This is a genomic window from Xanthobacter flavus, from assembly GCF_017875275.1.
GTDB lineage: Bacteria > Pseudomonadota > Alphaproteobacteria > Rhizobiales > Xanthobacteraceae > Xanthobacter > Xanthobacter flavus_A.
In genome coordinates this window covers 4641936-4757278 of the sequence record NZ_JAGGML010000001.1, presented here as the reverse complement: position 1 = coordinate 4757278, position 115343 = coordinate 4641936, and the positions used below count along the sequence as shown (strand labels likewise).

General features: G+C 66.4%; 84 protein-coding genes, 1 tRNA gene and 3 pseudogenes (2 of these 88 cut by a window edge). 57 read left to right on the top strand and 31 right to left on the bottom strand.

What is annotated here, in order from left to right:
- The 15 genes from J2126_RS22340 to J2126_RS22270 form a co-directional block, all read left to right on the top strand.
- On the top strand, positions 1-585 hold the 3' portion of the coding sequence (locus J2126_RS22340; protein WP_209488990.1) for a PDR/VanB family oxidoreductase. The gene continues 375 nt to the left of window position 1, outside the view; the window shows 585 of its 960 coding nt (coding positions 376-960); its start codon lies off the left edge, out of view; its stop codon occupies positions 583-585.
- Positions 586-633: 48 nt separating this feature from the next.
- The gene (locus J2126_RS22335) at positions 634-840 is read left to right on the top strand and encodes a hypothetical protein (RefSeq protein ID WP_209488989.1); all 207 of its coding nucleotides are present in this window, start codon (positions 634-636) and stop codon (positions 838-840) included.
- Positions 841-1010: 170 nt separating this feature from the next.
- Positions 1011-1087 (top strand) — tRNA-His (locus J2126_RS22330).
- Between the two features lie 249 nt (positions 1088-1336).
- Positions 1337-2158: a GntR family transcriptional regulator gene (locus J2126_RS22325; RefSeq protein WP_209488988.1), complete on the top strand. Its 822-nt coding sequence runs from the start codon at positions 1337-1339 to the stop codon at positions 2156-2158.
- Positions 2159-2249: 91 nt separating this feature from the next.
- A complete protein-coding gene (locus J2126_RS22320) occupies positions 2250-3440 on the top strand; it encodes an ABC transporter substrate-binding protein (RefSeq protein ID WP_209488987.1) in 1191 nt (396 codons plus the stop codon).
- Positions 3441-3467: 27 nt separating this feature from the next.
- Positions 3468-4421, top strand: a complete 954-nt coding sequence (locus J2126_RS22315; RefSeq protein WP_209488986.1) for a ferritin-like domain-containing protein — start codon at positions 3468-3470, stop codon at positions 4419-4421.
- Between the two features lies 1 nt (position 4422).
- On the top strand, positions 4423-5358 hold the full coding sequence (locus tag J2126_RS22310) for a hypothetical protein (protein WP_209488985.1): 936 nt from the start codon (positions 4423-4425) through the stop codon (positions 5356-5358).
- Positions 5359-5535: 177 nt separating this feature from the next.
- Positions 5536-6417: a branched-chain amino acid ABC transporter permease gene (locus J2126_RS22305; protein ID WP_209488984.1), complete on the top strand. Its 882-nt coding sequence runs from the start codon at positions 5536-5538 to the stop codon at positions 6415-6417.
- Between the two features lie 4 nt (positions 6418-6421).
- Positions 6422-7423 carry a branched-chain amino acid ABC transporter permease gene (locus J2126_RS22300; protein WP_209488983.1) on the top strand — a complete coding sequence of 334 codons (1002 nt, stop codon included), beginning with the start codon at positions 6422-6424 and terminating at the stop codon, positions 7421-7423.
- Positions 7420-8205 carry an ABC transporter ATP-binding protein gene (locus J2126_RS22295; RefSeq protein WP_209488982.1) on the top strand — a complete coding sequence of 262 codons (786 nt, stop codon included), beginning with the start codon at positions 7420-7422 and terminating at the stop codon, positions 8203-8205. Before J2126_RS22300 ends, J2126_RS22295 begins: the two co-directional genes overlap by 4 nt.
- A complete protein-coding gene (locus J2126_RS22290; RefSeq protein WP_209488981.1) occupies positions 8198-8911 on the top strand; it encodes an ABC transporter ATP-binding protein in 714 nt (237 codons plus the stop codon). The genes J2126_RS22295 and J2126_RS22290 overlap by 8 nt, the downstream gene beginning before the upstream one ends.
- Before the next feature lie 15 nt (positions 8912-8926).
- Entirely contained in the window at positions 8927-9772 is an 846-nt protein-coding gene (locus J2126_RS22285) for an alpha/beta hydrolase (RefSeq protein WP_209488980.1), read from the top strand.
- Entirely contained in the window at positions 9773-10165 is a 393-nt protein-coding gene (locus J2126_RS22280; protein ID WP_209488979.1) for a RidA family protein, read from the top strand.
- A gap of 188 nt (positions 10166-10353) precedes the next feature.
- Positions 10354-10731 (top strand): ArsR/SmtB family transcription factor, encoded by a 378-nt coding sequence (locus tag J2126_RS22275; RefSeq protein ID WP_209488978.1) that lies wholly within the window; start codon positions 10354-10356, stop codon positions 10729-10731.
- Positions 10724-11257, top strand: a complete 534-nt coding sequence (locus J2126_RS22270) for an arsenate reductase ArsC (protein WP_209488977.1) — start codon at positions 10724-10726, stop codon at positions 11255-11257. The genes J2126_RS22275 and J2126_RS22270 overlap by 8 nt, the downstream gene beginning before the upstream one ends.
- Positions 11258-11291: 34 nt before the next feature.
- On the opposite strand, the gene J2126_RS22265 is transcribed toward J2126_RS22270, so the two are convergent.
- Together J2126_RS22265 and J2126_RS22260 are read right to left on the bottom strand one after the other, a co-directional pair.
- A complete protein-coding gene (locus J2126_RS22265; RefSeq protein WP_209488976.1) occupies positions 11292-11618 on the bottom strand; it encodes a hypothetical protein in 327 nt (108 codons plus the stop codon).
- Between the two features lie 106 nt (positions 11619-11724).
- A complete protein-coding gene (locus tag J2126_RS22260; RefSeq protein WP_209488975.1) occupies positions 11725-12396 on the bottom strand; it encodes a VIT1/CCC1 transporter family protein in 672 nt (223 codons plus the stop codon).
- A 374-nt stretch (positions 12397-12770) separates the two neighbouring features.
- Between J2126_RS22260 and J2126_RS22255 the strand changes: the two genes are divergently transcribed.
- Positions 12771-17876, top strand: a complete 5106-nt coding sequence (locus tag J2126_RS22255) for an autotransporter outer membrane beta-barrel domain-containing protein (protein WP_209488974.1) — start codon at positions 12771-12773, stop codon at positions 17874-17876.
- A gap of 11 nt (positions 17877-17887) precedes the next feature.
- Complete coding sequence (locus tag J2126_RS22250) at positions 17888-19978, top strand: tetratricopeptide repeat-containing sulfotransferase family protein (RefSeq protein ID WP_209488973.1); 2091 nt, start codon at positions 17888-17890, stop codon at positions 19976-19978.
- 3 nt (positions 19979-19981) lie between these two features.
- Here J2126_RS22250 and J2126_RS22245 read toward each other — a convergent pair whose 3' ends face one another.
- A complete protein-coding gene (locus J2126_RS22245) occupies positions 19982-20809 on the bottom strand; it encodes an SDR family NAD(P)-dependent oxidoreductase (RefSeq protein WP_209488972.1) in 828 nt (275 codons plus the stop codon).
- Positions 20810-21145: 336 nt separating this feature from the next.
- Here J2126_RS22245 and J2126_RS22240 point away from each other — a divergent pair, with 336 nt between their 5' ends.
- Together J2126_RS22240 and J2126_RS22235 are read left to right on the top strand one after the other, a co-directional pair.
- Positions 21146-22195: a polysaccharide biosynthesis/export family protein gene (locus J2126_RS22240; protein WP_245327515.1), complete on the top strand. Its 1050-nt coding sequence runs from the start codon at positions 21146-21148 to the stop codon at positions 22193-22195.
- A gap of 106 nt (positions 22196-22301) precedes the next feature.
- Positions 22302-23561, top strand: a complete 1260-nt coding sequence (locus J2126_RS22235) for a hypothetical protein (protein ID WP_209488970.1) — start codon at positions 22302-22304, stop codon at positions 23559-23561.
- 129 nt (positions 23562-23690) lie between these two features.
- Here J2126_RS22235 and J2126_RS22230 read toward each other — a convergent pair whose 3' ends face one another.
- The 6 genes from J2126_RS22230 to J2126_RS22205 all read right to left on the bottom strand — a co-directional run bounded on the left by J2126_RS22230 (position 23691) and on the right by J2126_RS22205 (position 31021).
- Positions 23691-24776 carry a hypothetical protein gene (locus J2126_RS22230; RefSeq protein WP_209488969.1) on the bottom strand — a complete coding sequence of 362 codons (1086 nt, stop codon included), beginning with the start codon at positions 24774-24776 and terminating at the stop codon, positions 23691-23693.
- Positions 24777-24826: 50 nt separating this feature from the next.
- On the bottom strand, positions 24827-26110 hold the full coding sequence (locus tag J2126_RS22225; RefSeq protein WP_209488968.1) for a hypothetical protein: 1284 nt from the start codon (positions 26108-26110) through the stop codon (positions 24827-24829).
- Positions 26111-26112: 2 nt separating this feature from the next.
- On the bottom strand, positions 26113-27018 hold the full coding sequence (locus J2126_RS22220) for a class I SAM-dependent methyltransferase (RefSeq protein WP_209488967.1): 906 nt from the start codon (positions 27016-27018) through the stop codon (positions 26113-26115).
- Between the two features lie 39 nt (positions 27019-27057).
- Positions 27058-28377, bottom strand: a complete 1320-nt coding sequence (locus J2126_RS22215; RefSeq protein ID WP_209488966.1) for a glycosyltransferase family 4 protein — start codon at positions 28375-28377, stop codon at positions 27058-27060.
- Positions 28302-29297 carry an NAD-dependent epimerase/dehydratase family protein gene (locus J2126_RS22210; RefSeq protein ID WP_209488965.1) on the bottom strand — a complete coding sequence of 332 codons (996 nt, stop codon included), beginning with the start codon at positions 29295-29297 and terminating at the stop codon, positions 28302-28304. Before J2126_RS22210 ends, J2126_RS22215 begins: the two co-directional genes overlap by 76 nt.
- 182 nt (positions 29298-29479) lie before the next feature.
- Entirely contained in the window at positions 29480-31021 is a 1542-nt protein-coding gene (locus tag J2126_RS22205) for a glycosyltransferase family 4 protein (protein ID WP_209488964.1), read from the bottom strand.
- A gap of 178 nt (positions 31022-31199) precedes the next feature.
- Between J2126_RS22205 and J2126_RS22200 the strand changes: the two genes are divergently transcribed.
- From J2126_RS22200 to J2126_RS22160, 9 genes are all read left to right on the top strand, one after another.
- The gene (locus J2126_RS22200; protein ID WP_209488963.1) at positions 31200-32480 is read left to right on the top strand and encodes a hypothetical protein; all 1281 of its coding nucleotides are present in this window, start codon (positions 31200-31202) and stop codon (positions 32478-32480) included.
- A 7-nt stretch (positions 32481-32487) separates the two neighbouring features.
- Positions 32488-33144 (top strand): ABC transporter ATP-binding protein, encoded by a 657-nt coding sequence (locus J2126_RS22195; protein ID WP_209488962.1) that lies wholly within the window; start codon positions 32488-32490, stop codon positions 33142-33144.
- 2 nt (positions 33145-33146) lie between these two features.
- A complete protein-coding gene (locus J2126_RS22190) occupies positions 33147-33971 on the top strand; it encodes an ABC transporter permease (protein ID WP_209488961.1) in 825 nt (274 codons plus the stop codon).
- Between the two features lie 25 nt (positions 33972-33996).
- Positions 33997-34851: a beta-1,6-N-acetylglucosaminyltransferase gene (locus tag J2126_RS22185; RefSeq protein ID WP_209488960.1), complete on the top strand. Its 855-nt coding sequence runs from the start codon at positions 33997-33999 to the stop codon at positions 34849-34851.
- Between the two features lie 116 nt (positions 34852-34967).
- Positions 34968-36293: a hypothetical protein gene (locus J2126_RS22180; protein WP_209488959.1), complete on the top strand. Its 1326-nt coding sequence runs from the start codon at positions 34968-34970 to the stop codon at positions 36291-36293.
- A 209-nt stretch (positions 36294-36502) separates the two neighbouring features.
- Positions 36503-38422, top strand: coding sequence for a glycosyltransferase family 2 protein (locus J2126_RS22175; protein ID WP_209488958.1), 1920 nt, complete (start codon positions 36503-36505; stop codon positions 38420-38422).
- On the top strand, positions 38419-39702 hold the full coding sequence (locus tag J2126_RS22170) for a glycosyltransferase family 4 protein (RefSeq protein ID WP_209488957.1): 1284 nt from the start codon (positions 38419-38421) through the stop codon (positions 39700-39702). Before J2126_RS22175 ends, J2126_RS22170 begins: the two co-directional genes overlap by 4 nt.
- A gap of 67 nt (positions 39703-39769) precedes the next feature.
- The gene (locus J2126_RS22165) at positions 39770-47074 is read left to right on the top strand and encodes a type I polyketide synthase (protein WP_209488956.1); all 7305 of its coding nucleotides are present in this window, start codon (positions 39770-39772) and stop codon (positions 47072-47074) included.
- Between the two features lie 10 nt (positions 47075-47084).
- Positions 47085-48422, top strand: coding sequence for an aminotransferase class I/II-fold pyridoxal phosphate-dependent enzyme (locus J2126_RS22160; protein ID WP_209488955.1), 1338 nt, complete (start codon positions 47085-47087; stop codon positions 48420-48422).
- Here the strand turns inward: J2126_RS22160 and J2126_RS22155 are convergent.
- Together J2126_RS22155 and J2126_RS22150 are read right to left on the bottom strand one after the other, a co-directional pair.
- Positions 48400-49590 (bottom strand): glycosyltransferase, encoded by a 1191-nt coding sequence (locus J2126_RS22155; RefSeq protein WP_209488954.1) that lies wholly within the window; start codon positions 49588-49590, stop codon positions 48400-48402. The two genes, J2126_RS22160 and J2126_RS22155, sit on opposite strands and share 23 nt — an antisense overlap.
- Before the next feature lie 10 nt (positions 49591-49600).
- Positions 49601-50950: a glycosyltransferase gene (locus J2126_RS22150; protein ID WP_209488953.1), complete on the bottom strand. Its 1350-nt coding sequence runs from the start codon at positions 50948-50950 to the stop codon at positions 49601-49603.
- 247 nt (positions 50951-51197) lie between these two features.
- Here J2126_RS22150 and galE point away from each other — a divergent pair, with 247 nt between their 5' ends.
- The 6 genes from galE (at position 51198) to J2126_RS22120 (ending at position 58158) form a co-directional block, all read left to right on the top strand.
- The gene (gene galE, locus J2126_RS22145) at positions 51198-52193 is read left to right on the top strand and encodes a UDP-glucose 4-epimerase GalE (protein ID WP_209488952.1); all 996 of its coding nucleotides are present in this window, start codon (positions 51198-51200) and stop codon (positions 52191-52193) included.
- 90 nt (positions 52194-52283) lie between these two features.
- Positions 52284-53225 carry an NAD(P)/FAD-dependent oxidoreductase gene (locus J2126_RS22140; RefSeq protein ID WP_209488951.1) on the top strand — a complete coding sequence of 314 codons (942 nt, stop codon included), beginning with the start codon at positions 52284-52286 and terminating at the stop codon, positions 53223-53225.
- A 206-nt stretch (positions 53226-53431) separates the two neighbouring features.
- Positions 53432-54316: an amino acid ABC transporter substrate-binding protein gene (locus J2126_RS22135; RefSeq protein ID WP_209488950.1), complete on the top strand. Its 885-nt coding sequence runs from the start codon at positions 53432-53434 to the stop codon at positions 54314-54316.
- Between the two features lie 90 nt (positions 54317-54406).
- Positions 54407-55795, top strand: a complete 1389-nt coding sequence (locus tag J2126_RS22130; RefSeq protein WP_209488949.1) for an ethanolamine ammonia-lyase subunit EutB — start codon at positions 54407-54409, stop codon at positions 55793-55795.
- Complete coding sequence (gene eutC, locus J2126_RS22125) at positions 55792-56574, top strand: ethanolamine ammonia-lyase subunit EutC (protein WP_209488948.1); 783 nt, start codon at positions 55792-55794, stop codon at positions 56572-56574. The genes J2126_RS22130 and eutC overlap by 4 nt, the downstream gene beginning before the upstream one ends.
- 81 nt (positions 56575-56655) lie before the next feature.
- Positions 56656-58158, top strand: a complete 1503-nt coding sequence (locus J2126_RS22120) for an amino acid permease (protein ID WP_209488947.1) — start codon at positions 56656-56658, stop codon at positions 58156-58158.
- Positions 58159-58200: 42 nt separating this feature from the next.
- Here J2126_RS22120 and J2126_RS22115 read toward each other — a convergent pair whose 3' ends face one another.
- Positions 58201-58575 (bottom strand): hypothetical protein, encoded by a 375-nt coding sequence (locus J2126_RS22115; protein ID WP_209488946.1) that lies wholly within the window; start codon positions 58573-58575, stop codon positions 58201-58203.
- Positions 58576-58874: 299 nt separating this feature from the next.
- Here J2126_RS22115 and J2126_RS22110 point away from each other — a divergent pair, with 299 nt between their 5' ends.
- The 4 genes from J2126_RS22110 to J2126_RS22095 all read left to right on the top strand — a co-directional run bounded on the left by J2126_RS22110 (position 58875) and on the right by J2126_RS22095 (position 62163).
- Positions 58875-59234, top strand: a complete 360-nt coding sequence (locus tag J2126_RS22110) for a hypothetical protein (protein WP_169121041.1) — start codon at positions 58875-58877, stop codon at positions 59232-59234.
- 172 nt (positions 59235-59406) lie between these two features.
- The gene (gene pabB / locus J2126_RS22105) at positions 59407-60810 is read left to right on the top strand and encodes an aminodeoxychorismate synthase component I (RefSeq protein WP_348634362.1); all 1404 of its coding nucleotides are present in this window, start codon (positions 59407-59409) and stop codon (positions 60808-60810) included.
- Complete coding sequence (locus J2126_RS22100) at positions 60807-61598, top strand: aminotransferase class IV (RefSeq protein WP_209488944.1); 792 nt, start codon at positions 60807-60809, stop codon at positions 61596-61598. Before pabB ends, J2126_RS22100 begins: the two co-directional genes overlap by 4 nt.
- Positions 61599-61608: 10 nt before the next feature.
- Positions 61609-62163 carry a GNAT family N-acetyltransferase gene (locus tag J2126_RS22095; protein WP_209488943.1) on the top strand — a complete coding sequence of 185 codons (555 nt, stop codon included), beginning with the start codon at positions 61609-61611 and terminating at the stop codon, positions 62161-62163.
- Here J2126_RS22095 and J2126_RS22090 read toward each other — a convergent pair.
- The 4 genes from J2126_RS22090 to crtY are packed head-to-tail and all read right to left on the bottom strand — an operon-like array spanning position 62138 to position 67012.
- Positions 62138-63403 (bottom strand): glycosyltransferase, encoded by a 1266-nt coding sequence (locus tag J2126_RS22090; protein ID WP_209488942.1) that lies wholly within the window; start codon positions 63401-63403, stop codon positions 62138-62140. The two genes, J2126_RS22095 and J2126_RS22090, sit on opposite strands and share 26 nt — an antisense overlap.
- Positions 63400-64341, bottom strand: a complete 942-nt coding sequence (locus tag J2126_RS22085) for a phytoene/squalene synthase family protein (RefSeq protein WP_209488941.1) — start codon at positions 64339-64341, stop codon at positions 63400-63402. Before J2126_RS22085 ends, J2126_RS22090 begins: the two co-directional genes overlap by 4 nt.
- Positions 64338-65858: a phytoene desaturase gene (locus J2126_RS22080; RefSeq protein ID WP_209488940.1), complete on the bottom strand. Its 1521-nt coding sequence runs from the start codon at positions 65856-65858 to the stop codon at positions 64338-64340. The genes J2126_RS22085 and J2126_RS22080 overlap by 4 nt, the downstream gene beginning before the upstream one ends.
- On the bottom strand, positions 65858-67012 hold the full coding sequence (gene crtY, locus J2126_RS22075; RefSeq protein WP_209488939.1) for a lycopene beta-cyclase CrtY: 1155 nt from the start codon (positions 67010-67012) through the stop codon (positions 65858-65860). The genes J2126_RS22080 and crtY overlap by 1 nt, the downstream gene beginning before the upstream one ends.
- Positions 67013-67256: 244 nt before the next feature.
- Between crtY and J2126_RS22070 the strand changes: the two genes are divergently transcribed.
- Positions 67257-67664 carry a DUF983 domain-containing protein gene (locus J2126_RS22070; RefSeq protein ID WP_209488938.1) on the top strand — a complete coding sequence of 136 codons (408 nt, stop codon included), beginning with the start codon at positions 67257-67259 and terminating at the stop codon, positions 67662-67664.
- A 19-nt stretch (positions 67665-67683) separates the two neighbouring features.
- Here J2126_RS22070 and J2126_RS22065 read toward each other — a convergent pair whose 3' ends face one another.
- From J2126_RS22065 to J2126_RS22050, 4 genes are all read right to left on the bottom strand, one after another.
- The gene (locus J2126_RS22065) at positions 67684-69090 is read right to left on the bottom strand and encodes a TRAP transporter large permease (RefSeq protein WP_209488937.1); all 1407 of its coding nucleotides are present in this window, start codon (positions 69088-69090) and stop codon (positions 67684-67686) included.
- A gap of 3 nt (positions 69091-69093) precedes the next feature.
- Entirely contained in the window at positions 69094-69675 is a 582-nt protein-coding gene (locus J2126_RS22060; RefSeq protein WP_209488936.1) for a TRAP transporter small permease, read from the bottom strand.
- Between the two features lie 225 nt (positions 69676-69900).
- Complete coding sequence (locus tag J2126_RS22055; protein WP_209488935.1) at positions 69901-70902, bottom strand: sialic acid TRAP transporter substrate-binding protein SiaP; 1002 nt, start codon at positions 70900-70902, stop codon at positions 69901-69903.
- Positions 70903-71104: 202 nt separating this feature from the next.
- Positions 71105-72292 (bottom strand): N-acetylmuramoyl-L-alanine amidase, encoded by a 1188-nt coding sequence (locus tag J2126_RS22050; protein ID WP_245327513.1) that lies wholly within the window; start codon positions 72290-72292, stop codon positions 71105-71107.
- Between the two features lie 801 nt (positions 72293-73093).
- On the opposite strand from J2126_RS22050, the gene J2126_RS22045 reads away from it, so the two are divergent.
- The 7 genes from J2126_RS22045 to J2126_RS22015 all read left to right on the top strand — a co-directional run bounded on the left by J2126_RS22045 (position 73094) and on the right by J2126_RS22015 (position 85412).
- Entirely contained in the window at positions 73094-76381 is a 3288-nt protein-coding gene (locus J2126_RS22045; protein ID WP_209488933.1) for an Rne/Rng family ribonuclease, read from the top strand.
- Between the two features lie 435 nt (positions 76382-76816).
- Positions 76817-79240 carry a penicillin-binding protein 1A gene (locus tag J2126_RS22040; RefSeq protein WP_209488932.1) on the top strand — a complete coding sequence of 808 codons (2424 nt, stop codon included), beginning with the start codon at positions 76817-76819 and terminating at the stop codon, positions 79238-79240.
- 349 nt (positions 79241-79589) lie between these two features.
- Positions 79590-82103 (top strand): EAL domain-containing protein, encoded by a 2514-nt coding sequence (locus J2126_RS22035; RefSeq protein WP_209488931.1) that lies wholly within the window; start codon positions 79590-79592, stop codon positions 82101-82103.
- A 98-nt stretch (positions 82104-82201) separates the two neighbouring features.
- Complete coding sequence (prfB, locus tag J2126_RS22030; RefSeq protein WP_209488930.1) at positions 82202-83332, top strand: peptide chain release factor 2; 1131 nt, start codon at positions 82202-82204, stop codon at positions 83330-83332.
- A gap of 133 nt (positions 83333-83465) precedes the next feature.
- On the top strand, positions 83466-83894 hold the full coding sequence (locus J2126_RS22025) for a Rieske (2Fe-2S) protein (RefSeq protein ID WP_209488929.1): 429 nt from the start codon (positions 83466-83468) through the stop codon (positions 83892-83894).
- Between the two features lie 158 nt (positions 83895-84052).
- A complete protein-coding gene (locus J2126_RS22020; protein ID WP_209488928.1) occupies positions 84053-84592 on the top strand; it encodes a hypothetical protein in 540 nt (179 codons plus the stop codon).
- Positions 84593-84944: 352 nt separating this feature from the next.
- Complete coding sequence (locus J2126_RS22015; protein WP_209488927.1) at positions 84945-85412, top strand: hypothetical protein; 468 nt, start codon at positions 84945-84947, stop codon at positions 85410-85412.
- Between the two features lie 214 nt (positions 85413-85626).
- Here J2126_RS22015 and J2126_RS22010 read toward each other — a convergent pair whose 3' ends face one another.
- Positions 85627-89364: a vitamin B12-dependent ribonucleotide reductase gene (locus tag J2126_RS22010; RefSeq protein WP_209488926.1), complete on the bottom strand. Its 3738-nt coding sequence runs from the start codon at positions 89362-89364 to the stop codon at positions 85627-85629.
- A 690-nt stretch (positions 89365-90054) separates the two neighbouring features.
- On the opposite strand from J2126_RS22010, the gene J2126_RS22005 reads away from it, so the two are divergent.
- The 7 genes and pseudogenes from J2126_RS22005 to J2126_RS21975 form a co-directional block, all read left to right on the top strand.
- Positions 90055-91401, top strand: coding sequence for an MFS transporter (locus J2126_RS22005; protein ID WP_209488925.1), 1347 nt, complete (start codon positions 90055-90057; stop codon positions 91399-91401).
- A gap of 85 nt (positions 91402-91486) precedes the next feature.
- Positions 91487-92962, top strand: coding sequence for a cryptochrome/photolyase family protein (locus J2126_RS22000; protein WP_209488924.1), 1476 nt, complete (start codon positions 91487-91489; stop codon positions 92960-92962).
- 122 nt (positions 92963-93084) lie between these two features.
- Positions 93085-94113: a cysteine synthase A gene (locus J2126_RS21995; RefSeq protein ID WP_209488923.1), complete on the top strand. Its 1029-nt coding sequence runs from the start codon at positions 93085-93087 to the stop codon at positions 94111-94113.
- Between the two features lie 66 nt (positions 94114-94179).
- Positions 94180-95058, top strand: coding sequence for a 3-mercaptopyruvate sulfurtransferase (gene sseA, locus J2126_RS21990; RefSeq protein ID WP_209488922.1), 879 nt, complete (start codon positions 94180-94182; stop codon positions 95056-95058).
- Positions 95059-95402: 344 nt separating this feature from the next.
- Positions 95403-96425: an IS110 family transposase gene (locus tag J2126_RS21985; protein ID WP_209483277.1), complete on the top strand. Its 1023-nt coding sequence runs from the start codon at positions 95403-95405 to the stop codon at positions 96423-96425.
- Between the two features lie 193 nt (positions 96426-96618).
- Positions 96619-97808 (top strand): IS3 family transposase gene (locus tag J2126_RS21980; protein WP_209490471.1). Its coding sequence is split into 2 segments (ribosomal slippage): positions 96619-96868 and positions 96868-97808, totalling 1191 coding nucleotides; the frame shifts between segments, so codons are not numbered across the junction.
- An 11-nt stretch (positions 97809-97819) separates the two neighbouring features.
- Positions 97820-98602: pseudogene (locus J2126_RS21975) on the top strand (IS3 family transposase); the annotation flags it as partial.
- Positions 98603-98797: 195 nt separating this feature from the next.
- Here J2126_RS21975 and J2126_RS21970 read toward each other — a convergent pair.
- Positions 98798-99445, bottom strand: a complete 648-nt coding sequence (locus J2126_RS21970) for a TylF/MycF/NovP-related O-methyltransferase (RefSeq protein WP_209488921.1) — start codon at positions 99443-99445, stop codon at positions 98798-98800.
- Between the two features lie 727 nt (positions 99446-100172).
- On the opposite strand from J2126_RS21970, the gene J2126_RS21965 reads away from it, so the two are divergent.
- Entirely contained in the window at positions 100173-101156 is a 984-nt protein-coding gene (locus tag J2126_RS21965; protein ID WP_209488920.1) for a nitroreductase family protein, read from the top strand.
- Here J2126_RS21965 and J2126_RS21960 read toward each other — a convergent pair.
- The 8 genes and pseudogenes from J2126_RS21960 to J2126_RS21925 form a co-directional block, all read right to left on the bottom strand.
- Positions 101130-102227 (bottom strand): polysaccharide pyruvyl transferase family protein, encoded by a 1098-nt coding sequence (locus J2126_RS21960; protein WP_209488919.1) that lies wholly within the window; start codon positions 102225-102227, stop codon positions 101130-101132. The genes J2126_RS21965 and J2126_RS21960 overlap by 27 nt on opposite strands.
- An 814-nt stretch (positions 102228-103041) precedes the next feature.
- The gene (locus J2126_RS21955) at positions 103042-104346 is read right to left on the bottom strand and encodes a UDP-glucose dehydrogenase family protein (protein WP_209488918.1); all 1305 of its coding nucleotides are present in this window, start codon (positions 104344-104346) and stop codon (positions 103042-103044) included.
- A 424-nt stretch (positions 104347-104770) separates the two neighbouring features.
- Positions 104771-105862 (bottom strand): glycosyltransferase family 4 protein, encoded by a 1092-nt coding sequence (locus tag J2126_RS21950; protein ID WP_209488917.1) that lies wholly within the window; start codon positions 105860-105862, stop codon positions 104771-104773.
- Entirely contained in the window at positions 105820-107007 is a 1188-nt protein-coding gene (locus tag J2126_RS21945) for a glycosyltransferase (protein ID WP_209488916.1), read from the bottom strand. Before J2126_RS21945 ends, J2126_RS21950 begins: the two co-directional genes overlap by 43 nt.
- Before the next feature lie 26 nt (positions 107008-107033).
- On the bottom strand, positions 107034-108161 hold the full coding sequence (locus tag J2126_RS21940) for a hypothetical protein (protein WP_209488915.1): 1128 nt from the start codon (positions 108159-108161) through the stop codon (positions 107034-107036).
- 28 nt (positions 108162-108189) lie between these two features.
- A complete protein-coding gene (locus tag J2126_RS21935) occupies positions 108190-109176 on the bottom strand; it encodes an NAD-dependent epimerase/dehydratase family protein (RefSeq protein ID WP_209488914.1) in 987 nt (328 codons plus the stop codon).
- Between the two features lie 76 nt (positions 109177-109252).
- Complete coding sequence (locus J2126_RS21930; RefSeq protein WP_209488913.1) at positions 109253-110263, bottom strand: NAD-dependent epimerase/dehydratase family protein; 1011 nt, start codon at positions 110261-110263, stop codon at positions 109253-109255.
- Positions 110264-110717: 454 nt separating this feature from the next.
- Positions 110718-111572: pseudogene (locus tag J2126_RS21925) on the bottom strand (IS3 family transposase); the annotation flags it as partial.
- Between the two features lie 130 nt (positions 111573-111702).
- Between J2126_RS21925 and istA the strand changes: the two are divergent.
- Both istA and istB read left to right on the top strand, forming a co-directional pair.
- Entirely contained in the window at positions 111703-112971 is a 1269-nt protein-coding gene (gene istA / locus J2126_RS21920; protein ID WP_209488912.1) for an IS21 family transposase, read from the top strand.
- Positions 112968-113828, top strand: coding sequence for an IS21-like element helper ATPase IstB (gene istB / locus J2126_RS21915; protein WP_209488911.1), 861 nt, complete (start codon positions 112968-112970; stop codon positions 113826-113828). The genes istA and istB overlap by 4 nt, the downstream gene beginning before the upstream one ends.
- Before the next feature lie 85 nt (positions 113829-113913).
- Here the strand turns inward: istB and J2126_RS21910 are convergent.
- Positions 113914-114174 (bottom strand): annotated as a pseudogene (locus tag J2126_RS21910) (transposase); the annotation flags it as partial.
- Positions 114175-114343: 169 nt separating this feature from the next.
- Here J2126_RS21910 and J2126_RS21905 point away from each other — a divergent pair.
- A protein-coding gene (locus J2126_RS21905) for a mannose-1-phosphate guanylyltransferase/mannose-6-phosphate isomerase (protein ID WP_209490469.1) crosses the window boundary here: on the top strand, positions 114344-115343 show its 5' portion. Its footprint extends 455 nt past the window's final position; 1000 of the gene's 1455 nt are visible here — the first part of the coding sequence; its start codon is at positions 114344-114346; the stop codon falls past the right edge of the window.

The window sequence follows — 115343 nt, the reverse complement described above, 5'->3', positions numbered from 1 at the left end:
TCCATCGCCGATCATCTCAAGGCGAAGAACATCCCGTTCGAGTTCCACTATCTCTTCGCGGGCGGCTCGCCGGGCGCGTTCAAGTCCACCATCGAGGGATCCGCCTTCGCGGCCAACACCACCTTCTATTTCGAGGCCGCCGAGCCCCGCCTCAACGCCGCGAACCTTCTCGCGGACCGGCCGGACGACACGCACGTCTTCCTCTGCGGGGTGGACTGGTGGCTCGACCCCATCATCGCCAGCGCCCAGCAGAAGGGCTTCGGCGTCAACCGCATCCATGTGGAGCGCTTCACCGGCAAGGCGCCGCCGCCGCTGCTGGACAAGGTGTTCGACGTGAAGATCGCCTCCACCGGCAAGGTCATCAAGATCCCCGGCGACCGCTCCGTTTCGACCGCCATGGAAGAAGCAGGCGTGAAGATTCCCACCTCCTGCGAGCAGGGCGCCTGCGGCACCTGCAAGGTGAAGGTGCTGGAGGGCGAGGTCGATCACCGCGACAAGCGCCTCAAGCCCGAGGACAAGGCGCAGGGCTGGTTCCTGGCCTGCGTCTCGCGTGCCAAAGGCGACCTGCTGGTGTTGGATTTGTGACAATTCCGCCTGGCGCTTGCTGCCCCCTCGCGACGGAAGGATGAGAGCATGGTCACTGAGGAAGATGTCTGGCGCACCGCCTTCATCATCGCCGAGCAATACGGCCCCGAGGGCGTCGCCTTCGCCCATCGCATGGCGGAGAGCTTCGAGCTGGGTGGCAAGGTCGAGGCGCACCGCACCTGGGTCTCCATCATGAGCAAGGTGGAAGAGCTGGTCCAAGACGAGGACGACGACGCCCCCGCGCGCGCAAACTGAAGCCCGGCGACACGCGCCGCGCCCGGCCCACCGGGCGCGCGCCCGCGCCAGCGCTGGATTTTACCCGGCGCGCAACACCGCTGTGATCAGCGGCTTTCGCCCCCTTGAAATTGCAGAGCGCCCCGCGTAGGTTCCGCGCTCTCTTCCGGCGCCCGACGCGCCGGAGCCGTGCAGGTGTAGCTCAGTTGGTTAGAGCGCCGGTCTGTGGAACCGGAGGTCGGTGGTTCGAGCCCACCCACCTGTACCATACAGGCACTGCCCTTTCTCATATTCCCTAGTTCGCTGCCGCGCCGGTTGCGTGTTTGCGCCGTCGCTGCCGTCTTCGTCACGCGTCGCAAGAAAGCTGTTGCGTGAAATGTATGCTTGACCCTACATTCATATAAAGCCGGTGCAGACGGCCTTCGCGGTGGTCCAGCGCCAGCGGACCAGAGGGTTCTGCGCCAAAGGTGACGCGCCAAAGGTGACGCGCCAAAGGTGACGCGCCGGGGTGACGTGCATGTCCGAGACGCTGACCAACGTTGCACCGCTCGACGCCGAGGGGCCTTTCCCGCCCCTCGACCGCGCCTCGCCGCTGCCCCTCTATGCCCAGATCAAGCAGCGGCTGATCGGCCTCATCCTCAAGTGGGAACAGGGCGACCGGCGCTTCTATTCGGACGAGCAGCTCTGCGCCATGTTCTCGGTGAGCCGGGACACGGCGCGGCAGGCGGTGGCGGAGCTGGTGCAGGAGGGCCTGCTCACCCGCAGCCGCGGCCTCGGCACGTTCGTCGCCGTGCGCAAGCTGGAAGAGCGCTTCAACCCGGGCATGGATTTCCTGAACCAGTGGGCCGCCACCGGCATGCCCATGCAGGCGACCGTGCTGGCCTTCGAGCGCATCGTCGCCGACGAGACCATCGCCGCCAGCCTTGAGACCGAAGCCGGCGCGCCGGTGCTGTTCATCAAGCGCCTGCGCGCCGCGGCCCGCGTGCCGCTCGCCATCGACTATCGCTATCTGCCGGCCGATCTCACCATCGGCTGGACGGAAGAGGCGGTCCACGGCTCGCCCCTCCATCGCCTGTGGCAGGCGGTGGACCTGAAGACCGGCGACTTCACCATCGAGGCCGGCGTCGCCGGGCCGGAGGAGGTGGAGTATCTCCACCTCACCAAGGGCGCCCCGGTGCTGATCCGCACCCTGAGCTATCGCGACGCCGCCGGCCGCCTCGCGCTCTCCGGCCACACCGTGCATCGCGCCGATCTCGTGCGCTATTCGCTCAGCGTTCCCCTTTCCCGCGACGGCGGCCCCGCCGCCGAGATCGACCGCAGCGGCGTCCACGACGACTGACCGCCATGCCCGCAGCCGTTTCCGCTCCGGGCATTCCGTCCGGCGCACGATGAACGAGGCGCACGAAGCGCCCTTCCAGAGGAGGCCAGAAGTGCAGTTCGGACGACGCAGCTTCCTGAAGATGGTGCCCGCCGCCGCCCTCGCGGCCACCGGCACCGGGACCGTGGCCGGCCTGTGGAGCAGCGCCGCCCGCGCCGCCGAGCCGCTGCGCGTCGGCTCCATCCTTTCCGTGACCGGCCCCGCGGCCTTCCTCGGCGAGGACATGAAGGCCGGCCTCGAACTCGCGGTGGAGGAGTTCAACGCCGCGGGCGGCCTCGGCGGCCGCAAGATCGAGTGGACCTATTACGACGCCGAGAGCCAGACCCAGAAGGGCATCACCGCCACCCGCCGGCTCATCAGCCAGGACAAGGTGGAGCTGATCCTCAGCGGCGGCAACATGAGCGGCATTGCGCTGGCCATGGCGCCCATCACCAACGCCGCCAAGGTGCCCTTCATCTCGTCCGAGGGCGCGCTCGCCATCGTGACGCCGGTGGCCGAACGCCAGTATGTGTTCAAGAGCACGGTGGACGACGGCGACGTGCTGGAGCGCATCGCCGATTATCTCGACAAGAAGAAGATCAAGAAGGTGGCGCTCATCGCCGACACGTCCGGCTTCGGCCAGGGCGCGGTGGGGCAGATGAAGATCGTCGGGCCGAAGCGCGGCCTCGACGTGATGTATGAATCCTTCGCCCCCTCCGACACCGACATGATGCCCCAGCTGACCCGCATCCGCGATGCCGGCGCCGAGGCTATCATCTGCTGGACGGTGACGCCGGCCGGCGTCGTCTTCCTCAAGCAGGCGCAGCAGCTGGGCCTCGACAAGAAAACGCTGATCCACAGCTACGGGTTCGTCTCGGCGGACTACATGAAGCTCGCCGGCGACGCCGCCAACACCCTGCTCCTCGCCAGCCTGAAGCTGCCCGTGGGCGACCAGTTGCCGGACAGCGACCCGCTCAAGGCCGGCATTCTCAAGATGATGAAGGCCTACGAGGCGCGCTTCAAACGCCCCGCCAGCATCTATGCGGCGGAATCCTACGACGGCGCGCTGCTCGCCCGCGAGGCGCTGAAGAAGGTGGGGGGCGACATCTCCAAGCTCAGCCAGGGCATGGAGCAGATCAAGGATTTCCCCGGCATCTCCGGCGTCTTCACCTTCTCGCCCGAGCGCCATTCCGGCCTCTCGAAACAGGACATCGTGCTGGTGAACTGGCGCGATGGCCGCTTCAACCTTGCCGACTACGCCTGACGGGAAACACCAACGGGAGGAAACACCATGGCCCTTTCGCGTGACATGTCCGCCGAGCAGGCGTTCGAGGTGGTCCAGACGCTGCTGGATGCGCCCGAGGACCGCTTTCCGCTGACCTTCAATTCCGATCTGCCGCGCATCCGCGAGCTGTTCCACGCGGCGACGCGGAACCAGTGGGACCCCAAAACCGACGTGGACTGGGACCAGCTCGACCCCTCCAAATACACCGACGAGCAGCGCTACGCCGCCCGGCTCTACTGGAGCCGCCGGGCGTGGAGCGAATATGGCGCCATCTCCGAGAGCCCGGCGCTGCAGGTGCGCTTCGGCGTGGAGAACCGCCCCTCCGACATGCAGCTCTTCTTCACCATCCGTTCGCAGGAGGAGGCGCGCCACGCCGAGGTCTGCCACGCCATGGCGGAGAAGCTCGGCGGCTATATCGAGAAGCCGGTGCAGCAGCTCTTCGAGGGCTCCGTCTCCACCCACGGCGTGCGCCGCGCCGCCCTCAATGCGGACGTGCCGCTGGAGGGCATCATCGCCGCCCTCGTCTGCACGGCGGAGGAGATCGCCTTCGACGTGTTCAAGCACCTGAACGACGTCACGCACGATCCCGTCGCCAAGCAGATCGTGCGCTACATCATGCGCGATGAAAGCCGGCACTGCGCCTTCGGCTGGTACTTCCTCGAAGCCATCTGCGAGCAGCTCACCCCCGATCAGAAGAAGATGATCGAGGATGCCGTCATCACCATGATGGAGAAGGTGGAGCTGAACGGCTACCACAGCGCATGGCTGGCGCCGGAGAACCCGGCCTCCAACGCCGAGGTGGAGGCCGACCGCATCACCTACGAGGCGGGCCTCGGCGCCACCGTGGAGGACGAGGAAAAGCCGGTCTTCATCGCGACCGTGCAGCGTATCCGCGAGCAGATGCGCGCGCTCGGCATCGAACTGCCCCCCTTCACGCATCCCAAGCTCGGGACCATCTGACATGCCGCTCCACGCCACGCGGGCCGAGCCCTCGCTGCCGCCGGTGCGGCTTCTCGTCGAGCGGCGGTTTCCGCTCGAGATGAACGTCACGCTGCCGGAGATCCGCGCGCTCTACGACACGGGCAAGGCCGGCCGCTGGAACCCGCATCGGGACGTGGACTGGAGCGCGCTCAAGCCGGAGACCTATCCGGAGGAAGTGCGCGCCGCCGCCCGCCGCACCTGGAGCCGGCGGGTGTGGACCGAGGCCACGGGCCTCACCGAGACCCCGGCCCTCATCGTGCGCTTCTGCATGGAGGTGGGCCGGGAGATCGACCCGAAATTCTACCTCACCACCCGCAACACCGAAGAGGCGTGGCACGTCGAGTGCTACGACAAGATCGCCGAGACCTTCGGCGGTCGCCTCGCCCGGCCGGCGGCCAAGGCCTATGAGGCCGTCTTCAACCGCCACCTGCACCGCCGGGTGATGGATGCCGGCCAATTGCTCGACGCCTACGTGGCCGCCCACGCCGCCTTCGAGGACGGGCTGGAGCTGGAACTGGCCAAGGCCTGGCGCGCCGCCGCCACCAACCCGGCCGTGCAGTCCATGCTCGACTTCGTGATTGCCGACAAGGAGCGCCACGCCGCCTTTGGCTGGCTCTATCTCGCCGCCAAGGCGGAGGGCTGGACGAAGGCGGAGCGCGAGACCATCGCGGCCGAGCTGTCCGACTATGTGCGGGACGTGGTGCTGAAGGGCTATCACTGCCCCTGGCTCGCGCCCGAGCACGCCGCGGCCGAAGCGGAAGCCGATGCGATCACGGCGGAGGCCGGTCTCGGCGGCGCGGCGCGCGCGGCGGAGGAGGATGCGCTCGCGACCTTCGCCGGCAACGCCCGCGCCCGCCTCGCGGAACTGGGGGTGATGGTGCCCTTGTTCGAGACCAACCGCATGCGCAGTTTCTGACCCCTCGGACGTCTCGTTCCGAGGAAACGGGCGGGCCTCGCGCCCAACCCGAACCTGTCCCGGCCGTCCGCGTCCCCCGGGGCAAAGCCCCGATTGCTCCGGAGCGCGGCGGCCGGGACCTTCATCCCCCTGATGGGGCACGTCATTTCCAACGCGCCGAAGGCTGGCCGTCACCCCATGCAGACCGCAACCGCCCTCCTCCAGGTCCTGTCCGCCGGCATCGGCACGGGCGCCGTTTATGCGCTGGTGGCGCTTGGCTTCAATGTGGTCTTCAAGAGCACCGGCGCGATGAATTTCGCGCAGGGGGAATGGGTGGTGATGGGCGGCATGGTCACCGCTCTCCTCATCGGCGCCTTCTCCAGCATCGGCCTCGCGGTGGTGACGGCGGTGGTGCTGGTGGGCGTCGTCGGCCTTCTTTCCGAGCGGCTGACGGTGCAACCGCTGAAGAAGCCGGATGCCCTCGTCATCACCCTCGTCACCATCGGCCTCTCCATCGTCAGCCGCAGCCTCGTGATGCTGGTGCTGGGCAAGAAGCCGGTGGGCTATGCCGGCTTCTCCGGCAACACCGCGCTCTCGGTCGGCGGGGTGAGCATCCAGAGCCAGACGCTCTGGATCATCGCCATCACCCTCGCCTTCCTGGTGGTGATGCACGCCTTCTTCGAGCGCACCATCCTTGGCAAGGCGCTGCGCGCGGCGGCGGCGGACCGGGAGGCGGCGGCGATCGTCGGGGTGAATGTGGGCAGCACCGTGCTGCTCTCCTTCGGCATCGCGGCGCTCGCTGGGGCGCTCGCCGGCGCCATCGTCACGCCGCTCACCCTCGCCTCCTACGACCAGGGCGCCATGTTCGGCTTCAAGGGGTTCAGCGCCGCCATGCTGGGCGGGCTTGGCAGCCTGCCGGGCGCCGTGGTGGGCGGGCTGGCGCTGGGGCTGCTGGAGGCGTTCGGCAGCTTCTACATCTCCTCCGCCTTCAAGGATGCCATCGCCTTCGCCGTGCTGCTGCTCATCCTGTTCGTCCGCCCCTCCGGCCTGCTCGGCCGCGCCGACATCGTGAAGGTGTGAGGCCATGGCCAGCATCGAGGCGGAGACCGGACCGATGACCCACAGCGGCCTGCCCCGGCGCGGCCTCTCCCGCCATGCCCGTCTGGCGCTGGTGTGGCTCGCACTGGCGGCGGTGCCCTTTCTGGTGCCCAACGCCTATTGGATCTCCCTCGCCAATCTCGCCCTCATCAATCTGGTGCTGATCGCCTCGCTCAATCTGCTGATGGGCTATGGCGGTCAGATCTCGCTGGCCCATGCCGGCTTCTTCGGCCTTGGCGCCTATGCGAGCGGCATCCTCAACGTGCGCTATGGCGTGCCGCCCTGGGCCGGGCTGCCGGCGGCCGCGACCGTCGCCGGCCTCGGAGCGCTCCTCATCGGCATTCCGGCGCTGCGGCTGCGCGGACATTACCTCGCCATGGCGACGCTGGGGTGGAATGCCATTCTCGTCGTCTTCTTCACCCAATTGGTGGGGCTCACCGGCGGCCCCAACGGCCTCCTCGGCGTCGAGCCCTTCTCCTTCTTCGGCCATGCGCTGGACACCGAGGCCAAGGCCTTCCCGCTGGCGTGGGGCGTGGCCTTCCTGGTGATGCTCGCCATCTCCAACCTTCTCGCCTCGCGCATCGGCCGCAGCATCCGGGCGGTGGCGACCAACGAACTGGGCGCGCAGTCGCTGGGCATCGACAGCTTCCGCACCAAGCTCGCGGTGTTCGTGCTCAGCGCCTGCATGGCGGGCATCGCCGGCAGCCTCTATGTCCACATCAACCAGTATGCCTCGCCGGAGACCTTCGGCATCGCCCCCTCCATCATGCTCCTTGTGATGGTCGCCATCGGCGGCGCGGGCACCTTCTACGGGCCGATGCTGGGCGCGCTGATCTACACGGCTGTGCCGCAGATCCTGCTCGATTACGAGGATGCCGAACTCATGCTATTCGGCCTCGGCCTGCTGGTGGTGCTGATCCTGTTCCCGCGCGGGCTTGCGGGCGTTCCGGCCGCGCTGGCCGGCCTCGTGCGAAGGAGGCGGGCATGACGGCGCGCGTGAGCGATCTTCTGCAGGTCGAAAACCTCACCTGCCGCTTCGCCGGCGTCACCGCCGTGGACGATCTCTCCTTCCGGGTGAAGACCGGGGAGATCAAGGCGGTGATTGGCCCCAACGGCGCCGGCAAGTCCACGCTGTTCAACATGATCGCCGGCGTCACCCGACCGACCGACGGCGCCATGAAGTTCGATGGCGCCCGCATCGATCGCCTGCCGACCCACGAACGCGCACGCCGCGGCATCGCCCGCACCTTCCAGAATTTGCAGATCTTCCGCGAGCTGACCGTGCTGGAGAACGTCATGGTGGGCCGCCACCTGCGCGGCCGCGCCACCACGCTGTCCGCCCTTCTCCACATCCCGGCCGTGGGCGCCGAGGAACGGGCGATGGAGGCCACCGCCATGGGGCTGCTGGAGCGCTTCGGCCTTGCCGCCAAGGCCCATGCGCCGGCAGGGTCGCTGGCCTTCGGGCAGATGAAGGTGCTCGAACTTGCCCGCGCCCTCGCCTCCGAGCCGCGCCTCCTGCTGCTGGACGAGCCCGCCGCCGGCCTGCCCCACGCCGAAGCGGACAGGATGGCCGAGACCATTCGCGACCTGAACCGCGACGGCATGACCGTGCTGCTGGTGGAGCACAACATGCGCATGGTCATGTCGCTCTCCCACGACATTCTGGTGCTCAACAACGGCCGGCGCATCGCCGAGGGCACGGCGGAGAAGGTTCGCCGCCATCCGGAGGTGCTCTCCGCCTATCTCGGCGAGGAGGCGGTCGATGCTTGAGGTGCAAGGCCTCGTCGCCGGCTATGGCGGCACCGATGTGCTGCACGCGGTTTCCCTGAAGGTGGCGCGCGGGCAATCCGTCTGCCTCATCGGCGCCAATGGCGCGGGCAAGACGACCCTGCTGCGCACCCTCGCCGGCCTCATCCGTCCCACGGGGGGGCGCATCGTGTTCGATGGGGCGGACATCACCAACCTCTCGACCTCCTCCCGCCTGTCGCGCGGGCTGGCGCTGGTGCCGGAAGGGCGCCGCGTGTTCGCGCCCATGACGGTGGAGGAAAATCTGGAGATGGGCGCCTTCCGCCGGCTGTGGCCGCGCCGGGCGCAGGGTGTCGCTGCCGACCTCGACATGGTGTTCGCGCTCTTTCCCCGCCTCGCCGAGCGGCGGCGGCAGGCGGCCGGGCTGCTCTCCGGCGGCGAGCAGCAGATGCTCGCCATCGGCCGCGCCCTCATGGGCAGGCCCCGCCTTCTGCTGCTCGACGAGCCCTCCATGGGCCTCGCGCCCAAGGTGGTGCAGGAGATCTTCGCCACCATCCGCCGCCTCAATGCCGAGGGCATGTCCCTCCTCATCGCCGAGCAGAATGCAAGCATGGCCCTGCGCAGCGCCGCCCACGGCTATGTCCTCGCCGAGGGCGCCGTCGTGCGCGACGGTGCGGGCGCCGACCTCCTCCATGACGACGGCGTGCGCGCCGCCTATCTCGGCCTGTGAGTTTTCGGAAATCCCATGCCGCATACCCTCATCGATCCCGCGCTCGAAGCCGAATACGCCCTGCGCCGACGGCATCCCGAGCGCGAGAGCGTCTATGACGGCCACCGTCGCCTCGGGGCAGCGCTGCGCGCCAGCGGTGGCTGGCGGCTGGACCAGCGCTATGGACCCGGCCCGCGCTGCCTGCTGGACGTGTTTCCGGCCGGCGACGGCGCGCCGGTGCTGTTCTTCATCCATGGCGGCTACTGGCGCGCGCTGGACAAGTCCGATGTCTCCTTCATCGCCGGCCCCTCGATCGCCGCCGGGGTGACGCTGGTGGCACCGACCTATGATCTGGTGTCCGGTGTGCGCGTTGCCGACATCCTGGACGAGATGCGTCTCGCGTTGCGCTGGGTGGTGGACCATCTGGCTCCGTCCCGCATCGTGGTGGCCGGCCATTCGGCGGGCGGGCAGCTCGCGGCCATGCTGGCGCTCGATCAGGCGGAGCGGGGCGACGGCCCCATCTGCGCCCTCGCCGGCCTCTCCGGCGTCTACGACCTGCGGCCGCTGCGGCACACCTCCATCAACGCCGACCTCCGCCTCTCAGGGCCGGAGGCAGCGGCGGCGAGCCCGCTGCTGCGCCTCGGCGACCTGCCGCCAAGCGCCCGGCTCATGCCGCTCCTGTGCGCCGTGGGCGCGGAGGAGACGGACGGTTTCAAACGCTGGAGCCGCGATTTCGCCGCGCTGTGGGCGGCGCGCGGCGGCGCGGTGCAGTCCATGGAGCCGGCCCGGCGCAACCATTTCACTTTGCTCGATCCCCTGGCCGACGGCACCGACCCGCTCACCCGCGCGATCCTCGCCCTCGCCAGCCCTTCGGAGGCCTGAATGTCCGTTCTCTCGCCCGTGCTCGCCAACCCGGCTGATGCTGCCCTGCCCTACAGCCCCGCCGTGCTCGCGACTGGCCCGGTGCGAACGCTCTACATCTCGGGACAGGTGGGCATCGACGCCACGGGGCAGGTGCCGGCTGATTTCGAAGGGCAGGTGCGCGCCGCCTTCGCCAATCTGGAACAGGTCCTCGCGGCTGCCGGCATGGGGCTCGGCGACCTCGCCAAGGTCACGGCCTTTCTTACCGATCCGGCCGACTATGCCGGCTACGGATCGCTGCGCACGGAGCTGCTCAAGGGCCAAAAGCCCGCCTCGACGCTGGTGATCGCCGCCGCCCTCGCCCGCCCGGAATGGCGGTTCGAGATCGAGGCCGTGGCGGTCGCCGCAGGCTGAGCCAGAAGGGCCACGGCACAGGCCGCACGCTCCATCTCCCTGGCTTCCGCTTGCCATGGCCACGCCGACAGGAACTCGGCGAACCGCCGCTCCTGACCTTTCATCGCCCGCCACCGCTCAAGCCTTGCGCCCTGCCATGGGAAGCATTAGGATCGCTCATATCTCAACATATCTTGAGATATGGAAGTATGAACGAAGCCTCGGCCCTGTCTGCATTCGCCGCCCTCTCGCAGGAGACGCGGCTGCGCATCGTCCGGATTCTGGTGCAGGCGGGGCCGGAAGGGCTGGCGGCCGGCGCCATCGGAGAGGCGATGGGCGGCGCCTCGTCCTCGCGGATGTCCTTCCACCTCGGCCATCTGGAACAGGCTGGTCTGGTCCGTTCGCGCCGGGAGGGCAGGTCCATCATCTACAGCCCTGTCCATGCCGCCCTGTCCGGGCTCATCGCCTTCCTGATGAAGGACTGCTGCAACGGCCATCCCGAAGTCTGCGCACCGGCCGTGGCTGCTCTTTCCTGTACCTGTCCACCCAACGCGGAAACCAAAAGACGCGAGAAGAGCCATGTCTGAGACAAGAGACACCTTCAACGTGTTGTTCCTGTGCACCGGCAATTCGGCGCGCTCCATTCTCGCAGAGAGCATTCTGGCGAAGGATGGGGGCGGTCACTTCCGCGCCTTCTCCGCTGGAAGCGCGCCCAAGGGAGAGGTGAACCCGTTCGCGGTCCGGACCCTGACCGCTTTCGGTTATCCCACCTACGGCCTGCGCTCCAAGAGCTGGCTGGAGTTTGCCGAGCCCGGCGCGCCAGTGATGGATTTCGTCTTCACCGTCTGCGACAACGCGGCCGGCGAGGCCTGCCCCATCTGGCCCGGCCAACCCATGACCGCACACTGGGGCATCGAGGATCCCGCCGCTGTCGAGGGCAGCGACATTGCCAAGGAAGCCGCCTTCAGCGCCGCCTTCCGCTATCTCAAGAACCGCATATCGGCCTTTACCGCGCTTCCGATTGCCAAGCTGGACCGGCTCGCCCTCGGCACCCGGCTGCGGGAGATCGGGCGAATCGACGGCGCCACGACGCGCCGGCCCGACGTCGCCTGAGTTGGCCGACAGAAGCCGCGGGCCTGTGGTGGGATCAGCGCCCGCGCTGATCCCAGCGTCCGCCCATGGTGTTCACGAGGTGGACGTAGTCGAACAGGTCGCTCAGCATGAAGTGCCGGTTCTCGATGGTGGTCATGTGCGCCACCGTGTGGGGATCGCCCTCCAGATAGCGGAAGGCCGTGGAGCGGAACTGCTCCGGCAGGGCCAGATTGAAGGGCGTAGGCTGGGTCAGCATGCGGCAGATCTGGTCGAACAGCAGGCGGAAGCGCTCGTCCTCCGGGTCCATGTAGACGTCCCCGAAATCCGCCTTGTAGCGCCCGAAGAGCGCGAGATAGTCGTCGGCATCCGGCTTTGGCTGCATGGGCCTGTCCCTGGTTCCTCTGCCGAGGTCGAAACAAGTTCGGTGCCAGAAGAACTCCTCGACAGCGTGAGGGACATTAGGCCGCAACGCCCCTCGCGATCGACCCTCAGGACAACAGCCGGCCCACCAGCACGCCGGCCGCGGCGGCGGAGGCGGCGATGGCCAGCGTTTCCGCCGTGGCTCGCAGGATGGAGCGTTTCGCCACGATGCCGCGCCCGATTCCGAGCGCCACCAGCAGCACCGTCGTCAGCACCAGCGAGACGATCCGCGCCTCGTCCATCGGCAGGAAGGCGAAGGGCAGCACCGGGGTGAAGCCGGCGAACAGGTCCGAGACGAACATCCAGAAGGCGTGCGAGGTGGGGCTGGCGCCGTCGTCCGCCTCGTCCAGCTCGGAGCGCAGGCCGAGGGTGGCACGCGGCGCGCGCTTCAGCGCCTCCGCCACTTGCGTCACGTCCGCCGCCGCCATGCCGCCGCGCGTGAGGGCCGCAGCGACCGTCTCGACCTGCGCCGCGGCTTCCGCCGCATCCACCGGCCCGTTGCGCCGGGCGCGGCGGGCGTCGCGAACGGATTCCGCATCGAGATAGCTGCCCGCCATCATGGACACGGCCGCAGCGGCCGCGCCGGTGGCGCCGGCGATCAGCACCGCGCGGGGATCGTTGGTGCTCATGGCGACGCCGAAGACGAGGCCGAAGATGGAGACGGTGCCGTCCTCCATGCCGAACACCACATCGCCGATGGAGGCCTTGAGCGAGGCGACGACACGCGACGGCAGCGACATGACACGGCTCTCCAGCCCGATCCCGACACCACCGCTCATGGCACGGCCGGCGGACCGACGGAAGCGCATTCCATTTCCTGCGCCATGGTTGTCCTCGACCGGTAGGGGACATGGAACGGGTGCCGGCCGCCCCGGCGGCGGCGCTCCGGTCTCGCCATGCGGCGGGGGGCGGTCAAGGGCGGGGGGCGATCAAGGGGGGGGCTCGGCCGCGACGGTGAGGTGCAACGCCTTAACCACGCCCGAGAACCGTTGGAAATGAAGCGGGAGATGCGCTCCCGGCGGATTGCGCGCGAGCCGAATCGAGAGGTAACTTCGCAGAGGTTCCCACTCGTCCCTTGCATCCAAAGCTGTCCCGCCCCCCGGGAGAGGTGCGCATGTCCCGCCTGCTTGCGACCAGCCTGCTCGCCTCGACCTCTCTGCTGGCGCTCGCGCTGGCCGGCCCGGTGGCGCGGGCGGGAGATTATCTCGTTCCCTCGGGCACGGTGCTCACGGCGCCGGTGTCACTCGATAGCGCCTCGCCGGGGGCACCCTTCAGCGGGGTCAGCGTGCTCGGCGGCATCGTCTATACCGAAACCACCAAGAACAGCGCGGCGGCGCTGGAGATCTACCGGTCCGCTTTGACCGACGGCGCCGGCATCGTGAACACCGGTACGGTGAGCGTCACCCAAACCATCACGAAGCTGAAGATCCATTCCGGTGGCACAGCGGTCGGTGCCTCCGGCACCACCAAGGGCATCGTGCTCTATGGCTCCGCCCCCTCCACCGGGAGCGTGCTGAACAGCGGGACCGTGCTGTCTCACCGCATCGTCACCGACCAGCCCGTCATCAAGACCAGCGGCAACGTGGGCATCTCCGAATATGCCTATGGCGTGCAGCTGGACAGCTATTTCGCCGGCGGCGTCACCAATGCCAGCAGCGGCGTCATCGACGTCGCCAATACCGCGAACGTCGCCATCAGCGCGTCCGACAAGATCACCGGGCTCGACATCGTCACCGGCATCTTCGCCCATGGCTATGCCACTTATGGCACAGGCGCCGCGAACAGCTTCGACAATGCCGGCACCATCAAGGTGCGCGCGGCCGCAGCCATCAGCGAGAGCTTCGCCCAGACCTCGACGGGCACGCTCCAGGCCTCGGCCACCGCCACCGCGATCGGCGTGAGGATGAGCCAGTCGGGCCTGGCGACGCCTGCCGGCGCGACGGGCACCCTCACCAATTCCGGCATCATCGATGTCGCCGCGTCCATCACCGCCGCCACCCAGTTCTCGGTGTCGACCTCCGCTGCGAAGGCGACCGGGCTGATGCTCCAGTCCACCGCCAATGCCGAGGCGTCCGGCGTCATGTCGAACGGGCTGACCATCGGCAAATTTGAGAATACGGGCACCATCTCGGTCGCCGCCTCGGCGACGGCGACCTCCTCCGGCAAGGCGACGGCGGACAAGATCGCCCGATTGGTGAACTACAATTCCCCTGCCGGTCCGACGACCTCCCTGGAGTCGGGCTCGGTGGGTGCGGCGGTGATCGCCTACGGAGTCGATCTCGCCAATGGCAGCCTCGGCGGATTGACCAATAGCGGGACCATCGAGGTCACGGGCATCGCGACGACGGTCGCCACCGCCAGCGCCATGGCCAGGGAAGAGGCGCTGGTGGCGCAGCAGGACTTCGCCGCCGTCCAGCTCACCGGCATCAACGTGTCCGTGGACAACCTCACCGGGCCCATCGTCAACAGCGGCACCGTGGCGCTGACAGCCACCGCCTCCGCGAAAGGCACGCTCGTCGCCTCCGCCGAGAGTGGTCCCACGACCAAGCAGGCGACCGCGAATGCCTCAGGATATCTGCAGACGCGGCTCATCGGCATCGATGTGGAGGCCAGCAGCTTCCAGGCCGGCACCTACAGCGCCACCGTGCGCAACAGCGGGCGCATCCTCATCTCTTCCGGCGCGGTCGGTTCCTTCGCCGGCTCGGCCCTGTCGGACGGCGGGGCGGTGGCGGATGTCACCTACTCCTCGGGATCGAGCGCCCTCGTCGCTGGCCTGCTCTACGCCACCAACCAGGCGATCGGCATCCTCGTCGACACGCCGAACATCGCCGAGGTGACGAACTCCGGCATCATCGACCTCACCTCGTCCTTCGCCTCCACCCAGACGGCGACGGCCAGCGGCGGGACGAGTGCGAGCGCCGCGGCCAGTTCCGCCTCGCCGAACCTCAACAGCTTCGGCCTCAACATCACGGCGGTGACGACCGCACCCGCGAGCGGCGTGGTGCCGACCACGGCGATCACCAATTCCGGCATCATCGATCTGTTCTCGACGGTGACGCTGACCAACAGCGCCACCGCGAACGCAACCACGGGCTCGGCCGTGGCCTCGGCGCTCAGCCAGTCCACGCAGCTCAGCACCCTGCCCGGCCTCGACGGCGCCATCGCCGCGAGCTACGGCATCTATGCGAGCCTCAACGGGCTCGACGGCAGCTTCACCAATTCCGGCGTCATCGCGGTGGAGCAGGCGCTCGCCATTTCGGGAACGGCCACCGCCATCGGCACGAGCGCGCAGGCGACCACCGTCTCGGACGGCCTGTCGCTGGCCATGGGGGTCCTCGCGCTGCCGGGCCAGGTGACGGGCTCCATCGTCAATTCCGGCGCCATCTGGACCCGCGCTTCCGGTCTTTTCAACGCCACGGCCAACGCCTCGGGCGGAAGCGGCACGGCGGAAGCCGAAGCCACCGGGCTCGCACTTGCAAGCGGCCTCATCGCCTCCACCGACGGCATCGGCGGCTTTGCCAACAGCGCGGACATCCTCTCCGGCGCCACCGTCACCACGCTTGTCTCGGCCACCGGCAGCGGCAATGGGACCGCGACCGCGACCGGCTTCGGGTCGGCGCTCTCCATGGGCGTGATGCTGACCGGCACGGCGGGAGTTGCGGGCAATTTCACCAACACCGCCACCATCGGCGCGACCGCATCGGCCAGCGTGATCGCATCGGCCAGCGGCGGCACGGTCTCCACCAAGGCAGAGGCCATCGCGTCGGCTTTCGGGCTTCTCACGGCGGGCGGCGCCGGCATCGGCGGCGATCTCGTGAATACCGGCACCATCGGCGGCATCGCCACCGCGAATGCGTCCGCCAGCGGCGGCACGGCGGATGCGTCCGCTTTCGCCTACGGCATCGCGCTTGATGCAACGGGCGGCGTCGGCGGCAGCATCGTGAATTCAGGCATCGTCATCGCGGTCGCCGAGGCGGGTGTGGCGGGCGCGAGCGGCACGGCGCAGGCGAAAGCCGTTGGCCTGCAGATCGCCTCCGGCTCGGTGGGCGGGGCTCTCTCCAACACGAGCGTCATTGCCGCGCAGGCGAACGGCACGGACGCCACCGCCATCGGCATCGCCATCGGCGCGCCCATCGACGGCAAGGCGCTGGGCGCGGCGCAGCTGACCACCCTCGACACTCTGGGCGTGGACCCGGCGCTCGCGACCGCCGGGGCGGTGACGATCAGCGGCGGCCTCGTGAATACCGGCGGCATCACCGCCACCACCGGCGCCACGGGCAGCGCCACCGCCATCAAGGTGGCGGGCGGCAGCAGCATCGGCACGCTCACCAATCGCGGCGGCATCTTCGCCTTCGAGGGGGATGGGGCCGGCATCGCCGTCGACCTCACCGGTGAGGGTTCGGCCACCCGCATCCTGCTTGAGGACGGCACCGTCTTCGGCGACCTCGCGCTCTCCTCGACCTATGCCGACGCCATCACCTGGAGCGGCGGCCTCCTCAACGGCGACGTGCTCGGCGGGGGGCTCGGCAGCCTCACCGTTCTGGCCGGGGCGGGCACGAGCTTTGTCTATTCGGGCACGCTGGAGAGCCTCGCGAACGTCAGCGTCGGCGGCGACGGCACACCGGTGAGCCTCGCCTTCACCGGCACGGCGGTGGGCATCGGCACCTTCGCCGTGAAGGATCAGGGCACGCTGATCCTCACCGCCGACAGCGCCATCGAAACGAACGCCTACACCCAGGCCGCCGGCGGCACGCTGGGCCTCTACCTCTCCCCGCAATGGACCGCCGCGCCCATCGTCGCGACGAGCGCCGATCTCGATGGCACGGTGGCCGTGCTGGGCGCCACCGGCATCCGGTCGAAGACCACGCGCTACGATCTCCTGTCCTCTTCCGACATCTCCGGCGCCTTCTCCGACGTGACCACGCCCAACAGCCTGCTGTCCGCCGCCGTCACCTATGATGCAGACGGGGCGACGCTTGTGCTCACCCGCAACGCCACCACCTCCCTCGCCGGCCTCACGCTGGCGGGGCGTTCGCTCGCGGCGGGCATCGATCTCAATTACCAGCGGCTCTCCCTGTCGTCGCCACTGAGCCCGGTGCTGGACAGCTTTTATGTCGGCACCGACGGGCAGGTGGCGAACCTCCTCAACCAGATGTCCGGCGCGCCTTTGGCCGATGCAAAGACGGCCGGCATGGCGACCTTCGGCACCATCAACGGGCAGATCAGCCAGCAGCTCGCCGCCACGCGCGGCACGGGCGCCCTGCCCAGCGGCGGCAGCGCGCTTCTCTCCTATGGCGCGGGCGAGGTGAGCCCCTCCGCCAACGCCTATGCCGCGACGGCCCCCTCCTCCGGCGCCTCCGGCCCGTGGGCAGTCCTCTCCCCGGCACCGGCCGCGCCTGAGAACAGCGTGTGGCTGCGCCCGTTCGGCAATTGGGGCAGCACGGACACCGGCAACGGCACCACCACCAGCTCCGGCGGCGGCGTGCTCGGCGGCATCGAGCGGGCGTTCGGCGCGGATGCGCGGGGCGGCGCCGTGTTCAGCTATCAGACGGCTGATCTGGGCTTCACCGGCCCGGCCTCCGGCTCGGTGGATCAATGGACCGCATCGCTCTATGCGGAAAAGCAGTGGGGTGCCTTCTACGCCAACCTGTTCGGCACCTACGGCTACCAGACCTACGACATGAGCCGTTCCATCGCGTTCGGCGGCACGCTCTTCACCGCGCGCTCGACCTATGCGGGCAATGCCGGCGCGGTGGTGGGCGAGGCGGGTTATGACTATGCCTACGCCCCCGGCGCGAAGCTGGAGCCCTATCTGCGCCTCGCCTACGCGGCGCTGGGCACCGAGACCTTCGCCGAGCGCGGCGCCGGCGTGTTCAACCTGAACGTCGCCGCCGATACCACCCAGTCGCTGCAATCCACCCTGGGCCTGCGTGTCGTGCAGCCGTTGTCTCTCTCCACCCTGCCGGTGACGCTGCGCCTGGAGGCCGGCTGGCAGCACGAATATCTCGACACCGGCGCGAGCCTCGGCGCCACCTTCCTCGCCGACAGCACCATCGGTTTCAACATCCTCTCCGGCGGACCGAGCGATCTGGCGCTGGCGGCAGCGGGCCTCTCCTTCGCCTTCTCGGCCAATTTCGACGGCTACATCGAGTATCGCGGCAGCTTCGGCGACGGTTATTCCAACAGCACCGCCTCCGCGCAGCTGAGGCTGCGGTTCTGAAGGCGCGAGAGATGGGCGCGGATCGCGGCGGGCCGCCCACGCTGGAGCGGGCCTGGGAACTCTACCACGCTGGCGACAGGGCGGGTGCCGAAGCGGTGGCGCGGGCCATCGTCCGGCGCGCGGTGCTCGGCCAGCAGGCGGCGACCGCCGAGGCGGCGCACCTCGTCGGGGTCATCCTCGCGCAGACAGGCCGCACGCAAGACGCCGTGAGCTTCATGGCGCTTGCGGCCGAGACCGATCCCGGACGCGCCTCCTACCACAGCAATCTGTGCGAGATGCGCCGCCAGACCGGCGACCGGGCGGGCGCCATTGCCGCCGGGCGCGCCGCGGTGGCGGCGGATGCGGCCTATGCCGCCGGTCACAATAACCTGGGCATCGCCCTGTTCGAGACCGGCGCGCTGGAGGAGTCCATCGCCTGCTATGAGCGGGCCATCGCGCTGCGCCCCGCCTTTGCCGAGGCCCACAACAATCTCGGCAATGCCCTGCGCGCCCAAAGCCGTCCGGGCGAGGCCATCGCCGCCTTCCGCGCCGCCCTCGCCCACCGCGGGCATTATCCGGAGGCCTGGAACAACATCGGCAACGTGCTGCGCGAGCAGGGCGACTTCCGCGAGGCCGACGCAGCCCTCCATACGGCCATCGCCCAGCGGCGGGACTATGTGGAGCCCTACAATTCGCTCGCCCTCTCCCTGTTCGCGCAGGAGCGGAGCGAGGAGGCCTTCGCGGTGCTGGCCCTCGCCATTTCCGCGGCGCCGGAGCGGCCGGAACCGGCCTTCTATCTGGCTCAGGGCCTGCTGAACGAGCGCAAGGCGGAAGGCGCGCGCTCGGCGTGCCAGCGTGCGCTCCGGGCCAATCCGCACCATGTGCCGACCCTCGTCCTCCTCGCCCGCATCCTGCGCGATCTGGAACGCGGGCCGGAGGCCATGGACGCCGCCCGCCGCGCGCTTGCGCTTGCCCCGGACGATCTCGACGCCCTGAACGTGCTCGGCCTGCTGCTGATGGAGACCGGCGACCTGCGCGGCGCCTGCGCCCTGTTCGAGCGGGCGCTGGCGAAGGATCCCGCCTCCCTCAACAGCCGCGTGAACCTCGTCGCCGCGCGCAAGGTGCGGCCGGAGGAAGACATGGTGGCGGCGCTGGAGACGGCGCTGTCGCGCGAGACCGGCGTAGTGGAGCGCATCCCGCTCCACTACGCGCTCGGCAAGGCCTATGACGACCTCGGCCGCCACGCCGAGGCCATGGACCAGTTCATCGCCGGCGCGAAGCTCAAGCGCGCGCAGGTGACCTATGACGAGCCCGCCGCGCTCGCCACCTTCGAGCGCATCCGCGCCATCTTCACCCGTTCCTTCATCGCCGAGCGGGCGGGGATGGGGACTGCCGAGGCCCGGCCCATCTTCATCGTCGGCATGCCGCGCTCGGGCAGCACGCTGGTGGAGCAGATTCTCGCCAGCCATCCCGCCATCCAGGGCGGCGGCGAGATGGACCTGTTCCACCGCGCTGTGAATCGCATCGACCAGGCCTTCGGCGGCATGGTCCACTATCCCGAGCTGATGCACCTCATGGAGCGGCCGGAGATGGGGGAGATCTCCTCCGCCTATCTCGATGCCTTGCCCGCCCGCGCCCCCGGCAAGCGGCTGGTGGCGGACAAGATGCTCAACAACTACTTCTATCTCGGCCTCATCCACATCCTGTTTCCGCGTGCGGTCATCATCCATTGCCGGCGCGATCCGGTGGACACCGCCATCTCCTGCTTCTCCAAGCTGTTCCGCGACGACCTGCCGTACAGCTACGATTTCGCCGAGCTTGCCCGTCACCATCACGCCTATGCCGGCCTGATGGCACACTGGGGCGCGGTGCTGCCGGAAGGCACGATCCTTCCCATGGACTACGAGGCGGTGGTGGCCGACATCGAGGCCGCCGCCCGCAGTCTCATCTCCGCGTGCGGGGAAGACTGGGACCCGGCCTGCCTGAAGTTTCACGAGACCGAGCGGCCGGTGCGCACCGCCAGCATCACCCAGGTGCGCGAGCCGCTCTATGCCTCCTCGGTCGGACGCTGGCGCCGCTACGGCCCCGCCATCCAGCCGCTGCTGGAGGCGCTGGGGCGCTGATGCTCACCTTTTGTGCCGGCTGAGCAGGCGCATCTGCATCCGCGCGAGGAGGCCGGAGGCGACCCCCTGCAGCCGCGCGATGGCTGCGAGCTGCGCCGTCGGCGCGGACAGGAACCCGCCGCGCTCGGCGGTGCGGATGAGATGGGCGGCGACCACCTCGGGCGGCAGCGGCCGGCCGGAACCGGCGAAAGGCGCGATGGCCGCCGGGCGCAGCGGGCGCTCATAGGCGAGCTGCGGCGTGTCTGTATCCGGCGGCACCGCCACCGTCACGCTTACACCCGAGGCGGAAAGCTCGATGCGGAGCGCCTCGGCGAATCCCCGAACCGCGAACTTCGACGCGCAATAGCCCGCGTAGCCCGCCACCCCGAAGAGGCCGGCGGCCGAAGCGACCATCGCCACATGCCCCCGCCCCGCCGCCAGCATGGACGGCACGGCGGCGCGCACGAGATTCGCCGTGCCGAGGAAGTTGGTCTCCATCTGGTCGCGGGTGGCGGTTTCGCCCTGCTCCAGGAAGAATCCGGGCTCCACGATGCCGGCGCTCGCCACAACCCAGAGAGGCGGGCCATGCCTGAAAGTCAGCGTTTCGACGACGGCCCGGCATGCCTCCGCGTCACGCACGTCGAGGATGCAGGTGACGACTTCGATACCGTCAGCCTCCAGCGCCGCCCGGGCTTGCGCGAGGCGCTGCTGATCGCGGGCAAGGAGGGCAATGCGGTATCCCTTTGCGCCGAGAATTCTTGCAGCGCACAAACCGATGCCGCTCGATCCGCCGCTGATGATGGCGAGGGGGGCGCCGGGGCGATCGATCGATGCTGCGACACCGTGTTTCAACCCCTCCTCCTGCCTTTCGAGATTATTAAAATACCGTCCCCACGTTCCGCGGATGGTATGATCGAGCCGGCGATACCACGTAAAGGCGCGCGACGACTGCGGTATTTTGGCGGACAACGCTGACGTGTTGCAACACGGCAACGCTCCCTTAAACGTTGTGTGGCTAGGTCGCTGTGAACGGTGCCAGGATGTATAACAGCCCTGCTCCTCCAGCGGCGGGACCGTAGCGCGTCAATGTTGTCTGCAAAGAAGATCCTCGTGTCCCTGCTGCTCGCAGCCGCAACCAGCGGGTGCACGGCGCTTCCGTCTTCTGGCCCGTCGCGGGTCGAGATCGAGATGACGCAGCCCACGGACGACCAGCGCTACCTGCTGGTCGACGTGGACGATCGCACCCTCTCCCTTCTGGCGCAGGAGCGCCCCGCCTCCTTTGGCGGCCGCTTCGGCGACTACCGCCCCCCCACCCGCTACGTGGTGGGCGTGGGCGACGTCATCTCCGTCACCATCTGGGAGGCGGCGGCCGGCGGCCTGTTCTCCGGTCCGGTCATCGACCGGCTGGGCACCGGCTCGCGCAGCGCCGCCATCCCCGAGCAGCAGGTGTCGCAGGACGGCTCCATCACCGTTCCCTATGCCGGGCGCATCCAGGTGGCCGGGCGCACCACCGCGCAGATCGAGTCGGCCGTGGTCGAGAAGCTGAGCGGCAAGGCCATCGAGCCGCAGGTGGTGGTGGTGGTGACGCGCAGCGTCAGCAATGCCGCCACCGTGCTCGGCGAGGCGACCTCCGGCGCGATCGTCCCGCTCTCCCCGCGCGGCGACCGCGTGCTGGACGTGATTGCGGCAGCCGGCGGCATCAAGATTGCCGCCCATGAGGTGTTCGTGCGCCTCAGCCGCAGCGGCACCACCGTGACCGTGCCCATGCAGACCCTGCTCAACGATCCCAAGGAGGACGTCTACGTCCGCCCGCTGGACAAGATCGTGCTGATCCGCGACCCGCAGACCTACACGGTGTTCGGCGCCGCCGGGAACCCGACCATCGTGCCGTTCGACGCGGTCGGCATCACGCTGGAAGAAGGGGTCGCGCGCGTCGGCGGCCTCATCGATTCCCGCGCCGATCCCTCCGGCGTCTATCTCATGCGCATCGAGCCCGTGCGCTTCGCCAACCGCCTGCGGCCGGACGCCCAGCCGCTGGAGAGCAACGGCTACGTGCGCGTGATCTACCGCTGGAACATGCGCGACCCGAATTTCGTCTTCCTCGCCCGCGGCTTCAATATCCGCAACAAGGACGCGATCTACGTGGCCAATGCGCCGCTGGCCGACCTGCAGAAGGTCACCTCGCTGTTCAACTCCGTCGCGCAGCCCGTGGTCAGCACGGCCGCGGTCGCGCAATAGGGCCGGCATGACCGCCCCGGCGCAGGCGACCCGGGACAACGGATCGACCCGCGCGCGGGGCGGCAGGACCACCGCCGCCCCCGACAGGGTCACTCAGGAGCCAGCCGTGGCCCAGGAACCCGCCGTCGCCGCATCCCCGGCCGTCGCGCGGATCCAGCGCTTCCTGCCGCTTCCGCTGCTGCGCGGCGTCGGCGCGGCCATCTCCCGTCGCCGGGCCGCGTTGCGGAACGAGGCGCAGGCCACCCTCGCCGAAGGACGCCGCGCCCGTCTCACCCGCACGGAACTCGCCCTTGGCAGCTTCGGGCTGCTGGTGCTGCTGCCGGCGGTCGCGAGCCTGCTCTATCTCACCTTCGTCGCCGCCCCCCAGTTCCGCTCCGAGGCGCGCCTCGTGGTGCGCGGCAATCTGGAAACCGTCTCCAATGCCTCGGCCACCCCCGCGGCCAATGGCATACCGCAGGTGGCCAACACCCAGGAGGCGCGGGTCGTCGTGGACTACCTGCGCAGCCGCGCCATGGTGGACGCGCTCCAGGAGCAGCTCGACCTGAAGCGCATCTTCGGCATCTCCGATCGCGACCCGGTGTTCGCCCTGTCGCCGGAGGCCAGCACGGAAGACCTCGTCACCTACTGGAACCGGCAGGTGAGCGTCAGCCTCGAGCAGATGTCGGGCGTCATCAAGGTGCAGGTCTATGCCTTCAGCCCGCAGAGCTCGGCCCTGCTCGCTGCCGCCGTGGTGCGCCAGGCCGAGCAGGTGACCAACGATCTCACCGCCCGCAACCGCAGCGACCGCGTGGTGGAGGCCGAGGCGGAGGAGCGCGCGGCATTCACGGAGCTGGCGGTGGTGCGCACCGGGCTCGAAGCCTTCCGCAACAGTCAGGGCACGCTGGACCCGACCAAGAGCGCCAGCGACGCCTTCGCCGTCATCTCCAAGCTGCGCGACCAGCGCTCGGCCCTGAACACGGACCTCAACGCCGCCCGCGCCCGGCTCGACGAGGATTCGCCCGTGATACGGGCGCTGAAGGAGCGGCTGCGCTCGCTGGACGAGAAGATCGCCGCGCTCGACGGCTCCCTCCTCGGCGATGCGGCCTCCTCGGGCTCCAGCGTCAACCTCGTCGCCGGCGCCGAACTGGAAGCGAGCCGCCGCCTCGCCGAGCAGCGGCTCAAGCAGGCCGAGGCCGAACTCATCGAAGCCCGCATGGACCGGGGCCGGCAGCAGGTCTACATCCTCGCCTTCATGGCCCCCACCCTGCCGCACGAGAAGGCCTTCCCCATCCCCGCGCTTCAGGCCGGCGCCCTCTTCGCCATCCTGTTCGCCGCTTGGGCGGTGGTGGCACTTTATGTGGCGAGCGTCTACGCGCGGACGCGGTAGGACGGGCTTTCCGGATCATGAGGCCGGGACCCGCGGCCTATCCGGGGCCGGCCTCTCCCCGGGCCTGGTCCGGCGGACCGGAAGCGACCTGACGGCTGCTCTGACCGACTGACCGCTCGCCGGTGCGCCCTATGGGACGCCTTCCTGGACCCCTTCCTGCGCCGCCTCGTCCGTGGCTTCATCCACCCGGCCGACGGCAGCGGTGACGTCGGAGAAGATGCGTTCGTCCACGGCGAGGAGATCCTGCGCCGCGGGCCACTCGGCCACCTGCTCACGCAGTTCGCCGACCTGCCGCGACCAGGCGAGTTCCGGCAGAGGCGGCAGGTTCAGCTCCATCACCGCGCGCATGGTCTCCCACCAGACGTCCTCATCGCCGGAGAGGCCGACCACGTCCATCTCGGAGAGCGTGTCGAGGGCGTTCTCGACCGCCGAGGTCTCCAGCACGTCGTCGGAGCCGCGACAGGTGAGCAGTCGCGCCATGGGATTGGCGACGAGGCTGCGCTCGAACGGAGAGAGGGTACCGAGCCAGGTCTCGAGATCTGCCATCTCGGCGAGGTCCGCCTTGGCGAGGCTGTCCAGCAGGGGCTTGTAGACATCGCTCAGCACCGACGCAGCGAGGTTCGGGGTCTTCACCGCCCAGCGCAGCACCAGAAGCTCTTCGGCGAGTTCCTCATAGGGATCGCGCAGCAGCACGGTGCACTTGAAGCCGCGGTCGCGCAGCAGTGGCTCATAGGTGCGGAAGAACACCCGCCCCGTGCAGAAGATGGACGGCGTGAAAGCGATGCCGAGGATGGATTTCACCGCCTCCTCGGGGGTGCGCTCCAGCCGCGTGAACGGCATGTGGAAGAGATCCTGCAGCGGCAGGTTCAGTTGCGCCTGCGCCACCACCCGCGTCTCCAGCCGGAACAGCTTCTGGTCCGCCTTCGCCGTCGGTGGACGGCGGCGGTAGATGCGGATGTTGGTGGTCTCGTCGTAAAGCTCGATGTCGATGATGCTGGCGAGATCGGCAATCACATGGTCATCCACCACGAAACCGCAGATGCCGGTCTCGTGCAGGCCCTGTTCGCGCAGCAGCGGCCGCAGCACGGTGGCGGGGATCACCTTGCGCAGTTCACCGCCCACCATCACAGTGACACGCGGCGTGGTGGCAGGATTGTCCGGCATGATCCAGCCGACGATACGGCTGCCGGCGTCTTCGTCGATGCTAAAGAGCACGCCGGCCCTCCTGGTGGTGGTCGCGATGGGGCGCGATCATGGGCGGCGCCTCACCGGCGGTGATCGCGGATGACCGCGATCAGAACCATGACGTTGAGCCAGAAGATGCCCGCCAGCACCAGCACGAACAGGCCGGTGCGCCACCAGCTCGGCTCGGTGGAGGTGGTGGGCAGGCTCGGCGGCACGAACACGTTGACGAAGGCGCTCTGCGCCCGCATCCGTCGCTCCGCCTCCTGCAGACCGGCGACGGCGATGGACTGCATCGTCTCGGCGAAACGCACCTCCATCTCGGCCTCCTCGAAGGCGGCGAGGGCGTTCACCGTGCTCCCCTTGGAGCCACCGGGACCGCCAAGGCTGGCCCGGAAAGCCGCGATCTCTGTGTCGATGGCGCGCACGCGGTCGCGCAGCACGCCCAAAGCGGGGCCATCGGGCGCGGAGAGCTTCTCCAGCGCGCGCATCTCCTTGTCGGCGGAGATGCGCTCCTGCTCCAGCCGCAGGAGGCTCGTGCCGAGCGCCTCGGCCGCCTGCACCGGATCGATCGCGCGCTGGCGGCTACGCCATTCCTGCTGGTGGGCGAGCGCCGCCACATAGCGCGCCTTGGCGCGGTTGAGCTGGTCCGCGGCGCGGGTCACGCTGTCGGCCCGGGAGCGGGAGATGATGTCGTTGAGCAGCACCTCGCCGGCGTGCACGACGCGCTGGGCGATGGTGCGGGCATCCTCGGGCGAGAAGGCGCGCACCCGCAGGAGCACGATTTCGGAGCGGCGGTCCACCGCGGCGGTGACGTGGCGATTCCAGTAGCGCCACACGTCCTCCAGCGTCGCATCGGCGGAGAGCCGCGAAAGCGGATCCAGCCCCGGGCGGGAGAAGAAGGCGCGCAGCCAGCCGTCGGCATCGAGGGCGGCGACGAAGGAACGGCTGGTGACGTAGCTGGCAAGGACGAAGGGAGCCTGCGCCTGGCTGCCCCCGGCCCCGCCGCCGAACAGGCTGGAGAGGCCCTTCATCACCCCGGCCATCGCGCCTTTCGAGCCATCCTCGCCGTCATCGGCCGTGGCCCGGTCGGGCTGGGATTCGCGCACGGCGAGCCGCGCTTCCGAGACATAGATGGGGCTCGCGATCACCCCCGCATAGAAGGCGCAGACCGCAGCCGGCAGCAGCACGCAGGCGACGAAAGAGAAGCGCAGCAGGCGAAACCAGCGCTGCGAGGCCGTCGCGCCGGTTCCGAAGGTGCGCGGCAGCCGCCGCCAGCGCAGCGCCGGCTGCACGAACGGCAGCACCACGAAGGCACGGCTGCGCTCGATCAGAACCCGGATGGGCGGCGCCGACGGCAGGCCCATCGTCACCTCGCTCTCAGGACCACGACATCCTGGAAATCATGCAGCGCGCCGGAGCCGATGGCCACCACGTCGAACAAGTGGCTCCATTCGGCCTGAACATAGGCCGCGCTGATGAAGGTGATGCCGTATTCATAGGCCGTGCTGGTGAGGTGCCCCTCCTGGCGGATGAAGACGTAGCCGCGCCCGCCCTCCATCACCGGCTGCGCAGCGGCAAGCTCGGGCTCCGGGATGGACAGCATCTCGAAGATGCGTTCCTCCGAACGGGCGCGCGCGAAGGCGCGGTCGCCATGGATGGACAGGAACAGGAGCGCGCCAGGGGCGCACACGCGGCGCAGCTCGTGAAGATAGAACAGCTGGTCCTGCTCGTTCAGGTGGCTGAAGACCGAGATGGAGACCACCGCATCGAAGCTGCCGTCCGCCACCGGCAGTGGCGCGCGCGGCACGCTCAGCACCGGCTCCACATGGGCGAGATTCTGCCCGACCCAGTCAAGATGGCGGGCGTCCACATCCATGCCCACGTAGCGACCGGAGAAGCCGTGGAACATGCGCGCCAGCCGCCCGACGCCGACGCCGAAATCCAGCACCGAGCGGAAGCCGGCGAGCGGCACCGGGCTCAGCCCCTGCAGCGCGCGCAGGAAGTCGACGCCGTGGCTGGCGAAATCGCGCGGTGCGGTGAGCCCCGTCGTGTTGTGCATCAGCTCCTCGGGCGGGAACGGCGCGATGGCGCCTTCGGGCGCATCCTCGGCGCGGTTGAGCGCGAGCCAGGCGTCAAAATCCCCGGCGATGCCCGGCGCGACGCTGCCCGGCGCCGCGGCCTGGGCGCGCGCCCCCGCCCCGTCGTCCGCCCGCTCACCCGCTGTCGTGCCGTCGCTCTGCGAACCCGCCATCGTCTCCGCCTCGATGCTCATCACGCCTCTTCCGTCTCCCCGCTCAGTACCCCGACGCCCTCAGGCCGACGCCCTGCCTTGGCGGGCGCGATCATAGAAGGCGACCACATCCTCCACCATATGGCGCGAGGTGCGATCGTATCGCGTGCCGGCGGACAGGGTGCGGGCAAGGCCCGGATCCCGCGCGAAGGCTTCCAGCCTGCCATACAGCGCCTTCACCGAGCCTTTTGTGAACGTGAAGCCGTTGACGCCATTTTCCACGAACTCGCTCATCCCCTCCACGTCGGAGACCAGCACCGGCGTGTGGGTGGCGAGGGCCTGGAGCAGGATCAGCGGGCTGTTCTCCACCCACACGGAGGGGATGACGAGCACGTCGATCTCCGCCAGCACCGCGGCCATCCGCTCCACCGGGAAGGTGCCGCGGAACGCCACCTGAAGCCCGGCCGAGGCCGCGCGGACCTCTGCGGCATAGGCCGGGTCCATCCGCTCGTCGCCATAGATGTCGAGGCTGAAGGCGGCCGGCGCCGACGTCATGGCGTCGAGGAGGAGATGGAGTCCCTTGTGCGGTGCGAGCTGGCCGATGAAGCCGAGGCGCAGCGGCCCGGCGGATCGTTCGGGCTTGGGGGCGCGGTCGATGTCGATGCCGAAGCGGCACAGGTCCAGCGGCACGCGGATGTCCGAGCGGCGATAGCTCTCCAGCATGAAGCGGGTGGGCGTCAGAGCGCCGGCGTAGCCGGCATAGGCGGCGGCGAGGTGCCCCGGCCGCTCCTTGAGGGCGGCGATGGTGCCGCGCCAGTCGGCCGGCGCAAGGCGCGGCGCGCGCGCCACCACCGGCGGCACCACGGCGCGCAGCAGCCCCTGCACGGCCCCCTTGTCCTTGCCGCTGGGGAAGAAGGCGCAGGCGACGCAATTGGCGCGGTCGGCATCCGGCCCGGAGCACAGGCTGCCGTCGGCGGCATCCAGCTTGTTGTTGAAGCAGAAGCCGAAGAAGTCTGTGAAGGTGGCGACCGTGGGCAGGCCGAGCCGCCCCGTCACCTCCAGCAGCGCCGTGGTGTGGTTGATGAGATGGCACACATGCACGATGTCCGGCCGGATGTCCCGCAGGATGCGCTCGTGGATGAAGCGCAGGGCCGGCAGGTGGAAGGTGTCGCGAACGGCGGCATTGGGATGGACGTTGCGGTCGATGCGGATGACCGGGATGTCGTCGAAGCTGTCGCGCTCCACCAGTGCGCCCTGGGCCGGCTCGCCCGGAAAGGTGGCCGTGACCACCACCGGCTCGTGCCCGAGCGCCTTCAGCTCCCGCGCTACGGTGCGAGTATAGCTTTCGGTGCCGTAGAAATGGTCGGGGAAGTAGCAATGGACGTAAAGGGCGACCCGCATTGAACGTCTGCTTCGGTCCTCAGCTCGTTGACGAGCATCTCGATGCCGAGATCGAGATCGATGACGGGGGCCCAGCCAAGCCGCTCGCCGGCGCGGCGGATGTCGAGGACAGAGGCGGGGACGTCGAAGGGACGGGCCGCGATGGGCTCGATGATGATGCGCCGCCCGACCGCTGCCTCGACCTTGGCGATCAGCTCAGACAGGGAATGGCCGGTGCCGGAGGCGATGTTCACAGGGCCGGGCACATTGTGCATCCGTCCGGCGGCGAGCAGCGCGCTCACCACGTCGTCCACATGCACATAGTCGCGCACGGTGGAGCCGTTGCCGAACAGCTTCACCGGGTCGCCGCGCAGGGCAGCGCGGGTGAAGAGGGTGACGGCGCCGAGACCGCCCAGCTCGGTCTGCCCCGCGCCGTAGCAATTGCCGATGCGCAGCGCGATGCCGTCCACCCCGTGCAGGCGGCGGAACTTCTCGAGATAATGCTCCACCATGAGCTTCGAGATGCCGTAGGCGCTGAGCGGCTTGGCCGTGTGATGCTCCGCGACGGGCAGCTGTTCCGGTGCGCCATAGACCGCGCCGCCGGAGGACGCGAAGACGATGCGGATGCCGGGATAGCGGCGCGCGGCTTCCAGCAGGCGCACGCTGCCCACCACATTTTCCAGAATGTCGCGGGCGGGATCGAGACCGGCGCTGGAGGGGATGGTGGACCAGGCGAGGTGATAGACGGTGCTGACGCCGTCGAGCAGGTCATCCCAGCCGGTGAAGGTCGCAAGATCGAGGGCGCGCCAGCGTACGCCACGATGGAAGGGGGCATGATCGAGCCGGCGGGTGGTGGCGATGGTGCCGACCGAACTTTCCGCAAGCCTTTGACACAGACGACGCCCGATGACTCCTGCGCCCCCCACAACCAGTGATGTCATGCCCCGCCGGCGCGAGGCCCTGCCTCCCCGCACCCTCCACCGTGTGAAGTTTACAGAAACGGCCAAGATCAAGTCCCCCCGGCACCTTCCGTTAGGACCTGCCTACCGCCTAAGCTGCTACCCTAGCGCGAACGATCCGGACCCGCCAGTCCGTATCGCACCGCAATATGCAGCAATGTTGGTTAAACTTCAGCGAACAGGCTGGCCCGAGGGAAGCCAGGCATGAGGTCTGTGGGTCGGCCGAGTGCCTGTGCATAAACCTCGGCATAGGCCGCGATCATGGCGCCGAGGCCGAACATCCGCGCCCGTTCGCGATTGTGGGCGCCAACGGCATCGAGCTTCGCGGGGTCGTCCAGGAGGTCGCAGATGATGCCCGCGAGCCCTTCGGACTCCTCGGCCAGCGTCTCCGACGTCCCGAGGATTTCCGGCAAGGCACCGACCTTGAAGCCGGCCACCGCCTGCCCCATGGCCATCGCGAAGGGCGTCACCTGCCCGAAGCTCTCCCGCACCACCGGCGCCACGAATAGCCGGAAGCGGCGATAGAGCGTGGGCAGGTCCGCATAGGGCACGGTGCCGGTGAACTCGAAGTTGTGGAGGACGCCGGCCGCAACAGCCTTGGCGTGGAACACGGGCAGAAGCTCGCCGTCGCCCACCACGATGATCCGTGTCTTGGGCCGGCGCCGCGCAACCGCGATCAGCGGGTCGATGGAAGTCTCGCCGAGCTTGTCCGGATGGAGCCGGTAGACCATGCCGATGCTGTCCGCCGCGTCGCCGATCCAGGGGCCGGGCGTGAAGGCGTCGAGGTCGATGCCGGGATGGACCACGCGGCCGTTGACGATGTCCGGCGCGAAGGCGGCGCGGATATAGTCCGAGACGAAGACATAGGAGGAGATCCGCGCATCGCGCAGCGGCTCCACCGGCGTGTTGACGTTCTCCACCAGCACGGCCGGGGTCGGCCGCGCCGCTTCGAGCGCCGCCTCATACCAGGGCCGGTCGCTGTCGCCCCAATAGTGGATATGCACGATGTCCGGCGCCACCTGCGCCAGAACATGGGCAAAGGCGCTGACAGGGCTGCCAAGGGGCAGGTGGTGGATCACCATGCCCTCGTGCCGGCCCTGAGGCGGCAAGGCGGCGGTCAGCACCTGCATCTCGTAGCGGTGGCCGAGGCGCTCCATGAGGTCCACCACCAACTGCGTGGAGCCCCCCACGAACACGTTGGGGATGATGTGGAGCATGCGCGGGCGCGCCGGCACCGGCGGATGGTGCGGCCGCACGCGGTAGACCACGCCCTTGCGCCCGAACACGAGGCCAGCGAAATCGCGACCGAAGGTGCGGGCGCGACGCACCGGCTGCGCGCGCGCCTTCAGCAGGCCGGCGCCATCGCGTTCCGGCACCATGGCGGTGCGGCCGGCGGCGCGCCACATCTCGGCGAGCGCGCCGACGGACGGGCCGGGCGCCACGATGAGCTCGCGCAGCCGCTCCAGCGGCAGCGGCAGATTGAGGTGGAAGGTGCGCGACGGTTGCCCGGCGGCGATCTGCTCCACCTTGTAGCCGACGAGATTGGCATGGTCCTGAAGCGCCTCCAGCCGGCGGACGATCTCCTCCTGCCCCGCCGCGAGGTTGGCAAGGCTGCTCTCGATCCGGTCGAGGCGGGCGGCAAGGGCGTCATCCCCGTCCGGCACGGGATCGGCTGGGGGCGGACCGGCGACGAACGGACGAGACATCTGCAACGCGAACCTTTTGTTGGGTCATTTCGGGCCATGGTCTGGCCGACGGGCGGCGAGGATAGACACACAAGCCCGCCGGCTGCTAGTAGCGGCGTGTCCCGGCACGCGCGCCGGTTGCGGTCGCGCACAGGCTGGAGAACTGGGGCAATATGGGGCGCTCCGGGAGGGTCGAGGAGTGAACCAGGAGGTCGCATCGCGCGTCCGGCTGCCTGCACAGGGCCGATCGCCAGACCTTCTCGTGCGCCGCAATTCGCGGCTGCGCGAGGAGCTCAGGCGACAGGCCCGCGAGGCGCGCCTGCAGCGCTCCGTGGTGCGGCCCTCGGCCGCGGCGTTCTGGGGCGCGGAAGTGCGCGCCATCGCAGAGTTCCGCCTGCCGCTGATGGCGAGCTTCATCGTGGTGGCGGCGATTCCGACCCTCCTCGCCACGCTCTATTTCGTCTTCTTCGCATCGAGCCAGTACCTCTCCGAGGCACGGTTCGCCGTGCGCGCATCCGAGCATGCCGGCCTCGAGTCGCTCTCCGGCGCCGCCAGCCTGGGCGGCCTTGCCGAGGTGCAGGACAGCCTCATCATCGCCAATTACGTGAAGAGCCTCGCCGTGGTGGAGGCGCTGGAGGAGCGGGTCAACCTGCGCCAGCTCTATTCCCGCCCCGGCATCGACTGGTTCTCCCGCTTCAACCCCGATCGCCCCATCGAGCGGCTGGAGCGGGCCTGGCGCAGCCAGATCGACACCGCCATCGAGTCGCCATCCGGCATCATCACGGTGAAGGTGTGGGCCTTCTCGCCGCAGGATTCGCTCAAGATCGCGCAGGCCATGGTCTCGCTCTCCGAGGACATGGTGAACAAGCTCGGCGAGCGCACCCGCACCGATGCCATCTCCCAGGCGGAGAAGGAGCTGGAGCGCGCGGAGGCGCGGCTGCGCAAGGCCCGCTCCGCCGTGCGCGACCTGCGCAACGAGGTGGGCGTGATCGATCCCGCCCGCACCAACGAGGGCATCGGCAAGCTGATCGCGGACCTCGAGAGCGACCAGGTGCTCATCGACCAGGAGATCGCCACCGCCCGGCGCACGCTCAGCCCGGGGGCGCCGCAATTCATGCTGCTGGAGGCGCGGCGGCAGGCGGTGCGCGAGAACATCGCGCTGCTCAAGGCCCGCCTCACCACCGGCCCAGGCTCGGACAAGGACACCCTCTCCGCGGTGATGACGCGCTACGACACCCTCGACCTCGAACGCCAGATCGCCGAGCGCCAGTACACCGCCGCCGCGGCGGCGCTGGAGCAGGCGCGGGTCGCGGCGGAGCGGCAGGGCATGTATCTTGCCACCTTCGTGAAGCCGGTGCTGGCGCAGGAGCACGACTGGCCGAACCGCTTCTGGATGCCGATGGCGGCGGCGCTGCTGTTCGGGCTTTTGTGGCTGCTGCTGGTGTCGGCCTTCGAGCTGATGCGGCATATCAAGTCGTGAGGCGGGCATGATCGTCACCGACCACCTCACCAAGACCTACTGGACGCACCTGAAGCGCAAGGTGGTGCTCTCCGACGTGTCGGTGAACCTCGACACCCGCGCCAGCTACGGGCTGCTCGGCCAGAACGGGGCGGGCAAGTCCACCTTCCTCAAGCTCATCGCCGGCACCGAGGCGCCGAGCTCGGGCCGCATCTATCGCTCCGTGCGCATCTCCTGGCCGCTGGGGTTCGCGGGCGGCTTCCACCCGATGATGACCGGGCGGGAGAACATCCGCTTCCTCGCCCGCGTCTACGACGCCGACATCGCGGAGGTGACGGAGTTCGTGGAGGATTTCTCCGAGCTCGGGCGCGATCTCGACATGCCGGTGAAGACCTATTCCTCGGGCATGACCTCGCGCCTCGCCTTCGCCGTCTCCATGGCCATCGAGTTCGATTTCTACCTGGTGGACGAGATCACCGCCGTGGGCGACTCGCGCTTCCAGCTCAAATGCGCGCGCGCCTTCGCCGAGCGGCGGGCGCGGGCCGGGCTCATCATGGCGTCGCACTCCACCGGCACCATCAAGGAATACTGCTCGGCCGGGATGGTGCTGCAGAAGGGACGGCTGATGGTGTTCGAGGACATCAACGACGCCATCGAGGTCCACCGCCAGCAGATGGAGGCCTGACGATGCAGCGCCCCCGCCACGCGCCGACCCATCACGCCCCGACGCGCCACGCGACCGAAACCTGGGCCGCCGCCTCCGGCATGCACGCCCGCGTGGTCGGTGCCGTCATCATGCGCGACCTGCAGACGCGCTTCGGCACCGGCTATTTCGGCTTCCTGCTGGGGCTGATCATGCCGCTGGGGCATTTGACGATCGCGATCGCAATTACGATGCTCGTCGGGCGGCCGACGCCCATCGGATCGGATACCGCCGTATTCCTGATGACGGGAGTGTTGCCCTTCATCATCTGGCTGTACGGCCACCGCCAGATCATGATGACGATCGTTCAAAACCGCCCCCTGCTCTATTTTCCGGGCGTGGACATATTCGACCTGTTCGCCGCTCGCATTGTGGTGGAAATCGTCACCAGCACCCTGGTGGTGGCCATCGTCGTCGGAACGCTCGCGCTTCTTGGGCATGACTTGGTCATCGCAGATTATCAGGGCTTCCTGCTTGCGCTGGTGCAGTCCTGGCTTTTAGGTGTCGCAACCGGGCTGGTCTTCGGCACATTCGGCGTCTTTGCCCCGATCGGATTTCTTCTTGGCAACATAATCGGCCCTCTGCTGTGGGCGGTGTCGGGAATCTTCTTTCTTCCTGACTCACTGCCAGACAAGCTCCGCAACGTATTAATTTGGAATCCTTTGTGCCAGATCGTTGACGCCCTCAGAGTAGCTTACTACGCAGAATATTCGAGCTCATTCCTCGACCACAACATCTTGAATGCGAGCATTCTTGCAATTCTATTGCTTGGAATGTTTATGGTCTCGGTGACTAGAAAATTCACGTAGAAAATATAGATGCGAGATAAGAACAATGGAAATCGCAATTATTTGCCTTGGATATTTAAAAAGCGCGACCGGAGCCGCACTCCTCGCCGATTATTTTGCTGATTGGGCAGATTTCTACATTCACATTGATGCAAAATCAGATATTTCGCCTTACAGCCATGCTGCGGCCACCCACGCGAACATCCGCCTCGCTGAGCGCCGTTTCCCCATCTTCTGGGGAGGATTCAATACGATCCGCGCCTGCGTGACCACGATCGAGCAGGCCCTGCGGGCAAAGAACTACGACCGCATTGCCTTCATCACCGAAGATACCATCCCACTGGTCGGACGCTCCGAGTTCTTGAGGTGCATGTCGGAACCGACAGAATGGATACAGACCTATCGTTCCACAAATGAGGAATGGATCGCGAGATATCGGGGCTTTTATTTCTTCGATTCGCTAGCCACCAACCCTCGGCACGTCCCCCCGCTGGATCGGAGATGGACGACGCATGAGCTCGCCAGCCTAAAGCGTCTCGAAGCGTTGCAACAGAGAGGAAAGGCGAACATCGAGCTGATGTTCGGCGGTGGCACATGGTGGTGTCTGTCGCGGGCGCAGATCGACAAGTTCCTGTTGCACTACCATGCGAACGACCATGTTCGCGAAAGTTTTGAATTTTCAGCAATTCCCGAAGAACAATACATCCACACAGTGCTCGGAAGTCTCGCCGAAAGCCGGACATTTGTACACACCGACTGGTCTCGCGATCCCCGTCCTTATGTTTTCCAATCCATTGATGAGATAAGTTCGCTGGATGCGCGCGGCGCCCCGATGCTGCGTAAAGTTGCGCTCGATGTTCCCGAGATCGAGACCTTCGTCCGATCGTTGGCGCGGTGCTGATCACGTCTGCTGCCGTACAGAAAGTTGGGGGGCGGCACAAGCGCCACCTTCCGTAAGGTTGCATAGCCGGCAACGCTCATTCATAAAGCGTGGCGAGAAACATCAAGGGGGGCAGGATGAGCGGTGATGCGCGGCTTTGCGTGCTTTTTGACGCGCACCCACAGGTTGACCCCGAGTTCCTGGTAGCCAATTTGGAGCGGGTCGCCGAAGTTTTTTCGGGCTTTGCCGATGTCGTTCCGATCCTCGACGCAACGCAGTCGACGGCTCCCGATCTGCCCGGTGCGTTGATCCTGTCGCGCTCAGATATTTTCGATGGCATCGCGCACAGCAAGGGCGATTTCGTCGTTCCAGGAAATTGCGACCTAAAGCTCCTCGCCGCCGTGTCCCGTCTGGAGCAGTATAGCCATTTCATCCGCCTCGAATTCGATGTTTGGCCAACCGACATTGCGCAGCACCGAGTGCGCGAATTCTGTAAATTGGCCACATCAGGGGCCTTTGGCGCCAGCTATCTGCGTTCCCAGCCTCAGGACGCCGCATGGGTCTACTGGCCGACGCTGACAACCGGCTCCTTTACCGTGCCGGACGACGAAAAGCAGGCGGCGTTCCTTCCCCTCATCTTCTTTCCGCGCCAATTTGCAGACTTCTATGCGGCTCGATTGCGCGAGGGCTGGTCGGGCCACTACGAGGCGTTGATGCCGACCCTCGCGCGGCAGGCGGGACTGAAGCTCATCGACCTCGGCAATTCGGGGCGGAAGTTCACTTTGATCGAAGAGTTCAATGTGGTTCCGCAGTCCTTCAGTGCGCCTCCACGCGCAGCGTTTGTGCATCCCGTCAAGCGTTTGACGCAGATCGACGCGATTCACTTCCGGCCTCAGGAGCATATCGAGGGCTCGCCGGCCGAGATCGAGGCGCTTAAGGCGCGTCTATCCCTCTCCAACGACTATCTTGAATTCGGAGCCGGGGGTTCGACCGTTCTTGCCTGCCGGATGGGCGTACAGACCGTCACGTCGATCGAGACCGATCTCACTTTCTGCAGCGATCTCATCGATCGCTTCTCGCTGCGGTCTTATATCGACACTGGCCGGCTGCATCTGAGGCATGTTCATGTGGGACCGACGGGTCCGTGGGGTTTCCCGATTGAAATGCCGGCAGATCGCCTGATTGAAAATTACGTGGGTTGGCCGTCGAAACAGAAGAGCGCCGACCTGATCTTGATTGACGGCCGCTTTCGCGTTGCCGTCGCGGCGGATTGTGCGCTTTCGCACGGTAGCGACACAACTATTATGATACATGACTATTTTGATCGCCCGCAGTACCGGCCGATCGAGGAGTTTCTGACCCTGCGTGAGCGCGTTGACAGCCTCGCAATCTTCTCCGTCCGCGAGGATCGCAGAAACGCAGCCGAGCAAATACGTCAACAGTACTTACATGATATGCAATAGCCTTACCCTTCGATAGGGGAAAACGTTCCAACCGGCCTATTTATAGGCGCTTGATCGCTCCGCCGGACACCGAGAACGATGTAGCAACCTACCGCCGTGCTGCACCGCCGCAGGAATTTGACACCGCCCTAGCCGAACGTTAATTGAACTTTTCGGCACCCAAACCTGAGCGTGCGGCGGTTGCGGTGAAGCAGGGCGGAGCAAGGGTGATGGGCTGGCTCGCAAGTCTGCTGCAGCGCGGCAAGGTTGCTTCGGCTGGGGCGATTCCTGCGGCGCGAATCGAGGCGGACGCGCCGCCGGTCGACCAGGGTCCGCCCCCGGACCACCCCATGCCTGCTGCCCCCCCTTCCGCCGCCGTTGAGACAGGTCCCATCTGGTCGCCCCTCTTCGATGGCAAGGCCCAGCATCCGACGGACGGGGCGGGTCTCGACCGCCTGTTCCGCGACCGTGACCTGCTGGTCATCACCGGCTGGGTCAGCGGCGACGCTTCGCTCCGTGTGGAGAGCGACGCGGGGGTGATCGAACCCAAGCTGCGCGTGCAGGTTGCCCGCCCCGACGTCTCCGCCGCCTACGGATTTCCGGCGCGGGTGGACGGCCTGCTCCTCGCCTATCGCCTGCCGGCCGGCCACTCCGCCCGCGTCGTCGCCAGCGCCGGCAAGCACAACCGCTGCGGTGAGATCACCGCCTTCCCGGCCGATGGCTGCGAGCGCGACCTCGGCCGCATCGTTGCCGAATACGCCGTGGCCCGGGCGCCGCTGGTGGACGTCGTCTACGACCTGCCGAAGCACCTTGCCGCCGTCGTCCGATCCGCCATCCCCTCCACCGAGCCCGGCGCCCCTCAGGGTCACATGGAGATCCTGAAGTCGGTGCCCGGCGCCGGCGGTCTCTGCGTCGGCTGGACGCTGGGAGAGGGCCCCTTCTTCCTGATCGACGAGAACGGCCTGTGCCAGCCGCTGGAGGCGCCCGAGCGCTGGAACCGCCCGGACATCTTCAACGCCTTCGCCGCGGACTACGGCGCCGCCTGCGCCGACGCCGGCTTCCTCCAGGCCCTGCCCGCCGGCTTCGGCTGCCGCGCCCGCCTCATCGCCCGCCACGGCGACACCCTCGTCCTCGCCCACGAGCGGGACGTCGAGCCCGCCCCGCGTGACGCGGTCGGGTATGCCCGCTGGGCGTTCTCCTTTCCGGTCCCGCCCGAACGGATGGCGGCACGTTTCAGCCGGCATGACGGAGCGGTGCTGAAAACCCTCATAAACCGCATCGAACACCCCAAGAATACCTGGGTGGAACGTGCTGGAATCGTGCCTGCTCAGCCCGAGGTGTCGATCGTGGTGCCACTCTACGGGCGCTACGATTTCGTCGACCACCAGTTGCTGGAATTCGCCGAAGATCCCTTTATTCGCAAGCGTTGCGAGGTGATCTACGTGGTCGATGACCCGACCATCCGCGCGCCCGTCTTCGCTAATCTGGACACCTGGTGGCAGCTCTACGGCGTTCCCCTTACCCTGGTATGGGGTGGACGCAATCGCGGCTTCTCCGGCGCGAGCAATCTGGGCCTCTCGCAGGCGCAGGGACGGCAGGTGCTTTTCCTGAATTCGGACGTCATTCCAACGCGTTCCGGCTGGCTCGAGGACCTGAGCCGGCGCCTTGACGACCACTCGGACTACGGCCTCCTCGGCACCCGCCTGCTGTTTCCCTCGGGCGGCGTCCAGCATGACGGTATGGTCTTCGAATATAACGGGAAATACGGGGTCTGGCTGAATCAGCATCCGGGCAAGGGCCTGCCTCCGTTGAGCGCCACGGCGGGACAAATCGTGCCCTGGCCCGCCGCCACCGGCGCCTGCCTCCTCGGCGACCGCGCGGAAGTGGCCGCGCTCGGTGGCTTCAGCGAAGACTATCTCATTGGAGACTTTGAAGATTCCGACCTGTGTCTGAAGATGCAGGCGGCCGGCCGCTCTGTCGGTGTGTGCCCGGACATCGCGCTGACGCATCTCGAGCGCCAGTCCTTCGGCCTCCAGGGTTCGGGTGATTTCCGCATGCGGGTGATGCTATTCAACGCCTGGCTCCATCAGGAACGCTGGCGCCCTGCCATCGAGCGCCACTCGGTCACCGATGCGGGAGCCGCGGCATGATCGGCACAGCCCTCATTATCGCTCACGGCCATCTTGATTTCAGCGCCGGCGGCGCGGAAGTCGCGGCGCATCAATTGTTTACGGCCCTGCGCGAGAGCGGCGCCGTGCGGCGGGTCGCACTTCTCGCCCGCCACGGCGGCACTGCCACCGGCCTCGTGACCATGCTGCGCGAGGACGAATACCTCTGGCGCACAGGCATGGGGGACTGGTTCACTTTCCGCTCGTCCCAGCCTCAGGCCGTGACCGGTCCGTTCCGGAACTTTATCGAGCGGCTCAAGCCTGACGTGGTGTTCGTCCACCACTATGCCCATATGGGCCTGGAAATGCTGCGGGAACTCCGCCGCATCTGTCCGGACACGCGGATCATCCTGACGCTTCATGAATTCCAGGCCATCTGCAACAATAATGGACAGATGGTGAAGCCCGGAACCACCGAGCTTTGCTTCAATGCCTCCGCCGAATCCTGCTCGGTCTGCTTTCCCGAGCGCAGTGAAGAAGACTTCTGGCTGCGCAAGCATTTCATCAGCCGGCACTTCGACATGGTGGACCGGTTCATTGCTCCCTCGGAATTCCTGCGCCAGCGCTATATCGACTGGGGCATTGCGCCAGAGCGCATCGCGGTGATCGAGAACGGCCAGCCATCCGGCAAGCGCCTGCCGCCGCGTCCGCTGACCGACAACGAAAGGCGCAACCGCTTCGCTTTTTTCGGCCAGGTGACGCCATTCAAGGGCGTGGACGTGCTCCTCTCTGCCCTCGCCAACCTCAGCCGCGCCCAGCGGCGCGAGCTGCATGTGGAAATTCACGGAGCCAACCTCGAGAAGCAGTCGGACGCCTTTCGCGACCGCATCGAGGCGCTGCGCCAGCCGCTGATGAAGGAGGGCGTGCTGCACTGGCCCGGCGCCTATCATCGCGATGATCTTGAACGGCGATTGTCGCGCATCGACTGGGTTGTGATGCCGTCGGTGTGGTGGGAGAATTCGCCGGTTGTGATTCAGGAGGCGCGGCGTTTCGGCCGACCCATCCTGTGCTCGAACATCGGTGGCATGGCGGAGCATGTGCGCGACGGTGTGGACGGACTTCATGTCGGCGTGGGGAACGTGACGGACTGGGGCGAAAGCCTTCTTGCCGCCACCGACCCGGACCGCTGGGATCGTCTTGTTCAAAGCCTGCGGCCACCGGTTCCCGTCGCAACTGCGGCGCGGCAGTATCTCGAATGGGCTCTCGACGACACGCCGCGTCGGGCGTCCGAACCACCCCGGGTGATTTCGGGCCGCGTCTGACCGCGCGAAAGTGCAATGGCGGCATTGTCGGGCGCGGACCCGAAAAGCACAGCGGGAGACGACAGGGTTGCGTTCTGAGATTATTTCCAGTCAGGGTGGCTTTGATCTTGCGGTCATTGGACAGGCTCTGCGCCTGCCTGGCGCTGCGAATACGGATGCGCTGTGGCGTCTCCTGAAGTCCGGGCAGTCATCCGTCCGCGACTTTCCGATCGGGCGCTGGCCCATCGAGCGCGCGCTGCACCCGCGCCGCTCCGAGCCGGGGTTCAGCTACACCTTCGCGGGCGGCTATCTTGAGGACCCCTTCGGCTTCGATCCAGCGGTGTTCGGCATTTCGCCGCGCGAGGCGCAGCAAATCGACCCGCAGCAACGGCTGCTGCTGGAGGTGGTGTTCGAAGCGCTGGAGGATGCCGGCCTGCCACCCTCGCGCACGGCGGGGCAAGATATCGGCGTTTATGTCGGCGCTTCGAACGTGGACTACCAGTCCGGCGCTGCGGGCGACCCTGCCGCCATCGAGAGCCATTTCATGACGGGGAATTCCCTGTCGATCATCTCGAACCGGATCTCCTACATCTTCGACTGGCGCGGCCCGAGCTTCACGGTGGACTCCGCTTGCTCGTCGTCCTTCGTAGCGCTGGTCCAGGCCGCTGCCGCGCTCGATGCGGGATTGATCGACACCGCAGTCGTCGCGGGCGTCAACCTGCTTCTGTCGCCGACCCCCTTCATCGGCTTCTCGCGCGCCTCGATGCTGTCGCCGACAGGTCGCTGCCGCCCCTTCTCCGCGGGCGCAGACGGCTACGTGCGATCGGAAGGGGCCATCGCCATCGTCCTGCGCCGCGCGACGGATGCCCGCGCGGCCGGCCAGCGGATTCGCACCGGGATCGTCGGCGCCGCTGCCAATTCGGACGGTCGCACCTCCGGCATTTCGCTGCCGTCCGCGGAGGGCCAGGCGGCCCTCATGTCCGCGCTCTACCAGCGGCTCGGCATCAAGGCGGACCAGCTCGCATTTGTCGAGGCGCACGGCACCGGCACGCCGGTGGGCGACCCCATCGAGGCGAGCGCCATTGGCTCCGCGCTTGGCAGGGGCCGCTCGACGCTGCTACCCGTGGGCTCGGTGAAGTCCAATATCGGCCATCTCGAATGCGTTTCGGGCCTCGCGGGACTGGTCAAGGCGGGCATGGCCCTCGCAGAAGCCCGCCTCCCGCGCACGCTCTATCTCGACGAGATGAGCCCCTACATCGATTTCGCCGCACTCAACCTCATGCCGGCGCGAGAAGAGGTGGCTCTCGACCTGGCCCGGACGCCGTTCGCCGGCGTTTCCAACTATGGTTTTGGCGGCACCAACGCGCACGTGATCCTGCGCGCGCCGGACACGGAGCCCCAGCCGCAGACGGCATCGGACTCACGCCTACTGCTGCTCTCCGCGCGGTCCCAGGCAGCGCTACGGGGGCTTGCTGCCGGCTATGCCGAGCGGATCGAGGCCGGCGATGTGTCGCCCGCGACGATCGCCTCCGCCGCCTTCCATCAGCGCGAACGGATGGACCTTCGGCTTGCACTGCCGGTGGGCGATGCCAGGGACATGGCGGCAGCCTTGCGCGGGTTTGCTCGGGAAGAGGCGGTCCCCTCCGTTGCCACGGGCAAGGTTCAGGTGCGCCCCGGCAAGACGGTCTTCGTCTACAGCGGCAATGGCGCGCAATGGGTGGGCATGGGGCGGACCGCGCTCGTCCGCAACCCCGCCTTTCGCGCGGCCTTCACCGCGATCGATGCGCTCTATCGGGACGTCGGCGGCTGGTCTCTGGCGGAAGCGCTGGAAGCACCGGACCTCGCCACCCGCCTTGGCCGCACCAGCGTGGCACAGCCGCTGCTCTTCGCCATCCAGGCCTCACTCACGGCCGCGCTGGAGGCCGAGGGCGTGGTGCCCGACGTGGTGCTGGGCCACAGCGTAGGCGAGGTCGCTGCGGCGCTGGCGAGCGGAGCGCTCGACCTGGAGCAGGCCGTCCATCTCATCCATCACCGCAGCCAGCGGCAGGAGAGCGTTGCCGGCCTCGGCCGCATGATCGCGCTCGCCGCCGGGCCGGCGCAGGCGGATGCCTTCGTCGCCGGTCTCGCTGCGCCCGGCCTTGTGGTCGCGGCCTATAACGGCCCTGGATCGGTGACGCTGAGCGGTCCGGAAACCTCGATTGCCCTCGCAGAAAAGGCAGCTCGGCTGCAGCGGATCGCCTCCGTCGCACTCGATATCGCCTATCCGTTCCATTCCGGCCTCCTGGACGGGGCCGAACAGGCCATCCGCGAAGATCTGGCCGGCCTCGCCCCCCGCGAAACCCGCGCCACCTTCGTCTCGAGCGTGACCGGGTCGGTCCTCGCCGGACCCGCCCTCGACGCCGAATACTGGTGGCACAACATCCGCCTGCCGGTGCGTTTCGCGGCAGCGGTCGAGGCCGCCGGGGCACTGGGCGGCACCCATTTCGTGGAGATCGGGGCACGGCCGATCCTGGTCGGTCCCACAGGCGACACTTTGCGCGAGGCCGGCGTCACCGCCGAATGCCTTGGCAGCCTTTCCGAGCGGGACGACCAGGCCGATGGCGATCCGGTGCATGCGCTGGTCGCCCGCCTTGCGGCGCGCGGCCTCGAGCCCGAAGCGGAACGGAGCTTCGGCGCCCCTCCCCCGCCCCTCTCCCTGCCCCATTATGCTTGGGACCGGCAGCACTATGTGCTGCCCACCACGTCCGAGGCCATCGGCCTCTACGGACGACTCAACGATGCACCCGCGCCCCACCCTCTGCTCGGCCTCAAGGTGAGCGAGGGCGTGCCGGAATGGCATGCCTGGGTTGACGCCGAGATCGTGCCCTATCTTGGTGACCATCGGGTGGACGGCGAGGCCGTGGTCCCCGGAGCTGCGCTCGCCGAGATGATGCTTTCGGTCGGCCGCGCGGAACTCGGCGAAGGCCCGCTGGAGCTTTCCGATTTCGACATCCTGCGTCCTCTCGCCCTTGCCGAAGGCAGCATGCGCGAGGTTTCCACGCGCTTCGAGGCGACCACTCGCACCTGTGAGATCTGGTCCCGCCACCGGCTCGCCGGCGGCGCCTTCGTGCTGCACGCTACCGGCCGGCTGTCGCTCGCGGTGGGTGAGGCCGCCCGCCAGCCCGGGCCGGTGCCTTCCGACGCCTGGCAGGTGAGCGAGGACGAAGTCTATGCCGCCGCCATGCGCTGTGGCCTCGACTACGGACCAAGCTTCCGCCGCGTGCGCCGCGTGGTCCGCGATGCCGACTCCGGCATCGCGCAGATCGCGCCGGGCCGTCCGCCGCTCGGCGCATATCAAGACAGGCTGCTGATCGATCCGACCGCGCTCGACGCGGCGCTGCACATGCTGTTCCTCGACGCCGACGTGGTGGAGGGCGAGACGCGCACCCACCTGCCGGTGCGCTTCGGTGCGCTCCGGGTCTGGCAGCCGGGCGCAGCGGTCACCCGAAGCATCATGCGCCGCAAGCGCAAGAACCGCTTTACCGCGGTGGTGGACCTCACCTTGCTGGCCGCCGACGACAGCGTCGTCGCTGAGGTCGCCGATCTCGTGCTGCGCGAGGTGGTACTGTCGCAGCGTCCGGACGAGGAACGCCAGTTCCACGTGGACATCGAGCCCGTGCGCATGGACGCGGCGACGCCGCCCGGCCGCGCGATCGAGGTGCGGCCCGAGGCGAGCGATGCGGCACTGTTGCTGCGCGCCTTCGTGCGCTCCTTCGCGTATGAGTGCGCATCCCAAGCCGATACCGGCCTCCTCTTGCGCGCCTCCGAAGGCTGCTCGGCGGTGCTCATGGGCTATCTGGCCGCGTGCGGCCTTGCCGAGCACTCTGAAACGGGCTGGCACCTGAAGGAGGCGGCTCCTCCGCCGTCCCAGTTGATCTTCCGCTCACTCGCCGAGCGATTTCCGCAGGCGAACGCCGAGATCCGTCTTGCCGCGCATCTCGTGGCCAGCCTACCCGCTTCGCTCTCGGAAGGTGGCTCCGACCTTCCCGCCCACCTCGCTGAGCAGTTCGAGACGGAGTCGGTATCCGCCGCCGCGACGCTCGGAACGTTGCGGGATGCCATCGAGGCACGTATTGCCGCCTGCGCGCCGCGACCGATCCAGATCGTCGCCGGCTCGCGGCCCGGCGCGGCTCTGATCGCCCTCCTGCTTCCGTTCGCCCGTGACGGGCGCGCTCAGGTGACGATCTTCGGCGCGAATGCCGTCGAGTGTGAGCGCCTCGCGTCCATGCCCGGAATGGACGCCTTTTCCGTGGTCGACGGCGCCGCACCGGATGCCGCTGTCCCGCCGATCGATCTCGTGCTCGGCCTTGCCGATACCACCGCCGACGTCAACGTGCTTGAGCGCGTGGCGCCCCGCTGCCCCGGTGCGCAGGTGACGGTCGCCATCCCGGCCTTCGACGCGGCCCTCGACCTTCTGCTGGGTGCGCCCGATCCCGAGGCCGCCGCGGCGAGACAGCGGCCAGCCCCTGAACTGGTGGAAGATGCCCTGCGACGCGCGGGCGCGGTCGATGCCATCCGGAGCGACGGTTCAGGCACCGTCCTGCTCACCGCTTCCATCGCCCCCGCACCGCCACCCGAGGTGAGCGCGCCTGTCTGGGTCGTCGGCGATCGCGCCCCGACCTTCGCACTGGCGTTGGCGAGCGCCGCCGATCGGGTCATCGGCGGAACGCCGCCCGAGCCGGAGACCGGCCTGCGGGCACTGGTCCTGCCGATGGTCTTCGACGCCGAGGCCACACCGCGCGATGCATTGGCTTCCGCCCTGCTCGACCTCAAAGCGCAGATCGCCTGGGCGGCAGCGGCGGACACGCGGTTGTGGGTCATCACCGCGCAGGGCCGTCAACAGCCGGGTGAGGTGCTGGATCCGCTGGCGGTCGCCGTCTCGGCCTTCGTCCGGGTGGCGATGAACGAGACGCCCGGCCTCGACCTCCGCCTCATCGATGTGGGGACCCTCGACGCTGCTGCCGCACGCCGCGTCCGCCGCATCATCGACGCTCCCGGTCTGGAGACGGAACGGGTTTCGCGCCCCACGGGGGAGTACGCTGTCCGGGTCCGCCGCGGCCCTGCGCACGCGGCGATTTCGATCGACGAGGCCCATCGCACACGGCTCCATGTAGGCCGCCAGGGCGCGCTCGGGGCCATGGAGTGGCGCGCCGAGCCGCGCATCGCCCCCGAGGAGGGGCAGATCGAGATCGAGGTGGCCGCGACCGGCCTGAATTTCCGCGATGTGATGCTGGCGCTTGGGGCGCTCGACGATGACATCCTCGGCCCGGGCCTCACCGGCGCGTCACTCGGCTTCGAGATGGCCGGCACGGTGACGCGGGTGGGTCCCGGTGTCACGGACCACGCCGTCGGGGACCGCGTGATGGGCTTTGCGCCGGACGCCTTCTCTTCTCATGTGACGGTGCCGGCGTGGTTCGCCTTCAGGGTGCCGGAGACCCTTGCCCTCGAGGCGGCGGCCGCCGTGCCGGTGGTGTTCGCCACGGCCTGGTACGCCCTTATCGACCGCGCCCGCCTCACTGCTGGCGAGACCGTGCTGGTGCACGGCGCCGCTGGCGGCGTGGGCCTCGCCGCCGTGGGTATCGCCCTCGCGCGCGGCGCGCGGGTGATTGCCACCGCCGGCACGCCGGAGAAGGCAGCGCTCCTCAAGGAGCTGGGCGTGGAGGCCGTCTACAACTCCCGCGATCTCGCCTTCGCCCGCGACATCGCGCGCGATCACGGCAAGGTCGATGTCGTGCTGAACTCGCTGGCCGGCGACGCCATGGCGGCGAGCCTGAAGCTGGTGAAGCCGTTTGGTCGCTTCATCGAGCTGGGCAAGCGCGATTTCCTGTCCAACACGACTGTCGGACTGCGCCCCTTCGCCCGCAATATCAGCTATTTCGGCGTGGACCTCGACCAGTTGCTCGCCCACGACAAGGCGCGGGCAACGGCGCTGATGGCCGAGATCGGCGAAGCGTTTGCGAGCGGCTCGCTCCAGCCGATTCCGTACCGCATCATGGAAGGATCGGCGACGGAAGATGCCTTCCGCCAGATGCAGGCGGCGCGGCACGTGGGCAAGATCGTGGTGCGCCCGCCCCGCTCGGGGCGTGTCGTTTCCAATACGCGGGAAACGCCGGCCCTGCGCACCGGCGTGCATCTCGTGCTAGGCGGCAACGGCGGCTTCGGGCTGGAGACGGCCCTGTGGCTGGCGGCACAGACCGCCGGCACAGTGGCCATCGCCTCCCGCTCGGGCGTGCGTGCGGCCGGCGACCTCGCCCGCATCGAGGCTGCCCGCGCGGCCGGCGCGCGGATCGTCGTCGCGCAGGCGGATGCTCGCGACCCCGCCGCGCTGGAGGCGCTGGTGGAGCGGCTCGTGGCCGATCACGGCCCACTTTCGAGCGTGATCCACACCGCGATGGTGCTGCGCGACGGCGCCATCCCCAATCTCGATGCGGAGAGCCTCGACGCGGTTCTGGCGCCGAAGGTGGACGGCGTTCTCGCGCTGGACCGGATCACCGAACGGCATCCGGTGGACCATTTCATCGTCTATTCCTCCGCCTCGGCCATGATCGGCAGTCCCGGACAGGGCGCCTACGTGGCGGCCAACGCCTTCTTGGAAGGCGTGGTGCGCAACCGCCGCGCGCGTGGACTTCCGGGCCTCGCCGTCGCGTGGGGCGCCATCTCCGATGCCGGCGTCATCGCCAAGGACCAGGACCTCGGCCAGAGGCTGACGCGGGCAACCGGCGTCGCCGGCATCGCCTCCGCCGAGGCGCTGGGCTTTCTCGGCCGGCTGATGGCGCAGGGCGATGCGGCGGACGTGGTGAACGTCTACGCGCAGGTGAACCGCACCGCCATCGCCAGCCAGCTGCCGGTGCTGCGCACGCCCACCTTCCCCCGCCTGTTCTCCACCACGGCGGACGGCGCGGCGGGCAGCGGCGAGGATCTGATGGAGCAGCTTGCCGGCCTCGGCGATGTCGAGGCGCGCGCGCTCATGCGCGATGTGCTCGGCCGCGAGGTCGCCGGCATCCTCCGCCTCGCGCCGGAGGCCGTGACGGGGACGGCGGCGCTCTCCGAACTCGGCATGGATTCGCTGATGGCGCTGGAACTGCGCCTCACGCTGGAGAAGAAGTTCGGCTTCGAGCTGCCGCTGCTCTCCATCGGCAGCGGGCGCACGCTCGACGATCTGGCCGCCGTGGCGCTGTCCAGCCTCCGGACTCCCGAGAGCGCGCCGCCGGCCGAAAGTGCGCCGGCGGTGGTGCTCGCCCCCGAGCAGGCCGCCCTCGCAGCACGGCACGGCATCGACATCGACGCCAAGTCCATCGAAGCCCTGACGGAAATGGCCGCCGGCTCACGCGACGCCAGGGGGACCGCATCATGAGGCTGCTGCCGTGAGCGGGCGTCGCGGACTGTCCGACGACGACCTTGCGCGTCTCCTCGGCGAGATGCGCGAGGGCAGCGCCGTGCCGGCGCCCGCCGCCTCCCCCGCCTTCGTGGATCGAGACAGGCTCCTCTCGTTCGAGAACCTGCCCCGCTACAAGGAACTGTCCGCGCAGCAGGCGGCGGCCGACATGCTGGGCCTGAAAAACCCCTACCACCGCCTCCATGAGGGACGGTCCGGCGCCACCGCCCGCATCGAGGGGCGGGATGTCGTCAATTTCGCCAGCTACGATTATCTCGGCCTCAATGGCGATCCGCGTATCATCGGCGCCGTCGCCGAAGCGGCCGAGACGTGGGGCACCAGCGTGTCGGGCAGCCGCCTCTCGTCCGGCGAGCGCCCGGCCCATCTGGCGCTGGAGCGGGCGCTGGCCGGCCTTTACGGGGCCGAGGATGCGATTGCCTTCGTGAGCGGCCACGCGACAGCCATCGCCGTCCTTCCGACGCTGATGGGGCCGAAGGATCTCGTCGTCACCGACGCTTTCATGCACAATTCCGTGGTGCTCGGCGCGCAATATGCGCCGGCCACCCGCCGCACCTTTCCCCATAACGATCTCGACGCGCTGGAAGCCATGCTGGAGCGCGAGCGCCACCGGTTCGAGCGGGTGCTGGTGGTCAGCGAGGGCCTGTTCTCCATGGATGGCGACGGGCCGGACCTCGCCCGTCTCGTGGCGCTGAAGGCGCGGTTCGGCTTCTGGCTGATGATCGACGACGCGCATGGCCTCGGCGTGCTCGGCGCGACGGGACGGGGCATCGCCGAACATGCGGCCGTCGATCCGCGGGCCGTGGACATCTGGTTCGGCACGCTTTCGAAATCGCTGGTGAGCTGCGGCGGCTACATCGCCGGGCCGGCCGCGATGGTCGCTTATCTCAAGGCGTTCGCGCCGGGCATGGTCTACAGCGTCGGCCTGCCGGTGCCGGTGGCGGAAGCCGCGCGCATGGCGCTCGGCCTGATGCTGGAGGAGCCGGAGCGCGTTCAGCGCCTCCAGGCCAACAGCCGGACCTTCCGCGATGGCGCCGCCGCGCTCGGTCTCGATGTAGGGCCGTCCTGGGGCGCCGGCATCGTGCCGATCATGGTGGGCGAGACCATCAAGACCGTGATCCTCGCCCAGCGCCTGCTGGAGCGCGGCATCAACGCCTTCCCGGTGCTGCCGCCGGGGGTGCCGGAACGCTCGGCGCGGCTGCGCTTCTTCCTCTCCGCCGCGCATAGCCCCCAGCAGATCGACGCGGCGCTTGAGGCGCTGGCCGAAGAAGCCTCGGCTCTGGGGCTTACGGGGGATCGTCCGCGCTGAGTGCATCGCGCCACGCCGCGAACGCGCTGTCCCAGTCCAGCAGGGGGCGCTGCGCCAAGGCCCCCTCGCGGAGGGCACGACGGGCGTCCTCGTCCTCCACCAATCGCGCCAAGCCCCCGACGAAGCCGGACGCATCGCCGGGCCTGAACAACAGGCCATCGACGCCGTGGCGCACCTGCCCCGGCAGTCCGCCGGCCTCGAGGCCGAGCACGGGAAGGCCGCTGGCCAGGGCCTCATAGACCGCAAGGCTGGCGTTCTCGAAGCGGGACAGGGTGGCATAGAGGTCGCTGTTGGCGAGCAGCGCGCCCATCTCCGCGCGGGGCACCGCACCCGTGAGACATCCCGCTGGCAGAGGCGCGACCAGCCGCTCCACCTCGCCCCGCAGGGCGCCATCCCCCGCGACCACGATCGCGAGAGCATCACCCAGCCGCACGGCGAGCGCCGGCAGCACGCGCTGCCAGTCCGCCCACCCCTTGTCGGCGGTCAGCCGGCCGGCGATCAGCATCACCACGCGCCCGTCGATGTCCGGTCGCGCCCAGCGGTCGGCCCAATAGCCGGGCTGGCGCAGATCGGGGCGGAAGCCGCGCGTGTCGGCACCGTTGAACCGGCCAGCGCGGCCATTCGCGAGGCCGAAGCGCCGGAGCCGCGCGAGCGAGCCCGCGCTCGGGACAAGGGTCGCGTCATAGCGATTGTAAAGCTGCGCCACCACACGCCAGACCACAGCGCGAACTGGCGCGACAAGACCGTAGTAGCGGCCTTCCGCGCCGAGATAATCGGCAAAATTGGTGTGGAAGAAGGCGACCAGCGGAACCCGGTGGCGCCGCGCGAACGCCTGCCCCGGAATGCGGCGGAGACCGAGGGCCAGCCGTTCGGGTTCGTCCACATGGATGAGATCGGGCCGGAAGGCGGCCAGCGCCCGGTCGATCTCCCGGGCGGCGGCCGGCACCACGTTTCGGTCGGAAGCCGCCGCGCCGAAGGGCACGCTCGGCAGGCCCACGAAAGTCACGGCCTCAGGGAGACCTGCGGGGCGCGCACCGTCGGCGGCGGCAGGCGCAAGCAGCAGCACCTCGTCGCCGCGCGCCACCAGCCGGCGGACCCGGGCATCGACGCTGACGGTGACGCCATCGAGCACCGGCAGGACGCCGGACGCGAGGATGGCGATCCTCATGCCAGCCCCCTCAAGCGGAGACCGCGACGGTTCCGCCCGGCACGACGCCGAAGGCGCTGTAGAAGGCGAGAAGGTCCAGCGCCATGTCGCGCTCGGTGCGGTCGTAGGCGGTCGTCCGGCTCATGTTGGCGGCAAGGTCAGGCATGTCCACGAAGCGTTGGAGCACGAGGGCGAGCGCTTCCGCATCGCCGCGCGGGAAGGAAAAGCCGTTGACGCCCTCCTCGACGAACTCGGTCATGCCCGGCACGTCCGAAACGATCACCGGGGTATGGGTGGCGAGGGCCTTGAGGAGGGTCAAGGGCGCATTCTCGAACCAGGTGGAGGGCATCACCAGCACGTCCACGTCGGCCAGAAGCCGCGCCATCTCGCTTTCCGCGAAGGTGCCGCGGAACCGCGCCGGCAAGGGCGGCACCGTCTGTTCCGCCACCGCGCGCAGGTCGCGGGCATAGGCCGGCGACAGGCTCTCCGATCCCCAGATGTCGACGGTGAAGGCGTCGCGCGGCAGCGCCCGCAACGCCTGGAGCAGCAGGTGCGGGCCCTTGTGATAGGCCAGCTGGCCGATGAAGCCGAAGCGCACCGGCCGGGTCGGCGCGGGGGGCTTGGGCGTCCGGTCGATATCGACGCCGAAAGGAGAGCGGAACAGCGGCGGTCCCGCCCCATGGGCATCGAACAGCTCGGCCAGAAAGGTGCTGGGCGCGAAGGCGGCCTTGCAGTGGGCGAGGGCAACGCGGAGCACCTGCGCCCGATCTCGAACCGCCCGCGCGTCGCGGCCGAGGGAAAAGGGCAGGACTGGCGCAAGCATCGCGGCGGTCACACCCGCAGCCGTGCGGACGGCAGGCTGCGCGAGGATCCGCCAGAACGCGCTCGGCCGCTCCACGGATCGCGCGAGCATGCCGCAGGACAAGCAATTGCTGCGGCTCGCGTTCGGCCCGTGACAGAGCCTCCCGTCCGGCAACTCCAGCCGCGTGGTGATGCAGAGATTGAAGAAATCCGTGAGCGTCGCGAACGTCGGAATGCCCATCCGGGCGGTCACATGCGGGAGCGTCGCCGTGAAATTGGCGAGGTGGGCGATATGAACCACATCCGGATTCAGATCGCGCAGGATGCGCTCGATCAGCGGGGCGAGCGCGGGATGGTCATAGTCCTCGCGCGCGGAGCGCGACGGGCTCCGGTTGCGGTCGATGCGGACCACCGGGATGCCCTCGACCTCGTATCGCACGACCTCCTCGGCCTGCCCCTGCTCGCCCGCCCCGCGCGCGGTCACCACGGTCGGGGCATGGCCCAACGCCTTGAACTGGCGCGCCAAAGCGAGGGTGTAGGCCTCGGTTCCATAGAGGTGGTCCGGATAGAAGGCGTGCACGAACAGCGCGACGCGAAGCGGACGCGGGGATGATGCACTCGGTACTATCTGCGGCACGCCGCACATCAAAACGCAAACCCCGTCACTTGCGACGCCATCCGCTGACTTACCCTGCGTTGTGATGGCGGTGCAACAAGGACGTGGGGAATGGGGACAACCCCCGCACCCCAGCCTGCAGCGCAACACGTTTTTGTTGCATCGCCAGAGGGAATGGAGGAAAGACATCGAAACGCTGGAGATCAGCACGATGGCGATTTTGGTGACGGGTGGTGCTGGTTATATTGGCAGCCACATGGCGCACGCTCTTGTCGATCGGGGCGAAAGCGTCGTCGTGCTGGATGACCTCTCCACCGGGCACCGCCATGCCGTCCCGTCGGCCGCGACACTCGTCGTCGGTGATATCGGGGACATCGCGCTGGTCCGGTCTACGATCAAAGCGCACGACATTCGGGACATCGTCCACTTCGCAGCGCGAATTGTCGTCGTGGATTCCATTGCCCAGCCGCTCGATTACTACATGAACAATACGGTGCGCTCGCGCGCCCTGTTCGAAGCCGCAGTCACCAGCGGTGTGGAACGCCTGATTTTCTCCTCCACCGCCGCCGTCTATGGCGAGGGCGGCACCGACCTCATTCCGGAAACGGCGGACAAGCGTCCGATCACCCCATACGGCCGGTCGAAGCTCGCGACCGAATGGATGCTTACGGACATTGCCGCGGCACACCCGCTTTCCCACGCCGTGCTGCGTTACTTCAACGTGGCGGGGGCAGATCCGGCGGGCCGCTGCGGCCAGTCCTCGCGCCGCGCGACCCATCTCATCAAGGTTGCGGCCGAAGCGGTTGCGGGCCGTCGTCCCCACGTCGATCTCTACGGCGAGGATTACGATACGCCTGACGGCACCTGCATCCGCGACTATGTGCATGTGGCGGACCTGGTGGCGGCGCACCTTGCCGCTCTCGATGGGCTGAGGGCTGGCGCGACACGCCTCGTCTACAATTGCGGCTACGGTCGCGGCTTTTCGGTGCGCGAAGTCCTCAATGTGGTCCGCCGGGTGTCGAAAGTCCAGTTCCCGGTCATCGTGCGCGAGCGCCGGCCGGGCGACCCCGCCCGCCTGGTCGCGGATTCGAGCCGCATCCAGGCCGAACTCAACTGGCGACCCCGGTTCGACGATCTGGAAGTCATCGTCCGTTCGGCGCTGGAGTGGGAAGAAACGCTCGCGCGCCGGCAGCTTCAGCCGGCTTAAGCCTTCCCGCCCGCTTTCTAGCCGTGGACGACAGCCTCGCATAAGCTGCCGCATGCGCCCGTTGGCGCACAGGCGGGATCGGGGGCGTCCATGTTCGACGCGGTTATCATCGGCGGGGGGCCGGCGGGGGCGTCCTGTGCGCTCTGGCTGAAGATGCTCGGCTTCCGCCCGTGCATCGTCGAGCGCCGCCCCGTCCTCGGCGGCCTCGGCAATGACAATCCGTACCCGAACCAGTGGATCGCGCCCATTCGCGACAAGACCGGCATCGAGATTGCCGCCGAAGTCGACCGCCACATGCGCGACCACGACATCATCTGCCGCACCGGCGAGGCGGTGAGCGAGCTTGAGGTGATCCCAGAGGGCTTCCGCGTCACAACCGCCACCGGCGAGGTGGTGATGGGGCGCACCTGCGTCCTTGCAACCGGCGTGCGGCCGGTGAAGGGGGGGTTCAGCGCGTCCGAGGAGGTCATCATCGGCCCCGGCCAGACCCTCTTCAACGCGGATTTCGAAGGTCGCTCGGTCGCGATCCTCGGCGGCGGAGACAACGCTTTCGAGAACTACATCTTCGTGAGAAAACGCGGCGCCACCCGTGTCACCCTGTTTGCCCGCACCATCCGCGCGCGGCGCGAGTTTCTGGAGAAGGTGCCGCCATCCGACGTACGCATCGGTGCCTATCCGGTGGAGCCCGAGGTGCCGGCGGTGGCGGGCGAGCGGTTCGACAGGTTCCTCGTGCTCTACGGCTGGGAGCCGTACCTGCCCTACGCCCGGCATCTGGATCTTGCGCGGGATGTGCGCGGCTTCGTCGAGACCAGCGCCGATTGCGAGACGTCCGTTCCCAATCTCTACGCCATCGGCGAGATCGCCCAGCGCATGCATCCCTGCTGCGTCACCTCCATGGCGGATGGCGTGGTGGCGGCCAAGGCCATCCAGCGCACGCTGGAGCAGGACGCCGTGGCGCGCTTCGCGGAGCGGGTCCGCCGCTCTGCCGTTGATGCGGCGCCTCATCCGGTTCGCTCGCCGCGCGTGAAATAGGCGCCAGTTGCAAGGGGAGACGACCGAACGCTTCGCGCGAAGGCGGAGGGGTTGCTTTCGCGCCACAATGCGCGCCGACCTATCCGGTCCGTGCACGGAAGTCCTTGGCCGCGCCGGGCGGGCCGGGCAAGATCGGCGGAAGGGATCCGCGGGAGGCGGCGGACACGGGGGCGGATATGCGGGCGGGTCTGGGGGCAATTATCGGTTTGGCGATCGCTGCGGCGTTTCACGCCAGCATCAGGACCACGGGCGCGCGAGGCGCGACGGTCGCCGCCCTTCTCCTCGCCGCGCTCGCAGTTCCGGCCGGCGCGCAGACGCTGGATCGCCTCACCAAGGGAGAGCCCTTCCGCATCGGCTATCGCCAGTTCGCGCCGCCTTATTCCTATGCGGCCAGCAACGGCCAGCCCTCCGGCTATATCGTGGATCTCTGCCGCGAGGTGGCGGACGCCCTCAAGCGCTCCCTCAAACTGCCGAACATGGCGGTGGACTATGTGAAGGTCTCCGCCGAAGACCGCTTCGAGGCGGTGCGCGACGGGCGGATCGACATCCTGTGCGAGCCCACATCCATGACCATGTCGCGGCGGGCACTGGTGGACTTCTCCCTGCCCACGTTCCTCGACGGCGCGGGCGTGGTTACGCGCGGTTCGGCGGTGAAGGGGCTGGAGGAGCTGCGCGGCAAAAAGGTCGGCGTGCTCAAGGGCACCACGACCGAGGAAACGCTGCGCGCCACCCTTTCGCAGATGGGCATCACCGCCACCATCGTCACCGTGACGGACCATCCGGACGGCCTCAAGCAACTGGCCGACGGCAAGCTCGACGCCTATTTCGGCGACCGCGGCATCCTCAATTATCTCATCGCCAACACCGCGTTCGGCAGCCGCCTGAGCCTCTCGGATCAGTATTTCACGTTCGAAACCTATGCGCTGGGGCTGCCCCGCGGCGACCAGACGTTCCGCCTTCTGGTGGACACCACCCTCGCCGACCTCTACCGGACCGACCGCATCCGCGACATCTATGCCAAAAGTTTCGGCAAGTTCCCGCCCGACCAGTTCCTCAACGCGCTGTTCGTCATCAACGGCGTGCCGAAATAGACAGGACTTTCCCAAAGGGCATATTTGTTGCTTATCGCTAGGGCCTGAGGACGCGGCAGATGCGCCGCGCCCGCCCGATCGGAGCGCGCCATGGCTCATGTCCATCGCATCGGAGCGAAGTCGTTCGTCTTCTCCGACCTCAAGGACCTGATGGCCAAGGCGACTCCGCCGCGCTCCGGCGACATGCTCGCGGGCATCGCCGCCGCCACCGCCGAGGAAAACGTCGCGGCGCGCATGTGCCTCGCCGACCTGCCACTCAAGACCTTTCTCGCCGAGCCGCTGGTGCCTTACGAGGGCGACGAGGTGACCCGCCTCATCCTCGACAGCCACGACAACGCGGCCTTCGCACTGGTCTCCGCCATGACGGTGGGCGACCTGCGCGACTTCCTGCTGTCGCCAGCCGCGACGCCGGAAGTTCTGGCCGCGCTTGCCCCCGGCCTGATGCCGGAGATGGCGGCGGCGGTCTCCAAGATCATGCGCAACCAGGATCTGATCCTCGCCGCCCGCAAGTGCCGGGTGGTGACGCGCTTCCGCAACACCATCGGCCTGCCCGGCACCATGGCGGTGCGCCTCCAGCCCAACCACCCCACCGACGACGCGGCCGGTGTCTCCGCCGTCATCCTCGACGGGCTGCTGTATGGCTGCGGCGACGCGGTGATCGGCATCAACCCTGCCTCCGACAGCGTGCCGGTGATCGACCGGCTGCTGAAGCTGATGGACGAGATCATCACGCGCTTCGACATTCCCACCCAAAGCTGCGTGCTCACCCACATCACCACCGCTATCGCCCTGATGGATCATGGTGCGCCGGTGGATCTCGTGTTCCAGTCCATCGCCGGCACGGAGGGCGCGAACCGCTCCTTCGGCATCGACCTCAAGCTGCTCGCCGAGGGCACCGATGCGGCGCGGTCGCTGAAGCGCGGCACGGTGGGGCAGAATGCCATGTATTTCGAGACCGGGCAGGGCTCGGCCCTCTCCGCCGGGGCGCATCACGGGGTGGACCAGCAGACGCTCGAGGCGCGCGCCTACGGCGTCGCCCGCGCCTTTGATCCGTTGCTGGTGAACACCGTGGTCGGCTTCATCGGCCCGGAATATCTCTATGACGGCAAGCAAATCATCCGCGCCGGGCTGGAGGATCATTTCTGCGGCAAGCTGCTCGGCGTGCCTTTGGGCGTGGACGTCTGCTACACCAACCACGCCGAGGCCGACCAGGACGACATGGACACGCTGCTCACCCTGCTCGGGGTGGCGGGCGTCACCTACATCATGGGCATTCCCGGCGCCGACGACGTGATGCTGAACTACCAGTCCACGTCGTTCCACGATGCGCTCTACATCCGCGAGGTGCTGGGGCTGAAGCGCGCGCCGGAGTTCGAGGCGTGGCTGGAGAAGATGGACATCACCGGCACGGACGGGCGCCTGCTGCCGGCCGACGCCCGCAATCCCCTGCTGGGCTATGTGGCGGAGCGCGCCGCATGATCGAGCGCGACCCCTGGCTGAAGCTCGCGCGCCACACGCCGGCCCGGATCGCGCTGGGCCGCACGGGTGCGAGCCTGCCCACGGAGGAGGTGCTCCGTTTCGCCCTCGCCCATGCGCAGGCGCGCGATGCCGTTCACACGCCGTTCGATGCGGATCGGGTGGAGGAGGAGGTCCGCGCCCTCGGCTTTGCCACCCTGCGCGCAGAAAGCGCGGCGGCGGCCCGCGACGTCTATCTGCGCCGGCCGGACCTTGGCCGCCGGCTCTCGGACGGGAGCCGCGCCCGCCTCGCAGCGTCGGCAGGCGCGCCGGTGGACCTCGCGCTCGTGGTGGCGGACGGGCTCTCCTCCGCCGCCGTCCACGCCCACACCCGCCCCTTCCTTGCGGCATTGAAGGGCCGCATCGCCGATGCCGGATGGACCACCGCACCGGTGGTGATCGCCTCTCAGGCGCGGGTGGCCCTGGGCGACGAGGTTGGGCATTTGCTGAAGGCCCGCGCCGTGGCGCTCCTGGTGGGGGAGCGGCCCGGCCTCTCCTCCCCCGACAGCCTCGGCCTCTACCTCACGTTCAGCCCCAGGCCGGGACGCTCGGACGCGGAGCGCAACTGCATCTCCAATGTGCGCCCCGAGGGCCTTGCCTATGATCTGGCCGCCTTCAAGCTGGCCTGGCACGTTCGCGAAGCATTCGCGCGGCAGGTCAGCGGCGTCGAGCTGAAGGACGAGAGCGATCTGCTGCTCGAAGCGGGAATTCCACCCCTGAAACTGGCGCCAACACTGACTTGACGTAACGTAATATACTGATCTGGCTTTGAACTTGCTTTTATTCCTGGTCTGGCGGGATCGACCGCGCACGGAGGGCTGGGCATGGCCGAAGGCAGCAAATCCGGCGTCACCTACACCACGGTGGACGTAACCTACTTCGAACAGCGGGCCCTCAAGCGGCACGCGCGCGTCTGGTCGCTCTGGGCACTGGGCGTGGGGGCGGTCATCTCCGGCCATTTCTCGGGCTGGAACCTCGGCATTGCCTCGGGCGGCTGGGGCGGCATGTTCATCGCGGCGGTCATCATCGCCATCATGTATCTCGGCCTCACTTTCTCCATCGCCGAGATGTCGCCGGCCCTGCCCCACACGGGCGCCGCCTATTCCTTCGCGCGCACCACCATGGGGCCGTGGGGCGGCTTCGTCACCGGCCTGTGCGAGAACGTGGAATATGTCATCACGCCCGCGGTGGTGGTGTCCTTCATCGGATCCTACATGGGCTCCATCTTCGGCACCCCGCCCGCCTTCCAGCCGGTCTACTGGATCTTCGGCTACATCATCTTCGTGGGCCTCAACATCGCCGGCGTGGAGCTCTCCTTCCGCGTGACGCTGGTGGTGACGCTGGCAGCGCTGGCCTGCCTCGTCGCCTTCTGGGTCAGCGCCCTTCCGGTGGCCAACTTCTCCCGCTGGGCCCTGAACATCGGCGTCGGTCCGGATGGCGCGGCGGTGGAGCTGCCCAACGGCGACGGGCCATTCCTGCCCTTCGGCATCGGCGGCGCGCTAGCGGCGCTGCCCTTCGCCGTCTGGCTGTTCCTCGCCATCGAGCAACTGCCGCTGGCGGCCGAGGAATCGGTGGACCCCAAGACCGACATGCCCAGGGGAATCATGGCCGGCATGGCGACGCTCATCGTCTCCGCCTTCATGATTCTGTGGCTCAATTCCTCGGTGGCCAACGGCGCCTTCGGCCTCTCCACCTCGCTGGAGCCACTGCTGGACGGCTTCAAGGCCATCTATGGCGACGGCCTCGCCAAGCTCCTCGCGCTGGTGGCGGTGATCGGGCTGATCGCCTCGTTCCACACCATCATCTATGCGCAGGGCCGGCAGATCTATTCGCTCTCCCGCGCCGGCTACTTCCCGCGGGGCCTCTCCGTCACCCATGGCGGACGCAAGACGCCGCACGTGGCCATGGTGGCCGGGGCGCTGGTGGGCCTCGTCATCATGCTCGGCATCTGGTTCGCGCTGGGGGCGGAAGCGGGCGCGGCGGCCATCGGCGGCACGCTGCTGAACATGGCGGTGTTCGGCGCCATGCTCTCCTACGTGATGCAGGCGGTATCGTTCATCCTCATGCGGAAGAACATGCCGCACATCGAGCGGCCCTATAAGAGCCCGTTCGGCGTCCCCGGCGCGGTGGCGACCATCGTGATCGCCATCATCACCATCTGGTTTCAGCTCTCCGATCCCATCTACCGGAACGGCGTGATCGGCGTGGCCCTCTGGTTCGCGGCCGGCATCGCCTACTTCGGCCTCTGGGGCCGGCACAAGCTGGTGCTTTCGCCGGAGGAGGAGTTTGCCCTCTCCAAGGGCACGGCCGAATACAAGAGCTACTGACAAACCCGCGGTCCGCCCCGACGGGCGGACCGCCTGCCCCCTTCAGATCACCGAGACCACCCGGAAGGTGTGCATCTCATCGTCCTCATGGACGGAGACATATTCCCCCACCTCGAACCGCTCGTCGCCGAAGCGGTAGCCGGCCTCGTCATCGTCCGTACCGGAAATGTCATAGCGAAACGCCCAGCTGCCGCCCGGGCGACGCACCAGATGGCCCACCTCATCCGCCTCGTCCGGGCGGAACTTCACCACGCGGCAGCTGTCGCGGTGCTTCGCCCACTCCGCCGCATCGATGCGGCCGGCGCTGTCGAGGGGCGCCACGAAGCTGTAGCCGTGATTGCGGGCGCCGTCCGGATGCCCCTTCTCACGGGCAAGCTCCATGCGGATCTGACGGAAGCCGTGCGGCAACTGGGTCATGTTGTCTTCTCCCCGACCTTGCGGCCTGTGGCTCCGTCCCGAGCGCGGACATCACGATGCGTTGACGGAAGCCTGTTTCGCCCTTCGCCGGGCTGGCGCAACCATAGGCAGCGGGCCGGCGGAGTGCGATGATGATGTCGCCCGAGGGGCGACGCGTGGAAATGTGATTTTCCCCGATCCGGCGCGCAAGGCATTTGACCTTCCGCAACGCCGAAGTCTCACATCCGTGAAACGGTATTTCCAATGGGCGCTGGGGGGTGCTCAGGTCCGGGGGTCATCGTCAGACGGGAGAAATGGACATGAACGACTCAGTGATGTTCCAGGGTCTCGCCCGCGCGCTGTCACCGGCCACGCCACCCATGGCTTGGCCGGTGACCGCATGGAAGAACCTGTTCTTCGACTGCCCGGTCGCGGTCAGCACGCACCTGCAGCAGTTCGTCGGCCGGCAGGTGCAGGAGCAGGTGGAGCTTCTCGGCCAGCTCTCGCGCGAGCAGAACCCCTCCGCCTTCGTCACCCGCGAGGCGGCTTTCCTCCAGCAATCGGCTCTCGCCTGGAGCACCGAACTGGTCGCGGTCGCCGAGATCGTCCAGTCCAAGCTGCTGAACGCCACGCAGGCGGAGCAGCCGGAGGACCAGCCGCCGTTTGCAAAGGCGGCGTGAGCGGGTTCGGATAGGCCCGACACACCGCCATCCGCGGCCGGAGTCGCGGATCGGGGGGAGGCCGCAGCGGCCGGGCGTCGCGGCGGAGCCTGCGTCGTCTCGCCCGCGCGGATTGCCCCGGAGGCGCCATGGCGCCATGGTGGGACCGAAGCGTTCTGAATCGGTCGCCCCCGTGCTTATCGTTGAAATTCCGTACCGCGACCCGTTCGCCGCGTTCCAGGCCTTCGCCGACGCCCCCCAATGCGCCTTTCTCGACAGCGCGGCGGAGGGCGACGTGCGGGCGCGCTGGTCCTATATCGGCGCGGATCCCTATGCCTTCATCACCTCCGGCGCGGATGGCGTCCGGCTGAACGGTGCTTTCGTGCCCGGAACGCCGTTCGACGTGCTCGCGCGCGCGCTCAATCCCGGCGACCTGCCGCCCTGCCTCGGCCCCTCCTCCGCCCCCGTGCCCTTCCTCGGCGGGGCCATGGGCTATCTCGGCTATGAGCTCGGCCGGCATCTGGAGCGCCTGCCCCCGGCCCGCCCCGCCGATCCGGCGGTGCCGGAAATGGCCATGGGCCTCTACGACGCCATCCTTGCCTTCGACCGGCTGGAAAAGCGCGCCTTCATCGTCTCCAACGGACGGCCGGAGACTGGCGACGCCGCCGAGGCTCGGGCCCAGCGCCGCGCGCAGGAGCTGTTCGACCGGCTGGCCACCGCGCCCGCAGCGGCGCCCGCCGCCGATTTCAGCCGCACCGGCACGTTCACGCCCGACCAGCCGCGCGCGGAAGTGGAGGCGGAAGTGGCGCGGGTGATCGAGTACATCCGCGCCGGCGACATCTTCCAGGCCAACCTCACGCACCAGATGCGGGCGAGGGTGCCGGAAGGCCTCACCGACCTTGCCCTCTACACCCGCCTGCGCGCGTTGAGCCCGTCCCCCTTCGCCGCCTTCCTGCGTGCCGGGGACAACCTCGCGGTGCTTTCCGCCTCCCCCGAGCGCTTCCTCTCCCTCACCTCCGATGGGCGGGTGGAGACGCGCCCCATCAAGGGCACCCGCCGCCGCAGCGCCGATCCCGCCGAGGACAGGGCGCTCGCCGACGCCCTCCTCGCCTCGGTGAAGGACCGTGCGGAAAACCTGATGATCGTGGACCTGATGCGCAACGATCTTTCGCGCGTGTCGGAGGTGGGCAGCGTGAAGGTGCCGGTCCTGTGCGGGCTGGAGACCTTCGCCAGCGTCCACCATCTCGTCTCGGTCATCGACAGCCGGCTGAAGCCCGGTCTCGGCCCGGTGGACCTGCTGAAAGCCTGCTTCCCCGGCGGCTCCATCACCGGGGCGCCGAAGATCCGCGCCATGGAGATCATCCACGAGCTGGAGCCCTCCCCGCGCGGGGTCTATTGCGGCTCGGTGGCGTGGATCGGCTTCGACGGAGCGATGGATTCCTCCATCGTCATCCGCACCATCACCCGCTGCGGCGACACGCTGCTGACCCAGGCGGGCGGCGGCATCGTCGCGGATTCCGACCCGGCGGACGAGTATGAGGAAAGCCTCGTCAAGCTCTCGCCAATGCTGCGCGCGCTCTCGGGGGACGGTACATGAAGCTATTCCTCGGCACCGGGCTGGTGGAGGAGGCAGATGCGTCCGTCTCCCCGTTCGATCGCGGCTTCACGCTGGGCGACGGACTGTTCGAGACGCTGAGGATAAAGGGCGGCAGGGTGCTGCGTGTCGAGGCGCACCTGGCCCGGCTCGCTGCCGGCGCGGGCGTGCTGGGGATACCGTTGCCGGCCCTCGACCTTGGCACGGCGCTGGCGCAGACCGCCGAGGCCAATGGCCTGTCGGAAGGTGTGCTGCGCCTCACCCTCACCCGGGGTCCCGGCCCGCGCGGCGTGCTGCCGCGGGCCGAGCCGAAGCCCACCCTCGTCATGACCGCAGCGCCGCTCTCCCCGCCTTTGCCTCCCGCGCGGCTCGTTATAGCGCAGGGTACCCGTCGCAACGATCGCTCGCCGCTGGCGCATGTGAAATCGCTGAACTATCTCGACGGCATCCTCGCGCGGCAGGAAGCGGCGCGGCGGGGCGTGGATGACGCCATCCTGCTCAACACGCGCGACGGCGTGGCCGAGACTTCCATCGCCAACCTGTTCGCGGTCATCGACGGGGTGCTGGTGACGCCGCCTTTGTCCGAGGGCGTCCTGCCCGGCGTGATGCGGGCGGAGGTGATCGCCGCCGGGGCTTCGGAGCGGCCTCTGACGGTGGACGACATCGCAGCGGCGGATGAAATCCTGCTCACCTCCGCGCTCGGCATCCGCTCCGTGGCGACCCTGGAAGGCCGCCCCCTCCTCTCCACCGCAGCCGCCGACCGCCTGCGCGCGCTGATCGAGGGTGCATGAGACGGCCATCATGAGCGCGCCGACGCTCAAGACGCACCGCCTTCTGCTGCGCCCGTGGCGACCATCCGACCGCGATGCCCTGTGGCCGATGCAGTCCGATCCGCGCACCATGGAATTCCTGATGCCGATCGCCGACCGAACCGCCAGCGATGCAGTGGCGGAGCGGGCCGAGGCGCATTTCGCGCGGCACGGCTTCGGCCTGTGGGTGGTGGAGGTGCCTGGCGTCATCGACTTCGCCGGCTATTGCGGGCTCGTCCATGTGCCCTACACGGAGCACTTCACGCCGGCGGTGGAGATCGGCTGGCGGTTCGATCCGGCATTCTGGGGCCACGGCTACGCCACCGAGGCGGCGCGGGCGGCGCTGGACTTCGGATTCGCGCCTCTGGGACTGGAAGAGATCGTCGCCATCACCGTGCCGGCGAACCTGCGCTCGCGGGCGGTGATGGAGCGGCTCGGCATGGCGCGGGACGAGAGCGGCGATTTCGACCTGCCGTCCACGCCGCCGGGCCATCCCCTGCGCCGGCAGGTGCTCTATCGACTCAGGCGGTCAGAAGTGCGGGCCTGACCACCGCCGCCTCGATGAGATCGGCGGCATCGGTCACACCGCGCCCCTGTGCCATCTCGGCCGCGATCCGCCGGGCGTTCTCGCGATAGCGGGGCTGCTCCAGCACGGCCCGCAGCGCGGCGGTCAGGCGCTTCTGGCTGGCACGGCCGGCGGGCACGACCTCGGCAACGCCCGCATAGGCGAGGCGCGCGGCCGTGGCCGGCTGCTCGAAGGCGATGGGCATGGCCACCAGCGGCACGCCCTCGGCCATGGCATCGAGCACCGTGTTCATGCCGCAATGGAGCACCGCCGCCGCGCATCGCTTCAGCACCTCCTGCTGGGGGACGAACGCGCGCACCTCTGCAAGCTCAGCGAGCCGCGCGGCCTCGGCCTGCGACAGAAGCCCGCCATGGGCGATGAGGAGACGCACGCCCACCTCCCGCGCCGCCAGCGCCACCTTGCGGAACAGATCGGCCCGCGCGCCCTGCAGGGTGCCCAGCGAGCAGAACACCAGGGGCTTGCCCTCGGCCTCCGGCAGCGGTGCGGTCGCAGCGGGTACGGCGGCGGCATCGCGCCAGGCGGAGCCGTAATGGAAGGTGGCGGGCAGCTCGGTGCGGGGAAAGTCCAGCCCCTTCGGCATCTGCGCCACGGTCAAGAGCGATGAGAAACCGCCGTCGGCGAACGGATCCAGCCCGAAGGTCGCGCCGTGCCGCGCCAGCACCTTGCGCATGGGCGACATGAGGAAATCCGTCACGCGATAGCCGCCCTTGTTGCGGACGAGCGCCTTCTCGCCTTCCTCATACGGCCACGGCACGAAGGGCGGCGGCACGCCCACCTCGCGATTGAGCGGCAGCGCGGTCGCGGTGGAGATCACAGGCAGGCCCAGGTGGCGCGCGACCAAGGTGCCCGCCGCCTCCGTCTGGTCGGCGATCACCGCGTCAGCACCGATGTCGCGCAGCACGCCGGGCAGATCGCGGCACAGCATGTCCGTCTGGGCGGCGGTCGCGCGCAGTGTACCGAGAAGGCCGAACAGCCCCGTGGGCTTGGCGAGGCGGTTCACATAGGCGTCGAGGGCGCCAGCGGGATAATCGCGCGTGCCCACCGCAGCAAAGTCCGCCCCCTTGCCCTTCACCAGCCGCGCCGCATCCACCATGTGGACGAAGGTGACGCGATGGCCCCGCGCGCCGAGTTCGCGCGCCAGCACCAGCAATGGGTTGTAATGCCCCGGCAGCGGCGGGGCGACGACGGCGAAATGGGTCATCGCGGCCGCGTCCACAAATGCTTCGGGCGCGGCGGCTGCGGTCCGCTGCGGCGGGTCGAGAGGGCAAGCCCGATGCCCTGCATCAGGTAGCCGATCTTCTGCGCCTTGGTGGTGGAGACACGCGCATCCCACGCCTTCGGCCCGCGCCGTCGCACCTCGGTGCCGATGGCGCGGTAGACGCAGCGGGCGGCGCCCACGGCGGCGGCGGCGCGGAACGGCAGCGCGCCCATGCCGATCACGGCCTGTTCGTAATAGGGCTCCGCCACATCCAGGAGCCGCGCGACGGCGGCGGCGACGGCGGCGCGGTGTCCGGGCGCGGCGATCTCCGTCTCGGGCACGCCTTCCATGTCGAGGAACGTGCCCGGCACATAGATGCGGCCGATGCCGGCATCCTCGATCACGTCGCGGGAAATGTTGGTGAGCTGGAAGCCGAGGCCGAGGTCGCTCGCCCGGTCCAGCACCACCTCGTCCCGCGCGCCCATGATCAGCGCCATCATCACCCCCACCACGCCGGCCACGTGGTAGCAGTAGGTGAGCGTGTCATCGAGCGTGTCGTAGCGGCGGCCTTCCACATCCATGCGGAAGCCCTCGAGCAGATCGAGGGGATGGCGCTCGGGAATGTCGTTGCGGCTGACCACCTCGGCGAAGGCGGCGAAGGCGGGATGGGAAGACGGCGCGCCGCGATAGGCCCGGCGCGTCTCCTCGAACAAGGCGTCGAGCCGCTCGGCCGGCGTCTGGGCGCTCGCGATGCGGCCGTGGCCAAGCTCCTGCCCGTCCACCACGTCGTCGCAGTGGCGGCACCATGCATAGAGCATCACCGCATCTTCGCGCATGCGGGGCGCGAACAGGCGGGCGGCAGCGGCGAAGCTCTTGGAGCCCTTGGCGATGGCCTCCTCGCTCGCGCCCACCACGTCCGGAGCGGCGTCCGTCCCGCTCATGCGGGGGACCGGGTGGCGATGCCGAGGTCTTCGAGGATGAGGCCAGCCGTCGCCTTGGCCGAGCCCACCACCCCCGGAACGCCCGCGCCCGGATGGGTGCCGGCGCCGGCGAAATAGAGGTTACCGATCTTGTCGTCGCGATTGTGCGGCCGGAACCACGCCGACTGGGTGAGGATCGGCTCCACCGAGAAGGCCGAACCGAGATGGGCCGAAAGCTCGTCCCGGAAGCCGAAGGGGGTGAGGATGCGCGTGGTCACGAGGCTCTCTTTCAGCCCCGGCAGCAGGCGCTGCTCGAGATGGCCGAGGATGCGGTCGCGATACTTCGGCCCCTCCACCTCCCAGTCGATCTCAGCCTTGCCGAGGTGCGGCACGGGGGAGAGCACGTAGAAGGCGGTGGAGCCCTCGGGCGCCAGCGATTTGTCGGTCACGGTCGGCGCGTGGAGATAGAGGGAGAAATCCTCCGGCAGATCCGGGCCGCTGAAGATCTCGTTCACGAGGCCCCGGTAGCGCGGGCCGAACAGCACCGTGTGGTGCTGCAGATGATCCCATGTGCGGTTGGCGCCGAAATAGATGACGAACAGCGACATGGAATGCCGCTTCTTCGCGAGCTTGGCCCCCTCCGCCTTCCCGCGCGCGCTGTTGCGCATGAGGTGGGCGTAGGTGTGCACCACGTCCGCGTTGGAGGCGACGAGATCGAACGGGCGCATTTCGCCGCCGACGCGCACGCCGGTCGCCCGGTCGCCCTCGACCACGATCTCGTCCACCTTGGCCGAGAGGTGGATCGTGCCGCCGAGATCGGTGAACAGCTTCACCATACCGCGCACCAGCGCGCCGGTGCCGCCGCGGGGGAAGAACACGCCCCATTTGCGCTCCAGCGCATGGATGAGGGCGTAGATGGACGAGGTGGAGAAGGGGTTTCCGCCCACCAGCAGCGAGTGGAAGGAGAAGGCTTCCCGCAGGTGCTCGTCCTTGATGAAGCTCGACACCATGGAATAGACCGAGCGCCACGCCTGGAGCTTCGCCAGCTGCGGGCCGGCCTTCATCATGTCCGAGAAACTCAGGAACGGCACGGCGCCGAGCTTGAGGTAGCCCTCCTCGAACACCGCCTTGGAATAAGCGAAGAAGCGCCGGTAGCCTTCCACGTCCGCCGGGTTGAAGGCGGCGATCTGGGCATCGAGGGCCGCCTGATCGTTCAGGTAATCGAACTGCCGGCCGTCCGACCACAAGAGGCGGTAGAAGGGCGAGACCGGCATCAGGTCCACGTAGTCGGAGAGGCGCCGGCCCGCGGCCTCGTAGACCTCTTCGAGGCAGGACGGGTCGGTGATGACAGTTGGGCCACCATCGAAGGTGAAGCCCTTGTCCTCATAGACATAGGCCCGGCCGCCGGGCTTGTCCCGCTGCTCGAAGACGGTGGTGGCGATGCCGGCGGCCTGCAGGCGGATGGCAAGGGCGAGACCGCCGAAGCCGGACCCGATGACGGCGGCGCGGCGGGGGGACGTGGTGGCATCAAGCATCATCAGGAACCGGTGGCGGCTTTCGTCTCGGGCAGGCAGGAAATGGCCTTCAGCACCGATACGGGTGGGCGGCCCGTGAGGATGCGTGCCTTGTCCTTGAAGGTCAGGCGATCCCCGTAAAAGCGCGCGATCAGGTCTTCGGGCAAGCGATAAAAGCGCTCAAGGATGGCATAGCGGCGATCCGGCGCGGCGGCGCGGAACAGCATCCTGTTGAGCAGCCGGAAAAAACCGCGGCTGTCCCACCGCTTGCGCGCATAGTCGCGCACGAAGGCGGAAAGGGCCGGGCCGGAGAGGTCCGGCAGCTCGCTCACGAGGTCGGCGAGTTCCATCGCATCCGGCAGGGAATAGCCCGTGGTGGGGTGGAACAGCGCGGCGCGCAGCCCGACGCGCGCCACCCCGGGCGGCGCCTCGGCCAGAAAGGCACCGATGTCCCCGCCTAGAGCGATGGGCAGGACGCCCTCCTCCTCGCGCACCACATGCTCGATCTCCCAGCCCTGCGCGGCGGCATAGGCCTTGACGCGGCGCCGCAAGGTGTCGGCCGGCAGCTCGGGACCGTCGGAATAATAGGTATCCTCGATCAGCAGCGTCTGCGGATCGAGCGGCAGCACGTAGACGAAGCGATAGCCATCGATCTGCTCCACCCGCGCATCCATGATGATGGGCCGGGCGAGGCCGTGTGGCCGGGCAAGCTGCACCTCCTGGCCGATGAATTTCTGGAACCCGAGGTCGAGATGCCGGGACGGCACCTGCCCCCGCCCGTCGATCACCGCTCCCGCGTCGATCCGCTCTCCGCCGGCGAGAACGACGTGGTCCGCCGCCACATGGGCGACCCTGGCGTTCAGGCGGATGGAGGTGTGCAGCCGCTCGTGCATCACCTGCGACAGGCGCTCGGACGTGACGGTGCCGTAGTGGCCCTTGAGGATGCGGGAGTAGGCGGGGAAATGCACGTCGTTCCCCATCCACACATGGGCGCGGAACGGGCTGAGGAAGGCATGCTGCATGCGCTCGAAATCGCTGGAATGGTACGACCAGCTGTGGTTGCCGCCGACGCTCTCGCCCGCCTCCAGCAGAAGCATGCGGACCCGGCCGCGACGCTGGGCGATGCGGGCGGCGAGCAGGCAGTTGGCGAGCCCGGCACCGACGAAAACGATATCCATGCCCCGCCCCGCTTCTCGTGCCGCGTTCCCTTGGGTCGCCCTTCCTTAAAGCCGAATAGCTGGAGCCCGCCCGCCTGTCACCCCCTGCGTCGGCAGGGATGCGGCCTGGTGCCGCTGCGACTCGCTCTCACTTGCGGGTAGGGGCGCGGAAACTTACCTCACGGGAGCACACTGCGCCGGCGAACCATCGCCAGACCCGCGTGACGCCGGACGGGCGGAAGCCCCAACCGGCCCGGGAGATATCATGAACGAACAGCATTGGCCGCATCTCTCGCCCCTGTCCACGGGCGTGCGAGGCCGCTGCCCCCGCTGCGGCGAGGGCCACCTTTTCAATGGCTTCCTGACCATTGCCCCGGCCTGCGAGGTCTGCGGCCTCGACTATTCCTTCGCCGATCCGGCGGACGGGCCGGCCTTCTTCGTCATGTGCTTCGCCTGCGTGCCGGCGGTGCTGTTCGCGATCTGGCTGGAGGTGGCCTATCAGGCACCCTACTGGGTTCACCTCGTGACCACGCTGCCGCTCTTGCTACTCACCTGCATACCACCCCTCCGACCGTTGAAGGGGTGGCTGGTGGCGAGCCAGTATTATTACAAGGCCGAGGAAGGCCGCCGCGTCATCACCCCGTCCGCCCCCGAGGGACGGACGGGCGCCTGACCCGCCCCCCAGCCCCTCGTCAGCGGCCCAGCCCCATGGCGTGTGGCAGCCAGAGGGTAAGGCCGGGGATGTAGGTGATCGCGAGAAGCGCGATCATCAGCGGCACCAGCCAGGGCAGGATGGCGATGGTGGTGCGCTCCACCGAGAGCTTCGCCACCCGCGCCAGCACGAACAGCACCATGCCCAGCGGCGGGTGCAGCAGCCCGATCATCAGGTTCAGCGTCATGATGAGCCCGAAATGGATCGGGTCGATGCCGAGCTTGAGCACGATGGGCAAGAGGATGGGCACGAGAATCGTGATGGCCGCGATGGTGTCGATGAAGCAGCCCACGAACAGGATCAGCAGGTTGGCGAGCGCCAGAAACACCCATTTGTTCTGGGTGAAGCCGAGGATGGCGTCGGAGAGCATCTGCGCCGCCTGACTGGCGGTGAGCAGCCACGCGAAGATGGACGCCGCGGTGACGATGAACAGCACCGAAGCCGTCGTCTCGATGGTGTCGAAGGTCGCCTTCGCCAGCGTCTTCAGCGTCATGGAGCGGTAGCGCACGAGGCCGAGGAAGAGCGACCAGATCACCGCCGCGACCGCCGCCTCGGTGGGCGTGAACCAGCCGAGCGTCATGCCGCCGATGAGGATCACCGGCGTCATCAGCGCCATGACGGCGGAAAAGTCGAAGTACCAGTCGAGCGCCACGAGCACCGCGAGCGCGATGAGCACGGCCTGGTTGGTGGAGAGCCCGAGGGCGATCATCACATAGACCGCCGCCGGGAATGCCAGCACGATCACCACCTCGACGCTGGCCGAGAGCAGTTGCCTCCAGTTGAACGCGGCATCCGAGCCCCAGCCGTTGCGGCGGGCGAAATAGGCCACCGTCCCCATCATCAGCAGCGTCATCACCACCCCGGGCACCACGCCGCCGAGGAAGAGCGCGCCGATGGAGACGTTGGCCAGCATCCCGTAGATGACGAACGGCAGGCTCGGCGGAATGATCGGCCCCAGCGTCGCCGAGGCGGCGGTGACGCCGACCGCGAACTCGGTGGAATAGCCATGATCCTTCATGGCCTTGATCTCGATGGTGCCGAGCCCGGCCGCGTCCGCGATGGCGGTGCCGGACATGCCGGAGAAGATCACCGAGCCGATGATGTTCACCTGCCCCAGCCCGCCCCGCATCCAGCCCACCAGCGATACCGCGAAGGCATAGATGCGCCCGGTGACGCCGGCGATGTTCATGAGATTGCCGGCCAGGATGAAGAACGGCACCGCCAGCAGCGGGAAGCTCTCCACGCCGGCGATCATACGCTGGGCGATGACAACGTCCGGCACCGTTCCGGAAACGAGGATGTAAACCAGCGATGCCCCGGCCATGGCGATGGCCACCGGCACGCCGCAGAGCATCAGGACGAGGAACCCGCCGATGAGCAGCCACATGGCTCAGTCCCCCTTGTGATCGTAGGTGCCTTCGAACGCCTCGGGGCGTTCAAGCACGCTGTAGCCGCGGCGGATGTTGCCGACGGCCACCTGGACCGAGCGGATGAGCATCATCACGAAGCCGAACAGGACCGCGTAGTAGACGACGCTCTTGGGCGCATCGACCATCACCATGGGCTCGTCGCCCACGAGCGCGATGTAGCGCACCATCAGCCACACGCCGTAGGCGATGAAGCCGGTGCGCACGAGGTCCACGAACAGCGACAGCACCCGTCCCGCCGGCTCCGGGATGAAGCGGTAGATGAGGTCCACCTGGATGTGCCGCGAGAGCCGCACGCACATGGCCGCGCCGATGAACACCACCGCCACGAGGCAATAGGTGGCCAATTCCTCGGTCCAGGAGAAACTGTCGTTGAGCACGTAGCGGGTGAAGAACTGGGTGAACACCAGCCCGGCCATGATCCAGAAGATGGCGAGGGTGATCCAGTCTTCGAAGGCGTAGCCGGAAAGGTCCACCTCCTCCTGCTGCTCGAACGTATGGGCGAGTTCCTCGCCGGTAACGCGGGTGTGGACTTCCTGAGCCATGAAGGGGTCCGGGATGGGGGAGAAGTGCGCGGATGGAAATTCAAGAAAGCGGAGCCCCGCCCTCCGTCGTCATCCCCCGGCTTGTCCGGGGGATCCACGTCTCGGCGAAAGCTGAGCCTCAGGCACGAAAACCGACCGAGCGGCGCCGTGGATGCCCCGGACAAGCCGGGGCATGACGAACGTCGTGGCATTGACGATGCGGGAGCCGAGCGCTCCCGCCCGGCCTCACATATTGCTCTTGATGGCCTGGATGCGGTCCCAGTCGGCCTTGCGATAGCCGAAGCTCTCGAAGGTGATGTTCTTCATCACGGTGTTGCGGAAGTCGTCCGTGTCCACCTCCACCACGGTCAGGCCCTTCTGCTTGAAGATGTCGAGCAGTTCCTTCTCCCGCTGCGCCACCTCGGCCGTGGCCTTGGCGGCGGCCTCCTGGGTGACCTCGGTGAAGATCTTCTGATCCTCTGGCGAGAGCTTCTTCCAAAGGTTGGCGGAGATGATCGTGTTGAGATGGTCCACGATGTGGCCCGTCAGCACGATGTTCTTCTGGACCTCGTAGAATTTCTTCGCCTCGATGGTGGTGAGCGGATTTTCCTGCGCATCCACCGTGCCGTTCTGGAGGGCGAGATAGACCTCGGCGAAGGCGATCGGGGTGATGTTGGCGCCGCAGGCCTTGGGCATGGCGAGATAGGCCGGGGCATCCGGCACGCGGATCTTGAGGCCCTTCATCTCGGCGCAGGACTTGAACGGCTTGTTCGAGGTGGACTGGCGCACGCCGTAATAGGTGACGGCGACGATGTGGTTGCCGGTCTTGTCCTCGTAGCCCTTGGCGAGATCCTTGAAGACATCGCTCTTGGCATAGGCCAGCAGATGGTTCGCATCCCGGAAGGTATAGGGATAATAGGTGACGCCGATGGGCGGATAGGCCTTTCCGGCGAAGCTCGAGCCGGAGATGATCATGTCCACCGTGCCGAGCGTCAGGCCCTGGTTGATATCGCTCTCCTTGCCCAGCTGCGAGGAGGGATAGACATCGATCTGGTAGCGGCCATTGGTGCGCTTGGCGATCTCACCCGCGGCCCAGACGGAGGCGGTGTGGAACGGCTCGGACGGCTCGTAGACATGCGCCCACTTGAGCTTGGTCTGGGCGCTGGCCGGCGCGGCGAAGGTAAATGCAGCCGCGAAGGCGAGCGGCAGGGCGAGCGCGGCCGCTAGGCCACGACGACGGTCGATCATCAAAAATCCTCCCACACGGAATGCGGCGTCTTCGTCCGCTTTTTGCTCAATGAGCGTGGTGGCAGGCCGGCGAGTTAAATCGTTTTGAACCTTGGCCGGATGCCGCCCTTTTCCATGGTACTCAGTCCGGGGCGGCGGGCAAGGGCCATTGTCGACAAGAGACGCAGCCACGCGCGATGCGTGCAGCCGGGGCGGCGTGCGTCTAGCGAGCGGGGGCGGGCGCGCCCCGCCGGTCGAAGAACTGCGTGACACCCGCCGCGATGGCATCGGCCATGCGGTCGCGACCGGCCTCGGAGGTGAGCTGCTTGAGGTCGTCCGGGCTCGACATGTAGCCAAGCTCCACCAGCACGGACGGTACGTCGTGGGCGCGAAGCACCCGGAAGCCGGCGGACTTCAGCGGCGTGCCGTGCATGCGGATTGAACTCTTCATGCTGCCGACCAGGCTGCGGGCGAACAGGGCTGAGAAATTGCGCGTCTCCCTGTAGGCGAGATCCACGAGGATGCCGGCCACCTCGTCCGTTTCTTCGGATAGATCGACACCGGCGATGAGGTCCGCCTTGTTCTCCTTGTCCGCCAGATGGGCGGACTCGGTATCGCTTGCCGTCTCGGACAAGGTGTAGACGCTGGCACCCCGCGCCCTGCCATCTCCCCGCGCCAGCGCATCGGCATGGATGGAGATGAACAGGTCGGCCCGGTTGGCGCGGGCGACGGCCACCCGGTCGGCGAGCGGGACGAAGGTGTCGGTCGTGCGCGTGAGGACCACGCGATAGCCACCCGCCTTCTCCAGCCGGTCACGCAGCGCGAGAGCGGTCTCCAGCACGATGGTCTTCTCGACGAAGGCCGAATAGCCGGACGTACCGGAATCGATGCCGCCATGTCCAGGATCGATCACGATGACCGGGCGGCTATCGCCGGGCGGCGGGAGAGCTACCGGGGCTGCCGGTAGAGCGGTGCGCTGCTCTGCCTCGGTGGCGATAGAGCGGGCAAAGGTATCAGGATCAGCCTTCACCAGATCCACCACGAGCCGGGCCGGCTGATCGTCCACGGCATCGAGCACGAACGCCTTATCGATGGCGACGGGGCCTGTCGCCTCCAGCACCATCCGCGCCTTGCCCGGCGCGAAGACGCCGAATCGGTAGGCGCTCACCAGCCCGCGCCGCATCTGGCTGCCGTCCGGCTTCAGGGCGAACGTCACGTCGGAAAGGTCGAGAATCACCCGGGGCGGGTTGGCGAGGGTGAAAGCCCGGAAAGCAGGGGCGCGATCGAGATCGACGATGAGCCGCGTGCGCTTGGCATCGCCGGCCAGCCGCACCTCCCGCGCCAGCGCCTGCCCCTCCCCCTCGGCGCGCGCGGCACCATTGAAGAGCGCCACAAAAGTGAACAGGACCAAGAAACAGGCAGCGCCGAGATGGCTCCGCGCCGGGATAAAAGACAGGACGGCGGGGCCGGGCCGGCGTCGGATCATCGCAAATCCACCCTCGCGCCGCCCTCCCCCAGGGCGGGCTTCGAAGCGAGCCACAAGAGAGGGGCAGGCATAAGGCGGCGCGCGTAAACGATGCGTTGACGCAGCGTTATAGCCCCGTGGCGCGCGGTTCGGAACGCATGATCCTTGCCAAGCGGGAAGTCCGGCGGGTAAGAAGGGAACCGTACACAGTTCGCGTTCCGGAACAGGCTCTTCGGCCCCGGTTGCCGCGGCTGCCGCAGGGCGTGTCGAAAATCCGGGCGGGTCGCTGCGCATGCGAGAGCCCGGTTTCAGGCATCCCCTATTGCCGAAGGCGGCATCCTCAGGGGCGTTCCCCCGTCACCGAGGGCCCTTAGGCAAGCGCCGGACGGCGCGGGCGGCATGCCTCGCAACCAGTTTCGCCGATGGTCCGCGAGGGGACGATCTGGGGAATCGGGCGAGTGTGTACCGTGGCCGGAACGAGGCGCCCGCCTCCGCCCCGGCCTGAACCCTTCATCGAGGAGCGGGTAACCGAGGGCATGGAATTTTTCCCGCACGACATGCGCGCTGAGCGCGCTCCCGTGTGCCCCGCCCCCGAGCGTGCGAACGACGCGCTTGGGCGTACCTGCGCCTCCCCTTCTTCCTCACGTCATCACATCCGGCGCCAGAACGGCGTCGCGGCAGCGCCCGAAGGGGTCGAGCCGCGGCCGTCGCGGAGCATTGCTCCCGGCGCCGTGAAGAGAGATTTCCATGGCCAACAAGATGCTCATCGATGCGACCCACCCGGAGGAGACCCGGGTCGTGGTCGTGCGCGGGAACCGGGTCGAAGAGTTCGACTATGAGTCCGCATCCCGCAAGCAGTTGCGGGGCAATATCTATCTCGCCAAGGTGACGCGCGTGGAGCCGTCTCTCCAGGCGGCCTTCATCGAATACGGCGGCAACCGCCACGGCTTCCTCGCCTTCAGCGAGATCCACCCCGACTATTACCAGATCCCGGTCGCCGACCGCCTCGCCCTGATCGAGGAAGAGGAGCGCGCCGCGCGTCTGGCCGAGGACGAGGCCGACCTCAAGGATCGCCGTCGCGAGCGCAGCCGCGCCAAGCGGTCCCAGCCCGACCAGAGCATCAGCGCCGCTGCCGAGACGGTGGAGGCGGTCGCGTTCGAGGCCGGCGAGGCCGTTGACCCGGCCGAGCCCGCCGGGGATACCGCTACCGCTTCGGTCGCCGAGTTCGGTTCCGAGACGCTGGCCGAGGCCGTGTCGGCTCCGTCCGAGTTCCATGTCGAGCCGATGAGCGCCCTGGTCGCCCCCGCCGAGGCGGTGGAAGCGGCTGCCGCCGTGGCCGAGGCCGCCATCGACGCGCCCCTCGGCACCCCCCTGCCCGCTCCCCAGGAACAGGCGCCAGACGAGGAAGAAGCCGCGCGCCGCCGCGAGGCCGCCGAGGGCGAGAGCGTTTCCGCGCCGATCCTTGAGGGTGGCGCTGTCGTGCGCGACGCGGCGCCCGCCGGCGATGACGAGGCCGGTGAGACGGAAGCCGGTGACGACGACGAGGAAGACGACGTCGCCGAGAGCGACGAGGACGAGCACGACCACCCGGATCGGGACGAGGACGACGAGGAAGCCGAGGAGACCTCGGAAGACAAGGCGCCCGAGGAGGTTTCCGCTCGCGAGACGCGCTATGAGGATGGGCAGCGCTCCCGTCGCCATCGCGGCCGCCGGAACGACCGCAAGCGCGACAAGGACGAGGACGACGACGAGGACGACAGCGATGTCGACCAGATCGACGAGGAAGAGGAAATCGAGCACCTCGGCGCCGACGACGACGCCCTCGAGGAGGTGCCGGAGCGCGCGCCGCAGCGCCGCGCCCGCAGCTACAAGATCCAGGAAGTCATCCGCCGCCGTCAGGTGATGCTGGTCCAGGTGGTCAAGGAAGAGCGCGGCAACAAGGGCGCGGCGCTGACCACCTACCTCTCCCTCGCCGGCCGCTATTCCGTGCTGATGCCCAACACCGCGCGTGGCGGCGGTATCTCCCGCAAGATCACCAATGCGGTCGACCGCAAGCGCCTGAAAGAAGTGGTGCAGGACCTGGAGGTGCCGGAAGGGATGGGCATCATCCTGCGCACCGCAGGCGCCAACCGCACCAAGACCGAGATCAAGCGCGACTTCGAATATCTCCTGCGGCTGTGGGAGACGGTGCGGGAGATGACCCTCTCGTCCTCCGCGCCGAGCCTCGTCTATGAGGAAGGTTCGCTCATCAAGCGCGCCATCCGGGACCTCTACAACAAGGACATCGACGACATTCACGTCGCCGGCGAGGAGGGCTTCCGCGAGGCGCGCGACTTCATGCGCATGCTCATGCCGAGCCACACGAAGTCGGTGATGCCCTACCGCGAGCCGCAGCCCATCTTCGCCCGCTACGGCGTGGAGCAGCAGCTCGATGCCATGTTCTCCCCCGTGGTGCAGTTGAAGAGCGGTGGCTACATCGTCATCAACCCCACCGAGGCGCTCGTCTCCATCGACGTGAACTCGGGCCGGGCGACCCGCGAGCACCATATCGAGGACACCGCCCTCAAGACGAACCTCGAGGCATCCGAGGAAATCGCCCGACAGTTGCGCCTGCGCGACCTTGCCGGCCTCATCGTGATCGATTTCATCGACATGGAGGAGAAGCGCAACAACCGGGCGGTGGAGCGCAAGCTCAAGGATTGCCTCAAGAACGACCGTGCCCGCATCCAGATCGGCCGCATCTCGCATTTCGGCCTCCTGGAGATGTCGCGCCAGCGCATCCGCACCGGCGTGCTGGAAAGCTCCATCGAGGTCTGCCCGCACTGCGGCGGCACCGGGCACGTGCGCTCGGCGGCCTCCGTCTCGCTCCAGCTGCTGCGCGCAATGGAGGAGCAGCTGCTGCGCTCGCAGACGCACAATCTCATCGCCCGCACCCGCACCGAGGTGGCGCTCTACGTGCTCAACCAGAAGCGCGCCCATCTGCGCGAGCTGGAAGAGCGCTTCAGCGTGACCCTCTCCGTCGCGGCGGACGAGAGCGTGACCGGCCACCAGCCCTTCATCATCGAGAAGGGCGATCTCGCCGCCCCCGCCCCCGCTGCGCCGCGGCCGAGCTCTGTGGTGCAGCCTGATTCCATCCTCCCCGACGAAGACTTCATCGAGGAGGATGAGGAGGAGATCGTCGAGGAAGCCGAGACCGAGGCCGAGGCCGAGGCCTCCGAAGGCAATGGCGAGCGGTCCGACGATGCCGGCCGCAAGCGCCGCCGCCGCCGCCGCCGGCGGCGGGGTGAGCGCGAGGAAGGTCGCGAAGGCGCCGAGGGTTCCGAGGGCGAGGAGGAGGATGACGCCTCCGCCGATACCGCCGAAGCCCAGGACGGCACCGCCGATGGTCAGCGCGATGAGAACGCCCGCGACGAAGACGAGCACGACGACGAGGAGCGCGGCGAGGATGAACGCGCCGATGGCGAACGTGGTGACGACGAGAACGGCGACCGCCGTCGCCGTCGCCGGGGTCGCCGCGGCGGCCGTCGCAATCGCCGCGAGCGGGACGACGAGGCGCCGCTGAGCGCGGACGGCGACGCCGAAGGCTCCGAGGAGAGCGACGAGGATCAGCCCCCCGCGGCGGAAGCTCCCGCAGCAATTGCCGAGCCCACCGACGCCACGCCGGCTTTCGCCGAGGCCCCTTCGGAGCCCAAGGCCGAGGCCGCAGCAGCGCCTGCCGCCGTGGCCGCTCCCGAGCCGATCGCCGAGGCGGAAAGCCCCGAGGCCGCCCGTCGGCGCCGGCGCTCCACCGTGCGCGAAAAGGCTCCGATCATCCTGACGGACAGCGGCGTCGCCGCCCCGGTGGCGGAAACGCCGGCCGAGCCCGCGGCGCCCGCTGCTGTTGCGGAGGCCTCCCCTGCGCCCGAGCCCGAGGCTGCCCCCGCTGCTGCAGAGCCCGTCCCCGCGCCGGAAGCACCCGCCGCGCCGGCCGAATCCAGCGAGCCCCCTGCCAAGCCCCGCTCGGGCTGGTGGCAGCGCAAGCTGTTCGGTGGCTGACGCCATCCGGACGCAAAGCGCTGAACGTCTCCTGATTGTGAAAGGGCCGCCTCGAGCGGCCCTTTTCATTTCGGGTGCCAGCCAGACGCAAGTCCACTGAAAGCTCCCCGTCCGTCGCGAAGAGGCCACGTTTCGCCCGCATAGCGGTGCGCGTGCGAGTCCCCCCGGGATGCCACAGCGAAAGCGGTTCCAGACAGGGCTTAACGTCAAGGCCGATGCAGGGCAGTCGGGAACGGTTGCCTTGAGGCAGCGGGTTCCTCAATCTAGCTGCTTCGCATCCGCGCCAAGGCGGGCTATGGCAAGGATGGGTTTCAGGTCGGGTTTGGGCAGGCTGCGCCAAGGCGGCCCGAAGGGCGGTGATATCCGGTATCGACTGCGCCACTCAGGCGCGGGGCGTCGGGCATCCCTCGGGTTGCGGCGGGAGGAAGCTGCGAGATGCGGGTGATTTTGAGGTTCCTGGGTTTCCTGTTCGCGCTCGCGACGCTGGTTCTGCTGGCGGGCGCGGCTGGCGCGACATATCTGGTCTGGAAATATTCCCAGGACCTGCCCGACTACTCCCAGTTGCAGAATTACGAGCCGCCGGTGATGACCCGCGTCCACGCGGCGGACGGCGCGCTGGTGGCGGAGTATGCCAAGCAGCGGCGCCTCTACATCCCCATCCAGTCCGTGCCGCGCTCCGTGATCGAGGCCTTCCTGTCGGCCGAGGACAAGAATTTCTACGAGCACGGCGGCATCGACCCCACGGGCATCTTCCGCGCCGCGCTCAATCTCGCCCAGAACTACGGCAAGAACGTCCGCGCCCAGGGTGCCTCCACCATCACCCAGCAGGTGGCGAAGAACTTCCTGCTCACCAACGAGCGCAGCCTCGACCGCAAGATCAAGGAAGCCCTGCTCGCCCTGCGCATCGAGCGCGCCTATTCCAAGGACCGCATCCTCGAGCTGTATCTCAACGAGATCTATCTCGGCATGGGCGCCTACGGCATCGCCGCGGCGGCCCTGGTCTATTTCGACAAGTCGGTGGACGAGCTGAACGTGCAGGAGGCCGCCTATCTCGCCGCTCTGCCGAAGGCGCCGTCCAACTACAACCCCTTCCGCGAGCGCAACCGGGCCACCGATCGCCGCAACTGGGTTATCGACCGCATGGTCGAGAACGGCTTCGTCTCCGCGCAGGAGGGCGAGGCGGCCAAGAAGTCTCCGCTGGACGTCACCCCCCGTGCCACCGGCGCGCAGATCTTCGCCGCCGAATATTACGCGGAGGAAGTGCGCCGGCAGATCTACGAGCGCTACGGCGAGCGCAAGTTGTACGAAGGCGGCCTCTCCGTCCGTACCCCGCTCGACCCCAAGCTGCAGGTGCTGGCCAAGAAGACCCTCACCGACGGGTTGGTGCGCTATGACGAGGAGCGCGGCTGGCGCAAGCCCGTCACCCACATCGATCTCCTGCCCGGCGACGACTGGGGCGTGAAGGTGGGCGAGGTGAAGGAATGGACCGACATTCCCTGGCGCCTCGCGATTGTCCTCGACGTGAGCAAGGACAACGCCCGCATCGGATTGCAGCCGCAGCGCACCAAGTCCGGCCAGCGCTCCATCGAGCGTGAGGTGGGCCTGATCCCGGCCGAGGGCGCGAAATGGACCCGCAAGCCGATCAGCCAGGTGCTGAAGCCCGGTGACGTAGTTTATGTGGAGCCGCTAGGCGGCTCCGGAGGCCAGTGGCGCCTGCGCCAGCCGCCCGGCGTCGAGGGCGCCATGGTGGTCATGGAGCCCACCACCGGCCGTGTGCTCGCCCTCTCCGGCGGCTTCTCCTACGACGAGAGCCAGTTCAACCGCGCCACGCAGGCCATGCGGCAGCCCGGCTCCTCGTTCAAGCCCCTCGTCTATTCGGCCGCCCTCGACAACGGCTACACGCCGTCGACCATCGTCATCGACGCGCCGTTCGAGCTGGAGCAGCAGGGTCAGGACACCTGGCGGCCGGAGAACTACTCCAAGAAATATTACGGCCCGCAGACGCTGCGCTTCGGCCTGGAGCAGTCGCGCAACGTCATGACGGTGCGCCTCGCCAACGACGTGGGCATGCCGATCATCGCCGAATATGCCAAGCGCTTCGGTATCTATGACGACATGCCGCCCTATCTCGCCATGGCGCTGGGCTCGGGCGAGACCACGCTCATGCGCATGACCGGCGCCTACGCCATGATGGCCAATGGCGGGCGCAAGGTGACCCCCTCGCTCATCGACCGCATCCAGGACCGCTACGGCCACACCATCTATCGCCATGACGAGCGCGAATGCCGCGGCTGCGAGGCGACGTCCTGGGAGAACCAGCCCGAGCCGTCTTTGATCGACCGGCGGCCCGTGGTGCTCGACCCGATGACTGCCTATCAGATCACCTCCATGATGGAGGGCGTGGTGCAGCGCGGCACGGGCACGGCGCTCAAGGAATTGGGCAAACCCATCGCCGGCAAGACCGGCACGACCAATGACGAGAAGGATGCCTGGTTCATCGGCTTCACGCCGGAAATCGTGGTTGGCGTCTATCTCGGCTACGACAAGCCCAGGCCCATGGGCAAGGGCTCGACGGGTGGCCTCGTCGCCGCGCCTATCGTGCGCGATTTCATGAAGGTGGCCATCGCCGATCGCCCGGCCATTCCCTTCCGCGTGCCGGCAGGGATCAAGCTCGTCCGCATCGATCGCAAGAGCGGCCAGCGCACCAGCGCCGGCGACGGCAACGCGATCCTCGAGGGCTTCAAGCCGGGCACAGCGCCGCCGGACGGCTATTCGGTGGCGGGTTATGCAGGCACCGACGGCACCAATCCGGAGCCGGTCACGCCGGTGGCCAGGAGCGGGACGGGCGGCCTCTACTGAGGCCGGTCCCTGCGGGCACCGCCGGCGCATGGCGGGCCCTTCAAAACCTCAGGCTTAAGCTTGGCCGTGCGTCAGTATGCAGCAGGCGCAGAGCCATCATTCAGCCGAGCATCGCAGCGCCAGCACTGATTGCAGAACGGGCGGCGACGCACGATCGATGCGGACGAGACCGCACGGGCAGGCCCGGTTTTTGACGCAGATTAACCTCATTGTCGTACCGTTCCTGTACAAGCCGCCAGAGATAGGTAAGCTATTAGAGCATGCCACTGGGTAAGCTGAATTTTTCGGGGGTGGTCAGCTAGGTGGCGTCCTCTTGACGCCGGGGGCAAGCCAGCCGGGAGTTTCAGCCATGGACGGGAAAATGGCGGATCGCCCAGCAGCTGCCCGCGCCCTTGGCCGCGAGGCCGTTGTCTTCTTCGACCAGAACAACCTCGTGACCTTCATCAACACGGACGCCGAGCGGCTGTGGGGATTGAGCCAGGCCGAGGCAATCGGTCGCGACGTGGGCGAGCTGATCCCGGGCGCTCATGCTTCGTCGCGCGGAAAGGACGTCGTCCCGGCCATCGAGCTTGCCCTCGATATCGTTCGGGATGATGGCTCAAGGGTCGAGGGCATCGTCTCCGTCACCCGCGCCCAGCACAAGCGGGAGACCTGCTACGTCGCCCTCGTGCGTCCGATGCTGAACGGAGCGGCGCACAACAAGAGCCTCGCGGCGCTCACCGCCGTGGCCGAGAAGACCGATCGTGGCGTGATCGTCGCCGACGCATACGGCAAGGTGATCTACGGTAACCCGGCATTCCATGACATGCTTGATGCAGGGCCGGATGGCGCTGCGGGCCTTACGCTGGCCGAGCTGTTCTGCGGACGGCTCGAGAACGCTGATTTTGCGGAACACGTCCAGGACGCCTTGGACCGCCGCGTCGCCCTTTCGGAGGACGTTCCCCTGAAGGGCAAATCGGGAATGGAGGTCTGGGTGTCGGCCAACGTCACGCCGGTCGTGGACCGCCAATCCGGAGATCTGGAACAGCTTGTCGTCGTCGTTGCCGACATTACCCACACCAGGCTGGTCGAGGACCTTCAGCGTCAGGTGCTCAGCGCGCTTGCCGCCGATGCGCCCATGGCCGACATCATGGATGTCCTGTGCCGACAGGCGCATCTTCTCGCGCCGGAAGTGCTCTGCTCCATCATGGGCATTACCCCGGATGACCGGCTGACCGTGCTGGCCGCGCCCAGCCTTCCGGCTGAATTCGCCGCCGCGTTGGAGGGCATCGCCATAGGTCCGCGCGCCGGCAGCTGCGGCACGGCCGCCTTCCGGGGCACCCCGGTGCTGGTGGAAGATATCGCCAGCAGCCCCCTGTGGGAGGATCACCGCGACCTGCCCATCCCGGCCGGCATCACCGGCTGCTGGTCGGTCCCCGTGAAGCTGCGCGACGGCAAGGTGGCAGCGACATTCGCCTTCTATTTTCCCAAGGGCCGTGGCCCGACGCCGTGGCTGGAAAATGTGGTCTCGTCCTGTTCCGATCTCTGCGCGCTGGCCATGGAACGGTTCGAGGCCAAAAAGCGCATCGAGATGCTGGCGAATGTGGATTCGCTCACCGGCCTCGCCAACCGCCGCCAGTTGCACGCGGTGCTCGAGGAACTGCTGACCGAGGCGCGCGCGCTGGAGCAGCCGGTCGCGGTGCTCTACCTGGACATCGACCACTTCAAAGATGTGAACGAGACACTCGGCCACTCCACCGGCGACCAGCTTCTGGTGGAGGTCGCGCGGCGGCTGAAGGCGCAGCTTCGCACCGGCGATGTGGTGGGACGCACCGGCGGCGACGAGTTCCTCATCACGGTCCACGACTGCGCGGCGGAAGAAGCGGCGCGCATCGCCCGCCGGCTGCTGGAATATGTGGCGGCGCCTATCAGCGCCCAGGCCCTGCACCTCACCATGTCCGCCTCGGTCGGCATCGCACTCTATCCCGAGCATGGTGCGGATGCGGAAACCCTGCTGAAGCACGCCGATACGGCCCTGCACGAGGCGAAGCGCAAGGGGCGCGGCAAATTTCATTTCTTCACCGAGGAGCTGAACCGGCGGGTGCTCGACCGGCTGGTGCTCTCGGTGGCGCTGCGCGAGGCGATCGAGAATCGCGCCCTGCGTCTTGTCTACCAGCCGCAGGTGCTGCTCGCCTCCGGCGCGCTTCATGGCGTCGAGGCGCTCGCCCGCTGGACCGATCCGATCCACGGCGATGTCCCCGCCACCCGCTTCATTCCGCTCGCCGAAGAATATGGGCTCATCGAAAGCATCGACGAGTGGGCGGTGGAGGCGTCCTGCCAGCGCATCGCCGCCTGGCGCGAGGAAGGGGTGGAGGTGCCGCACATCTCGGTCAACCTCTCCCCGCTCAGCTTCCGCAGCGGCGATATCGTGGGTTTCATCTCGGGCGCGCTGCGCGAGTACAGCCTCAAGCCGTCGGACCTCAGGGTCGAGATCACCGAGCGGGTGATGATGGACCAGCACCCGAACTCGTTCGCCACCGCGCGGGCCATTGAGGCGCTCGGCGTGCGGATCGCCATGGACGATTTCGGCACCGGCTATTCCAGCCTCAGCGCCCTCTCGCGCCTGCCCATCGCGGAGCTGAAGATCGACCGCTCCTTCATGCTCTCCCTTGAGCAGGACCAGAACGCCCAGGCGTTGGCGACGGCGGTGATCCGCATCGGCCACAGCCTCGGCATGACGGTGGTGGCGGAAGGCGTGGAGACGCGGGCGCAGGCCGACCTGCTGCGATTCCTCGGCTGCCATGCGGCACAGGGCTTCCTGTTCGCCCGCCCGATCGAAGCCGCGGACATCGGCTCCTGGCTCGCCGCGCGGCGCGCGGGCTGAAGCTTTCCGCCCCTCACACACCCATCCGCCGGCCCGGCGTTTACACCCGCGCGCCCCGCCGCTATTTTCCGCGGCCCTCAGCCGGAGAAAGATGAGCCATGCGCGCGGAACTCGCCGCAAAAGTCGAAGAGATCAAAGCCTCCCTCGACCTGTTGCGGTCCCACCTCGACGTGGATCGCTCGCGCCGTCGTCTCGCGGAGCTGAACGCCATCGTGGAAGACCCCAAGCTCTGGGACGATCCCGAGCGGGCGCAGAAGCTGATGCAGGAGCGCACCAGCCTGGAGGACGGCCTCGGCGCCATCGACCGGGTGGAGCGCGACTTGGCCGACAACATCGAGCTGATCGATCTCGGGGAATCGGAAGGCGACGAGGGCGTGATTTCCGAGGCCGCTGGAGCCCTCGACGGTCTGAAGGCAGAACTGGCCCGGCGCGAGCTGGAGGCCCTGCTCTCGGGCGAGGCCGATTCCAACGACACTTATCTCGAAGTCCACGCCGGGGCGGGCGGTACCGACAGCCAGGACTGGGCGGAGATGCTCCTGCGCATGTATCGCCGCTGGTGCGAGCGCCACGGCTTCAAGGTGGAGCTGATGGACGAGAGCCAGGGCGAGCAGGCCGGCCTGAAGTCTGCCACCATCCAGGTGAAGGGCCACAATGCCTATGGCTGGCTGAAGACCGAGGCTGGCGTCCATCGCCTCGTGCGCATTTCCCCGTTCGATTCCAACGCACGGCGGCAGACGTCCTTCGCCTCGGTGGATGTCTATCCCGTGGTGGACGACCGCATCGTGGTGGACATCAAGGAAGCGGACGTGCGGGTCGACACGATGCGCTCCGGCGGCGCCGGCGGCCAGCACGTGAACAAGACGGAATCCGCGGTGCGCCTCACCCACATTCCCACCGGCATCGCCGTGGTGAGCGAGGGCGACCGCTCCCAGCACAAGAACCGCGCCACGGCCTGGAACATGCTGCGCGCCAAGCTCTACGACCTCGAGCTGAAGAAGCGCGAGGCGGAGGCCATGGCCGAACAGGCGGCCAAGACCGACATCGGCTGGGGCCACCAGATCCGCTCCTACGTGCTCCAGCCCTACCAGTTGGTGAAGGACCTGCGGACCGGGGTCACCTCCGGCACGCCGCAGGAGGTTCTGGACGGCGACCTCGACCCGTTCATGCAAGCCGCCCTTGCCCAGCGCGCATATGGTGGCGGCCCGGAGAGCGTCGACGACGTGGACTGATCGTCTGCGAAGACGTCCCACGGCCGCCTGAGCCCGGCGGCCGTGTCGCAGAGCCGACATTCCGGGCGCCATCCCGGCGGCCTGTTTCTTGCTTCAAGCATCCCGGCCCCTCCGGACCGGAAGCTTTGTTGTAATGACCGAACTCTTCGCCGTCTGCGCCACCTACGAGATCCAGGATGGCGACGCCCGCGGCTTCGTGCTCGCGCGGCTCGACGCGGACGGCAACAAGAAGGCGTGGCCGATCTTCATCCTCCGCCGCGGCAACAGCTTCCATGCTTATGAGAACGTCTGCCCGCACGAGGGCAAGCGGCTCGACGCCTATGCGGGCGAGTTCCTGGACCGCGAGGCCAACTTCCTCGCCTGCGGGCGGCATCAGGCGAAGTTCGACCCCGACACCGGCCTCTGCTTCATCGGCCCCTGCAAGGGCAAGTCTCTCACCCCCATAGAGATCATCGTCGATGACGGCGACGTCTGCCTCGTCAACGTCCCCCTCGCCGAGGAGGACGGTCTGGACGTGGAGGACCCCAACGAGATGCCCGAGGTATTGATTACCGGCGATTGAGGCGCATCGCCTCCGCTGGACCAGAGGTCGTGTCCGAAAGGGCACGGCAGACCGGGGCCCCGTGCCCGGTCCGGCCACGCATGGCCGGCGCACACGGGGTTCTCCGGGGCACGCCCATAGGGGCACGCCCGTCACGACCTCACCCAAGGATCATTTTCATGACCGCTGTTGCTGACACGCCCTTTGCCACGCTGAGCACCGAGGGCCGGCTCCTGAAGCCGACGCTGAACGCCGACACCCACGTGGCCGGCCGCTTCGGCTTTCGCGGCGAGATTTCCTATGACGGCCCGGAAACGGTGCTGAAGGAGGTCTTTTCGGTGTCCGAGGACGGCAAGCCCGCCATCGGCTTCCTCGCCGGCTCCATCACCAGCTACGAGGACCTGCCCAAGCTGGTGGAAAGCCTCGGTGCCGCCCTCGATGGCGACGGCAAGTATTTCGTCTATATCGCGGACCTGCCGCAGGGCAACCGCCTGCTGATCCGCTTCGGCGACGTGAAAATCTTCGCCATCTTCATCGACGAAACGTCGGTCTACAACGAGCTGATCGACACCTTCTACGTGGACAAGGTGAAGCTCAAGAAGTTCGACACCGCCGCCAAGCTCGACGCCCTCGCCGACGTGGGGCTGAAGTACGACGAAGTCTCCAACTACAAGGAAGTGTCCTACGCGGACGGTTTGGCCATCAAGAACGCCGCCTGACAGGGCGCTTTGCGGCGACGGAGGGCTGCCCCGCCTCCGTCTGCCCCGCCCCTCTTGGTCTGCCCCTCTTCCCTGCCTCCCACCGCCGCGATCCTCCGCCGCGATGCGCCCTTCGACCGCGGAAGTGAGCCGGATCATCAAGCACACGCGGGAGGTAACATGCTAGATGAGACGCGCTTTACCTCCCGCCTCAGAGGGATGTCTGTGCGCTTGTTTTGTCTTGTGCCCGGGAAGTCCGCCCCATAGCCTTCTTCCGCTTGGGAAATCCGCACGAAATGCCGGCGGATTATTGAGGGGCGTTGGAATGATGAGACGTTTTTCGTCAAGACTGCTGACAGCGGCGGGTCTCGGCTTGGCTCTTGCGGGGGTTACGGGCGGCGCGGCCCACGCCTTCGGGGCGGGCGACTGCACCATGTTCGCCCAATCGAACGTCGCGCGCGTCCAGGAGATCTCCATCAACACCAACAACGCGGATTTCGGCGACTTCCCGCACCTGTTCGGCGCGCCCCTGGGCAAGGCGATCATCTGCTGGGGGGCCGATGGCCGGGTGGGCGTCAGGGGAACGCTGTTCGCCGACGATTTCCGCGAGCCGATCCAGGCGATCCTCAAGGTCCGCTACCAGGCTGCGGATGGAACATGGACACCGTTCGCCCGCGGCGACGTGATCGGGCAAGGCGGGCTCGTCGCCTTCCAGCGGTTCGTTCACACCTCGCCGCGCGGACGCTTCAACCGCGTGCAGATCCAGCTGGAGACCTTCCAGGATTCGCCGCTGCCCAACGACCAGGCGGTGCGGGTCGCCAATCAGGTGTTCCGGCGCTGATAGCCGTTTCGGGACGGAACGAAAAATGCCCGGGACCAAGGTCCCGGGCAACGATCATGTCCACGACTGGAAATCTGGCGCGATCGGTCTTTCGTTGAGGTTGCAAGCAGAAGCGTCGGAGTGCGTGCTCCAGCGCTTTTCTTTTCATCCCTGCATCGCGTGCCGCGCGAAATTCCGGGACACCGCCCCGAGCCAAGCTCGGGGCGGCAGTCGTTCAGCTGCAGCCGGTGGTCCCGCCGCAGGTGTCGCACTTCAGGCAGGTGCCGTTGCGCACCATGGTGAAGTTCATGCACTCGGGGCAGGCTTCGCCCTCATAGCCCTTGGCCTTCGCCTCGGCGCGGGCCTCGGCCTTGCGGGCGGAGGCGGACCAGGGGAGCGACTTCTCCATCAGGCTCTCCACCGCCGCCTCCAGCTCGCCCACCTCGGGGGTGGCTTCGGCCAGCTCGGCGGGGTCCGCCTTGAGCGCGGTTGCGCCCAGGGTCTGGGTGCCGGAGGCGCGCAGCACGGTCACGTTGTCCGTGCCGGACCGCGGCTCGGTGGAGACCGTCTGAGGCACCAGCAGGTTCACCGTCTTGCCGCGCACGAGGCCCTTGGAGACGATGCGGGCCGACGGATTGGTCGGCGCCTTGCCCTCGTCCACGCCCTTTCCGAGGGCATCGAAGCCGGTCTCGGAGAGGTCCACGTGGCCGAGATCGTTGCGGCCGAGATAGCTCACCGCCAGTTCGCGGAACACGTAGTCCAGCATGGAGGTGGCGTACTTGATGGTGTCGTTGCCCTGCACCGGGCCGGCGGGCTCGAAGCGGGTGAAGGTGAAGGCGTCCACATATTCCTCGAGCGGCACGCCGTACTGGAGGCCGAGCGAGATGGCGATGGCGAAGTTGTTGAGGAGCGAGCGGAGCGCCGCGCCCTCCTTGTGCATGTCGATGAAGATCTCGCCGAGGCGGCCGTCATCATATTCGCCGGTGCGCAGGTAGACCTTGTGGCCGCCCACCACCGCCTTCTGGGTGTAGCCCTTGCGGCGGTCGGGCATCTTCTCGCGCTCGCGCACGCGGTGCTCGACGATGCGCTCCACCACCCGCTCGACGATCTTCTCGGTGACCGACGCGGTGCGGGCCGCGTTGGGCTGGGCGAGCACGGCCTCGAGCGCGTCGTCCTCGTCCTCCTCGTCCGCCACCAGCTGGGCGTTGAGCGGCTGGGAGAGCTTGGAGCCGTCGCGATAGAGCGCGTTCGCCTTCAGCGCCAGGCGCCAGGACAGCAGGTAGGCCGCCTTGCAATCCTCGACGCTGGCGTCGTTCGGCATGTTGATGGTCTTGGAGATGGCGCCCGTGATGAAGGGCTGCGCCGCCGCCATCATGCGGATGTGGCTCTCCACCGAGAGATAGCGCTTGCCGATGCGACCGCACGGGGAGGCGCAGTCGAACACCGGCAGATGCTGGGCTTTGAGGAAAGGCGCGCCTTCCAGCGTCATCGCCCCGCAGACGTGCACGTTCGCGGCGTCGATGTCAGCCTTGGAGAAGCCGAGGAAGGCGAGCAGGTCGAACTTCGGGTCGGCGAGCTGGGCGGCCGGCACCTTCAGGGCGCTGGCGAGGAACTCCTCGCCGAAGGTCCAGCGGTTGAAGGCGAACTTGATGTCGAACGCCGTCTTCACCGCGGCCTCGGCCTTGGCGATGGCCGCGTCATCGAAGCCCTTGGCGCGCAGCGAGCCATGGTTGATGGCCGGCGCGTTGGCGAGCGAGCCGTGGCCCACCGCATAGGCCTCGATCTCCGCGATCTCGGCTTCCTTGTAGCCGAGGGTCCGCAGCGCCTCGGGCACGGCGCGGTTGATGATCTTGAAGTAGCCGCCGCCGGCCAGCTTCTTGAACTTCACCAGCGCGAAGTCGGGCTCGATGCCGGTGGTGTCGCAATCCATCACCAGGCCGATGGTGCCGGTGGGGGCGATCACCGAGACCTGGGCGTTGCGGTAGCCGTACTTCTCGCCCAGCTCCAGCGCCTTGTCCCAGGCCGCGGTGGCGCGGGCGACGAGGCGGGTGTCCGTGCAGGAGAGGTGATCGAGCGGCACCGGGGCGATGGACAGGCCCTCATAGCCCTCGGCGATGCCATGGGCGGCGCGGCGGTGGTTGCGGATCACCCGCAGCATGGACTGGGCATTGGCCGAATAGGCCGCGAACGTGCCCAGCTCCTTCGCCATCTCGGCGGAGGTGGCGTAGCAGACGCCGGTCATGATGGCGGAGAGCGCACCGCAGATGGCGCGGCCCTGGGCCGAGTCATAGGGAATGCCGCTCGACATGAGCAGGCCGCCGATGTTGGCGTAGCCGAGGCCCAGCGTGCGGTATTCGTAGGACAGCTCGGCGATGCGGCGCGAGGGGAACTGCGCCATCAGCACGGAGATTTCCAGCACCACGGTCCACAGCCGCACCGCATGCTCGTAGCTGTCCACGTCGAACCGCTTCTCCGCGTCGCGGAACTGCAGCAGGTTCAGCGAGGCGAGATTGCAGGCCGTGTCGTCGAGGAACATGTATTCCGAGCACGGGTTGGAGGCGCGGATCTCGCCGGCCGCCGGGCAGGTGTGCCAGTCGTTCACCGCGGTGTGGAACTGGATGCCGGGGTCGGCGCAGTGCCACGCGGCCGAGCCGATCTTCTCCCACAGGTCGCGGGCCTTGACGGTCTTCGCCACCTTGCCGTCGGTGCGGCGGATGAGGTTCCAGTCCTCGTCGGCCTCGACCGCGCGCAGGAAGTCGTCGGTGACGCGAACGGAATTGTTGGAGTTCTGGCCGGCGACGGTGATGTAGGCCTCGCCGTCCCAATCGGTGTCGTAGATGGCGACGTCGATGTCCTTGTAGCCCTGGCGGGCATACTGGATCACCCGGCGGATGGCGGCATCGGCCACCGACGCCTTGCGGGCGGCCTTGATCTCGCGCTTGAGGGCCGGGTTCTTCTCCGGATCGAAGCAGTCGTCGCCGTTGCCTTCGCAGTTCACGCAGGCCTTGAGCACGGCCTTGAGGTGCTTGGCATTGAGCTTGGAGCCGGTGACGAGGGAGGCGACCTTCTGCTCCTCGATCACCTTCCAGTCCACATAGGCCTCGATGTCCGGGTGGTCGGCATCGACCACCACCATCTTGGCGGCGCGGCGGGTGGTGCCGCCGGACTTGATGGCGCCCGCAGCCCGGTCGCCGATCTTGAGGAAGCTCATGAGACCGGAGGAGCGGCCGCCGCCGGAGAGCTTCTCGCCCTCGCCGCGCAGCGCGGAGAAGTTGGAGCCGGTGCCGGAGCCGTACTTGAACAGGCGCGCCTCACGCACCCACAGGTCCATGATGCCGCCGTCGCTCACCAGATCGTCGCTGACGGACTGGATGAAGCAGGCATGCGGCTGGGGATGCTCATAGGCCGAGGTGGAGGCCGCCAGCTCGCCCGTCTGGTAGTCCACATAATAGTGGCCCTGCCCCGGCCCATCGATGCCGTAGGCCCAGAACAAGCCGGTGTTGAACCACTGCGGCGAGTTGGGTGCGGCCATCTGCATGGCGAGCATGTAGCAATGCTCGTCGAAGAAGGCCTGCGCATCGGCCTCGCCGTCGAAATAGCCGCCCTTCCAGCCCCAATAGGTCCAGGTGCCGGCGAGACGGTCGAACACCTGCTTGGCCGAGGTCTCGCCGATCAGGCGCTCCTTCTCGGGCAGGCCCGCAAGCGCCTCGTGGTCGGCTACGGAACGCCACAGGAAGGAGGGGACGGAATTCTCCTCCACCTTCTTCAGGCGCGCGGGCACGCCGGCCTTGCGGAAATATTTCTGCGCGAGGATGTCGGAGGCCACCTGCGAGAACTGGGCGGGTACCTCAATGCCCTCCTGGCGGAAGACCACCGAGCCGTCGGGGTTCCTGATCTCGCTCACGGTCTCGCGGAACGGAATGTCCGCGTAAGGGGAACGACCCTCTTGCGTGTAGCGGCGTTCAACGCGCATGACCGGTGCTCCTTCGGCTCGGCCTCGCTTGGGCCGATCAGTCTACAGGACGAATATGGCGGACAGCTTCCCGTCAGGTACGGCGCAGCGCGCCGTCCCTTTGCAAGGACTGCCGACTTCGGGTTCTGGTGAGGTGCCCATGCCGCATAAGCTACGCGAGGCGCGGGTCGTTGATGGGCGTGACGCTAGTGTGAGTCCGCGCCGTCCGTCAACGCACCTCAGAGTGGCCCGAAGTGCCCTCGAACTACGACCAATGGTGCTCCATCGACCCGCAGGGCACAAGATGTTGGGTCTCATATGGTGAGGAAACGCTTAATTTCAATGTAGTGCCGGGGCGTCGCGGCCGGCGCCGGGTCGATCGGGCCGTGCCAGTCCGCATTTTTTCCGGCATGCCCGTCATCCACAGCTTGTCCAAAAATTTGCCATCCCATTGTCACGTTCGAGATCCGCGTGGGCTGCAACCGAGGGGATAGGGCGACACCGGACGTATGCGCCCGCCACATAGCGGGCTTGTCTCAGGGCGATAGAGACCGTCTGGTCATATAGCGCGCAACAATCTATCAACTGGCGGCAACCGTCCGCGCCGTTGGCTCACTGCCCCATCCAGCCGCGACATAAAATTGCCGGACCCCGCAGCCGACGCCAAGCGGCTCCCGGCCCGCGCCCCGGGGCGCAGTTGGAAAGTACCCCATGTCCACGACCTTCGCCGCCGATGCGGCGCCCGCCGTCAATCCCCGCTCGCGCGTCATCCTCGCGAGCCTGGTCGGCACCACCATCGAGTTCTACGACTTCTATGTCTATGCCACGGCGGCGGTGCTGGTGTTCCCGCACCTGTTCTTCCCGGCCGGCAACGACACCACGGCGCTCCTCGCCTCGTTCGCCATCTTCGGCGCGGCCATGGTGGCGCGGCCGCTCGGCGCCATCTTCTTCGGCCACCTCGGCGACAAGAAGGGCCGCAAGATCACGCTGGTGGGCGCGCTGCTCACCATGGGCATCGCCACCTTCCTCATCGGCCTGCTGCCCACCTTCCAGACGGCCGGCTGGTTCGCGCCCCTGCTGCTGGTCATCCTGCGCCTCGCCCAGGGCTTCGCGCTCGGCGGCGAATGGAGCGGCGCGGCGCTGGTCGCCACCGAGAATGCGCCGGCCGGCAAGCGCGCCGTCTACGGCACCTTCCCGCAGCTTGGCGCGCCCATCGGCTTCATCATCGCCAACGGCCTGTTCCTCGCCATCGCGGCGCTGATGCCGTCGAGCGATCCGTCCCGCCCGTCCGACGCCTTCCTCTCCTGGGGCTGGCGCCTGCCCTTCCTGTTCTCGGCGGTGATGGTGATCGTCGGCCTGTGGGTGCGCATCTCGCTGGTGGAGAGCCCGGCCTTCGCCAAGGCGGTCGAGCATGGCCGCATCCAGAAGCTGCCGCTGGCCGCGGCGTTCAAGACGCACTGGCGCGAGCTGATCCTTGGCACCTTCTACATGCTCGCGACCTACGTGCTGTTCTATCTGATGACCACCTTCTCCCTGAGCTACGGCCGCGCCCCGACCACGGCGGCGGTGCCGGGGCTCGGCTATGACTATCGCACCTTCGTTCTGATGATGATCGGCGGCGTGGTGTTCTTCGGCATCTTCACCCTCGTGTCCGGCCCCTGGGCCGACCGCTGGGGCCGCCGCCGCACGCTCATCGGCATCACGGCCGCCATTGTGCTGTTCGGCCTCCTGTGGGTGCCGATCCTCTCCGCCGGGCCAGTGGGGGTGATGGCGTGGCTCGTCATCGGCTTCACGCTGATGGGTCTCACTTTCGGGCCCATGGGCGCGCTGCTGCCGGAGCTGTTCCCCGCCAACGTGCGCTACACGGGCTCGGGCATTTCCTACAACGTCTCGTCCATCCTCGGTGCGGCGGTGGCCCCGTTCATCGCGGTGGCGCTGTGGAGCTATGGCGGCGGCAGCCCGTTCTGGGTGGGCATCTATCTATCGGTCATGGCGCTGCTCACGCTCGCGGCACTGGTGATCGGCAAGGAAACCCGCGACGTGAACATGGACCACTGACGCGCCCCAACAACAACGCGCCCCTTGCGCCGGACGGGAAAAGGGAGTGAACCTCCCCTGTCCCGTCCGCGTAGGAAGGTGCGTCATGACAGCCGCTCCATCCCTCCTGTGGTTCCGCGACGATCTGCGCCTGGCCGATAACCCGGCGCTGAACGCCCTCGCGGAAACCGGCGCCCCCATCGCCGCGCTCTATGTCCTCGACGAGGACAGCCCCCACATCCGCCCGCTCGGCGGCGCGTCCCGCTGGTGGCTCGCCCAATCGCTAAGGACGCTCAAGGCAAACCTCTCCCATCACGGCATTCCGTTGATCCTGCGACAGGGTCCGGCCACCCGCATCGTTCCGGAGGTGGCCTCTGCGCTGGGCGCGGCAACGGTCGCCTTCAACGATCGTGCGGGCGAAGCCGAGGGCAAGCTGGACCGGGCCATTACCGCCCGTCTCGCCTCGGAGGAGCGGCGGGTGCTGCGCTTCTGTGCCCACCTGCTGCATCCGCCTGGCACCGTGCTCGGCGGATCGGGGCGCATGCCGCGCACCTTCTCCTCCTTCCACCGTGCCGCGTTGCGCGAGCGCGACCTCTCCCCGCCCCTACCCGCTCCGAAGCATCTCAAGGGCGTGGCCCGTGCGCCGGAGGGCGACACGCTGGAGAGCTTCGCGCTGGAGCCCGAAAAGCCGGACTGGGCCGGCGGGCTCCGTGCCGCATGGAACGTGGGCGAGGCGGCGGCGCGGCAGCGGCTTTCCGCCTTCATCGACGACGGCCTGAAAGGCTACGCCACGGGCCGCGACCGGCCGGACCTCGATCACGTCTCCCGCCTGTCCCCCCATCTCAGGTTCGGCGAGATTTCCCCCCGCCAGCTCCTCTTCGCCGTGCGTCATGCGGTGGATGCGGGCGAGGTGCCGGGGAGCGACGCCGCGAAGTTCGAGGCGGAACTCTACTGGCGCGAATTTTCCTACCACCTCCTCGCCGAGGAGCCGGACATCGCCCAGCGCAACATCCAGCCGAACTTCGATGCCTTCCCGTGGCGGGAGTGCTCGGGCGAGCTGAAGGCGTGGCGGCGCGGCCTCACCGGCTATCCGCTGGTGGATGCGGGCATGCGCCAGCTCTGGCAGACGGGCTGGATGCACAACCGGGTGCGGATGGTGGTGGCCTCCTTCCTCGCCAAGCACCTGCTCATTGATTGGCGCGGGGGCGAGGACTGGTTCTGGGACACGCTGGTGGATGCCGACGCGGCCAACAACGCCGCCTCCTGGCAGTGGGTCGCCGGCTCCGGCCTCGATGCCGCGCCCTATTTCCGCATCTTCAATCCGGTGACGCAGGGCGAGAAGTTCGACCCCGAAGGCACCTATGTGCGCACCTTCGTGCCGGAGCTGAAGCGCCTGCCGGCCAAGCTCATCCACCAGCCGTGGACCGCCCCCCAGGACACCCTCGCCGCCGCCGGCATCAGGCTGGGCCACTCCTATCCCAAGCCCCTCGTGGACCACGCCGCCGCCCGGGACCGCGCCCTGCGCGCCTTCGAACATGTGCGCAAGGCAGCCCCTGCCGAGGCCCACGCGGCGGCGCGCTGAAACCGTTCCCGGCGCAACCGATCGGTTTGCGCCGGGCTTCCAACGCCGCTATTGAGGTCGGAGAAAAGCCGAGGCAGCATAAGGCCGATTAAATTTCACATTGCGATGAAGGTATTCATTCCATGATCCGTAACGGCCTTGTGGACACCATTGGAAACACACCTCTTATCCGTCTGAAGCGCGCCTCCGAAGAGACCGGCTGCGAAATCCTCGGCAAGGCGGAGTTCCTCAATCCCGGCCAGTCGGTGAAGGACCGCGCGGCGCTCGGCATCATCCAGGATGCGGTGGCGCGGGGCGAGCTGAAGCCGGGCGGCGTCATCGTGGAGGGCACGGCCGGCAATACCGGCATCGGCCTCTCGCTGGTGGCAGCGCCGCTGGGCTTCCGCACCGTGATCGTGATCCCTGAGACCCAGTCCCAGGAAAAGAAGGACATGCTGCGGCTCGCCGGCGCGACGCTGGTGGAAGTCCCGGCCGTGGCCTATGCCAACCCGAACAATTACGTGAAGGTCTCCGGCCGCCTCGCCGAGGCGATGGCCAAGACCGAGCCCAACGGCGCCATCTGGGCCAACCAGTTCGACAACGTTGCGAACCGCCAGGCCCATATCGACACCACCGGCCCGGAAATTTGGGAGCAGACCCAGGGCAAGGTGGACGGCTTCATCTGCGCCGTGGGCACCGGAGGCACGCTGGCGGGCATCGGCATGGCGCTGAAGGCCCGCAACAAGGACATCAAGATCGGCCTCGCCGACCCCATGGGCGCGGCGCTCTATTCCTATTACACGACCGGCGAACTGAAGGCGGAGGGCTCCTCCATCACCGAGGGCATCGGGCAGGGGCGCATCACCGCGAACCTCGTGGATGCGCCGGTGGAGGCGGCCTTCCAGATCCCGGACGAGGAGGCGCTGCCCATCGTGTTCGATCTTCTGGAGCACGAGGGCCTATGCCTCGGCGGCTCCTCGGGCGTGAACGTCGCCGGCGCCATCCGCCTCGCGAAGGAACTGGGGCCGGGCCACACCATTGTGACCATCCTGTGCGACTACGGCACGCGCTACCAGTCGAAGCTGTTCAATCCGGAATTCCTGCGCTCCAAGAACCTGCCGGTGCCGGCATGGCTGGAGCGCAAGGCCGAGGTACCGAACGTTCTGGTCTGACCGCTTGACGCGGAGCGCGATCCGGCCGAGGAAACCGCGCCCCGCCCGACAGTGCGCGAGATCGACATGACCACTGCCTCCGAGACGACCCTGCCGGTGGATACCCCCGAGAGCCCCTTCGTCTCCACGGAATGGCTCGCCGCCAATCTCGGCGCGCCGGACCTTGTGGTGGTGGATGCCTCGTGGCACATGCCGGCCTCGGGCCGCAGCGGCGCGACAGAATATCTCGCCGAGCACATTCCCGGCGCGGTGCATTTCGACATCGACACCATCGCCGACCACTCCACCCCCCTGCCCCACATGCTGCCGGACGCGCACAGCTTCGCGATAGCCGTGGGCGCGCTGGGCATCGGCGATGGCCCGCTCATCGTGGTCTATGATTCACTCGGCCTGTTCTCGGCCCCGCGCGTCTGGTGGACATTCCAGGCTTTCGGCGCGCGCGACGTGAAGCTGCTGGATGGCGGCCTGCCCAGGTGGAAGGCCGAGGACCGTCCGCTCGAAGACGGACCTGTACGCCGCCTGCCGGCGATCTTCACGCCACGCTTCGACCATTCCCTAGTCGCCGATATCGATCGCGTGGAACAGGCGCTCAAGACCGGCTCCGCGCAGGTGCTGGACGCCCGCCTGGCCGCCCGCTTCCACGGCGAGGCACCCGAGCCGCGCGAGGGGCTTCCCTCCGGCCACATGCCCGGCAGCCTCAACCTTCCTCATGGCGGCCTCGTCCAAGATGGCCGCCTGCTGCCGCCGGACGAGCTGCGCAAAGCGATTGTAGCGTCCGGGCTCGACCTGTCGCGCCCCGTCATCACCACCTGCGGCTCCGGCGTTTCCGCGGCCATCCTCTGGGTGGCGCTGGAGATGATCGGCACGCGCCCCCTCGCGCTGTACGACGGCTCGTGGACGGAATGGGGCGCCAGCGGCAAGGCAATCGCCGTTCGCGAAAGCTGATCAAGCATTGGCGCCAAAGTTCGCTCGAGCTTTCAGGACGACCATCATTCAAACGCCGGCAGCGTCCCGCAAGGGTGCCAGACGCTCGACGTCGTGGCCTATTATACCAGATCGAGATGATCTCCAGGATCATGCCAGACAATCTGCATTATAAGGGACTTTGACGTTGCCCCTCCTGGCTAATCCAGTTTGAAGTTCGTTCTGGCCCAATGAGAGGACCAGAACATGAGGCGCAGCCGCTTCACCGAGGAGATGGGGTATTCGGTCCTGATCTCTTGAGCCGTTTGCGGCGTTCGGCGGCGAAGAGGACGATCGGGGCCTGAACCCAGCGCCGGGAGGTCCCCATGGTGTACGTCGGCCTTGATGTCTCTTTGAACTCCGTAGCCGTCTGTGTCATCGACCGGGAAGGTCAAATCCTGAAGGAGGCGAGCGTGGCGTCGGAGGCGTCCGCCATCTCGCAGTGTCTCCAGCCTTGGCGGGATCGGATTGCGAAGATTGGGCTTGAGGCTGGGCCGATGTCGGAATGGCTGACTGCGGGTTTGGCGGAGCTTGGTTTTCCCGCCATCAGCCTGGAGGCGCGGCAGGTGAAGGCGGCGTTGTCGGCAATGCCCGTCAAGACCGATCGGAACGACGCGCGCGGCATTGCCCAGGTGGTCAGGGCTGGTTGGTACAAGGTCGTGCACGTGAAGAGCATCGGCAGCCAGCACGCGCGAACGTTGGTGGCGGCGCGCAAGCACCTGATCCGCTCCATTGCCGCGTCGGAGCAGACACTTCGCGGATTGCTCCGTCCCTTCGGCTTGAAGGTCGGCATCGTGTCGCGGGCCGGATTTGCCTCTCGTGTCCGAGATCTGGTTGGCAACAACGCCATCCTGGCTGAGGTGATGGCTCCCCTATTGGCAGCCCGGGACGCACTGATGCAGGAGTACCAGCGCCTTCATCGCCTGGTCGTCCAGGCTGTCCGGAATGATCCGGTCTGCCGCCTGTTGACGACCATGCCCGGAATCGGGCCGGTTTCCGCTCTGACGTTCAGAGCAACGATCGATGCGCCCGAGCGTTTCGCCCGCTCCCGGTCCGTCGGGGCTTATCTCGGGCTCACACCTCGGCGGTATCAATCGGGCGAGATCGATCGGACCGGACGGATCACCAAAGTGGGCGACGGGGAGACGCGAACTGCGCTGTTCGAGGCCGCCAACGTCATCCTGCGACCGAGCACACGCTGGTCACCGATGAAGGCCTGGGCGGTGCGCATTGCTCAGCGTCAGGGAAGTAAGCGGGCGAAGGTCGCTCTGGCTCGCAAGATGGCGGTCGTTCTTCACAGCATGTGGCGGAACGGCACGGAATTCCGATGGACTGCGGCCGCGGCGTGATCGACCCGGCTGTGGTTCCCTGAACGCCCGTCGCGGGGCGCGGGATGATTGAGTTCGCATGATCTGTCGTCGCAGCCGCTGACGCGGCCGAGCACGCCGAAGAGCTTGAACCGGTCATTCCATCGAACACCATCATGTGGCGATCCTCGACCACGGACAGAAGCAAAGAACCCGCGACGTGCCATCATCGGGGTTGACGACACCGGACCGAATACAGAAGCAGATCATCGGGATCCTGAAGGAGCACGAGGCCGGGGTGCCGGTCTCGGACCTGTGTCGCAAGCACGGGGTCAGTGACGCCAGCATCTACAAGTGGAAGGCGCGTTTCGGCGGGATGGACGTGTCGGAGGCCAAGCGGCTGCGGGCGCTCGAGGACGAGAACGCCAAGCTCAAGCGCATGCTCGCCGACGCCATGCTGGACAACGTCGCGCTGAAGGATCTCCTGGGAAAGAAGTGGTGACGTCCGCTGCCGAGCGCAGGGCTGTCGCCCACCTCATGGAAGCCCATGGGATGAGCGAACGGCGGGCGTGTAAAGCCACCGGCTTCTGCCGCATGACCATGAGATACGAAGCCACGCGCGGGAATGACGCCTCGCTGCGTGAGCGCATGAAGGCCATCGCCCGGGAGCGACGGCGGTTTGGCTACCGCCGTCTCCACGTCCTGCTCAGGCGGGAGGGCTTCCGGGTCAACCACAAGCGGCTGTTCCGGCTCTACCGTGAGGAACGGCTGATGGTCCGCCGGCGCGGCGGTCGCAAGCGGGCCATCGGAACGCGGGCGCCGATGATGATCCCGCTGCGGCCGAACGAGCGCTGGTCACTCGACTTCGTCGCCGACCAGATGACCGATGGCCGGCGCTTCCGGATGCTGGCCATCGTGGACGACTGCACTCGCGAGTGCCTGGCGCTGGTGGCGGACACGTCGCTGTCCGGGGTCAGGGTCGCTCGCGAACTCGACAGGCTTCTGGCAGAGCGCGGCCGGCCGAAGATGATCGTCAGCGACAATGGCAGCGAGTTCACCTCCAATGCCATTCTGGCCTGGACCGACGCGGCCCGGGTCGAATGGCACTACATCGCGCCCGGCAAGCCGATGCAGAATGGCTTCATCGAGAGCTTCAACGGCCGCCTGCGGGACGAGCTGTTGAACGAGACGCTGTTCTCCAGCCTGTCCCAGGCCAGAGCCGCTCTCGGCCGGTGGCAGCTCGACTACAACACCGCCCGGCCGCACTCAAAGCTCGGATGGCAGACGCCAAGCGCCTTCGCCTCGACGTTCCACCCGCGGCGGGATCAGACGCTCCGCAACATGAACGGCTCCGCGTCTGCCCCCGCCGCTCCACACGCCCGACAGGGCAAATCCAACCGCCAGAACGAACTCACAGCTGGATAGAAGTTGGGGGCAACGTCAGGAGGGCCTGCGCGGTCCTTGAGGTGGACACCTCGACCTATCACTACAAGCCTCATCGACCCGACCAGGCCGGCCTCGCGGCACGGATCAAGGCGATCTGCGAGACCCGCGTGCGCTACGGCTATCGACGGGTCCAAGTCCTGCTCAGACGGGAGGGGTGGCATGTCAACCAGAAGCGAACCCGTCGGATCTACAACGAGTTGGGCCTTCAGTTGCGCAACAAGACGCCGAAACGCCGGGTGAAGGCGAAGCTGAGGGAAGATCGGGCTCCGGCGACGCGTCCGAACGATGTCTGGGCGATGGACTTCGTCCACGACCAACTCGCCACCGGCCGCAAGATCCGCGTGCTGACCGTGGTCGATACCTTCTCGCGGTTCTCGCCGGTGGTCGATCCGCGCTTCAGCTATCGTGCCGAGGACGTGGTCACGACGCTGGAGAAGGTCTGCGGGCGGGTGGGCTATCCACGGACGATCCGGGTCGATCAGGGCTCGGAGTTCGTCTCCCGGGATCTCGACCTGTGGGCCTATGCGAGGGGCGTCACGCTGGACTTCTCCCGGCCGGGAAAGCCCACCGACAACGCCTTCATCGAAGCCTTCAACGGGCGCTTCCGAAGTGAATGCCTGAACACCCACTGGTTCCTGACGCTTGCTGACGCCGCCGAAAAGATGGAGGCTTGGCTCAGATACTACAACGAGGATCGGCCGCATGGGGCCATCGGCCATAAGCCGCCGATCACATTGCAGAACTCCGGCGGCGTCCCCAGCCCACCGCCGTGAGCCGTGCCGGAAACTCTAACTTCCGGCGGTCCAACGAATGGTCTCGGATCACCGTGCCGGAAACTCTAACTTCCGGCGGTCCAACGAATGGTCTCGGATCAACAATGCATAAAACCGAAACTCCGAACGATCCAGTTTTCGGGAGATCAGATCACACACTCAGTTCAGCGACATCGCAAATCGAAACTCCATTTATCATGAACGTTTGAGTACACCTAGGCCATATTCATATTGCTCAGGTAGCCCAAATTCATTGCAAAAACGAACGTAACCTTCGCGCGCTTTCCAATCATAGCCGTCAGGGCAATCATCAACATAGATGACTCCTCCAGGGACAACTCTCGGCCAGAAACGTTTCAACGCCTCATAGGTTGGATCGCTGAGATCAACATCAAGTAAGACAGCAGAATAACTTTCCGACAAGAATTGGTCGGAGACCGTCGTGATGTCACCTTTCACAAGTTCCACCTCGGGCGATCCATGAATAGTTAGAACGCGCCGAACAAGGCTTTCAGAGTTTGCGTCAAACATAAGGCGGCGGTTGCGGCTAGTCCCAAGTCCAACATCTGTCTGAAACTGGCTATCAACGAAGCCGCCAAAGGTATCGTAGCAAATATACCGCCCCGTCCAACCCTGTCGACGCAGCATTCGATTGGCAACGGAAGCTGTCCCCCCAACATTGCATCCGATCTCGGCAATATCTCCGGGTAGACCCTTGCGCGCAAGCAGGCCAGATAGATACGTTGCTAGACGCTCCGGCTGGAGGCCTACAGGCGGATACCGAAAAATGACGGGTGCAGCGGCATATTTCACGAGGGCTCGGGCTCTGCTTGCGAGTGACATCAGTCTCTGCCTTTTTCTGATTTCTGAGGACGGTCAGCATAGGCAATAGCGCCAGCGCTTGCCAGACTGAAAAATGAAGGCACGAACTACCCTTTCATACGACACCATACATGGTCGCGCTGCGTGCATTTCGCAACCCTCGATTTAGCGCCCAAGGTCGAGTTGGAAAGCTTCGCCCTAATTGTCAAGCAGCCAATGCGGCGTTTCGACGCGAGATTTCATATTGTGCCGCGCACTTTGCGACATCGGCGGAATATGCCAATGTAGCTCTGGATGTTCACTGGAATTCTCTATGATGGGCGCGCGCAACCGCAAGGATAGTCTTGAACGATGCAATTGGAATACGGGCTCTGGCGCGACGCTCAGAGTTTGGCTCCAGCAGTTCGGACGGGACGGAGCGTGCAGTCGCTTCCAGTCCTTTTGTGGAAAGGGAGATCACAGCGTGCTGATCCCACTTCTCCTGAGCGTACGCGACCTGTCCCCATACGTTGCGCGTTGGTGCGCACATCGGGTGACATCGGACGGAACTGCGTGAATGACAAGACTGAATGCAGCTGCAGTCCGTCGGCCCCCACGCGGTTCGACAAATAGTGACCGCATAACGCACCAAGTACCAAGGCGCGACTCGCGACACCCATAATCAGATGATTTGCAAAGCGAATGAGCTAAACAGAATGCGGAAAATGCGATTGAATCATAAGCACAATGAATGCAACGGAGATGCGCAATGATTAACTTTATCCGCTTCCCACTGCTTTTCGCAAAGTTATTCTTATATTATATGAGCGATCTGAAAAAATACATTGTCTATTCTTCTCGCGCTTCAAGGCGGATGACTGATCATCAGCTACAAGCAAGACTCCTTCAGAAATCGCATTCGATCGAAAAAGGACTCAGTATGCCCCATGTGCGGCCGGGATTCGGCAGCGCAGCGTTCTCCGAACTCCATATTTTAGTTCGAGAGGCAATCCTCCGGCGCTGGGCTGAAGACGCTGTGGGTTTGAGGATGGCTCGCTCTGCGGCTGATACGTACGTCCGGTATCATGAGAAAGTCGGGGCTGAAATTCCCCCAACACTTGCGTATGTGCATGAGATTGCGAATGGGGCGACCTCGGTGACGCCCCACTCCGCTGTCCTTCACCTTAGTCGGCAACATATCGTCGCTAGTGCGCGCGGCGATTTCGCGAATCTCGTGGCGGCTCGTCACAGCACGCGGATGTTCTCGGCTGAACCTGTGGATCAAGCGCTGCTGGAAGAGTCAGTAGCTCACGCTCTTCGCACGCCGTCGGTCTGCAATCGGCAGGGTGGGCGCGTGTATATTTTGCGTGATCCCGAGGCATTGCATGAAGCGCTGGAAATTCAGGGCGGTACCCGTGGATTTTCGGAAGAAATTCGCACCTTGTTGATTGTGACTTGCTCGCTTGAGGTGTTCCGAGGCGGAAGAGAAAGAAACCAAGCCTGGGTGGACGGCGGGCTCTTCGCCATGACCCTAATCTACGCTTTAACTTATGTTGGACTGGGGAGCTGCCCGCTCAATTGGTCTTCGAGTCCGAGGCAAGACCGTAAATTACGACACCTTTTGGAATTACCCGAGGAGGAGATAATTATCATGATGATCGCTGTTGGTCACTTGCTTCCAGAATTCACCGTTGCTGCGTCTCCACGACGGCCTCTTTCCGAGGTCCTAAGTGAAATCAAGCAACGCACCTGATTTTGTTTTTACTTTTCCCGCAGCTGCAAGCTGATCTTTCAGCCAATTTTGCGAAGAGGACCGAAGAGGATCAAGTTTCATCCGAACCAGGCTCCAGTCTGGGGTTAGATCCTCCAAGCTGGACTTTGCAAGTGATCCAATACCCTCGTGAATCATTTCAGGAATGCCGGCAAGGTGCAGAACATGCTCCAGCTTCATTCGCTTCTTAGGCTCTATGAGGGCGTAGAACGGCCGTTCAAAAATCAACGAAAAAACGATACCATGGAAGAAGTCAGTAACCACAGCCGATGCGTTTTTAATTAAACGCAACCATTCCGCGGGGCCAATATTTATAATGCTAGCATCTGCAGCTGAATTACGACATCCGACGCAGACTACCTCGAGCCCATGGCGCTTTGCAAAGGCACGAGTCGCGGCCATCTGTGAAGGAGATAGCCAAGCATACACTGCGACATACGGCGCAGTCCGGATAGGCGGAAAATTCTCTGTATTGAAGTCCCAGATTAGCGTTGGGTCAACGACTTCTATAGGACGGACACCAACCAGGTCTTCGACCATCTCGGCAGTCGAAGGATCGCGCACCGCAATTGCGTGAAACCTCTTGAGGGGATTGGAGACGATATCGGTGTATTTTCGCAGATCAGTTACCGTTGACGCACTCGCCGCATAGGAGCAGATACGAGTTCTACGCGGATTTAGAAAAGATAGATAAAAACTCGTATCCAACTTCCTCATAGAATCTACTTTCCAGACCTCATCTGAACCCGTGAATGCAATATCGTACCTGTCGTCGAGACTGGTAAGTCTCGACGATGAAAATATTGGAGATCCACTCAACTTAATATGCGATGCTACAAACTTCTCAAAAGCGCGAACGCGCGCAAAGTTCCCAAATGATCGCCGCCGGCCGAGAAACAACGATTTAAAATACTGCATCAGATTGTGGGGAGGCACATAATTAATCACCTCAACCGCCCACCCCTCCGCCTCGATGAAGCGAAACAGCGCGTAACACTGCAAAGTGGCGCCATAGTTTGGTGTACAATGAAATGTGAGAATTGCCGCCTTCATCGAAATACCGCCTCGCTTGACACACACCGATTGCATGCCCTTAATGATATAATTATAAATTTACTTTGTCAATTGAAAATGTCTTGCGCGCTAGTTTTAATTTCGTTAAATTATTTTATGGACGTAGTCTAATTTCGCTGGATTCACTCGCGACGCTAGCTGTGTGATTTCGATAATCAATTTCAATAATTTTGCAAATTGGCGCGATGTACTAGCGCGCGGATCGCAAATAGTACCATAGAGATTGAGCAGCCGCAGATAGTATGCATGTTCATTAAATTTTTATCTTTTCATTTGGCGCGTGTTAAGAACTGTAACTCGGGGAAAATGGGGTTGATGTTCGGCGGATTTTTAATTTGAACGCTCACGCGAATATTCGTCGATTTGAAATGCAAATACGCGGCGTATTGAGCGAGCTGGACTGATGTGGAGCTCCCTGTTGATGACCTATCTAGATGAGGTTTGTTTTAGAAATGGGCGCAGATTTTCTAGGACGTTGCGGTCTTGGCGCGGGGGGGCATCGTTTTGACTGAGCCGGGGTATCCTCCTCAACTAGATCCGCTGGGAACGGAGCTGCCGCCCTCCAAATGTTGCATCACGCCGACTCTGCCCTTTAGTTTGGTGGCACCATCTGTCCGTAGAGCACTGTCTTCAGCCTTCGCTCGCCCTCCCTCAGATAAGGAGAAAGCTCGAGGTTGCATGGGCACCATCATTTGGTTTGAACGGCTTCGGAATAAAAGGAGACGAAGTGCTCGTCGAACAGTCCTCCGAAGCCAGCCAATTTAAAATGGGTACTTATTGAACGTCGTGCGTTTCAAATCCGCCCCACACTCGAATAGTCGAAGCCCAGCGCGGCCATTTCGTTGGAACGGTAGATGTTCCTCAGGTCCACCACCACCGGCTGACCCATCAGCGCGCGAATGCGCTTCAGGTCGAGGGCGCGGAAGGCGTCCCACTCGGTAACGATGACGAGGGCGTCCGCGCCCGTCGCCGCCTCGTAAGGGCTGTCCACATAAGTGACGTCAGATAGCACCAGCCGGGCCTGCTCGACGCCTTCGGGATCGTGGGCGCGCACGATGGCGCCGGCATCCTGCAGCGCGGTGATGATGGCGATGGAGGGGGCGTCCCGCATGTCGTCGGTGTTGGGCTTGAAGGTCAGGCCGAGGATGCCGACTGTCCGCCCGCGCACCGAGCCGCCGAGCGCCTGGATCACCTTGCGGGCCATGGCGCGCTTGCGCTGGTCGTTCACCGCCACCACCGTCTCGACGATGCGGGTGGGGGCGCCGTGGTCCTGCGCGGTCTTGATGAGGGCGAGGGTATCCTTGGGGAAGCAGGAGCCGCCATAGCCGGGCCCGGCATGCAGGAACTTCGAGCCGATCCGGTTGTCGAGACCGATGCCGCGCGCCACGTCCTGGACGTTGCCGCCCACCTTCTCGCACAAATCGGCGATCTCGTTGATGAAGGTGATCTTGGTGGCGAGGAAGGCGTTCGCCGCATACTTCGTGAGCTCCGCCGTGCGGCGGGAGGTGAAGAGCAGGGGCGCCTGATTGAGATAGAGCGGCCGGTAGAGGTCGGTCATCACCTGCTTCGCGCGCTCGTCCTCGGTCCCGACCACAATGCGGTCCGGCCGCTTGAAATCGGTGATGGCCGCGCCCTCGCGCAGGAATTCGGGATTGGAGACCACGGCGAACTCGGCGTCCGGCCGCAACTCGCGGATGATGCGCTCCACCTCGTCGCCGGTGCCCACCGGGACCGTGGATTTCGTCACCACGACGGTATAGCGGCGGATGGCCCGGGCGATGTCGCGCGCCGCCTGGTAGACGTAGGACAGGTCCGCATGGCCATCGCCCCGCCGCGAGGGGGTGCCGACCGCGATGAAGACGGCCTCCGCCTCCTCAAGCGCGCCCGCAAGGTCGGTGGTGAAGAACAGGCGTTCGGCGGCGACATTGGTGGCCACAAGCTCGCTGAGGCCCGGTTCGTAGATCGGGATTTCCCCGCCCTTCAGCGCGGCGATCTTCGCCGTGTCCGTGTCCACGCAGGTGACGCGGTGGCCGAAGTCAGAAAAGCAGGCGCCGGAAACAAGGCCCACATAACCCGCACCAATCATTGCAACTTGCATGAAAATCCTCCAGTAAGGTGACCACCACATGCTCGCGGGCTACGCCCCCCACGAGCGGCTACCCATACGTCCGAGCAGTTGAACCTTGCGGAAACACATGCAGCACCGCATTGTCGCGTATCTGCTCGGCGAGCAGCTTATTCAGCCGCCGGTTCTCCTCTTCAAGCGGGGCGCAGCCTTGCCGTCTCGAAGGTCGACGTTGCCCCACCTAGCCTTGAACTCGGAGAGCGTGGCCTCCGAGAACCCCTCCTTACGGCACAAGTCGCCGGCCCTCATTCAGCCTCCCGTTTCTCTTACACCGAGATGATCTGCTGCGGCCTTACAATGCTGCGCAGTATTGTCTTGTCCTAATCGAATCATCGGACTTATACGTGGCACGGATCCAGGTAAATAAGTCAGACGACGCGATGCCAAAGTATTGATCTCACACCGCTCCTATCAGGTCTAAGAGAGTCTCTGCACTGCTACGCCAGGTGTATTGTCGAGACCGCGCAAGCCCGCGCTCGGCCAAATCGGCCCGAAGTGTCGCGTTTTCTGCTACTTTAGCGATGGCATGAGCAAGATCGCCCCTGTCGTCGGACTGGAAGTAGTAGGCCGCGTCCGCCAAAACCTCTATCATAGCAGAAGCATTCGACGATATGACCGGGCAGCCGAGCGACATCGCCTCCAAGGGGGGCACGCCGAACCCCTCATATCGGGAGGGGAAAAGAAACATGCCGGCATTCTCGTAGAGAGCACGTAGCTCCTCGTCGGTAACCCGTCCGACCTTGCGTACAGCGGGGTGATCGGCCGTCTCCGACTCGGCGAAGATATGGGAGGCGCCGCCGCCCGCCACCGCGATCTGCCAGCCTTCCGGCGACGCCTGCACAAAGGCTCGCAACGCAAGCGCGATGTTCTTGTTGGGGGTTTGGTTGCCCACCGTAAGCGCGTAACGATGCGGCTCAAGGCCGTACCTGCTGAGGATGCGCGTGTCCGACTCCACATGAAGGATATGCTCTGCGCTGTCCGGAATTATTGTGAAAGCCCCCTCAGGTATGCGAAGCCATTTCGAAAGTTCGCGGCGGGAAAATTCCGAGATAGTGACCAATCGTACGGCTCGACGCGCAAGGCGCGGGCGGAGGACTTGATGCAGAGCACGATAAGATTTCGAGAAGTGTTCCGGATGGGCGAACACGGCAGCGTCGTGCAAGGCGAGGATCGAGCGGGAATGGAGGAGCGGACCCGCGGCAATGAGGTTTACCAGAATCCCATCGCGCGCCGCGAAGGCGAGTTCGGTTTGTTCCCAAACATGGCTTCTCAGTTGACCCACCTCGCGCACTCTTAGCACGCGCCAGCTGTGCTCACGCCGCGACCCGGTTGGGACCAGTACCTCGGGCCGGTAGCGAATTGCGAGAGCGGGATCAGCAGCGAACTGCGCATCAAGGGCGCCGCAAAGCTGCTCCGCATAGCGCTGCATACCCGACAAGGGCTGCGTTAAGAAGCGGCCGTTGACGTAGAGCTTGTCTTGGGATAACATGAATTTCCCCCCATGAGACCGCGATAAACCTCTTCGATTTGTGCGCACATGTACTCAACCCGCCAAGACGACAAGTCGGTCAATTCCGCGCCCGCGGTAAGCCGGGCGAGTTTTGAACGGTCCGAAAGGAGGTCTGAAATGGCGTTAGCCGTTGCAGCCATGTCGTGAGCGGGTGTAATGATTCCATTGTAATCGTCAACAATCACCTCGTCGATGCCGGGAATGTCATTGACAACGCAAGCGCGGCCCGCGGCCACATATTGCATGATTACGCGAGGTAGGCCCTCGCGAGTTGAGGTTAGGACACAGAGATCCCCGAGAGCGATGAGCCGGTGAGGGTCGGTGCGGTAGCCCGTAAGCCGTGCGTTGGCTTCAAGCCCGAGCGCTCTGATCTTGGCCTCTACCGCCTCGCGATGTGGACCTTCGCCCGCCATGACCAGGATTGTGTCTGGATGGGAAGCTAATACCCGCGGGAATACGTCGAGAAATTCGCAATGACGCTTGCGCTGCTCTAATGCCGCGAGCATCACCACAACCGGAGGGCGCCGCACATCTGGTCCAATACCCAGGATTTTACGCCAATCTTCGGGCGGAGTCGCGCCGAAAAAGCGGTCGAGATCGAAACCAGAATGGATGACATGGTGCTGCTCCGGGCGGCCGACCCCGGCCTCGACGCAAAGATCGCGGACACCCCGAGAAACGTCTATGAAAGCTGCGGTGAAAAGCGCTGCCGACTTCTCGGCGGCTATGTAGATCGTCCGCTGCGCCCTACCGACATTGACAAACGGTACAATATGCACGCCATGCACAATGTGCGGCACACCGGCAGCCTGAGCGGCGAAACGCCCGACGATACCAGCCTTGCTCTGGTGGGTATGGACTATGTCGGCCTTAAGTCTGCGGAACAGCAGCACGAGCTCGCGAAACGCTCGAACATCATACACAGGAGCGAGAGGATGGACCAAACTGTCCACCTTGTGAAGCACGATTCCGGCCATAGGCCGGTCGTAATAGTGAGAGTCAAAGTCCCGGCCATGCACGAGGTGCACTTCGTGACCCATCGCAGCCTGTGAGTGGCATGATGCTAGGGTGTTCTCCTCCGAGCCCGCGCGGAGGAGCCGGGTGAGGACGTGGACGATCCGCATGCTTCCGCTTCCTCTGAAATCTGCATTCAATAGACAAGCTGACGCTCAACCGCAGCGAGGCGCGCGGCGACCTGATCCCAGTCAATCACTTCGTCGCGGGGCACGAGCGCGCGGTCGAATGCCCGTGCTTCGTGGAAAGCCGCCACAATGCTGGCATCGTTCCTTGAGTCGTAGCCGAGGTAGTGAGGCCTCTGCGGCGAAGCGAGCTCCATCGGTACGACGCTCGGAAGGCCGCTGTAGACATATTGTAGTAGCCGGTTCGAATGCTCGGCCTGATATTCGAAGCCAGGCCGCACCAGATAGGGCGCGAATCCTATGTCAGCGAACTTCACGTAGGGCACGAGGTCGTCGAACGGGACCTCGCCCCGATATTCCAGATTCGGGAGATCTATTTTGCGATCAGCCGCGCCGAACTGGATAAAAGTGAAATCGGTTAGGCTGCGCGCAGCTGTCTCCAAGGCTGCGTGGTCGAGGCTTGAGCTGCCGGAGATGACAACCTTCGGTCGACCGTCATCGGGGTAGGGATTTTTGGTAGCAGCATCGAACCGCGCCTTGTCGAGGCCCATAGGATCGAATTGCACCCTCCCTCTTCCGAGAAAGGAACGCGCGAGGTGTTCACTTGCTAGACTGACCGCATCGGCTTTGCCGACCGCCCGCGCTTCAGCGGCGAGCAAGCTTGGCACAGGACGCACGACACGCATGTTGTCAGACACTCGATAAACAATGGGAGCGTCCGTGGCGCGCCGTATATCGTCTACCATCATTAACGCGCCGCAGCTTTCGACAATCACGAGGTCGGAGCCGTGCGCGAACTTCCGCACGACGCCGCCCTTTGGTTGGGGATAGGTGCTAGTAAGTTTATCTATGAGCTTGAGCGGAATGTTACGGTCGCGACCCACAGGGTGGAAGGGTGTAAACACTACGCCAACAGAAAGGTCCGCCGTTACTCGCTCGAGCCGGTTGATGCCTTTTACTTCACCGTAGGCGGTGCGCTTATCGCCTTTCAGTAGTGTTAAAAGGCTGTAGTCACAAGTGATAAAGCGCACGTCCCACCCCGCCTTGCGAAGCGAATCGCAGACCCAGTGCATGCCTCCACGTCGGCGTTGAAAGTAAAGATGGTAGCTAAATATCGAAACGCAGCGCGCGAAAGTCATGAGGCGTGTCCCTTAGCAGAGAACGACATCACACGAAGTTGCCATTGGAAGCCATTTTCCATCGCGCCAGCGCTATTTTGATGTCAGTTTCGTAAAAATAGCCCGCCTCTGAAAGGGCGGTGGGCAGGACGTTGGTGGAGTGTGCTAGCTTGCGCATACGCGCGCGGTTTATCGAAGTTTTGAGGCCAAAAGCCGAGAGCACCTCGAAAACGACTCCTGCGGCAAGCATTAATTTGAGGGAAATAGTGAGTTTTGGAGGCGGAAATCCGGCTATCTCAGAGAAATTTCGGCATATTTCTTCAGTAGTGGTCCGGGCGGGATAAGCGAAATTATAAACGAATTCGCGTCTGCCAAGTCCACGTGCAAATTCGATGGAGCGCACGAGTTCGCCCACGTAGCCGCATGACTTAATCGCGTCGCGACGCCCTGGGTAAACGAAACGTCCCTTAGAAAGAAGGTCTGCAAGGCGTGTGAAGTTACCGCCTTCTCCGGGACCGAAGATCACAGCAGGACGAACCACGACGAGGCGGTTGGCCAACCCGTTCTCGAGCCAAGCCCCATGAATGCCCTCTGCGAGAAGTTTAGAACGACCGTAGGCCGAGTTCGGCGCGGGCTTCGATTTTTCATCTACTGGCGCCTCGGTCGGCCCATAAATAGAAATGGAAGATGTGAAAACAATATAAGAGCTGCCTATCATCTTGGCATACTTGCACACGTTGCTGGCGCCGAGGACGTTAGTCCAGAAATATTCCCAATCTTCATGTCCTGGAGTTGTGTGAACAGCAGCAAGATTGTAGATTTCTGCTCCATGCGGGTTGTTCGGAAGATCGATGGGCCCGCGCACGTCGGCATTGACGTACTCTACACTGTCGACCGGCCATTTTGGGTCCTTGATGTCAACCGAGAGAATGCGCTTGTAGCGGCCCGTCTGTGTGAGATGGCGCAGCAGATGTGTGCCGATGAAGCCTGCACCGCCGAAGACGATCGCGGCGAGTTGTTCGGTCTGCACGGACATGCCTACAACCTCTTGAAGGAACCGTTTCAACGCTCGCCGGGGCGCGGGTCGACTACTCGTAGCAACTAACCGCGTGCTACTTGCCGAAATATTCGCGGTACCAAGAAACAAAAGCGGGTATTCCGACAGAGATTGGCGTCGATGGCCGGTAGTTCGTCAGAGCCTCCAGGAGGCGTGGGTCGGCGAAAGTCTCCCGCATATCACCTGGCTGCATGGGGAGCATGATCTTTTCTGCCGGCTTGCCTATCGCCTTCTCGATGGCTTCGACGAAGTTGAGGAGCCCTTCTGGCTGGCCGCCGCCAATGTTTACCACACGCCACGGCGCGATGCGGGAAAGCGAGTCACACACTCCCTCGGCTTGGGCGGGCTTTCCCATCACGGGCGGTAATATTGCGAGGCGCACAATTGCCTCCACCAAATCGTCCACGTACGTAAAGTCGCGCCGCATCTCGCCCATACCATAAATTTCGATGGGCTTGCCGGACAGAATGGCGCTTACGAACTTGAACAGCGCCATGTCCGGGCGCCCCCACGGACCGTATACAGTAAAAAATCGAAAGCAGGTTGTCGGAATGCCCCACAAGTGCGCGTAGGAGTGGGACATGGCCTCCGTAGCTTTCTTTGTGGCCGCATAAAGAGTGATAGGCCAGTCAGCTTGGTCGCATTCGGCAAAAGGCATTTTTTCATTGAAGCCATAGATTGAGCTGGTGGACGCAGCCAACAAGTGCTTGGGCTTTATTATCTTTGCCAAGTCAAGTATATTGTAAGTGCCGATCAAGTTGGAATCAACGTAGGTGCGCGGGTGTTCGATTGAATAACGTACTCCGGCTTGGGCGGCGAGGTGGACTATCACATCGGGCTCCGCGAGATATGCGGCCTCTGTGAGCTTATCTATGTCCTCGAGCCGCGCCTCGACGGCGCGGAAACCATTGGAGCGACGCAGGATCGCGTGGCGACTTTCCTTAAGACGACGGTCATAATAGTCGGTCATCCCATCGTAGCCGACGATGAAATGACCATCGTCGAGCAGTCGCTTGGCGAGGTGGAAACCGATAAAGCCGGCAGTGCCAGTGATCAGAAATCGCATGCTGGATCTCATCAGTGCGCTAAAACGGCGCGTGGAAAAATTGCCGGCCGGAAGGTGGAGGCAAAAATTCGAATACCACGCGGAATCACGCCGTGTGAGAGCGCGGAACGCGTGAAGGATAGGAACAACGGCTCGTTAAAAGCGCCATTCTGGCATTGGGGGATTGGGCCGGTGTTAGTCAGGTTCGTGTGTCCCATCGCCGGGTCTTTCCAATCGTCCCTTCGCAAGTGCGAAGGACCCCGTCTTCGCTACCTGTCCTGCCGCGCAAAATCAAGCCTCAGCTGTCCGAAAGGCCGCCTCTTGACGTTGCCCCTCCTAGCTAATCCAGCTTGAAGTTCGTTCTGGCCCATTGTGATCCGAGACCATTCGTTGGACCGCCGGAAGTTAGAGTTTCCGGCACGGTTGATCCGAGACCATTCGTTGGACCGCCGGAAGTTAGAGTTTCCGGCACGGCTCACGGCGGTGGGCTGGGGACGCCGCCGGAGTTCTGCAATGTGATCGGCGGCTTATGGCCGATGGCCCCATGCGGCCGATCCTCGTTGTAGTATCTGAGTCAAGCCTCCATCTTTTCGGCGGCGTCAGCAAGCGTCAGGAACCAGTGGGTGTTCAGGCATTCACTTCGGAAGCGCCCGTTGAAGGCTTCGATGAAGGCGTTGTCGGTGGGCTTTCCCGGCCGGGAGAAGTCCAGCGTGACGCCCCTCGCATAGGCCCACAGGTCGAGATCCCGGGAGACGAACTCCGAGCCCTGATCGACCCGGATCGTCCGTGGATAGCCCACCCGCCCGCAGACCTTCTCCAGCGTCGTGACCACGTCCTCGGCACGATAGCTGAAGCGCGGATCGACCACCGGCGAGAACCGCGAGAAGGTATCGACCACGGTCAGCACGCGGATCTTGCGGCCGGTGGCGAGTTGGTCGTGGACGAAGTCCATCGCCCAGACATCGTTCGGACGCGTCGCCGGAGCCCGATCTTCCCTCAGCTTCGCCTTCACCCGGCGTTTCGGCGTCTTGTTGCGCAACTGAAGGCCCAACTCGTTGTAGATCCGACGGGTTCGCTTCTGGTTGACATGCCACCCCTCCCGTCTGAGCAGGACTTGGACCCGTCGATAGCCGTAGCGCACGCGGGTCTCGCAGATCGCCTTGATCCGTGCCGCGAGGCCGGCCTGGTCGGGTCGATGAGGCTTGTAGTGATAGGTCGAGGTGTCCACCTCAAGGACCGCGCAGGCCCTCCGGATCGACACCTGCCACTCGCTGCGCACCGCATCGACGAGCTCGCGCTTGCGACCAGGCCTTGTCGCTGGGCGTTGAATTCTCCCTGAAAGTGGGCGCCGAAAATTCCCTGGCTGGCGTCCTTGCCTGAAGCTGCGGGGCGCGCCCCGCAGCTTCAGGCTTTCCACCTGTCGTCGATGATGCCCGCCGTAGGAACGGCAGGGGGCGGCGGTGGTCCAGCTTGGAGAACTGATGATGATCCTGGATCTTCACCGCCAGGGGCTGTCCGTGACGGCGATCGCTCGTCGCACGGGGCGTGATCCCAAGACGATCCGCAAATACATCGAGCGGGGTCTGGAGCTGCCGGCCTACGGGCCGCGCCAGGTTGGCCGGCCCAACAAGATCACGCCCTATCTCGATTATGTGCGCGAGCGGATCGCGGCCTTCCCCGAGCTGACGGCGACACGCCTGACGCGGGAGTTGCGCGAGCGCGGCTACACCGGCGCCTATACGGCCGTGAAGCGGTTCGTGGCAGCGATCCGCCCGAGCGACGGACCCAAGCCTTTCGAGGTTCGCTTCGAGACGCCGCCCGGCCATCAGGCCCAGGTCGACTTCGCGCGCTTCGTCACTGTGTTCGAGGACGAGCCCGGCATCACCCGGATCATCTGGCTGTTCTCGATGGTGCTGGGCCATTCCCGGCACATCGTCGCCCGCTTTGGGCTGCATCAGGATCTGCAAACTCTGCTGCGTTGCCATATGGCCGCGTTTGCCGCGATCGGCGGCGTGCCGATCGAGATCCTCTACGACCGCATGAAGACGGCGGTAACCGGCGAGGATGAGCAGGGCCACATCATCTACAACCGGTCCCTCTTGGCGCTGGCGAAGCATTATGGCTTCTATCCACGCGCCTGCCGGCCTTATCGGGCCAAGACGAAGGGCAAGGTCGAGCGCCCCTTCAGCTATATCCGCAAGGACTTCTTCCTGGCGCGCTCGTTCCGCAATCTCGACGATCTGAACGCGCAATTGCAGGACTGGCTCGGCAACGTGGCCAACGTTCGTCTGCACGCCACGACGCAGAAGATCGTCTCGGAGGCCTTTGCCTCAGAACAGCTCGACCTGCAGCCTTTGCCGGTCATGCCCTTCGACGCGTTGCTCAAGCTGGAACGCCGCGTCAGCCATGAAGGCCTCGTCTCGATCGGCGGGAACTACTACAGCGTGCCCGATCGGACGCGGCGCGTCGTCGAGGTCCATCAGCTTCCCGACATGATCCGCATCCTCGATGGCGGCCGCCTCGTCGCATCCCATCCGCTCATCGAAGGGCGGCGGCAGTATCGGATCGATCCGGCTCATCGCCAGGGCGCGCCTGCATGGGCGATGCGGCATGGCCACGCCGGCGACGTCATCATCGGCCGACGCGGCGATCATGTCGCTCGACGCTCGCTGGCCTTCTACCAGGCGATCGGCGAGCGCCTGGCCTCGGGCCCGGGAGAGCGGCCATGAACCATCATCCCGCCATGACCACACTCGACAGCATCAAGAAGAACCTCGTGGCGCTCCGGATGCCGCGGGCGCTCGAAGTTCTCGACGCCACCTTCCGTCGCATCGAGCAAGGCGAGATCGACGGCATCGAGGCGCTCGACACCCTGCTCGTCGAGGAGCTGACGGTCCGGGAGAACCGGCGCGTGAAGACCGCGCTGATGATGGCGCGGCTGACGGCGATCAAGACGCTGACCGGCTTCGACTTCAGCTTCCAGCCCTCGCTCGATCGCAATCGCATCCTGGCGCTGGCCGAGCTGAAGTTCATCGACAGGGCCGAGGTCGTGCATCTGCTCGGGCCGCCTGGCACCGGCAAGAGCCATCTCGCGACAGCTCTTGCCGTCGAGGCTGTCAAGGCTGGGCGCAGCGTCGCCTTCTCGACGCTCGCCGACATCATCACCTCGCTTGCCAAGGCCGAGAAGGACGGGACGCTGCGCGAGCGCATCCGCTATCTCTGCCGCGCCTCGCTGCTGGTCGTCGACGAGATCGGCTATCTGCCGGTCGTGCCCGGCGGCGGCAATCTGTTCTTCCAGCTCGTCAACGCCCGTTACGAAAAGGGCGCCATGATCCTCACCTCGAACCGGGGCTTCGCCGAATGGGGCGAGGTCTTCGGCGATCCCGTCGTCGCCACGGCGCTCCTGGACAGGCTGCTGCACCATGCCGTCGTCATCCAGATCGAGGGCTCAAGCTACCGGCTGCGCCAGCATGCCGACCTCGTTCCCGAGCATGTTCGCTCCAAGGCCCTCATCAATCCGCCGCCGGCGCCCAAACGCCGCGGCCGTCCGCCAGGGAGGATCCAGCCCGATCACGACGTCGGCTGATCCCCGAAACCAAAACCCTGCCAGGTAGGGAATTTTGGAAGCCCACATCCGGGGAAACTTCGGTGCCCGTTGACAGGCCTTACATTTTTCGGCGGATGACGTCCTGCAGCATCTCCCGGTCCAGGGACAGATCCGCCACCAGCTTCCGCAGCTTGGCGTTCTCGTCCTCAAGCTGCTTCAGCCGCCGCATCTCCAGCGGCGCCATCCCCTCGTACTTCTTCTTCCAGTTGAAATAGGTCGCCTGGCTGATGCCGGCCCGGCGGCAGATGTCCGCCACCGGCATCCCATCAGCGCCCTGCTTTAGGATGAACGCCTTCTGGGCCTCTGAAAATTTCGATGCCTTCATCGTCTTCCGCTCCTCCCAGCCAAGGGGTGACAGTGCGGAAAACTCTAACTCCGAACGATCCAGTTTTCGGGGATCAGATCAGAGGCCTTGCAGCTTGGCAAAAATGGGCGCCATGGACGGGCGAAATGTGATGTGAGAACGTAGCATGGACAAAGATGAGGTGAAGGCGATGCCGAGTTCTGTCCCAGGAAACTCGGGGGCGGGTGGACATGACTTGATCGTCCCCGTCATCCTCGCCGGTGGAACGGGGACGCGGCTGTGGCCGCTGTCGCGCACCAGCCTGCCCAAGCAGTTCCTGCCGCTCGCTAGCAAAAACACACTTTACCAGGACACGTTGCTGCGGTCAGCTCCCGGTCCCCTCTTCGCCGATCCTGTCGTTGTGGCGAACGAGGAATTCCGCTTCTTCGCCCAGCGACAGGCATCTGCCATCGGCATCCGTGCCACCGTAATACTGGAGCCGGCCCGGCGCGACAGCGCGCCAGCCCTCATCGCTGCGGCCTGCTATGTGGCGCAGACTTACGGGCCCGACACGCTGGTGCTTGCCCTCGCCTCGGACCATGTGGTGCTAGATCCGGAGAGCTTCCGGAGCACCGTTGTAATTGGTGCCGCTGTCGCACGGCAAGGCAATATTGTGACCTTCGGGGTCGAACCAACCGAGCCGCGCACCAGCTATGGTTACATACGCGTCGGCAAGCAATTGGACGATCGCGGCGTTTTCGAGGTGGATTCTTTTGTGGAAAAGCCGGACCGCATGACCGCGAAACGCTACTTGGAAGCCGGCTACCTCTGGAATTCAGGAAACTTCCTTTTTCCCGCCGGCCTCCTAATGGGCGAGGCGGAATTGTTTGAGCCGGCGATAGCCGATGCGGCGCGCTCCGCCGTCGCTGGCGCCACTTCGGACCTAGGCTTCCTACGGCTAGACCCGGTGGCATTCAAGTCCTCGCCCGCCAAGTCTATCGACTTCGCGGTGTTGGAGCGTACCCGCCACGCCGCGGTGGTGCGCGGCAGCTTCGGCTGGTCGGACGTCGGCTCTTGGGATGCGCTTCACGAGATTGGCAACGCCGACGCAGACGGCAACGTCACGATCGGCGCGGTCACTCTTCTCGACAGTTCCAATTCGTTCGTGCGCTCCGAGGGGCCGCTGGTGGCCGCTATCGGCCTTGACGGCA

Excerpts from the sequence above, each read along its gene's own strand:
- J2126_RS22335 (WP_209488989.1), top strand. The coding sequence starts at position 634 with ATGGTCACTGAGGAAGATGTCTGGCGCACCGCCTTCATCATCGCCGAG.
- J2126_RS22325 (WP_209488988.1), top strand. The coding sequence starts at position 1,337 with ATGTCCGAGACGCTGACCAACGTTGCACCGCTCGACGCCGAGGGGCCT.
- J2126_RS22315 (WP_209488986.1), top strand. The coding sequence starts at position 3,468 with ATGGCCCTTTCGCGTGACATGTCCGCCGAGCAGGCGTTCGAGGTGGTC.
- J2126_RS22310 (WP_209488985.1), top strand. The coding sequence starts at position 4,423 with ATGCCGCTCCACGCCACGCGGGCCGAGCCCTCGCTGCCGCCGGTGCGG.
- J2126_RS22305 (WP_209488984.1), top strand. The coding sequence starts at position 5,536 with ATGCAGACCGCAACCGCCCTCCTCCAGGTCCTGTCCGCCGGCATCGGC.
- J2126_RS22300 (WP_209488983.1), top strand. The coding sequence starts at position 6,422 with ATGGCCAGCATCGAGGCGGAGACCGGACCGATGACCCACAGCGGCCTG.
- J2126_RS22295 (WP_209488982.1), top strand. The coding sequence starts at position 7,420 with ATGACGGCGCGCGTGAGCGATCTTCTGCAGGTCGAAAACCTCACCTGC.
- J2126_RS22290 (WP_209488981.1), top strand. The coding sequence starts at position 8,198 with ATGCTTGAGGTGCAAGGCCTCGTCGCCGGCTATGGCGGCACCGATGTG.
- J2126_RS22285 (WP_209488980.1), top strand. The coding sequence starts at position 8,927 with ATGCCGCATACCCTCATCGATCCCGCGCTCGAAGCCGAATACGCCCTG.
- J2126_RS22280 (WP_209488979.1), top strand. The coding sequence starts at position 9,773 with ATGTCCGTTCTCTCGCCCGTGCTCGCCAACCCGGCTGATGCTGCCCTG.
- J2126_RS22275 (WP_209488978.1), top strand. The coding sequence starts at position 10,354 with ATGAACGAAGCCTCGGCCCTGTCTGCATTCGCCGCCCTCTCGCAGGAG.
- J2126_RS22270 (WP_209488977.1), top strand. The coding sequence starts at position 10,724 with ATGTCTGAGACAAGAGACACCTTCAACGTGTTGTTCCTGTGCACCGGC.
- J2126_RS22265 (WP_209488976.1), bottom strand. The coding sequence starts at position 11,618 with ATGCAGCCAAAGCCGGATGCCGACGACTATCTCGCGCTCTTCGGGCGC.
- J2126_RS22260 (WP_209488975.1), bottom strand. The coding sequence starts at position 12,396 with ATGTCGCTGCCGTCGCGTGTCGTCGCCTCGCTCAAGGCCTCCATCGGC.
- J2126_RS22255 (WP_209488974.1), top strand. The coding sequence starts at position 12,771 with ATGTCCCGCCTGCTTGCGACCAGCCTGCTCGCCTCGACCTCTCTGCTG.
- J2126_RS22250 (WP_209488973.1), top strand. The coding sequence starts at position 17,888 with ATGGGCGCGGATCGCGGCGGGCCGCCCACGCTGGAGCGGGCCTGGGAA.
- J2126_RS22240 (WP_245327515.1), top strand. The coding sequence starts at position 21,146 with ATGACGCAGCCCACGGACGACCAGCGCTACCTGCTGGTCGACGTGGAC.
- J2126_RS22225 (WP_209488968.1), bottom strand. The coding sequence starts at position 26,110 with ATGGGCCTGCCGTCGGCGCCGCCCATCCGGGTTCTGATCGAGCGCAGC.
- J2126_RS22220 (WP_209488967.1), bottom strand. The coding sequence starts at position 27,018 with ATGAGCATCGAGGCGGAGACGATGGCGGGTTCGCAGAGCGACGGCACG.
- J2126_RS22215 (WP_209488966.1), bottom strand. The coding sequence starts at position 28,377 with ATGCGGGTCGCCCTTTACGTCCATTGCTACTTCCCCGACCATTTCTAC.
- J2126_RS22210 (WP_209488965.1), bottom strand. The coding sequence starts at position 29,297 with ATGACATCACTGGTTGTGGGGGGCGCAGGAGTCATCGGGCGTCGTCTG.
- J2126_RS22205 (WP_209488964.1), bottom strand. The coding sequence starts at position 31,021 with ATGTCTCGTCCGTTCGTCGCCGGTCCGCCCCCAGCCGATCCCGTGCCG.
- J2126_RS22195 (WP_209488962.1), top strand. The coding sequence starts at position 32,488 with ATGATCGTCACCGACCACCTCACCAAGACCTACTGGACGCACCTGAAG.
- J2126_RS22190 (WP_209488961.1), top strand. The coding sequence starts at position 33,147 with ATGCAGCGCCCCCGCCACGCGCCGACCCATCACGCCCCGACGCGCCAC.
- J2126_RS22185 (WP_209488960.1), top strand. The coding sequence starts at position 33,997 with ATGGAAATCGCAATTATTTGCCTTGGATATTTAAAAAGCGCGACCGGA.
- J2126_RS22180 (WP_209488959.1), top strand. The coding sequence starts at position 34,968 with ATGAGCGGTGATGCGCGGCTTTGCGTGCTTTTTGACGCGCACCCACAG.
- J2126_RS22175 (WP_209488958.1), top strand. The coding sequence starts at position 36,503 with ATGGGCTGGCTCGCAAGTCTGCTGCAGCGCGGCAAGGTTGCTTCGGCT.
- J2126_RS22170 (WP_209488957.1), top strand. The coding sequence starts at position 38,419 with ATGATCGGCACAGCCCTCATTATCGCTCACGGCCATCTTGATTTCAGC.
- J2126_RS22155 (WP_209488954.1), bottom strand. The coding sequence starts at position 49,590 with ATGAGGATCGCCATCCTCGCGTCCGGCGTCCTGCCGGTGCTCGATGGC.
- galE (WP_209488952.1), top strand. The coding sequence starts at position 51,198 with ATGGCGATTTTGGTGACGGGTGGTGCTGGTTATATTGGCAGCCACATG.
- J2126_RS22140 (WP_209488951.1), top strand. The coding sequence starts at position 52,284 with ATGTTCGACGCGGTTATCATCGGCGGGGGGCCGGCGGGGGCGTCCTGT.
- J2126_RS22130 (WP_209488949.1), top strand. The coding sequence starts at position 54,407 with ATGGCTCATGTCCATCGCATCGGAGCGAAGTCGTTCGTCTTCTCCGAC.
- eutC (WP_209488948.1), top strand. The coding sequence starts at position 55,792 with ATGATCGAGCGCGACCCCTGGCTGAAGCTCGCGCGCCACACGCCGGCC.
- J2126_RS22120 (WP_209488947.1), top strand. The coding sequence starts at position 56,656 with ATGGCCGAAGGCAGCAAATCCGGCGTCACCTACACCACGGTGGACGTA.
- J2126_RS22115 (WP_209488946.1), bottom strand. The coding sequence starts at position 58,575 with ATGACCCAGTTGCCGCACGGCTTCCGTCAGATCCGCATGGAGCTTGCC.
- J2126_RS22110 (WP_169121041.1), top strand. The coding sequence starts at position 58,875 with ATGAACGACTCAGTGATGTTCCAGGGTCTCGCCCGCGCGCTGTCACCG.
- J2126_RS22100 (WP_209488944.1), top strand. The coding sequence starts at position 60,807 with ATGAAGCTATTCCTCGGCACCGGGCTGGTGGAGGAGGCAGATGCGTCC.
- J2126_RS22095 (WP_209488943.1), top strand. The coding sequence starts at position 61,609 with ATGAGCGCGCCGACGCTCAAGACGCACCGCCTTCTGCTGCGCCCGTGG.
- J2126_RS22090 (WP_209488942.1), bottom strand. The coding sequence starts at position 63,403 with ATGACCCATTTCGCCGTCGTCGCCCCGCCGCTGCCGGGGCATTACAAC.
- J2126_RS22085 (WP_209488941.1), bottom strand. The coding sequence starts at position 64,341 with ATGAGCGGGACGGACGCCGCTCCGGACGTGGTGGGCGCGAGCGAGGAG.
- J2126_RS22080 (WP_209488940.1), bottom strand. The coding sequence starts at position 65,858 with ATGATGCTTGATGCCACCACGTCCCCCCGCCGCGCCGCCGTCATCGGG.
- crtY (WP_209488939.1), bottom strand. The coding sequence starts at position 67,012 with ATGGATATCGTTTTCGTCGGTGCCGGGCTCGCCAACTGCCTGCTCGCC.
- J2126_RS22070 (WP_209488938.1), top strand. The coding sequence starts at position 67,257 with ATGAACGAACAGCATTGGCCGCATCTCTCGCCCCTGTCCACGGGCGTG.
- J2126_RS22065 (WP_209488937.1), bottom strand. The coding sequence starts at position 69,090 with ATGTGGCTGCTCATCGGCGGGTTCCTCGTCCTGATGCTCTGCGGCGTG.
- J2126_RS22060 (WP_209488936.1), bottom strand. The coding sequence starts at position 69,675 with ATGGCTCAGGAAGTCCACACCCGCGTTACCGGCGAGGAACTCGCCCAT.
- J2126_RS22055 (WP_209488935.1), bottom strand. The coding sequence starts at position 70,902 with ATGATCGACCGTCGTCGTGGCCTAGCGGCCGCGCTCGCCCTGCCGCTC.
- J2126_RS22045 (WP_209488933.1), top strand. The coding sequence starts at position 73,094 with ATGGCCAACAAGATGCTCATCGATGCGACCCACCCGGAGGAGACCCGG.
- J2126_RS22040 (WP_209488932.1), top strand. The coding sequence starts at position 76,817 with ATGCGGGTGATTTTGAGGTTCCTGGGTTTCCTGTTCGCGCTCGCGACG.
- J2126_RS22035 (WP_209488931.1), top strand. The coding sequence starts at position 79,590 with ATGGACGGGAAAATGGCGGATCGCCCAGCAGCTGCCCGCGCCCTTGGC.
- prfB (WP_209488930.1), top strand. The coding sequence starts at position 82,202 with ATGCGCGCGGAACTCGCCGCAAAAGTCGAAGAGATCAAAGCCTCCCTC.
- J2126_RS22025 (WP_209488929.1), top strand. The coding sequence starts at position 83,466 with ATGACCGAACTCTTCGCCGTCTGCGCCACCTACGAGATCCAGGATGGC.
- J2126_RS22020 (WP_209488928.1), top strand. The coding sequence starts at position 84,053 with ATGACCGCTGTTGCTGACACGCCCTTTGCCACGCTGAGCACCGAGGGC.
- J2126_RS22010 (WP_209488926.1), bottom strand. The coding sequence starts at position 89,364 with ATGCGCGTTGAACGCCGCTACACGCAAGAGGGTCGTTCCCCTTACGCG.
- J2126_RS22005 (WP_209488925.1), top strand. The coding sequence starts at position 90,055 with ATGTCCACGACCTTCGCCGCCGATGCGGCGCCCGCCGTCAATCCCCGC.
- J2126_RS22000 (WP_209488924.1), top strand. The coding sequence starts at position 91,487 with ATGACAGCCGCTCCATCCCTCCTGTGGTTCCGCGACGATCTGCGCCTG.
- J2126_RS21995 (WP_209488923.1), top strand. The coding sequence starts at position 93,085 with ATGATCCGTAACGGCCTTGTGGACACCATTGGAAACACACCTCTTATC.
- sseA (WP_209488922.1), top strand. The coding sequence starts at position 94,180 with ATGACCACTGCCTCCGAGACGACCCTGCCGGTGGATACCCCCGAGAGC.
- J2126_RS21985 (WP_209483277.1), top strand. The coding sequence starts at position 95,403 with ATGGTGTACGTCGGCCTTGATGTCTCTTTGAACTCCGTAGCCGTCTGT.
- J2126_RS21970 (WP_209488921.1), bottom strand. The coding sequence starts at position 99,445 with ATGTCACTCGCAAGCAGAGCCCGAGCCCTCGTGAAATATGCCGCTGCA.
- J2126_RS21965 (WP_209488920.1), top strand. The coding sequence starts at position 100,173 with ATGATTAACTTTATCCGCTTCCCACTGCTTTTCGCAAAGTTATTCTTA.
- J2126_RS21960 (WP_209488919.1), bottom strand. The coding sequence starts at position 102,227 with ATGAAGGCGGCAATTCTCACATTTCATTGTACACCAAACTATGGCGCC.
- J2126_RS21955 (WP_209488918.1), bottom strand. The coding sequence starts at position 104,346 with ATGCAAGTTGCAATGATTGGTGCGGGTTATGTGGGCCTTGTTTCCGGC.
- J2126_RS21950 (WP_209488917.1), bottom strand. The coding sequence starts at position 105,862 with ATGTTATCCCAAGACAAGCTCTACGTCAACGGCCGCTTCTTAACGCAG.
- J2126_RS21945 (WP_209488916.1), bottom strand. The coding sequence starts at position 107,007 with ATGCGGATCGTCCACGTCCTCACCCGGCTCCTCCGCGCGGGCTCGGAG.
- J2126_RS21940 (WP_209488915.1), bottom strand. The coding sequence starts at position 108,161 with ATGACTTTCGCGCGCTGCGTTTCGATATTTAGCTACCATCTTTACTTT.
- J2126_RS21935 (WP_209488914.1), bottom strand. The coding sequence starts at position 109,176 with ATGTCCGTGCAGACCGAACAACTCGCCGCGATCGTCTTCGGCGGTGCA.
- J2126_RS21930 (WP_209488913.1), bottom strand. The coding sequence starts at position 110,263 with ATGCGATTTCTGATCACTGGCACTGCCGGCTTTATCGGTTTCCACCTC.
- istB (WP_209488911.1), top strand. The coding sequence starts at position 112,968 with ATGAACCATCATCCCGCCATGACCACACTCGACAGCATCAAGAAGAAC.